This window comes from Bradyrhizobium sp. 155, assembly GCF_023101105.1.
Taxonomy (GTDB): domain Bacteria; phylum Pseudomonadota; class Alphaproteobacteria; order Rhizobiales; family Xanthobacteraceae; genus Bradyrhizobium; species Bradyrhizobium canariense_D.
The window spans coordinates 561,314-673,577 of sequence record NZ_CP064704.1; the positions used below are offsets into that span (position 1 = coordinate 561,314).

Consider the following 112,264-nt stretch of genomic DNA (forward strand, 5'->3'; position numbering starts at 1 on the left):
AATTCTCAAGCAGGGGAATTCGGTGCAGGGGACCGCGACGGCCGCGAGCCTCTGGGCGACCGGCGCCATCGGCGTCTCCGTCGGGCTCGGCGCTTTTGATGTCGCGGTGACGGTCGCCGTATTCACGTTCCTGACGCTTCGCTTGTTGACGCTGGTCAAGGAAGAAGACGATCACTGATGCATGTGCGAGCGGCCTGCACCCCGTTCACAACAACGTCATCGCGACCCGCTGCGTCCCCCGGCCCAACTGTGCGTCTGGCGCGTTTTCTTGTACACTCACTGAGCCTTTGGACGCTCGCCAGGAGGAACCGACATGACCACGGTCGTACTCAATCGCCGGAGCCTCCTCGCCGCGGGCGGCTCGATCCTCGCAACCGGGCTCTTGGCGACCGGCGTCCCCGGCCTGCTGTTGCCTGCACGCGCGGACGGCCTCGCACCGACCGAGACGATGTCTGGCGGGGCGAACAACTACCGCAAGGGCGCGGCGATCGTGGAGCGGATCGGAAAGGGTGGCTTCTGGATGAGCGGCACCGTGCGCCGCGCCGGCGACGGGACTCCCTTGGCCGGGCAGCGCATCCAGATCTGGGCGCACACGGTCGAAGGCCAGGAGCACGAGCCGCAGAGTCATGGCGCCACGCTCACCGACAAGGACGGCAAGTTCCGGCTCGAAATGCCGCAGATCATTCCCATCTTCGGCCAGCCGCATGGCCACCTCGCCTATGACAGCGGTGAATTCAAAACCGTCTTCCTGCGGCCGATAATGCGGAGCGCAAAGGAAACCAGCCTCGAGGCGCACTTCGTCCTGCAGCCGGCCTGATCGCATTGGAGATGAAGGGGCGGAGATCGGCCCGGGCGCCCCTGATCTGGATCGCCCTTGCCTTGGCCATCGGCGTGCCGATCGCGCTCGCTGCGGGAAGCGAACAGCTCACATGGCGCGGCCCGGTCTACATCCTCGCCGGCTTCGCTGGCATCATTGCGCTCGGTCTCGTGCTCGCTCAGCCCCTGCTGATCGGCGGATATCTGCCGGGACTGTCGGCCTATCGCGGCCGGCGCGCCCACCACTGGATCGGCGGCACGCTGGCTCTGGCGGTGGTGATCCACGTCGCCGGCCTCTGGATCACCAGCCCGCCCGACATGATCGACGCCCTGACTTATACGTCACCGACACCGTTCTCCCCCTTCGGCGTGACCGCCATGTGGGCCATCTTCATTGTTGCGCTCCTGGCTCTGCTGCGCCGGCGGCTGGGATTGCGGTTGCGCACGTGGCGCATCGTCCATATTCCCCTCGCGATCGTCATCGTCGCAGGCAGCGTCGCCCATTGCCTGCTGATCGAGGGGACGATGGAGACGATCTCGAAGGCTGCGCTTTGCGCAGCTGTGCTGGCGGCGACCGTCAAGGTGATGGTTGATCTCTGGAGAAGGCGGACGTTGCGCGATAGCAGCATTGCGCGGCCGTAAGCGTAGGGTGGGCAAAGGCGCGTAGCGCCGTGCCCACCATCTATCTATCAATGGTGGTTGGTGGGCACGCTTCGCTTCGCCCAGCCTACGAGCTCCGAAACTTTCGCTGACCCCCTTGTTCCAACACGTTCGGCGTCGTTACCGCTGGTATCGGCTCCGCTTGCCCGGGAAGGCGGTCAAGATTATCCTCGCGCGATGGCCGTCAGTGTCCCCGACCTGAGAGCATTCCTGCTCGCCACACCGTTCTTCGGCGGTATCCCGGATCAAAGTCTCGACCTCCTGATGTCGATGCTGGTTGAGTGCCGATTTGATACCGGAGCAACCGTCGTGACGGAGGGCGAGCCCGGACGCTCGCTGTTCATCGTCAAATCCGGCCGGCTGGCGGTGAGCAAGCGGGCGAATGCGGGCAACGTCATCCCGATTTCCGTTCTGGAGCCCGGCGATTTCTTCGGTGAGATGACGCTGATTGAAATGCAAAATCGATCCGCCACGGTGGTCGCGGAGAGTCCGACCGTGCTTTACGAGCTGACCGCCCAGAAGCTCTACGCTTGCTACAAGGCCGATATCCACACCTATGTGATCGTCCTGCAAAACATCAATCGCGAGCTATGCCGACGGCTGCGCCGTTCAGACGATCGGTTAGCGGGGCATCAGGTGGGTGACGAGAGTTGACATGCGTAGCATGGGTAGAGCGAAGCGAAACCCATCATGTCTCGTCACCGCGCAAATCTTCCATGGATTTTCGTTTCGCTGTACCCATCCTACGAACTCCCCGGCACCGTAGGCTTCGAATAGGAAACTAACATGGCTCAAGCCGGAGATAATGGACGGTTCGCGGCGTTCAAGCACCACGCCAAGGTGCACTCCTTCAGAGTCAGCACTGCTTTTCTGACTTGGATTCTGCTCGGCGCGACGCTCTTTTACAAGCCTGAGTGGGTCCGATGGGCCCTGCGAACAGGCACGCACGCTATTGAAGCTGTCGGCGATGCGCTTCCTGGTTATTGGGGCGCTCAGGCCGAAATTGTCTTGCGCGAACTCGGTGGTTTCCTTTGGATCCAGATCACGGCCGCGATCCTGTTTGTCCGGTTCGTGTTCTGGCTGATCGGGGCCTCGTGGCGACGTGGTCGGCGGTAGATCCAGTCAGCTCGCGTAGGATGGGTAGAGCACTTGCGAAACCCATCATGCTTCGTCACCGAGCAATGCTATGCAATTCCTGGCCAAAACTGACTGGAGCTCTCGCTCGGGCGATGCCCGCAAGTGACCCCGAAGCGGCGGTCGCGGGGAAGTTGAGGTTCGCTAAGGCCCCACAGGCCTAAAATGTGCTTTAAGGAATATAAGAGACATCCTCAGCTGAGGGAGCCAACCTCAGCGGCGATTTCTTCCGTCAACCACGCAATGCCCGCATCCATCATTGCTGCCTTGGTCGTAATGGCCATGATTGCATCGGACTTCCGCTTCAAAGGAAGCTCAACCAATTGCAGCGCGAAACGAGCCGCGTATCTCTCGACGAGACGGCGCGGCAATGTTGCTATCAAGTCCGAGTTTGAAATTTGCGTGAGTGCCATCATAAAGGTGGGCACGGTCAGGACAATGCGGCGCTGGAGGCCGCGCTTCTCCAGGAGTTGGTCGACAAAACCTCGCGGATCGCCGTCGAGCGACACAAGAAGATGCTGTGCTCTGCAGAATGCAGCAATCGTTGGTGCGCGGGCGAATCCGTTTCCCTTGCGCATTGCGACCACGAAACACTCATCGTAAAGCTTTCTTGCCTGGAAGCGGGTTGGCACTGTGCCCAGGGGCAGGATGGCCAAGTCGATTTCGCGCTTCTCCAGCTTCTCCAGGCTTGACCGCCAAGGGTGCTCCACAGCGCTTGCATGCCTCCCTGGCATCAGATGGATCAAGCTCAGGTCGGCACGGGGTGCCTTTCTCCTGAGCCGCCCCGCAAATGGTCCCATCACCGTGTCCATGATCGCATCAGGAGCGCCAATGGAAAAACGGCGGCTACTTGTAGTCGCGTCGAAGGGCGTAGCTGAAGCAAATACGCGCCCTACGCGAGAAAGGATATCTGCTACTGGCTCGCCGAGTTCCAGCGCACGCTCCGTCGGCACAACACCCTTCGGCGTCCGTAAGAACAGGGGGTCATTAAATAGATGCCGTAGCCGCCCAAGTGAATGACTTACGGCAGAAGGGGTGATGTTCAAGCGGCTAGCCGCTCGCGCCACGTGGCTCTCCTCCAGCACAGTGTGGAAGACCAGCAGCAAGTTAAGATCGACTTTTGACAAGGAAATGTGGTTCAGCATATTGCTGAGGTTATATCACTGGATTCATGTCTCTGAAAGCTCCATGGATTGCGCAACGTTAGCCACAGGAGCTGAAATGACCAAACACCATGCAAACTGGCCAGGAACGCTGTCACGGCGGTCCGCGATCACGACAGTCGCTGCGGCATCGTTGACCCCTCGATTTTGCGCTAGTGTGGCTGCCAGTGACGACGTCGCTCACCTTATCGAGCGCGCCGCTGCGAAAAACGCGGCCTTCATGCGCGGGGACATGGATCGTTGGCTGGCCCTTGTTCGCATCGCCAGTGACTTCACGTTAATGCAACCATTCGGCGGCCCAACTAGCCACGGGTTCGACGCAAGTCCTGAACGTTTGGCGAAGCTATCCCAGTTTTTCAAGAACGGTGAGACGACCTTGGAGGTCGTGCAAACCTATGCATCGGACAAGCTGGTCGTTCTCGTCATGGTCGAGCGGCAATATGCCGAAGTCGGGAGCTTACCAAAACAAGACTGGTCGCTCCGAGTTACGGAAATCTATCGCAAGGACGGTTCTGAATGGCAGTTAGTCCATCGCCACGCAGACCCGCTGGTTCATGGCGTTACGTTGCAGGAGGCGGCGACGATTGCTCGCGGCGGACGTAAGGATGAATGACCGCGGCAACTGGCGTCTTATCAGAAGAAGGATCGATTGCGCCGAAGACTGCATTACATGCAGGTCCACTTCCCCTTTTGGCCCCATAGCGGAAGTCTGCTCGACGTCGGCTTGTATCCCCTTCCATAGGTTGGGCGATATACGTGCTTAGGCGCGCGCTAGGCAGGCAAATCTGACCCGTCGGGCAAAACACCTCTCTCCTGCAAAATCTCGTCAACCCTCCCCCACAAAAATATTCCACTTTACCGAAATTCGGAATCGCAGTATCAATCCGCCATCCCGGTCCAGGGAGAGGGGCGATCGTCCGTCGTAACGTGCGTGGGTCGGGGGGCGGTGGACGCGGCAGTGTCGGGCACGCGAAGGCGGAACCAGGGCGAGATGAACCTCGTGAGGTCCTGTTGCGTGCGGACGAACGGCGCCTGTGTCCGGCGAGCCTCTTGGCGAAGCCGGATCGCTGCGTACGGCAAAATCGTGTGGTCCTGGCCGTCGTTGCTACGGTCAAGCCTTGCGGAGATGGATCGAGGCTCAACCGGGTCTCAATGCATCGTCAATTCGCAAGGCGACGGTGACAAAAAGGAACTCGTCGCCGGGGAGAGCGCGGCATAAGCCGTCAACCCACTGCGCAGGGAAGGCCGAGTGTTCGGCGTCACCTGTATGCTGCTGTGCGGTCTTTTTGCGCTACATTTTCGCGCAGCGGACCGCGGGTGCTAAGCCGGCACCCGGTCTTCCCTGCGCCTCTTCACAGAGGAGGGTCAAGGTAGAAGCAAAACTCGGGCATCTCATGCCGCGAGAAGGCTGTTTCATGTGTGATTTGAGCGAGGGAATGGTGCTGCCAGACAGGATTGAACTGTGATAACAATCCCGCCAGCTATTGATTTTATTGTGCTTTTCGGTCCGGCGATCTATTTGTGTGTGGCACCCCTGAGGGGCACCGCGAAGCAATGTTTACCACATCCGCGCGAGGAGGAAATCTCGTTAGCGTAGCAACTGACTGATCTGCCTCTTCGACGGTTGTTGCGCTCTTGCCGCACCGGCAAGGCCGCATTGGCGGAGATAGCGGGCCTCCCTCCGCGATGCCGCGATTGCGGGAAAACCGCCGAAAAACAAGGATTCCAAAAAAAACCGCTCGAGTTTTGTGACCACCGCTGTGTACCACCGGCTCGTCCGATTCGGCCGTCAATCTCAGGCGATTTCGAGGTCGCGAGTGCCTGACCGACCTCGACGGTCTGGCCGACCTCAACGAGGCGTTTTGCAACCTTGTCGGCAAGGCGAAAGCCAAGATCGCTCTCGATCCGGGGCCTGATGGTGCCGACGAAGCTACGCTCCGGCGTCTCGGCATCGTAATGCGCGGTTGCGACCAGGACCAGCTATCAGCTTGCCGGATTGCGCGCCGTGACGATCCACGTCGCGCTGTCGATCATCATCGTGCGCTCGCCGGGGCGGCCCGCGAAGGCGGCACGAACCGCGGCCGAGGCGCGGGCGCGGATGTCGTCGGGCTGATCAGCGAGCGCGCGCGACAGCGGGCCGACCTCGAACGTCATCTTCACCGCGTCGTCGATCGCCGCGTCCCGCGTCGCGCCCTCGCCAAACGGGACGGAAGCATCGAAGGGCGCGATAGCGATATCGGTGAAGCTGGCCGCCGTCAGGATGCGAACCACCCGCCCCCGGTCGCCGAACGAGAATGGGCCGGGCACTTCGGGATCGGGCGGCGCCGTCGGCGGGACGATGCCTTTGATCGCGTCCATCGGCAATCGCACCCAATCGTTCTCGGCCGCACCACGCCAACAGACGAAAGCGACCCGCCCGCCCGGCTTGAGCGCACGGCGCATATGAGCGAACGCCGCCGTAGGATCGTCAAAGAACATCACCCCGAAACGCGAGAACAGGATGTCGAACGCGCCCTCGGGCAGCTCGGCTCTGCCAGCGTCGGCCACTCGGAACTGGACCGGCGTATCCGGTGGCGCAAGCGCGCGCGCTCGGCCGATCAGCGGTTCGGATATGTCCACGCCCAGCACATAGCCCCCCGCGCCGACGCGGGCGGCCAGAGCCAGACTCGACGCGCCCGCGCCGCAGCCGATGTCCAGCACGCGTTCGCCCGTGGCGGGCGCTGCGGCTTCGATCGCTGCCTGGCCGAACACCGCCACCCTGGCATCGAGCCGGGCCTGGTGGGCGACCCAGCGCTCCCCGCTTTGGCCATTCCAGTCGGCGACCTGATCGGCATTGTGCTGTGCCACGACATGTCCTTGTTCTGGCCCGGTCACTGGAAGCAGTGGCGACCGCCGGGGACTTCCGAGACGATGCAGTTCATCCGGCCTACGAGCGATAGATTACAGCTTGCGCGCGTCTGCCTTCAGAAAGTCGTTCTGATGCGGGCACACGAAGTCCTCGATCGGCATCGGCTACACACCGTTCAGCAGGTTCAAAATCGCCCGAGGATCGGTCGTACCGGCCGTCCCGGTGCAGCAGTGTCATCGACTCCAAGTGCGCGACCACGTGTTCGGATGCGCCAATGGATCGCATGCGGAAAGCACCCATTTGATCGGCCTGATCAGGTACGAATCTTATCGATGGTGATAGGCAGGTCGCGTACCCTCTTACCGGTGGCGTGAAACACCGCATTCGCCACTGCGGCCGCCACGCCGACGATGCCGATCTCGCCCAAGCCCTTAACGCCCAGCGGGCTGACCAGTGGATCCGGTTCGTCAACGAAGATGACGTCGATCTGACCGATATCAGCATGGGCAGGAATATGGTATTCGGCGAAATTGCGGTTCATCAGTCGGCCCAGCCGGTGGTCGGTCGTGGCTTCTTCATGCAGAGCCTGACCGATGCCCATGACGACGCCGCCTATGATCTGGCTGCGCGCCGTCTTGGGATTGAGAATGCGCCCGGCGCCGACGGCGCTGACGATCCGCGGCACCCGGAGCACACCCAGGGTTTCATCGACGCGGACCTCGGCGAACACGGCCGAGTGAGCATAGCCGACGTGCTTGCGTCCGCCCAGCAGGTTGGGAAGGTTGGTGCCGACAGCAGCCAACTCCTGGTGGCCGGCTGAGCGCAATACCTCGGTGATCGCGACCGGTTTGCCTAAGGCCGAAAGACTGATCGCGCCGTCGGCGAAGATGACGTCACGCCCTTTCAGACCGTCTCCGCCCGGCAGGGTCCGTGCCGCCTTGACGATCGCAGTTTTCAGCTTTTCGCAGGCCTTCTGGACGGCGGCTCCGGTCGAGGCCGCCATCCACGACCCGCCTTCGACAGGGTTGAACGGGAGAGTGGAATCGCCGATCCGCACCTCGATATCATCGACCCTGATGCCAAAGGCCTCAGCTGCGATCTGGGCCAGGATGGTGTAGGTGCCGGTGCCGATGTCCGAAGCCGCGGCCGTGATCTCCAGCCGCCCGTCTGCCCTCCACGTAGCCCGCGCCCGGGCTGGAAGAGGCGCCATCTCCGCGGCCCAGACTCCTCCGGCTATTCCCCAGCCGACAAGCTCGTGACCTTCGCGCATCGAACGCGGCGCGGGGTCGCGATCCGACCAGCCAAATCGCTCAGCCCCTTGCGAATAGCAACTCTTCAGCGCTTTCGAGGTGATCTCAAGCTTGGTGTTTTGGTCATAGTCGATATAATTCCTGAGCCGCAGCGCCAGCGGATCGAGATCGGCCGCATAGGCCAATTCGTCCATCGCGCTCTCCAGACCGAACACCCCGATCGCAGCGCCTGGCGCGCGCATGTCGGCGGGTGTCACGGTATCCACTTTGACCAGCTTGTGGTTGGTCTTGACGTTTTCGCACGCGTACAACAGCCCCGACCAGTTGACTACGACCTCCTGGTAATTTTCGTGGCGCGAGGTGGTGGCGGTTGCGAAATGGCGTACGGCCTGTAACGAACCGTCCGCATCGCACGCCAGCGACACGCTGTGGATCGTATCGGGGCGATAGGCGAGGCCAAACATCTGCGCGCGGGTCAGCATCAATCTGACGGACCGCTTCGTGGCCTTGGCCGCCAGCACGGCCAGAAAGACCGAATGCTGCGGCCTCAGTCCCGATCCGAAAGCGCCGCCGACATAGGCGTTGACGACGCGCACATGCTTCATCCGCAGGTTCAGCGAGTTCTTCAGGTACAGGCGAACGTTCTGCGAGCCCTGCGTCTTATCATAGACGGTGATACTGCCGTCGGTTTCCCAAGCCGCAGTGGTAGCGAACATCTCCATGGGATTGTGATGCTCCTTGGCGTGGCTGAAAGTCGCTTCGACCTTGATCGGTGCAGCGTCGAAGGCCGCGTCCGCGTCACCGCGTGGCTTGGGCGGTCGTGGGATGCCAAGGCGCGGGATCAGCGGCCGGTAGGCCTTGTCCAGCCGGGACGTGAGATCGGTATGATGCCTCTCAACGTCATAGGTGGCGGTAACCAGCGCGGCTCCATCGCGCGCCGCCTCATACGTCTCGCCGAGAACCACGGCGATCGGTTGGGCGTCGAACAGGATTTCAGCGTCGTACAGCGGCTTGAACGGTCGTCCCGGCGGGGCGACGGTGTCGAGATAGCTGAGGCAGAATAAGGCGACGTGCGGCCGGTTCTCATGCGTGATCACCTTAATCACGCCTGGCAGGGCCAATGCCGCCGAGGCGTCGATCGAACGAATTCGTCCCCGGGTGATCGTCGCATTTACTACAACGGCGTGCAGCAGGTCGGGCGCATCGTACTCGGCGGCGTACTTCGCCCGCCCCGAAACCTTGAGCGGACCGTCAATGCGGCTGACGGGCTGACCGATGCCGCTGGTCGTGTTCGCCATATTGTCCGCCATCCTGGTATTCCTTAGCGAACGCGTTTGTCGGTCTGAGACTGCGGCGTACCCGCCGCAGCCTGATGAAGCGCGCGAACGATGGCGTCGCGTGCCAGCCCGATCTTGAAATTGTTCTGGCCTTGCCCCCGCGCTCCGCTCAACAGCCGTTCCGCCGCCTCGCCGAAGACCGCATCATCCGCACCGCGGCCGATCAGCGTCGCTTCCGCCTCCGGCAACCGCCATGGCTTGTGCGCCACGCCGCCCAAGGCAATCCGCGCGCTGGTGATCCGCTCGCCCTCCGTTTTCAGTCCGACCGCCACCGACACCAGCGCGAAGGCGTAGGACAGTCGATCGCGCAGTTTGAGATAGGTGTGGTGCGGTCCGAAATCGCTATCGGGCAGATCGACCGAGGTGATGATCTCGTTGTCCGCCAGGGTATGATCGCGCTCGGGCGCATCGCCGGGCAGGCGGTGGAAATCGGCGAAGGCGATGGTTCGTTCTCCCCCGGGACCAACGACGTTGATCCGGGCCTCGAGCGCCGCCATGGCGACGCACATGTCCGAGGGATGGGTGGCGATGCAGTGGTCGCTGGCACCCTGGATGGCGTGGATGCGGTTGACCCCGCCGATCGCCGGGCAGCCAGACCCCGGCTCGCGCTTGTTGCAAGCCGTGCCGACGTCATAGAAATAATAGCACCGGGTGCGTTGCAGCAGATTGCCGCCCGTAGTCGCGGCGTTCCTCAGCTGTCCGGACGCTCCGGCCAGAATGGCGCTAGCCAGCAGAGGAAAGCGATCCTTCACGCGCGGATCGCTGGCCGTGTCGGCGTTAGTCGCCAGCGCGCCGATGCGCAAGCTCCCGTCCGGCCCGTCCTCGATGCGATCCAGCGGCACCCGCGTGATGTCGACTATCCGCGATGGCCGGGTCACCTCGTGCTTCATCAAATCGACCAGATTGGTGCCGCCGGCGATGACCTTGGCGCCGGGGCTGGCCGCCAAGGCATCGAGCGCCTCGTCAAGGGTGGTCGCCCGCACATAGTCGAACCGGTTCAAGTCTTTTGCCCCCCGGTTTCCGCACCGCTGCCCAGCGCAACCTCTGCGATGGCGTCAATGATGTTGGGATAGGCCCCGCAGCGGCACAAATTGCCACTCATCCGCTCGCGAATGTCGTCGCGGTCGGCGACGGGGCCTTCGGCGACCATACCCACCGCCGAACAGATCTGACCGGGGGTGCAATAGCCGCATTGAAAACCGTCGTGGTCGATGAAGGCCTGTTGCATCGGACTCAGCTGACCGGGCTCACCCAGCCCTTCGATCGTGATCACTTCCGAACCATCCTTGACCACCGCCAGCACCAGGCACGAATTGATCCGCTTGCCGTCGATCAGCACGGTGCAAGCCCCGCACTGGCCATGGTCGCAACCCTTCTTGGAGCCCGTCAGGCCCAGCCGTTCGCGCAGCAAGTCCAGCAACGTCACCCATGGAGGCAACGTCAACTCACGCCACGTGCCATTTACCTTCAGGCTGACGGAGACGGCCAACTCCCCGGCTGCATCCGGCGTGACCTCGGCTGCTTCGAGACTGGCCATCCCCGTCAACCCGCCGGCTTGGGCGCGTCTGCCTTCTGAAAGTCGTCCTGATGCGCGCGCACGAAGTCCTCGATGGACATCGGCGACACGCCGGTCAGCAGGTTCACATCGTCCGAGGATCGGTCGTATCGGCCGTCCCGGTGCAGCAGCGCCATCGACTCCAAGTGCGCGACCACGTGTGCGGATGCGCCAATGGATCGCAGGCTCTCCAGCCACGGTTCCAACGGAATGTTCATGTAGGCGATTGGACGCCCCAAAACTCTTGTGAAATCTTCGGCGACCTCGCGAAGAGTCTCGGCACGCGGGCCGGTCAGCTCGTAAACCTTTCCAAGGTGAGGCGCGGGATCCGCCAACACCTCCGTCACGCACCGCGCGACATCGTGGGCGGCGATGGGTGACGTCCTTCCCTCTCCGAACGGCAACATCAGCGCGTCCCGAGCGGTGACCGTCGGAACGGCAAATCGCCAGAAGAACGCGTCCATGAAGGCGGTGGGACGCATCGTGACCACCGGCAAGCCGCTCCACCGCAAGACCTGCTCGGCCAGCCAGTGCTGCTTGTGCTGCGGGCTGCGGGCGGTCTCGCGGATGCTCATCTCCGAGACCGTCATCTGCGACATGTTGACGAATGCTTCGACGCCAAGGTGCTGGGCAACCACCGCCACGTTCGTCGTAGCCTCCAGATACTTCTCGTTGACCGACATGCTGAAGTACAGGCGCTTGCAGCCATCCACGGCGCGGTGCACCGCGTCCAGGTCGAGCAGATCTCCGACGATCACCTCGGCACCAAGCGCCCTCAGCGATTCCGCCCGGCCGTCATCCTGGCGGACCATGGCGCGCACCTTCAGCCCGCGCTCCAGCAGAGACTTCGTCACGCTCGGTCCGATCGCTCCAACTTGGCCAGCGGCACCGGTGACAAGGATGGGATGGGAGTGTTTCATGTCAACGTTTCCTTCAGATCGGTACCGGCGCTTCCGCCGGTGACGAGAATGGTGTGACCGAACAACTTCACTGGCGACTCCTGGAATTGGTGCTGAATTGGTTGACGGGGCTGTTGAGACCGATCACCCGGGATCGAGCGAGCGCTCCGCGAACTCGTGGCAGCCAGCAGGATCCCGTCCGACAGGGGCGTGCCGGCTACCGCCCGCGACAGGGACAACGCGCCGCAAGCTCTCCCGGATGCCGCACTTGCGCAACAGAGTGCCCGCGGACGTGACGATCGCGTCTCGGCTGTGTCGTGTCTGCTCGGCGCGACTCACGGCGCCACCATGTCGGCGTGAGTCGCCTCGACGACCGCGGCGGGGTGGGTCAGCGGGATCATGTGTGCAGCCCCGGGGACAACGACCGTGCGGGCGTCGAACGCTCCCGCGAGCAGACGACTCACCGACCGCGGAGCGGCCGACGTTCGCTCGCCGACGAGCACCGAGGTCGGCACCGCGGGCGAGGTGAGCTCGGCGAGCGTGGTCCGATCGGCTGCGCTGGCGGCCATCTCAAGCCGCAGCCGCGGTGCGAGCCCTGCAACCAGCGCACGCCCCTTCTCGCCCAGCGCGTTCCACGCGCCAGCGCCGCTCCAGTGCTCCACCAACAGGCAGGCGGCCGCACCGTGATCCGGCAGCGCGCGCATGAACCGATCGCAGAGGGTCTGCACCTCGCGCAGGGCGTCTTCCTCCCCGGGCACGCGCAGCACGCTGACGACCATAGGATCGATCAACGTGAGCCGCGCCACCCGAGACCCGACGGCCAGCCGCAGGTGAAGTCCGAAAAATGCCCCGATCGAGTGGGTGACGAGGTGGAACGCGCCGACGCCCTGCATGTCGAGCCAGCCGCGCAGGTGGGCCACCTCGTCCTTTGGCTGCCACGCCTCGCTCGGTGTCGGCGACCGTCCGTAGCCGAGCATGTCGGGTGCCAACACCCTGGCGCCGTGCGCCTCCAGACCAGTGCGGACCGCGGCCCAGGAGTAGGAGCCGGTGGCTGAGCCGTGGAGGAGCACAATGGGAAGGTCGTCGGTCATGGAAGATCCTGAGTTCGGAGTGGCGCCGGGTGTACTGCGGGGGCAGCCGGCAGTCGGTTTTCCCTGACACCGGCCCGCAACCTTCAACGGTAGCTCGCAACCGGAAACCATTTTCTTTGTGAGCGAGTTTGACGACGACGCGAGGCCGCCCGGACCTTAACCGCGCCAGGCATGCGGAACCTTCGCGCCCAGCCACTGCGCGAGGCTTGCATTGACCTCGACAGGCTTTTCTTGTGCCATCCAGTGCCCTGACGAGATCCTCTCGATCGTGAGATCGCGACAAAGCTTTTTCATCGGTTCGGTCAAAGGCGAGTTCACGCAGTCGCACGTATAGTCATATTCCGCCTCCAGAAATAGAACGGGCATGTCGAGATGGCCGTCATTCAATGCCTCGAGTGCATAGCGAGCGTTGGCTGCATGGTTCATGTACAGGGAGGCCGTGCCGTAAAAGCTCGTTCGCTCGTAGGCGGAGACATAGGCATGCAGGTCGCTTTCGGTGATGACCCGCTCATCACGAGGAAGGTTCGGAGCGGCGCCCTTTCCGCCGAACCAGCCTCCATCACGGCGAATCTGGGACGACGTCGCCGGCTTGCCTTTCCCATCGGGATTGCCCGCACGAAAAAGCGTCTTGAAGGTTCCTGCGACGTTCGCCTCCATGGCGCTGGTGGCCTTCTCGAAATGCTCTTCGTAGAAGCGCTGGTACTCCCAGTTGCCAAACGGATATTCGCTTTGCGGGTATAGATCGCGGTTGACCAGCCCGACAAGCACATCAAGTCCCCGCTCAAACGTGGCATAGGGAATGCACAGGTTGGCGACCGCGAGGCAACGGTCCGGATGATGGCTGGCGATGTTCCAGACGACCACCGCTCCCCAATCGTGCCCTACCCAGATCGCCTTTTCTTTACCGAGGGAGTCGAGCAACTCGATCATGTCGGCGACGAGTTCGCGCTGGCCGTAGGCGTCGTGCGTGCTGTAGAGCGAGGATCTTCCATGCCCCCGCAAGTCCGGTGCGATCGCCCGGAAGCCGAGCGCACCGAAGATTGGAAGCTGATGCCGCCAGCTCAATGCAAGTTCAGGCCAGCCATGGACGAAGATGACCGGCGTGCCTTGGCTCGGGCCGCTTGCAAAATAGAAAGTGTTGTTGCGTGAACTGTGGAAAGTGTTCTCTGTAACTTGAACCGGCGACATCGGGGAGCGCTCCTCTCTGAACTGTGCGCTCAAACCAGCATCGACTGCTGGGCGAAGATACCCGCCATCGCGCCGTGCGATGATGCCAGGGTGACCGATGGCGGCGTAAGGGGGTTGGCGAGGTCGCCGGCGGCGTAGATGCCGGGCATGCTGGTTTGGCGGCGCTCGTCGACCTTGAGGATGATGCCCAGGGGCGCATCGACCGTGGCGAGGCCTAGTGATTCATGCAGGCCTGCGGAGGGCTTGTTGCGCGGATGCGCGAACAGGATGTCGACCGCGACATCCGGGCCGGTATCGAGCTTGACGGTGGCGTTATGGGCCCCGTGATGGGCGATCCCGGTGATCCGGCCATCGACGACAGGCGTGTTGCGGCGCGTCAGATCGGCCCGGATATCGGGCGGAATGTCATGACCATTGGCGAAGACCGTCAACCTGTCGGTCCAATCGTGGAACAGCCTGACCTGATTGTGCGACTGCCGGCCGGACCAGACGAGACCCCAATGCTGGCCGGCGACTTCAAAGCCGTCGCAATAGGGGCAGGGCACGATGGACGTGCCCCAGCCTTCGGCAAAACCCGGGACGTCAGGCATCTGGTCAACGATGCCATAGCTCAGGATTAGGCGGCGCGCCCCAAGGCTTGCGCCATCGCCAGTGAGGACGGAGAAATCGTCGATCGCGCCGGAGATGCTGTCGGCCCGGGCATTGACCAGCCTGATCGTGGGATAGCGCGCCAGCTGCTGCCGCGCCTCGGCCAGGATGTCCAGCGGTGGCTTGTGATCGTGGCCGAGCAGACCATGCGAGTGGCCAGCGAAGCGGTTGCGCGGCAGGCCGGTATCGAGAACGGTGACCTTGCGGCGGGCACGGCCGAGCTGCAGCGCGGCGGCGAGGCCGGCAAAGCTGCCGCCGATGATGATGACGTCATCCATGGTGATTGGCTCCGTTGGAGGACAGGTTGAAACCTACCCATTGGCTTGCGTATTTCCGACACTGCATGGTATCGTAATGCAAGACTTAGAATACTGTCAAGTACTGGAATTGTCATGACGGAAAATAGCCGGCGCCGGCGCGGCCGGCCCGCCAACGAGGCGCTTGGCCAAACGATAATCGACGCCGCGGGCGAACTCTTTGTGGAATTGGGTTTTCAAGCGACGACATTGGACAAGGTCGCCCAGCGGGCGAAGATATCCAAGCTCAGCATCTATCGCCACTTCGAGAACAAGGAGGCGCTGTTCAGCGCGGCCCTCGCAGCCGGCTGCCATCAGTTGTTTGCACCACAGGCCCTTCTTGAAGGCGTCGATGGTTCAGCCGAAGATCAGCTCATGGCGGTGGGATCATCCCTGCTTCGCACGCTATTGAGATCAGACGTCCGCAGTGTCGAAGCCATGGTCATGGCCGACAAGACGAATCAAAACTCGTTAAGCAAGCTCCATTACGAAGCCGGCCCCGCCCATGTCATCGCCCAAATCGAGGCCCTGTTGCGTCAGTTGCACGCGAAGGCGCTTCTGAACGTGCCCGATCCTCTCCGGTCCGCCCGCTTGTTTGCCGCGCTTTTCAAAGGATCCGATCTCCTGATGATCGCACGCTTCGATCAGGCGAGAGCAGAGGACGACAACGAAATCGAATCCTATTGCCGGTCGGCCGTCGCCATGTTCATCGCCGCGCACGGTGGCAACGACCACGCGGGCGGATGACTTCAGACAATCGCCACAAAGTTCAGCGACACGCTGCCCACAGTCAGTCTCACACGAAGGCCCGCGATGTCCCAATATTCACTCGATGTATTGCGTCAGCGCTATGTCGTCGAGAAAAGACCGCTCGAGGCCAGAGTCGAGCAGATCTTACGGGCCGACACCCGCGCGGGAGCGCGTGCCATCCTGGCTTCAATCGATAAACGCCGCTTCGAGAATAGGTCCGAAGGGCAGCGCCTCCGCAAGATGCTCCGCTTCGAGACCTCTCTCTGGAAAAGTGGCTATTTTGCAGTGGCAGGTGTGGACGAAGCCGGAATGAGCCCTCTAGCCGGGCCGGTCTCCGCTGGCGCCGTGATCCTGAAACCCGGCACGCGGATAATCGGGATCGACGACTCGAAAAAACTCGATGCCGCGGCTCGCGAAGAACTTGCGAAGGAGATCAAGGAAAAGGCAGAGAGCTGGTGTGTGGCGTTCGTCGAGGTCGAGGAGATCGACGCGATCAATATCTATTGGGCGGGCATTCAGGCTATGCAGCGTGCGGTCCGGGGACTAGCGTTGACGCCGCTGCACTTGCTGATCGATGCGAAGCGGTTGAAGGAAATCGACATCCCTCAGCAGGCCATCATCAAGGGTGACGCCAAGTCCGCCACCATCGCCGCCGCCTCCATCCTCGCGAAAGTCGAGCGCGACAAGATCATGCGGACGCTCGACGTGTGTCACCCCGGCTACGGATTCGCGGATCACAAGGGTTACCCAGTGCCGGCTCACTATGAGGCGCTCGCCAGGCTTGGTGCATGCGCAGCTCACCGAAGGTCGTTCGGACCCGTACGCAAGGCTCTCGGGTTACCGCCCCTGCCGCCCTGGCCTTCGGCATCCGAGCGGGCCGCAGGCTGACTTCAGGTACGGCTCGTCTCGGTAGCATTATTTTTGCGACCAGCTCTTTTCGCGAACGACGTCCTTCGCGTTCTTGTCGGAGCGCAGGCCGAGATAGACCGGCTGGCGCAGCTCGCCCTTGCTGGTCCACTCCGCAAACTTCACCTCCGCGACCAACGAAGGACGCACCCAGGTCGTTACCCGCTCGTCCTTCACCTTGGCAGAGAACGGCGACTTGGCTGTCTTGAGCCTCACGAGTTTCCCGTGAAGCTCTTCGAGAACTTGGTGGCTGAATCCCGTGCCGACGTGGCCGATGTACCGCCATGCATCCCCTTCGCGTACCGCCAGCACGAGCGCGCCGAAGAAAGGCCGGGTTCGCCTGGGCGCCGTGAACCCGGCGATCACGACCTCCTGCCGCTGCGCGGTCTTCACCTTCAGCCAATCGGCGGTCCGGCGTCCGGATGCATAGGGGCTGTCGGCGCGCTTGGCCATGATGCCTTCGAGATGTCTCTGCTCGGCTTCTGCAAAGAACTTTGTGCCGCTGCCTTTACGGTGCTTGCTGAATGCGATCAGCTTGTGGCGCGGAAGGATAGTCTTTAGCCGCTTCTTGCGCTCGAGGAGCGGCAGCGCGCGCAGGTCGTCACCGTCTGCGAACATGAGGTCGAACGCGCAGTACAAAAGCTTGGCCTCGTGGCGAAGGGCGTTTTGAAGCAACTGGAAATGGGATACGCCGTCCTTCCCGATCGCGACCAGCTCGCCATCGATGACGGCGTCCGCCTTGACGCCCTCAAGTGCTTTCGCGACCTCGATATAGGAGTGGCTGATGATTTTCCCGTTGCGGCTGTAGAGCGCGACCCGACCACGCCGGATTTCCGCGACCATGCGGAAACCGTCGAATTTGTCCTCGAAGACCCAATTGGGATCATCGAATGGTGAATCGGTCAGCGTGGCCAGCATGGGCTGCAGGCGATGAGGCAGGGTCGATTTTCGTGGCATGGCCGGGTCTTTCTACAGAGCTGGCAAGGCCCGCAGCGAGGAGAGCGGAAGGCGAACTCGCGCGGCATCACCAGCCGCGACCGTCCCGCCGGTCCGTACCACGCCCAGCACGCCGAATTTGAATGGAGGGCCCTTTTCCGCCGACGAAAGCACCTGCCGCTTAAGGCCGGCTCGGAAGCGGTCGATGAGGACGCAGGGCGTCCGGAGGCCGGTTAGCTCAACGACCGCGGCCGGCCCGAGCTCGATCAGCGTCCCGAGCGGCATCCGTTCGAGGTCCAAGCCGGCGGTGGTGATGTTCTCGCCGAGCTCTCCCGCTGCAACTGAGAAGCCGGCATCCGAGAGGGTCGCGAAGAGCTCGGATGGGATCAGGTGAACCTGCCGCAGATTGGGAAGGTGAGGCTGACGACGGGCGAGATAGCGGTGCCGGACGAACGCGCCGGCGTGGGCGTCCCCTTCGACGCCATGGCCTTCCACCAAAGCTATGCGGTCCTGAATCGGTTTGCTGAAATGGTGCCCAGGGCCGGCGGCGACCGCCACGACTCTCCCCTCGATCGCCATATCGTGCCCCTGGGGCATCAGGCGGCGCGGGCGAGCGAGCGCCGCTTCTGGCGCAGGTAGCGCGTGATGTCAGCAAGCGTCATCGCGTTTAGGACCCGTTCGGCAGGGACACCGCCCTTGCGGGCCATCACGACGCCCCAGTGCATGTGGTCGAGCTCGGGGATCGAATGCGCGTCCGGATTGATGCTCAGCATGCAGCCGAATTCCAGCGCCGCCTGGTGCCAACGCCAGTCCAAGTCGAGCCGCCATGGGTGGGCGTTGATCTCCACGACAACATCATGCTTGGCGCAGGCCCGCAGCACTTTTTCGACGTCGATTTCGTAGCCAGGCCGGCGCTGGAGCTGCCGCCCGGTCATGTGGCCTATAATGGTGGTGTGAGGATGGGAGATCGCCCGAAGCAGGCGCTGCGTTTGCGCCTTGCGGTCCAGTTTGAACCGGCCGTGGATGCTGGCCACCACGAAGTCGAAGCGCTCCAGCACGTCGTCCGCGTAGTCCAGCGAGCCATCGGCCAGAATGTCGGACTCGATGCCTTTGAGGACCCGGAAATCCTTGCCGAAGCGCTTGTTCAACCGGCCGGCCTCCCGGTGCTGCTGCGCGATCTCCTCCACGGTGAGACCACCGGCATAGTGCGCGGATATTGAATGGTCCGCGACCCCAAAATACTCGAAGCCACGCTGGCGGGTCGCTTTCGCCATCGTCTCCAGGGTCTCTGTCCCGTCGGAGGCATCGGTGTGGCAATGAAGGATTCCGCGCAGGTGCTGGTCGGTAACGAGCTTCGGCAGCTTGCCCTTCAGAGCCAGCTCGATCTCGCCGCGCCCCTCCCGGAGCTCCGGATCGATGAAGGGTAGGCCGAGAGCGGCATAGATGTCGGCCTCCTCGCTGGCGACCAAGGTGCGGCCCTTGTGCAATCCGTCGGCCTCCAAACGCATTCCTTTCTCGATAGCCAAGGCTTGGAGCTGCTCGATGTGGGCGGCGGAGCCTGTGGCGAAGAGAAGGGCGGCGCCGAAATGCTTGCGGTCGGACACCCGGATCTGCAGTCCTTCGGCCGATGGCATCGACGTCTTGTCCGATTTGGCAGCCTCCGCAACGATTGCGAGGTCGCTGACGAGTTCGCACCCCCGACGGAAATCGCCAGCGATCGTCACCCGCTTGAGATCGGGCCGGGCCTTCCGGATGGAATCCTTCGCGTGGGCGAGCAGAGCGGCGGCACGGTGCAGGTGGAGCCGGCCTTCTCCGCTTTTGGCGATCGCCAGGTTCTGCAGGATCTTGGTCTGCAGGGCGGCGCCGAGTCCTTTCACCTTCTTGATGCGGTCTTCCTTGGCGGCGGCCTCCAATTCCGCGAGCGAGCGGATCCCGAGATCCTGGTAGAGGCGCAGCACCTTCTCGGGACGCAGACCCGGCACGGCAAGCATCTCCAGCACCCCCTCGGGAATCTCCTTCCTGAGCTTTTGGAGGCTCGGATGAGTACCCGTCTGGTGAAGTTTGGTCACAATGTCGGCGATCGCAACGCCAACGCCCGGGATCTCTGTAAGGCGATCTTCGGCGATGAGCACGTCCAGAGGAACGACAAGCGCCGCCAGGCTGTCTGCGGCCCGAGAGTAGGCTTTCGCCCGGTAGGGATTGCCGCCCCTCAAGGCTGTGCGCTGCGCGTACTCTCGCAGGAGACTTGCTACACCGCGAGCGTCGAGAGAGGGCACTCAGTGAGCCTCCCGTCTCGCGCTTTGCGACCTGGGCGGACTAAAACGACTTTGAGGATGCGGGTCATCATCTTGCCGACGATCGAGCGATCTCTCGAGCTTCTGCGCTGCCCGAAAATCCTCCAGGTGCTGCGTGTTTGGACCATAGGCCGCCTCCTTCTTGAGGAGATTGTAGATTCGGCCGGCCATCAGCTGCAGGTGCTTCATCCTGCCCTGCGGCATCGATCGAGCCTTGTAGGCACGGAAGTAATCGAATGCGTCTGACATGATACGGGTAAACGCCCACTCCGGCCGATGGTTCGTTCGCCACCTGCGTCCCCCTGCGGATTTTCAACAGGCAGTCAAAGGTCTTCGCGCAGCCCCTTGAAGAACGGGTGCCGGACCTTCCCTTCAGCCGACTTGGCCCGGTACTCGACCTCGGCCAGCAGCTTCGGCTCGACCCAGATCCCTTTGTGGGCGATCCGCTTCGAATAAGGCTGGGTCCTCCGAATCAGCGGCTTCAGCCGCTTCTGAAGATCTGCGGCGGACGCCTTGTCGAAGCCATGGTCGACCTTGCCAGCGTAGACTAGGTCGTCCCCTTTATGCCGGCCGAGGTGGATGCCGTCCCATTTTCCGTCGTCGAGCGCGAATCAGGCGATCGTCAAGGTCTCGCGTTGCGCGCAGGTCTTCTTCACCCAGTCGTTGCGGCGGCCACTGGCGTATACGCTGTCGCGGACCTTCGAGACCACGCCCTCCAGACCTACCTTGCAGGCGTGCGCGAACATCTCGCGACCCTCGATCTCGAAGTTTTCACTGAACTGAATAGCGGTGCCCGCGATGATCTTCTTGAGCTCCGCCTTCCGCTGAACGAGCGGGAGCTTCCGCAAGTCGCGTCCGTTCAGGTACAGCAAGTCGAAGGCGACCAGGACGATGCTGGTGGAGCTGCCCTTCAATTCGTTCTGCAGGACCGAGAAGTCTGTCGTGCCGTCGGCGGACGGGACCACGACCTCGCCGTCGACGATCGCGGATCCGGCCTTGATGTGCCAGGCGTCGTCGGCGACCTTCTTAAAGCGGCGAGTCCAATCGTTGCCGCGGCAGGTGAAGACGGTGACGGTCTCGTTCGCCAGGTGGACCTGGACGCGGTAGCCATCAAACTTGATTTCGTGAATCCAACGGCTTCCGGAAGGCACCTTCTCGATCGAAGTTGCCAGCGCCGGCTCAACGAATCCGAGCAGCGGCGCCTTCACGCCGATCGCCGCCGGTTTACGACGCTGAAACGCCATGCACGAACTCCAACGCAACAAACCGACTCAAATTGGCACAGACGGAATCGTTCCGGAACCCACGAATCCTTGCGACGTTGCATCGTCGTCAATCTCACAAGAGGAGGAGCCGATGGCTGCAGCGAAGAAGAAAACCGCACGTGGGCGTAAGCAAGACCGTGCACGCGTGGCCGGTGGACAGAACTACGAAGTCGGCTATGAGGCCAAGAAGACCGGCCGATCGGCGTCCGCCGTGAAGAAGGCGGTCAAGAAGGTCGGCAACGCACGCAAGCGCGTCGAGAAGCGCCTCGGCCGGTAGGCAGCCGGCATGTACGCGACGGCGCGTTTTAGATACGGCCGGAGAACCGTGTAAAGGCGGTCAGCGTCTGCAGGGTCGGGGCGACGTCGCGAAGGTAGATCTCGTTCTTCAGGAACGCGATCTCGTCGTCGAGCGCGGTCTCGCAGACGTCAATGTACCAGCTTTTCGGACGACCGACCGTGCCATCGCTCCAGCGATAGCCCCGCCGTTTCAGCGACTCCTTGAGCTCGAACGGCGACTGCTCGGCCCAGACACGGACCGTCTTCCTGCGCGCTGTCTCGAGCAGCAGCGCCAGCGCCGGCGCGCCTGTCGGCAGCACGAAATCGAGGATTTCCAGCAGTGCATGGCAATCGTCGACCGCGCGGTGCCCGTGGTGGAAGAACCCGGCGCCGTTCAACAGGTAGCCGAGTTGAGCACCCGCGAAGCCATGTTTGCGCCAGTCGACTTCCGTCGCAGTGCAGGCCCAGGCTTTCCGCTCGAACACCGGCCAGTAGCGCTCCGCGAACTTCCGATCGAAGCCGCTGTTGTGGGCGATGACGATCACCGCGTCGTCGACGAAGGCGTTCACGGCTGTCTCGTCGATCTTGTGTCCGGCCACAACGTCGTCGGTGATTCCGGTGAGAGCGACGATCTCCGCCGGAATGGGCCCTGACGGTTCGTTGAAGGCGGCGAACGTGTCCCTGACGCCAATGATACGGCCGTGCTGCGCGTACTCGAACTTGACCATGCCGAGCTCGATAATCTCGTGCTGCCGGGGGTCGAGGCCCGTAGTCTCGACATCGAGCAGGATGCCCGTCTTCGACTCGCAACCGGTGGATCGCGTCGAGAGAGGGCGCGGCACGAGGCGGCGCAGCACCCGGTAGTCCGTCGACAGGCTCAAAGCCTCGGCCATGGCGGCCAGATCGGTCGTATCCTGGAACATTCTGTTCAATCTCGGTACGGGCTCCGCCCAGGCCGGGACCGGACCATACCGGCAACACCGGCCTCGAGGTACAAGAATGACGGGTGATTCACGATGTTTTCGGCCCCGGTTGGGTCGATCAAGCCTTCCTTGGTCCTCCCGCTCAAGGGCGGTTGTTCAGGGCGGCCCCATATCTCGCGAGGCACGGAACCCAGGCCCGTCGTTCGTCTTGAATCCATCACCGTCCATCTGGAGTTCCGCGTTCATGGCCCCCCGTGCCAACTGGAAAGGCTTTCTACGACTGTCGTTGGTCACCTGCCCCGTGGCGCTCTACCCAGCAACCTCGGAAAGCGAAAAAATCTCGTTTAACCAGCTCAACCGGCAGACTGGCCACCGCATCAAATATCTAAAGGTCGACAGCGATACCGGCGAAGAGGTGCCGAACGAGGACATCGTCAAAGGCTACGCCCTGGACAAGGACACCTACATCGAGGTGTCGAAGGAGGAGCTGGAAAACGTCGCGCTGGAATCCACGCGTACCATTGAGATCGACGAGTTCGTCGACCGCGAGGAGATCGACCCGCGGTATCTCATCCGGCCCTACTATCTGAGGCCGGACGGCAAGGTAGGGCACGACGCCTTCGCGGTGATCCGAGAGACCATCCGGGAGATGAACAAGGTCGCGATCGGCCGGCTGGTCCTGACCAACCGCGAGCACATCATCGCCCTCGAACCGCTGGACAAGGGGCTGATGGGCACTCTGCTCCGCTACCCCTACGAGGTCCGCGATCCGAAGGAATATTTCGACGAGGTCCAGGACGTCAAAGTCACAAAGGACATGCTCGATCTCGCCAGGCACATCGTCGAGCAGAAGTCCGGCTCATTCCAGCCGGACAAGTTCGAGGACCACTACGAAGCCGCGTTGATCGAGCTCATCAACCAGAAGCGGGCCGGCAAGCCGATCACGCCCAAAGAGCGGCCGGCCGCGAGTAACGTCGTGGATCTGATGGAGGCGCTGCGCCGGAGCGTCGGCAAGGAAGCCGCGCCGGCGAAAGTGGCCAAGCCCGCCAAGAAGCCGCGCAAGGCCGCGACCGGGCAGAAGGAGATGCTGATGTCGATCGAAGGCAAGAAGGCCAAGGAGGCGCCGGCGAAGAAACCGGCGTCGAAGCCCCAGCGGAAGTCGGCGTGAGTGGCAGACTGGATCGCAGGCTTCTCGTCACCCCCAGGGTTCACACCCGAGGAGAAACACCATGACCCAAAACATTCCCGAAGAATCTTCCGCCAGGTCGATCGACTGGATTCCCTTCGTGATCGGCAACACGATGCCGCCCCGAGATCCCAATGAAAACGGAGACGACGAGGACGAAGAGGAAGAGGACGAAGAGGACGGCGCCGACGAACCGCCGGTCGTGCGCGAGCCGGACGAGGACTAGAGCATTGGGCGGCAGCGACAGCCGGATCCTCGGCGTTTGCAAATGATACTGCAGCGCCCGCCAGAGCGCACCATGGAACGAATTGGCTCGTCAGGCGTCGATTCCCTGCCTCTGGCACCCACACCCCCAAAAGCCCAAGCCGGAGGAAAACCTACCACCTAGGTTGGCGGTCCTGATGTGCGCATTTCTTGGCGCCACGACCGTTTGCGACCGAAGGAGGGAGCAAATGAGCAATCGCATATCTGAGCGGAGGACGCCCAACGCGGCCGAACGGGAAGCTCGAAAGGTCTTCAGAGACGCGGAGGCCAAAGTAGCGTTGTCTGAGTACGAACGCGCCCAACGGGCGCTCCACGCGAACCGGGAGCGGTTGAAGGCGGAGCGATTGGCTCGCGAGGCTGCGCCCACCAAAAGCACTGCCGGCGTCAGGCGCGCCAGGCCACGAAGAGCGTCCAAGAAGTCATGAAGATCAAGATCACGGAACCCACAGTCCAGAGCGTTGCGCGCGTATCGTGAGTCCTGGCCGTGAAATAGGCTGCGAAATGCAATAGCCGCGAAACGACGTAGCCATATAGCAGCCACTGGGCCAGCATCAGGGATGGCTCGGTCAGGATGAAGAGAAACCCCGCGACCAGAAAAAACGGCAGATTTTCGAGATCGTTCAGCTGAATCCGCCGGATGCGATCGACGTACTCATTGGGCGCCAGTTGTTCGGCGCTCGGCCTTGGGTTGAGGATGGTCTTCTTGCTATCCTCCGGGGATCGAAACCCGCCTTTTACCTGCATCATGCGGATGACGGTCAACCATGACATCAAGACGGCTTTGAGAATCATGATCGAAGCGGCGATAGCGTAAGTGATGAAGAGCGGATTCTGAAAGCTGAGCTTGTCCATAGCGCTGCCTTCGGTTCTGGCGATCTGCGATCATTCAATCATATGAAAGCGCTCGCCGACTAGAGGTTCGCGTCAGCTTGCCACGTCCGAGGGTGGACCATCGGATCGATGGCAGGGAGGGCCGCAGCTCGCCGATGCCGCAACCCGGAAGCGCCAAAAATTCGGGAGTCTTACCAGGCGGGGCCGCAAAGGCGCCTTGGTCGGGCGGCCTAGCCGCAATCTGGCGGGCACTCGGGGCAGCTATCGCCGATCGAGTTCATGACGTCCAGGACTTCCGCAACCGCCTGGTCGGGAGAGATGCCGGCCGGCGGATCCTCGCGGACGGCCGCGAAGGCGCGCTCGCGGGCATGTGGGTCGGCGCGGTCCTGCATCCAGCCGTGCTCCTCGCATTCGCGGATGGCACCGGTCTCCTGCAGCACCGAGATCGCCCAGCCGCGCAGCGTCCGGATCGCTGGCCGCCTTTCCTTCGTCATCAGCATCGCGTTCAACTCCTAGAGGGACGAATCCTTCCAGACCGGCCCTCGTTCCGGGCAGCTACCACATGCCAGGGATTCCAAATTGGCGGGACTTCAGCTTTTCCACGTGTTCCGACAGCTGTGGACGTCCCGGGATCGCCACGACCGACAAATGCGGTGTGGGACCCATAGGGGAAGCTGAATCCTAACCCGCGGGGCCAGAACCACCGTCGGAGCCGTGGTCAGGGGAATTCACGTCGGCTTCGATTATTCGGCCTGAGGATGCGATTGCACATCTTCCTTCTCGCCGGTCGCGACGATCTTCAGCGCCCCGTCCGGCAGCGGGCGCTGCAGCGCCTTGGCCTCGTCCCAGGGTGCGCGCATCCAGACGTCGTGCTCCTCGGTGGTCGTCAGGATGACCGGCATCGCCTTTGGATGAACGCGGCCGATCTCGGCGTTCGGCTCCGTGGTCAGGAACGCAAATACGTCCGCGGTGATCGCGCCTTCCTTGGCCTTCCGGACGCTGGTCCCAGTTCGTCCAAAGGCCGGCGAAGGCAAGCAGCGGCCGGCTTTCATCCGGGGCGAACCAGACCGGCACCTTCTTCCCGTCGATGGTGTCGTACTCGCTGAACGAGGTGAACGGCACCAGGCAGCGCTGCTCCGGACCGAGCCAGCGCTTCCAGTGGCTGCTGTTGACGTTGCGGATGTTGGTGGTTCCGGAATCCGGCTCCATCCGAAGCAATTCCTTGAACTCGACGGTCTTGCCCTTGGCCTGCAGCTTTTCGGCACGCTTCTTCGTGGCATCCATCAGCGCTCGCTGCGACGACGGCATTCCCCAGCGCGCCATCGCGATCTCGCGTCCATCCGCAGCGTTGTGCACGATCGGGGCCGGGTAGTCCGGAAAGATTCCCGGCATCGACGGCAGGTTTCCGACGTGGCTGTTGAGCGCGCCGAATAGGCGGCGGATCGCCTCGACGTTCTTGGTCATGCTGTAAAGATTGCACATCTCAGGTTTCCGGGGCCTGGCGAGGGCGCTGCGCCAGCTGCAGCAGCCGCCCGACGTCCGGCCTTAGCACACTTGCTGCAACGGAGCCGGCTCGCCAGGTCGTGGACGAAGGTGGTCGGCGGACGGCGCAGCGCGGCCAGGTCGACGTCCCGCTTGGTCCTGCAGCGCGAGCATTCGATCTCGATCCATCGGTAGCCCGCGTTCACGGCCTGGTCGATCGTGGGAGACGGGTCGATCGGCTCGCCGTCGGCCCACATGCGCTCGTTCCACGATTCGCACAGCAGCTTGTCTGCCGTCCGGATCAGCGCCTCGCCTTTGGCTCGGGCCTCGTCCGACTGCGAAGCGAGAATCGACGTCATGGCACGGGCCCGGCCGAGCTCCTTCGCGAGAGTCTTGCGATCGCCTCCCGAAAGCGGTGTCGGGTGATGTTTGGGTGCCATCGGCGCCGTCTGCCGGACTATGTGGCTTCGAACGACGGCCAGCAGCCGTCTTCCTCATGCCGGCCGGTCCGCTGCGTGCACGTGTTGTCCAGCAGGCGCTGGCCGACGTCCTTCCAGACCGCGTCCTGACCGTACAGCCTGACGGCGTCGACTTTCTGGATCTCGACGGTGCGGCCGCAGCGGCGGCAGCCCACCCTCAGAATATGTTGAGGAATTTGGCTCAGCCGCAGCAGGCGTCCGGACGGGCCGGGGCCCGGTCGCCCGGCGTCGGCGCGAGGGTCCTCCAGAACTGCCTGCCAGTATTCCGGCGGCAGATCGTCGTCCGGAGCCAGTCCGCGCGCGAGAGGAGCCTCCCTGCCGACAGCGGCGGCCATCTTTTGCATCTGCTTGGGCGTCGGCGTGCGCCAGCTCGCGGGGCGGTCGGTCATGCCATGAGTAGAACACAACAAGAACACAAGAGTCGAGCCCGCCGAGGAGGTAGGAGACATGTAGTCATGCCAGTTCAGAAAGCGCCATCCGACGCCGTCCTGGGTTCAGCTCGAAGATACACAACCCGCCATGGACAACCGGCGGTTGGATCTGGTCATTGCTTGTTCCGGTCAAACGTACATATCGTACGGCTACACAGCAGCGCGCGATTCCCTGATCGATCGCGCGCCCGAGACGTCGAACAGGGGTGGGAAGTAGCTGGAAGATGTTGTTTTTGCATATCTCGGATATCCATTTCAAAGCGCCTGAATGCCTCACCCCGGACACGGATCCCGACAGGGGAGTCCGGACGCGCATTGAGCGGCACCTGGCCACGCAGATCCCGAGATTGGGCAAGATCGACGCGATCTTGATCGGAGGAGACGTCGCCTTCGCGGGTGACCCGCGCGAATATGATGAAGCGAGGAAGTGGTTCGCCAAGCTCAGGACGATCACCGGCTGCGAAAACGGTCCGATGCTAGTCGTCCCCGGCAACCATGATGTCGACAGGACCGCAGTCGGGAAGGCCATGACCACCCGGAACGTGCATCAAGCTGTCGCCGGAGAAAAGGACGATTGGAGGGAGGCGACCCTCCGCGCTCAGTTGGCCGACCCGCAGACCGGCGCCGCGCTGTTTCACGGTCACGCCGCCTACAACGATTTCGCCGCGCCGATGCAATGCCAGATTTATCCCGAAAAGATCTACTGGAAGCAGGATCTGGACCTGACGCCGCAGGTGAAGCTCCGGATTCACGGGCTGACTTCGACGCTTCTGTCAGGGCGCGACGGCAAGGACGACCCCAGACCCTCGCTCTACGTGAGTCCTCTTCAGACGGCCCTGGATCCGGTGCCGAATGTGGTCAATATGGTCATGTGCCATCATCCTTTCGACTGGTTGATCGACGGGGATGACGTGGAGAACGCTTTGGACAGGCGGGCGACGTTTCAGCTGTTCGGTCACAAGCACAAGCAGCGGGTGCAGCGCGAAGCCGAGTTCGTGCGGTGGGGCGCCGGCGCCGTGAATCCTTCGAGGAGCGAGAAGCAGTATGAGCCCGGCTACAATCTCGTCCACATCGTCCTGACAGGCACCGGAAACGAACGGCACCTCGCCATAGAGACCCACCAATTCACCTACCAGTCCAACCCGGAAGGATTCAGGCCGATCCTGACGTCTGCAGGCGAAGACGTCTTCCGGCACATCATCCCGTTTCCCGAAGATGCCGTCGCATCGACCGGCGTCGCCACGCCGAACATCCAACCCGGACCGCCGGTCGACGCGAACGCTGATGCGGAGGCCGCCATGGGCGCCGAGATCAATCGCAACATAGTAAGCCGCTTCTGGGAGCTCGATTCCAGCGATCGGCGGAAGATCGCTCTCGAACTTGGGCTGATCAGCCGGGCGGAAGTCTCGCTGCCCGAACCGGAGCGATACGGAAAGGCTCTCATAAGAGCCAAGGAACGCGATCTGCTCGATCGACTCGCCGAAATGATCTCTGACAGAGAGGGGAAGTGATGGCTGCGCAGAAGGTCCCAAACATGGACCCGGACTTCGCCCGTTGGTACCGTGAAGTGTCGATGGAAGACAGCAAGGCGCAGGCGAGATGGGTCGGCATCGACCAGGCGATCGCGTCGCCAAGCCGGCCGATGGTGGAGGTTCTGACGCGCCTGGCGTTCGACACCAAGGCTTCGGCAGGGGGTTACAAGGACCCCGCGCTCGCGGAGAAGCTCGCCGCGTTTCACGATGCGTTCAAGGCGGCCGACGCGGATTATGAGCCGGAGAAGCGCGAAAGCCAGGTGCTCGCCGCCTGCGCGCTCGCTCGGCTGTTCGGGTGGTATTCGCTGGCGCAGCTCGCCGTTACCGCCGCTTCCTTCGATGGCGCCAGAACGCCGGCGTTGCCGATGGACTTGGTGGGCATGGCCGAACAGGCGATCAGGAGCTTGAGCACGGCCCGCCGCGTTCGACCGGACGTCTCCAAGTTGAAGGTCACGCTGCGGGATATCGCGTATGAGCCGGACTTGGCCGCTGTAAATCTGAACGATCCTCAGACGCTGAAACCTGTCTTGGTCGGCCTGAGCAACGCCGTAAACGCTTCGCTCAAGGCGGTTGTCGTCGGCGTGAACGCGTCGGCCGACAAGATGAGCGGTTACATGCGCGTGGTCGACGAGGAATTGCAGATGCTGTGGTGGCTGCTGGGCGAGCGGAGTCTCGACCTCGATCAGCCGTTCGACAAGGTCGAGAATACGATGCAGCCGCTGGTCTTCGCCCGGGAACTAGCCACGCGAACCGTCTCCAGTCCGGGGCCAGTCGCGATCACGGCGTTGTTGGCTCGCTCCGGTCTGATGTCGCGCGGCAAGCTGTCGGTCGTCGCCGCCGCGAACGCCGTGCCAGCGGACTGGGCGACGAAGGCAGTGAACCAACTGCCCGCGTCCCCGGTCACGACCCCGATTCACTTCGCGTTGGACAAGCGCGTCGAGGCGGGCGCACCGGACGCCTGGGCGGCACACTGGTCGGCGCTCTGCGGCCTAGCGGAGGACGCGAGCCTTACGCCGCTTCGACTTGCGGAGCTTTTCTACCGTGAACACCTCTTCCTGACGCACGGGTAGGCCGATGTCCGCGACGGTTGCCGCCGAGATGATCTGTTCGAACCCGGACTGCCGCGTGTCGGTAGACAAGAAGTGCGTCGAAGGGCTGTCCTTCGATCAATGTCAGTTCTTCGGTAAGTCGCCCGCGGACCCGCGCCCCGCGGACGGCGGCGAGGTTGCCGCCCCGTCGGCCGGCATCGACCTGGATCCCGGCATGCCGCTGCATGCCCTGCAGGCCTCGGGGGTTCTCCGGGCCGCCCGTTCGCGGGTGATTGGGATCATCGGCGCATACGATTGCGGCAAGACCAGTCTGCTGGCAGGTCTCTACGACCTCTTCCAGGAAGGACCGATCGCCGGGGTGACATTCGCCGGGTCTTCGACGCTTCACGGCTTCGAGCGCATCTGTCACGATTCCCGCGTAGCTTCGAAGCGGGGCGTCGCTCACTCGCCCCGCACCAGCCGAGGCGAAGTCGTCTTCTACCATCTGGACGTCCAGCAGAGCGGAGAAATCGACATGGTTTCCTTGCTGCTGGCCGACAGATCGGGCGAGGAATATGAAGAGGTCGCGGACGAGATGGCCAATGGTCTCTCCATGTTCGAATTGCGGCGCGCAGATACCGTGACCGTGCTGGTCGATGGGAAGCGGCTGTGCGACCCGAAGACCAGGCACGACGTGATCAATTCGATCGCCCCTATCGTCCAAGGTCTGCGGGAAAGCGGTGCGTTCGCGCGGCAGCCGCAGCTGGCGGTCGTGTTGACCAAGAACGACGCTGTTGTCAGTTCGAAGAAGGCGGACGTCGCGGCTGCCGATTTCGATCGGCTCGTCGGGACGATCACGCATCGCTTCGCCGACGGTTTCAGCGACATCCGCAAGTTCGTCACGACCGCGTCTCCGACCGGACTGGCCGCGAAGAGGGGCGACGGATTGCGGGACCTGCTGCTATATTGGCTCAACGAAGGCCGGCCCGAACCGGTTGCGCCGGGCGGCGCCGCCAGCGATCGCGTCTTCGCAATCTTGCGTCCGAGAGAAGAATGATGGCGGCGATCGTCGAACCTAACGTATCGATCGTGGGCTTGCCGGGTTCGGGCAAGACGACCTTTCTCGCCGCGCTCTGGCACCTGATCCAAAGCGACGAGATCGCTACGCGACTGCGGTTCGCCTCGATGAGCAACGAGGACTACGCCTACCTCAACCAGATCGTGAAGCTCTGGCGCAGGGCGACCGAGCAGGGCCGTACGCAGATCGCAGGAATGAAATCGATCAGCATGAACCTCGTCGATGCCGCCGACCGGGCGATACGCGTGACGTTTCCCGACGTACCCGGCGAGGACTACCGCACGATGTGGGAAGATCGGAAAATCGACGAAGGATTGGCCGAAAACCTCAGCGCGGGAAACATCATGCTGCTGATCAACGGCGACCGGATCAAGTCGCCGGCTTGGATTACGGAGCGGATGCACCTGGCGGGGAAGGTCGAGAACGGCCCGGTCGAGGAGCCTGCCCGATGGGAGCCGAGGCTCGCTCCGACGCAGGTCCAATTGGTCGATCTGCTGCAGCATCTCATGCGGCGTCCGCTGGCTCGGGGGCGCCGCCGGCTGGCAGTCATGATGGGCGCATGGGATCAGGCGGAGGGAGAAGGGCTGTCGCCGAGCGATTTCCAAGCAGCCAGACTTCCTATGCTCGATCAGTATTTGAAAAGCGGCCGCGACGGCTGGACGTTCCGCACCTATGGATTGAGCGCGCAAGGAGGCGAGTTCGACGAGAACGACGAGAATAACGCGGCGGCGAAGGCAAGAGAAGACGCGAACCGGCTGCGGGAGCTCGACCATCTGTCAAAGCGGATCCGTCTGCTCTCCGACGGCACCGAATCCCACGATCTCACCGAGCCGCTCGAATGGTTGATGGACGACCAGTGAAAGGTTTTGCAGTTCAGCAGACTCTGCACGGCTACGGAGAAGGGCATCGCCTTCTGGCAGGTTCGGTGTCGTTGCCGCCGCGCGACATGCGGACGATGCTCATCCTGAGCGATTCCTCGGGAAGCGGAGTCAAGTTGCCGGCCGATGGCTACCTGACGGGATATCCGCTCGCCGAATCCGCGAAGTACGTGCTGGCCCGCACTTGGCCGGCTCCCGAGATGAAGCGACCGGGCTGCGTCTGGACGCACTCGGTCATCATCGATTTCGCAGACGTCGCGGCCCTCTGCTCTGCGTCGACGATCGTCCGTTTATTTATGCGTCCGGAGGCCGAACCGCGCGACATGTACGAACGGGCATTGACCATCGTCGATACGACTCCGCCGGAGCGAGGAAGACTCGATCCGGAAATCGCCGCTGAACTGGTCGGCGCGCTGTACGGAAGCCCGAACAGCAAGATCGTGGGCGGACTGGACGTCGGCCTAAACGAAGAAATCGTGCTCCGGACTTGGATGCAACAGTGGCCTAGGCTTCGGCGAAGCTTCCGGTTTTGTACATTCACGGCGACCGACCGTTCGTCGCCGTCGGAACCTTTCGACCTTCAAGTCGTCGCGAACGCTTCGTCAATACCCAAATTGCGGGTCGCAAATCTTGTGAGTCCAGACGAGACGTCGCGGATGCCGGAGCTCGGGCCATTAGTGGAGGACCTTCTCGACCCCGATGTCGACGGTCTACGGCGTTTTCTCCGGGAGAGCGGAGTGGAGGTGTCCGAGGGACGTGGTGCTATGCGCCCTCTGTGCACGATATTCGCATTCGTCGGCGGTCGGATGCCGACCGCCGAGACTGCGCTCGACGCGCTCGATCGGCTGGACCGTTCTCGGGCGTCGACTGCGCGCCGACGGATCGTCAGGCGGCTGGCGCAGGACATCGGGTCCGTCAGCGATTCGAGCTTCCGGATGGTCGTCGACGAAGTCCGTGCGGATCGAGAATTCGACGAGGCGCTCGCGGCGAGAGTCGGCGCGGAGCTTTGGAGGCGCGAGCCGGCTTCGTTCGTAGGCACGTTGGCCGAGCCGATTCCTTTGTCTGCTGCTACGAACGCGGCCTTGAGAGAGATGGAAGCGGGCGAGCTGGTGCGGGGCATCTCGCGTGATCCTACCGTAGCGTCCGAGATCGCGAGACGCCGGGAGGATCTGCTCGTCATCGAAGAGTTTTGGACGATACCGGGTATTGATATCGAAAAGATTGTCGCCTCTTGCGAGGATCGATCCGAAGGGGTCGTTTCGAGCCTCATGTCGTCGGGCGCGTCCGTGTCGCGCTCCGCGATACAGCAATTCCAGGCTCGGCCGATCATCCGTGCGTTGGAGAAAAGCGGAAGCGGATTGGGCCGCGACCGAGTCGAGCCATGGCTTCGGGCGGTGCGAGATCAAATCCACGACCTAATCGGCGCTTTGCGGCATCGCGAGCTCAAGTTCGCGCCTTCAATGTCCGAATTGTCGAACGCCAGCGGTCCGGACGATGTCTCCTGTGATGAGCGCGGCGATCCTTGGTTGGATGCGGCTTCCGCGCCGGCGGGAGAACTGACGGCAGAAGAGGACGCCCATCTTTGCGCCTTCCTGCTTGCACGCGGACTTGGTCGTCAGTCAAACCATCCGGCGGCGCTGATGCGGCTTTCGCTCGGAAAAGTGCATCGCGCTCTGGCCCTCGATCGTATGCCTCAGGACGGATGGCGCCTGCTGCGCAACCGATTGTCGTTCGTGATGCCATGGCAGGAGTGGGACCGTTGCTGGCGGGTGCGGAGTGCCGTTGCCGCTAAATTTGTAGACGGAAATCTGGATACTGCGGATTTCGTGAACCTGGTTGATGATCCAGAACTGTGGTGGCAAGTTGCGTCCGACGTCTCCCACGTTTGGGGCGGCTGGAAGTACCTGAAGCAGGTCCAACGCAGATTGGAGACGGACAGCGCGCGCGATCCCGGAGGCCGGAAGACGGCGGCGCTTGAGCGCCTTCTTTAGTGAGCACCAGCGATGGTGGTTCAAGCCGAGCTCGCGCAGGCGCGTGGCCGAGCTCAGTTGAATTCGTGCCGTAGCATGCTTTTGCAACCGCCGTTCACATGACCGATGCGTTGGAGATAAGGCGGTTCAACGCTCGATCGAGAAGCGCGTCGGTAATTCTATCCCGCTTGGCGCGAGCGGTAAGCCGAGCCGCTTCGTTCACGACCCAGGCGGCATCGCTCATCGGCCGACCGGCCAACGAGCGGCTGGCCTCTGACAGATCCAAGGGATCGTGAGGTCGATCCTTCAGCATGCCGTGCATGGCGAGCTCCACTTCTTCCTTGGTCGGATAGTCCACGAGCACCGAGTGGTCGAACCGCCCGGTTCTCAACACGGCCGGATCGAGGGCCTCCTTCCGGTTGGTCGTTGCCAGCACCAGGACGCCGTTCTTGGCGGCGGATTCGATCATCCTAAGGATCTCGGTCAGTTCTTCCATCTTGTGATCCTGGGACATCGGTCCGCGCGCCGGCGCGACGGAATCGATCTCCTCCAGGACGAGCAGCGACGGCGCGCTGCGCTTGGCCTGCTCGAAGGCCTGCCGCATCGCGACCGTAGTCTGATGGATGAAGGGGCTTCCGACCTCGCCGAGATCCAGCCTGAACGTCGGTCGCCGTAGCGCGGCGATGAGCGTGTCCACCGCGTGGGTCTTGCCGGATCCGGGAGGCCCGTAGAGCAGGATCCCGTTCGGCAGCTGCACCCTCAGGGCTTGGTACCTGTCCGGGTCCGCGCTCGGCTCGATGACGTATTCGCGGAAGAACGCTTCGAGGGCCGGGCGACCGGGCAACGCGAAGGCTTCGGGCGCGATCGGTTCGGCGAACTCGGAGACACCGAGCGCCCTCAGGAAGAAGGAGATGTCGTCGGGGGAGACCCAAGGATTCGCGCCGCGCACTGATCCGACATCCAGGGAAGACGACAGTGCCGACGCCGTCAGTATCTGCGCAGCGACCTGCCTCATGTCCTCCGAGCCGTCGCCATCCTTCACCGCCAGACACGCCTCCAGCGAGCCAAGGAACAAGGCGCTCGACACTTCCGCCTGCGGATTACGTCGGCGCATCTCGGCGATGGCTTTGCCCAATGCCACGATGTCACTCGTCGTCGGGAGTCCGAAACGTTTGGACCACTGCAGCAATGGCACAGGTTCGGCGGCCTTCGCGATGGACATCGTCAGGTAGGAGCGCCCGCTGAAATCGACATCGGTGAAGCGCGACACATCGCCGATCTTCGCGGCTTCCTCCGCAGCCCGCTCGCCGGCGGCGAGGACGAGGATGAGAGCGTCTCCTGCCTGATCCTGCAGAACTTGATATCCCGGCCCTTCGGCCCGCAGCCTACCGACCGTTCCGGATGCGATCGCGTGACCAATGGGAAACCAGGGAAAGCCGGTCATGCTACTTCATGAGCCCGGCGAGAGCGGCACTGGCCGCCTGTTTGGCGGTGGTCGGTATCTGGTTGTCCAGAATGTGGCCGATCGTTCGGCGGAGCCCTTCCAGATCGTTCCGGTCGATGCACGCCTGCCCTTCGGAGACCAGGCGATCGTGAAGCGTCTTGTCGATGGCCAGATGCCGTTCGCGCGCGAAGGCAAGGAACATGTCGACCTGGAAGCCCGGATGCTCTTTGGCGCCGGTCATGAAGATCGCGAACATTTCGGAGTGCGACTTTCGTGCGTCGTCGGGGCGACCGTGGCGAAGCGCCTCCCGGACCTGCCCGACCAGCGCGTCGAACCGATCGTTCGTCGATTTGGACGTGTGAGGCCGGACGATGGAATCGTAGTCTTGGACGAGACGATCGGTCTCTTCCATCAGCACGGCGCCGACGTTTTCGGGACGGTTCTTGATGCGGGAGATTTCCTGCCTGATGGCGCGACCTTCCTCGACGATCGATCGACGGGTGTCGGCCTCGAAGGAGGTCTTCAGGTTGGCGCGCTGCTCCTCGAGTCGCCTGTTCAATTCCTCCATGTCCGCGTTGTTCTTGGTGCCGACGGCCCGGTGCAGCTCTTCGAGTTCGGTCGCGGTCGTGTCGAGGATGGAGTTGGCGAGCTCTTCTCCCTCCTGCCCCTCGAAGCTCTTTCTGGCTCCCTGATCCGTGAACATCTTGCCGGTGTCGAAGCGACGGCCGATCGACGGAACCTCGAGCGCGCAGTTCAGCAGTCCGTTCTCGTCGAGATTCCAGTGCACACGGACGATATCCCCGCGACGGATGATGTCGCCGATCTCCAGCTGGGAGCCGTCCACGCGGAAGCTTCCGACGTGCAGATTGAGAGCCGGATCGTTGACGCCGGGCTCCATCTGGTAGACTTCGAAATCGAGGCCCGCCTTCTCGCCGCCCTTCAGGTCGTGCGCTGCCCGGTAGTTTTCCGTTCCGTTGGCGGGGATCGACTGTCCTTTCGCCACCAGCTCGTGGAGCGTGTTCTTTGGAATTCCTCCGTCGTTTACGACCACCTTCACGGCGATGGTGTGGGTGATCGGCGTGCCCGCAGACGAGGCGTCCGTACGCTTCACGACAATCCTCGTTTCGGCATCGGTGACCGGGTTTCCGGATGCGTCGAAAACCATCACGCGGAACTGGTTTTCACCTCGGCGCGCCACTGGGACGTCGTTGATCGAAGCGGTGCCGTCGAGCGGCAACTGCCCGCTGGTCCAACCCATGTCGCTATCGATCTGAAGCCGGTAGCCTTTGCCTTGCGAATCCGGTTGCGGCCGGATCCGGATCCGAATCCGCGCATCCGAAGTGCGCTCGGGATAGCCGTACTCGATCTTGACCGCTCCGCCGGCGGAGGCCGTCGCCCGCGTCGGCTTGGCCGTCACCGCTTCACCCGACCAATCGCGGCTTTCGGCGAAGATCGCGGCACCGAAGGCGACCGCGGTCATCGGATCGGAATCGAGGTCTCCCGCGATCCCCAGCTGCTCGGGCACGCGCGACCGCACGATCGGCATCCTGGTCGGACCGCCGATGAACACGACGCGATCGATATCGCCGGCCTGATAGCCGTTCTCCTTGAGCAGCTTCCGGCAGGCGTCGATCGAGCGCTCGACCTGGTCGAAGATCAGGTCCTCGAGTTGTCGTCGGTCGAACGGAATGTCGAGGTAGATTTCCTTTCCGGCCTGGTCGCGCGACGACAGCTGGCTCTCGTCCGCGGAAATCCGCGTGGACGGTTGAGCCGACAACTCGATCTTGGCTTTTTCCGCGTAGAACCCCGCGATCCTGAGCACGCGCTGGTACGTCGGATGCTTCTGCAGATCTTCCGGCAGGTCGAATTGGTCCATGAGCCAAGGCCGTACGATCTCATTCACGACCCGGCGGTCGAAGTCGGTGCCGCCGAGCATGTTGATGCCGCCGTGCCCGACGACGTTGATCGTGCCCCCAACGCTCTGCACGATGGCCACGTCGAACGTGCCGCCGCCCAGGTCGTAGACGAGGAACTGCCCGTCCTTCAGCGCCGAATTGCGTCTTTGGCGATCGGCGATCGAGGCCATCGCGGCTGCGATCGGTTCCTGGACCAGGCCCACCCTGCCGATGCCCGCGGCCTGGGCGGCCCGCATGGTAGCTTCGCACTGCATCTGGTTGAACGCCGCCGGGATCGTGATGACCGTGCCTTCCAAGTCGAATTGACCGGCCGCCAGCTTCGCCTGCGACAGGAGCGTCTTGAGCACTTCGGCGCTGGCCTCCTCGGCGCTCATCGACCGATCGGCGCTCTTGAACTCGATGGGACTCGAGGTGCCCATGAGGCGCTTGAACTTCTTGCCGACGTTTTCCGGCGAGAACGCATCCTGCTCATAGGCTCTCTTTCCCACGAACATCCCGCCCCGCCGATCGATCATGATCGCGCTCGGAAGCACGTCCGATCCGTCCACCGTCTTATACAGACGCAATTCCCGACCATCATTGCCGACGATGGCCGAATTGGACGTTCCGAGGTCGATACCGAGATACATGATCACTCCTTGCTCGCCAGGTAAACTTTGCCCATCAGAACGGGGCGCATGTCCGCGATGACCGCGGGCTCGATGGTTCGCGCTACCACGACGTCCGCGCGTCCCGGGAATTCGTCCCCATTGACCGGCGACGCGGGAAGATTGATTTCGAAGTCCATCCCGTCGAACGATTGAACCGACATCTTTCGATCCCTCAGGAGCTCGTCGAGCCGGTCGGCCGCGTACCGACCCTGCGATGCGTACCTTTCGCGCCGGTCTTCTGGAACGCTGTCGAGAGCCCTCTCAAGCACCCGGAGGAGCTTCCAATACTCGACGGCGAGGCGCGCCACGGTCTCTTCGCTGTCCGTCATGAGCATCCCCCGTTAGCACGTATTGTCGGCATACCCAGTGTCATCGACCACCTCGCGTTCCCGACGGACTGGGAGGTCGCCAGGACGCCGCGAGACCGCGGCCCTCGGATTCGAGCGAATACCGTTTGCCGAGGAGCTCGCCGTCGACGGCATCCTTGTCGCTTTGCCGATACCGATAGTCGCTGCAGCGCGAGTTGTAGTCGTCGACCGCCGAGCCAAAGCGCTGACTAGGCACGCCGGCTTGGATCAAGGGGCGGGCAGCCTCGATCCGAACGCGCTGAAATACGCAGTAGCGTATGTTGGCTCTGGTCAGCGCCAGGCCGGTGCCGACCGCCGGGATCGCCTCGCCGGTGTCGAAGCTGTCGTTCCTCTGCGGAGGCGGGGTCGTCGTTTGAGATGGTGAGGTCGTTTGCGGCCATGTCGTGTTGGAATTGGATGGCGGCGGCTGATATTGGGACCTCTGCGGTCCGGTGCTGCCGCTGTTGGCCAAGAAGGCCCAGATTGCGCCGCCGACGATGACGATCCCCCAGAACCACAGCACACGGGTACCGGCCTTGCGCTTGGCGGCCGCGGCATCCCGGATCGTCCGTGCCGCCTTGAGATTTTCTTCGTCCGTTTCGAGCGTGAGAAGCCTCTCCGCGAGTTGCTCTACTTCCTTCCACTTCTGAGCCTGCAGGTTCTTCGTCAGGTCGTTTTCGACGTGGTTCTTTCGGACGGCTCGCTGGTCTTCCCGCAGGACGGCGGTCATTTCCGGCGTCGGTGGCCTCTGCGTCGCGTAGTCGAGAAGTCCCTGAATGATCTTGTCGGCGGCTTGCGGCGACGACGACTCGTTGTTCAGCGAAATGGCGATGGCGCGGACCAGGCGCCACGGCGTGTCCGAAAAAGGCAGCTTGGCCGTCGAGTTCACCGCCTCGACGAACTTGTCGAAGATGGACTTGATGCTCCCGACCGACCCGGACCCGAAGCCGGCCTTGAGCAGTTCGCATTCGACCGTTCGATGTGAATTGTTGGCCTGCTCGCAAGCCTGCAGAAGCGGAGTCAGGAGTTCGTCGGCGAGTTTGTCGTTGCGCAATTCGACGAGTTGTTTGGCGTCATCGGCCATCTGGTCGGCAGCGCGCGGCAAGTGACCGAAGACCCGCGATGCTACAGCGACGATCTTTGCCGCGCTCTCGAATTCGCACCGTTCGTTGGAAAGATGAAGAGCGAGTTCGCGGACCTTCCCGTACATCTCCCGCGTGACTGCGTCCTCGCGCTGACGGTGGGTTTCGTAGGTCTGGACGGGGCGAAGGAGCGCGAACCAGAACCGGATCGCCTTCTCCAGTTCGCGGTAGGTGCCGTCCGGCTTCGGATTCTTCCTGATCTCCTCGCATAGCGCGACGACGGCCTCGCCGCGTTTGGAAAGCTCGGAAGCCACGGTCTGACGATACATCGAGACGTAGACGTCGAGCATGAATATCGTCGCACTGTCCGCACCTGAGGCGACCTTCGAGACGAACTGGTCGAAGACCGCGACGGAGCGGTCTTCGAAGCCCAAGGCTTCGATCACGGCTTTGGTCTGCCGGTCCAGCAGCTTGGATAGCGCCTCGGCGACGGTATCGCGGTCGACGCGGCCCAGCCCGATCTCCTGACGCACGTCGTTAATGGCATCGCACACCCCACCCGGCGCGACGGCGGCCTGGACTTCGATCAGATGGCACAGGTCGTCGAGCTCCAACGGCCGCGCCGATCCGTAGTGGGCGATAACGTTCGATCTGGGCAAGGAGTGCAGCCTGATCAGCCGCCCCCGGATCTCGCCGATCGATTTTCCCGTGCGGATGTCGGACACGATCTGCGCTGCAGAGGCCGGATCGACGTCGAGGAAGCCGCCGACTTCCGCCTCGGTCCTGAGCCTCGGCGTCAACAGCGTCTGCTGCGCCCGCATCAGGAGGTCTGCATCGTCGACCTCGTCCTCGATCGCGTCTTCGTACGCTTCCTTTATCCCGGCCGGCTTCGCCGTCGGCGGCAGGCCGAGTAGCACGAAAGGATTCTTGAGGATGTTGAAATCGCCACCCGCCACGGGACCACCGAGTTTCTCGGAGAGTACGCGGTCGCGATGGGTCCGGAACAACATGGCGTCGTCCGGAGCCAATCGAATGGCTTCGTCGAAGTCGCGCAGCGCGCGGTCGCGATCGCCTTTTTTGGCCCACACCAAGGCCCTCAGCCCATATGCGTGACTGTCGTCGGGAGCGAGCTTCAAGGTGCGCTCGAGGTCCTGCAGCGCCTCGTCGTAACGACGGCTACGCGCCTTGAGGAGGCCCCTTCGGCGATGTGCTTTGGCGTCCTTTGGATTGCGGGAAATGATGGCCGAGAGCTCGGCGATTTCCGCGTCGAGATCGCTTTCCGTCTGCGTGTCTGCGCCACCTGATGACATCAGTCGACTCGAAATGCCGCCGTTGGAACGACTACTTCTTTCCGTCCGGATGCGGGACGAGCCACTCCTTGGCGGATTCTTCCAGAACCAGCTTACGCCGTCTTGTCGCGCAGCGCGGCGGCCGCCTTGATCCCGTGAATGACGTCCGGATCCATGCTCGTCAGAGACTGCTTCTTTTCACCCTCCGGAGACTTTCTGCCTCTGGTGGCTGGCTTTTTGTCCGCCATTGCCCTTCCCGCTCGTTGTGCGACGGCTCGGACCGTCCCATAGGTTGCGGGGCGCGGCAAGCTTTCCGGACGGCTCCGCCGCCGCTTTTCCCGTCAATCGCCGGCGGCTCATCGCGCTCAAGTCCGATCATGATCATCTCCCTGAAATGACGCGAACTTGAAACGCAATCGACTCAGTAGACCTACATGAAATAGATCGATGGTGTCTATCTATCGATTTCAGGGTTCTGTTGCTGTTGCGCTACGGCAGACGCAACGGAGCTCCGCCACGGTATGAATGAGCCGGAGCGGCAAAGTAGGACTGCTCACGCCGGGAGGCCCAAATCGCTTGGTCTAGTCCGCCGCAAGATCTCTGATGCCGTCCAGCAGCACGCGCATCCGCGCGGCAATCGTCCTCGTTGTACTCCAGGATGCGCTGCTTGAGCTCTGGGGTTCGGTGCGTACACCGTCGGTCGAACCATTCAACCGAGCCGGCGCAGGACGGGTACTTATCACGCCATACGAACCCCAGATATTGAGCCAGAGTCTTGATCGAACGATCTCTGATGGGCCATTCGGTCGCCTTCAGGACCACGTCTCCGTACAAATCAATAGCGCGCGTGGGCCTGAACAATCGCTCGACGTCTTCGGGCGTGCAGATGTCGGGATGTTTCTGCTAGAGCTTGCGGTAAGTAGTGCGCTCGTACTTCGAGTAGTAGTAGATTCCCGCATCGGCGCGCGTCGCGAGATAATCAAGAGCCGCAGCAAAGGCGCCGCAACCGTTTTCCCCGATCGTCCGCACCCAAAACAAGCCATTTCCCTGAAATGGCGGCAAATGATGAGGACCCTGCAGCGGACTGGCGGTTGGAGCTAAAGGCGACCCCGCCGGAATTCTTCGACCTCTGCCGGCGGGCCGCAACTGCCCATTGCGCCCGCCGTGGCTGTCCGAACGGCGCCCCGGCTGGCGCGGCATCATCGACCGCTGCTGCGTCCGCATATCCGCGTCGCGCCGTCCGACCGTTAACCGTCTCGAAAGCATCTGGGAACAGCATGGCGCGCTTCGGATCCCGTGGGGCGGGAGCCGTCCGAGAGGCGGTCGATCTGGCGGCAGCGGGAAGTGTCTCGCGGACGGCTGCACCAGGCGAAGTTGCTTGCCGTCACTTCGATCATGTCCGGTCCCGGCGTGACGCTCGGACATCGAGAACGTCCGCTTGACGCAGCTCATCGTCGCAAGCGTTCCATCGGTGGCGTTCGCCTGCCGCTTCGATTTCAAGACTGAGGCTTTAGCGGAGCAAACAATCTGCATCGCCCAACTCTGGTGTTCAGATCAACAAAACACACCGATGAAGCATCAGACCGGCCCTCCTTCATCAAAATTTGAAATTTGGGAGCGGATGTGTTAGATAACTTGCAACATCGCTAATTATTTGAACAAAGGCCCCGCCCGTAGTGGGGCTTTTTTGCGTCTGCCCTAAGCCGCAGCAATCCCGCTGCGGCTTTTTTCGTTATTGGAAGGAAGAAAACATGGGAATGCACTTCAACCCTGACAGCGCCCGCAGCTACATCGGGTTCCACCTGCCGGCCGACCAGCTCGCCGCGCTGGACCGCGAGCGCGTCGAATTGCGCCTATCCCGATCGCAGTTCATGCGGCTGATCGTGAGCGTGCATCTGCAACGGCATCAAGCCGCGACCAAGTAGTCATCATTTAAGGAAACCCCAGCGTTGGCGCGCCGGGGGTTTGAGCGATCAGAAATTACGAGAGTACTATGTCACATACGTACCGAAACAACAAGAACAGCAACGACAACACCGCGCCGGCCAAGGTCATCAGGTCGCCGGACGGCACCGAGATTCAGATCACCGCCGGCCGCAAGCTCCAAGTGATCCGATCCTTTGCCAGTGATCCGGAAATCACAGATGCCCAATTCAGGACGCTGGTTTGCATCGTTGACCGGCTGAATGAGGGGAAAGAGGACACGGACGAAGGCCTTTGGGGTAGCGCGTATCCGAAGTTTGAGACGCTGGCGAAGGACATTGCGAAGGACGAGCGCGCGGCAAAGCGTATCGTCAAAGAACTGGAAACCGGCCAGCGTCAAACCCGCTCCAATGGCGTGACGAAGCTGGTCCCGTGCAAATCCGTTCTGAGTATAAAGCGCTCAAAGGATGAGGACGATCGGGATGAAGTCAATGAATATCGGCTGAAGGAATGGGGAGCGTTCGCCGTTGGGAAGGGTGCGGTCACCTGCAAGGAAGAGTGCGGTCACCTGCAAGGAAGGGTGCGGTCACCTGCAACGAGGGGTGCGGTCACCGCACCCGACTCTTCTCATCCACCCTCCTCAGAGAAACACCTCACCAACCCGCCTCAGCTTGCGCCCGCTTGCGGCGAGCATGGACCGGCTGGTGGTTTGATTGCTGGTGACGATGCTCAACGCCAGAAGGGAGCGAATGACAACGTCAAGCAGGACGACCCGGATCAAAACGCCGAGGTCGCACCATGGCCGGTCGATATGTATCAGAGGTTCATGGATATCTACCCGAGGGGTGGAAGCCCCATGAAGGTCAAGAAAGAACTGGATAGGATCGAACGGGAAGGCCGGACCGATTACCGGATCATCCTGAAGGGTACTTCAAACTACATGCGAGAGAAAAAGGGGACGCAATCTCAGTTCATCAGCGATCCGGCGAACTTCCTGCGAAATGGCGATTACGAGGGATACCAGAAGGAGCCGTCGTCCATCTACAAGCGGAACGTGGCTATCTGACAGCCGGGTATCTATCCCAAGCCGGTAGCGACAGGCTGCCGGCATCTTCTACCGCATTGACCACCGCGCGCGGCACCACCTGGGAGGGGTGTTAGCTTCGCGAGCAGAAGGCCGTTCCCGGCCGCCACAGCCGCCGCCTATGCGTTGTTTCGAGTGAGGGGCATCCAAACGCCTGCCAGCATTCAAGCGTCTCTGTGAGCACTGTAGCGCTTCAACGCGCGTTGCTCCTCCATCACACCGGGAACTTGGAAGGCGTGACGGTCGTCATATGCAATGATGATCGTCATTGAATGGACTAGTTCAAATGTTCGTCCGTCGCGCCGCGGCTTTCCCCATCCATAAAAGAGCCGAATAACGATTTTCGAGACCCAATGTGCCGGAAACCCTATAAAATAAGGCGTTTCCTTCAGTCTTAAATTCCCTGAAACACTCTCATAAAAGTTCGAAGCCCATCGCGGGGCTTGACTTTTCCGACGTACTCCTATAAGGAAATAGGCAAGCTACCAAAACGCCGTCAAGCTGATCACGCTGACGGCGTTCTTGATTCTTATCCCCTCACTTCAACCTACATCCACCGGACCGCGTCTCTCGCGGTGCCGGCGATTACTGCTGTCTTCAGGAAAATTCCACATGATTGATCTTGATAAGGCTCGACTTGAGCCGACCCAAACCCTTGGCATCGTGCTGCCTCAGTCGCTCGCTCACGCAATCGAGCAACGCGCGAAAGCTGAGCTGCTCGCAAAGTCGAGTTGGATGCGCCGCGTCCTTTTGGCTGAACTGAACAAGAATGCCGGTCGGGCATCAGCGCCGGAGTCAGCGTGATGTCCGATCATCTCGGGTCCCTGATCTTGACGGAAGCGCGCCGGCAGAATCTGCGGCCAAATGCAGATGCAGTCCGGCAAGCGGCCATCGATTTAGCCGGGGCCAGTCTCACCCCGCAGAACCTGATCCACTTGCCCGGCAAGGGATCAATCTCACCGGCTGACTACATCCGCAGCTTGCGCGACCAGATGCCGGAAGGTTTCGGAAGCATTGACAATGAAGCCCCCACCGCCAAAGCGGCTGGCACCCTCACCGAACGCTACCGAGCGGAGATCGCCGCCAGCCGGAAGCAGGGGCACATCACGGATGCTGATCTAAACCGCTACAGCGGCCTCACTCGCAAATACATGGAAGAGCGGCAGCGCGCTGCTCATGGAAAGTAAGGAACAGCAGAAGAATGAGACGATCTGGAACCATCGCTCGCCAGCACGCTGCCAAGCTGAGGGCGGAGCAATACGCAGTCGGAGAAGGCATCAGGGCCGCTCGTGGCGCAGCCCTGAAGATGTTCGATCTCAACCGGCGCAAGGCTGAGGTTGACCAGCGAGTGGAGAAGGCGCGGCTCCGGCTGGAGAACGTTGACGTCTTTGCACTGCGTGCCGAGCTAGAAGCGGCACTAGCCGAACAGGCCGATGTCGACTCGAAGCTGGCCGAGCTACAGGGTAGCAGCGCCTTGATGGCCGGCTAAAAACGGATAGAACGGCGGTAGCGGCTTCACTCTCGGCGGGCCGCCGTTCTTTGGGAGGCGCGACGGTGATTATGAGACGACCTGTAGGACTGCTCGCCACGCTGGCCTCGGCTCTCACCGTTGCGCCTCTCGTCCTCCTCTCGCTTCCAATACCGGCAATGGCTGAGAGCGCGTATCCGACGCCGACTCGCGACGGCCGGGAACGCATCCAGCGCGCCGGCACCTGCCCAACTGGTTACGTCGGTAAAGGGGACAAATGCGAAGCCCTACACGCCGACACGCCTCGCGCCTTTCCGGTGATCCCAGGCAAGGCGTGCCCAACCGGCACGTTCCGCAGCGGCGATGCCTGCAAGGCGTTCCGATGATATTCAGCCGGCTACGGAAGCCGCTCAAGCACTCTTGAGACCTGTACTGCGGACCACTGGCCATTTCCGCGGCTGGTCGGGATGCCTTTTTCGTTCAATCCGTCGGCGATAGCGCGCAAGCTGGTTTTGCCGGCCGCTTGAAGCTCTCGGATGACTGGCGCGATGTCTGCCGCCCTTGCCGCAGAACGCGCCTGTAGAGCTTTCCTGGACGCTTCCTGCATCTTGGCGTCGGGAACAAAGCCGCGATTGCCGCCTAGCGTCTTGCCGCGCCGCTTGGCCGCCGCCAGTGCCGCCTTGGTGCGAGCAGAGATCATGCCAGCCTCAAGCTCCGCAACGGCAACCATCTGCTGAAGAAGGAAACGGCCGGTGGCACCCTCGATCACAGGCAGATCGGCGAACCGAACATCAACACCAGCCTCTAGCAGTCGCGACAGGAAGGCCACGGAGCGCGTGAGGCGATCAACCTTGGACACCACCAGGGCGGCGCGATGCAGCCGGGCTGCGGCCAGTGCTTGCTCAAGCGCCGGCCGGTCAGACCGCTTGCCTGACTCCACCTCAGTGAACTCGGCAACGATCGACCAGTCGCCTCCGTTCAGGTAGGTGGCCACTGCCGCGCGCTGGGCTTCGATGCCCAGACCAGACTTGCCCTGCTTGCCCGTGGAGACACGGTAGTAAGTTACGAACTTTCCGTTGTGCTGGGCCATGCTCTGCTCTGTTACAAATTCCTCAACGTCCGTTGACGTATTTGTAATGGACCGAAACTCCCCGTCAATCGAAATCTTTGTCCTCACTAGGATGGCTGGGCTGATGGCCGGCGAACACGCTGCTGCACGCCCCGCTCGCGAAACGGTCAGCGCGCTCGCACCATCCAGCAATCCCATGGCATCGCCGGCCAGGAACATCCCTGCCAATTTGTGCACCTGTCTGTTCGCGGTCGCCTCTTGCACCTCTGGCAAAGTGAAGACGTTCCCAGCACCCGATCGAGGGCACGGGAGAAACGGGATTTTTTTATTCGGCATAGGGGCACCGTTGGCCAAGGTGTTCAGACTACGAACTCCCAAAAGGGCCATTTTCTGACCCCCCGGCCTTCGGAAAGACCCCGCGCTGATTCCCGCTGCGTGTGAGCGAGCACTCCTAAAAGACGATTTATCCACCCCGGCCTCTTAATGCCGGCACCCCTGCAATCACCGCGCTCTTAGCAGCGCTCCACCATCACCAAGGAAAACAAGAGTGTCAGACTCTATCAACGTCCGCGCCACGCTGGTTGCCACCAACGAAATGTCTCCGGCGATCCGGCGGGTCATCGCGGATATCGAAAAGCTGAAGGCTGTCGCCAGGGATTTCAGCGCATCCTTCTCCAACGTCGGCCGCGCCGGTATGGCGTCGATGGACGGTTTCGATCGAACGATCAAAGCCGCCGCAGCACAGATGCGAGGTCTCAGCAACGTCAGCAAGTCCAGTTCCCGTAACTACGCGGCTGATTGGGATCGGGCTAACGCTCAGAGATTGAGCGACGCACGCCGAACCTATGCCGCTCTGGAGCGACTCGAGGCCGGATATCAGCGCCAGCTTGAACGCCGCATGGCCGCAGAACGCCGTGCATCCCTCGCCAGTGCGTCATCGTCGAGAGGTGCCGGCCGATTGCCTGCGCCAAGCATCCGCAGCATGGCCATCGGTGCCGGCATTGCAGGTGCTGGCGTTGGCAGCGCCCTCAAAAAGCGGATGGAAGTTCAAGCCGCTGAAGTCCGGGCGCAGATGTTCGGAGATCTCACGGCGGCGGACGTTGCGTCCCTGCGAACGGGCTTCGCTGACAAGGCCGGCATCAAGTTCGGCGTCGGCACCACCAAAGTTATCGACGTGGCGGTCGAGGGCCTCAAGGCCGGTATTGCCAAGGAAGTTGCCGGTGAATTTGCTGACCTTGCGCTGAAGGCACAGGCCGGTCTCGACGTTGATACTCAAGGCGTTGGCAAGTTGCTTGGCCGCCTCGCAACTCAGATGCCATGGTCAAAAGACCGCTTCAGCAAAATCTTGAACGCGGTCGCCGTTTCGAACAATGCCACCGCAGCGGACGGAAACGAGATCATCGAAGCAATGCGGCGCAGTCTGTCGGCGCTCGCGACCACGAAGATGACGCCGGAGCAACTTGCGGCACTCGATGCTACCGGCATCAGCCTTGGCGTCCAGCCCTTCAAAATGGGCACGTTCGTTTCGTTCCTGACTTCTCAGATTGCCGGCGCAGGTTCCGCGCGTGGTCAGCAAGCGAACGACCTTTCATCTGCTGCTAACGCACTCGGATTTGGTGGTCGGCGCGCCATGGCGGAAGCCATGCGAGACCGACCGATGGAAGCAATTTCCGAAATCCTCGAGAACCTCGCGAAGATGCCGGAGGCGCTGAGAACCAAGGTGGCCAAGCAAATCGGCGGCCGTGAGTGGATGGACGAATTGCTGACTCTCGTTCTCGGCCGCGACAAGCTGAAGGACGTTCTAAAGGACATCGAAGGGAAGCCAGGTTTTTTGGACAAGACGGCTCTGCAAAAGATCCGATCGATGCAGGGCAGATGGGCGTCCATCGCCGCTGCGTTCGGCCTTGTCTGGGAAAAGGTCGGCGCCGGTTTCGAAAAATGGTTTGACCAGATTTCTGATGCCTTCATTAACCTCGCCGACTCCTTCAACTTCGACTCGATCAAGCAGCACGTTGATGCGCTGGTCGACGGACTCCGCGAGGGCTTTGGGTTGAAGGATTGGGGCGAGGCGATCACCTCGCTTGCCAGGAATTTCAGCGCCAGCACCATGGCGAAGTGGCGGGAGTTCGGCAAGGGCTTCGCGGAGGGCCTTCGCGAATTTGCCAGCGGGCTCAAGACCGCCTTCTCAGCGCTGGGATTGCTTGCCGGGAAAAATCCGGCAGATGCGAAGGAGATGGGCAACCTGGTTGCGAAGCTGACCGGCCTTACCGTCGCTCTGGCGGTCCTGTCGCCGCTTCTGTCCGTTCTGTCGGCGATCACGCTTGGTCTTAGCGGACTCGGCGCTGCGCTCGGCCTAATCGGCGGCAGCGCAGTTGCTATGCGCGTCCTTGCCTTCCTCGCAAGGTTTTCCAATCCTGCAGCTGCAGCAGCAGTGATGGGTGATGGTCGCCCCAATAATCGCATTGAGGACATGAAGGGGCTACAGGATGCCTACAGGGAGGAGCGCGAGAAGAATAAGGCTCTTGGCCTTGATCGCGAAACGAGGCGGAAAATCAGGCGCTTGAAAAACTACAAGCCGTCCGGTGATCCGATGTTCCAGCCGACCGGATACACCACCGGTCAAGACCTTGCCGACAACCTGAAAAAGTTCACTGGAAAGGTCGAGCGGGCCGCCTTCATCAACGGGGGAGCGGGCCTGTCAAACGCCTTCTACGGAGGCGGTGGTGGCGGATCGATCCTGACGGGTGGCGGCTCCAGCGGAAGCCCGATCGGGGGCGTGCCGAGCCTGTTGACCAACAGGCCGGGAACGTCGCTGCCTGGCTCGATCCTGGGCAACCAGGGCATCATCCGGCGCGACAACATCCCGAACTTCAGCGGTACGGGCGGCTCGGCAGCGAGCGCTGCGGCTGCCTCTAGCGAGCTGAACCGGTCCGCCTACGAGCGCATCTTCGCCGGCACTCCGATGGCCGGCAAGTACAGCCAGGTCGTGGCCGCTGCGAAGCGGAACGGCATCAGCCCGGCGCTCCTCGCGGGCGTCATGGCGCACGAGTCGGGCAAGGGAACGGCGCTCTCGGGCAACAACCCGGGCGGCGTCATGGATCCTGCCACGAACTGGCGCAGGAAGATGAAGTTCGCTGGCCTCGACGACGGCATCAGCAAGACGGCCCAGGTTCTCTCTAAGAACTACGGCCGGGCCGGCGGTAACATGCAGAAGCTTGCCGACATCTACGCTCCGCAAGGGGCGGCGAATGACCCGAACGGCCTGAACAAGCACTGGCTCTCCGGCGTGTCGAGATACACGGGAGAGATGAGCGGGGGCACCAACAACCTTGGTGTCGCTGGCTCCAAGCAGTCTGGCGCGGGTTCGGCCGGCACTGGCGACGCCCTGTCCTGGACCGACAACTTCATGGGCATGAACGAGTACACCGACACCAAGGTGCTGGCAGCAGCGCTTGGTGGTGACGTTCGAGGCAAGTCCAATGCCTGGTGCGCCCGGTTCGTCAACAAGGCTCTCGAGTCTGCTGGCGGGAAGGGCACCGGCAGCGCGGTCGCGAACAGCTTCCAGAGATGGGGCTCGTCGGTCGATCCGTCGAAGGTGTCCCGCAACGACGTCCTGCTTCAGACGAAGGGTCTCGGCTACAACCAGCCTGGCGGACACGTCGGTCTTGCGACCGGCGAAACGCGGATGGTCAACGGCAAGCTTCAGCTGAAGATGCGCGCCGGCAACGACAACGACTCGGTGCGAGAGCACTGGATCGACGCGGACAAGAACCTGATGGTGCGCAGAGGAAACCCTGCCGTGCCCGCTGGCATCACCAGCCAGGTGCCTCCTTCGAGCATGATCCAGAACGTGCCGCAACCGTCCGCTATTCGCGGCGATGCGAGCATGGGATTGATGCGAGGTGGTGGCGGTCCGGTTGCGATCCACATCAATGGCAGCAGCCACGATCCGGAAGCTCTGGCCACGCTGGTGCAGCGCCGCGTCGACGAGTCGATGAACTGGCGCACGCACGATACCGTCAGCGAATACACCTGACCTCTGGCGGCTGCCTGGACACTTAGCCGGATTGCATGTGGACTTAGCTCGACTGCAAATGGCTATGTGAATGGGCAGCCGCTATCGTCTGAATTCGATCCAAGGAGTGACCGATGAATGAAGACGAGAAGACCGCGGTTACGAAGAAGCCCGGGTATGAGCACGATTTTCTGCCCGGCTTGCGGAAAATGATCCCATGGAGGCAGCTCCTCAGAATGATCCCGCTGAGCCGAACAGCTATCGAGATCAAAATCAGAGAGGGAAGTTTCCCACGACCGTACCCGCTCACTAAGTTGAAGCTTGGCTTCTTCTTGGACGAGATCGTCGAATGGCAACGTCAGTTGGTCGAGCGAGAGGCGAATCGACGTCGGTGATGGTCTGGGGCGCAGGCTGCTTCTCGACGGAAGATCGTGCCCGCCGAGTTCGGGGAGAGACGCGATTGGACTGGCCGACGCGAGGGATAGCCGCAATCACCCTGGCCATCGCGTGCACGGTCACGTCGCCGTAATCTTCGCCAGCTGTTCGCGCTGCATGTCCTTGGATTGCATCAAGAACCCGTTGATCCAGTCCAAGGTTCCTGCTGATGGTTTTCAGACGATGCCGCCACGCGTGGTTCGGCTGGATGCGTTTGTCGGTCACGACGGCGCGAACAAAATCGAGCACACGCTTGTAGCTGCCTTTCGCGAATAAAGCGCCATCGTTGGAGCCCTCAACGAAGTTCAGAAAACCCAACTCAACAAGGTGCTCATGCACGGGCACTAGCCGATAGTTTCCGGACTTGATCGACCCGGCCAACGGATTGAGATCGAAGATGTGATGACCCGACTCTCTTCGGATATCTTCTTTTCTGAGCTGTAGCGCCTCCGCGATGCGGCATCCGGTGTAAGCCGCTATAAGCGGAGCCCATCGCTTGGCTGCGGCGGTCTTGGCATCTTCTTTCGGTTTGCGGGAGTAATCGAGGCAAGCTCTGACTATCGCCTCCGCTTCCTGGTCCGTGAAGCCCTTTGGTCTCGATCGGATCTTCTTTTCCGCCTTGATCTTGATGGCATCCGCCGGATTGCGGGTTAACTTGCGATTGTCGACGGCCCAACCGAACACGGATCGTATTCCGGGTAGATCACCATCCTTCAAGCTCTTGGCGGTGACCACCTTGAGCCGTGCATCCTTGAACGCCAACATATCTTGCTCTGTCACACGACCCGCATCATCGTGACCGAGATGCTTGACCAGCCGGTCGATCGCTCCTTTGTACGTGTCATGAGTTTTTTGCGAGCGGCCGGTCGCCTTGGCTTCGCGCCACCAAAGCTCGAAGAGGTCGGTGATTTTCAGCTTCGGCTTGACCGCTGTTACGGTTTCGATCGACGGGAAGCGAAGGGCCTTAACGTCGGGTGTGTAGTCCCCCTCCGCATTGCGCCTTAGCTGCCAGCCAGCATCCAGACTCGCCGTCCCGACGAGCTGCAGGAAACGGCGACGGTCATTAGGGGTAAGAGGAATGCGGTAGCGGATCAAAACCCAATCCGCGAGAATACCGAAGCGATCTTCAAGAGCGTCGAACTGGTGGACGGGCAGAGCATTCACACGTTCCGTCAGATCACCTTCACCAAGCAACTCCCTCGCAGCGCCCGCCTCATTCGGCATCAACGCAGCCGGCGGTGGATTGCTGATCCGGCCTTCAAGCGCCGCTCGGTGTAGCGCCTTGTGATAGGACCAGGCGGAGGGCTCGCCTGGATTGTCGCCATGGATCTCTTGATAAAGCAGATACACTGCTCCAGAGAGCGCCACCAAATCCCGATGCGAGAGAGCGACCGGCTCTGCCTCAGTCAATTCGAACAGACGACGCAAATGATCCAACGCGTTCGCCTGCCGCGACTCCGCGATCAGCCGGTCGTTCGTTTCGAGACTGAAAGAAATGTCGGTACCGATCGTCACGGTCTTGATGAACGGTCGGTCGTTTTCGTTGGATAGATTGAGCAATACTCGCTTGCCGCGCAGCTTATCGACGACCTTGGAGGGTACTCGGACGCGGAATTGAGGAACGTTAGATCGGGAGCGTTTGGACATTGAACAGTTCAAGGAAACCATGGGTCTGTGTGGCACTCTTGTGTGGCACTCAGGACCGAATTTCCAATAAAATCAATGCAGCCAAAGGGATAAGTGGTGCTGCCAGACAGGATTGAACTGTCGACCTCTCCATTACCAATGGAGTGCTCTACCACTGAGCTACGGCAGCATGTGCTGGGATAAGAATCGGCCGCCACGAGGGGCCTACCAAGCGGGCCGATATCTGCCACAAGGCCCCCTCCTGTGCAAGCTTGCTAGCTCCGCCAAAGCGATAAAATCGGGTCGATATCGGGGCCAAAATGCCTGTTCTGGCGCGAAACGGCCGACTTTCCGCGGAATAGGTTCCGATATCCCCACCCAACTGGCCAGTTGCCCGATACGCCGGATTCGATCCATTTCGATTTTCGCACGATCGGATCGCGCGGGCCTCTTGAGCCGCCTTATTCCTCGGGCATGTTATCGCCGATCGCTGTAATGGACCGGTGATGGCAGACGAGAACGACAAGAGCACGAAGCAGGACTCCAGACAGGCGAGGGCGTTCCGCGACGACCGGCTCAAATCGGCGCTGCGCGAAAACCTGAAGCGGCGGAAGATGCAGGCGCGCGAACGCGCCGCAAGCACCGACCCCTCGCAGAATGAAGATGGTTCCCTAGATGAGGGGGCCGCCGGCGAGATAGCCGGCAAGACCGGCGACTAGAATTTTTGGAGTGCATGGACGTGGCAATGGGGCAGGACGAATCGCAACGACCCGAGAGTGACGCGCAGATGTCGCGGTTCACCCGCCCTGAACAGACCTTTCCGGCGCTGACACCAGCCGAGATCGGGCGTGTCAGGCATTTCGGCGAGGTCCGCAACTATGCCGATGGGGAATTCCTGTTCGAGACCGGTAAGCCGGGACCCGGCATGTTCGTCGTGCTCAAGGGCCACGTCGCCATCACCCAGCGCGACGGCCTCGGCCATGTCACGCCGTTGATCGATCAGGGGCCGGGGCAATTTTTGGCCGAGCTGAGCCAGCTCTCCGGACGGCCGGCGCTGGTCGACGGCCGCGCCGAAGGCGATGTCGAGACGCTGCTGTTGCCGCCGGAGCGGCTGCGCGCGCTGCTGGTCGCCGAGGCCGAACTCGGCGAGCGCATCATGCGCGCGCTGATCCTGCGCCGGGTCAATCTGCTCCAGGGCGGCGTCGGCGGCGTGGTGCTGATCGGTCCGTCGCATTCGGCAGGCGTGGTGCGGTTGCAGGGCTTCCTCACCCGCAACGGCCAGCCGCATCATCTGCTCGATCCCGCGCGCGATCGCGACGCCGCCGACGTCATCGCGCGTTATTCGCCCAAGCCGGACGACTGGCCGCTGGTCGTCACACCCGATGGTGCGGTGCTGCGCAATCCCGGCGAAACCGAGCTTGCGCGCGCGATCGGCATGATCGGCGGTCCGCGCAACGACCGTATCTACGACGTCGCGATCGTCGGCTCGGGGCCAGCCGGGCTCGCCACGGCCGTGTATGCCGCGTCCGAAGGCCTCTCCGTCGCCGTGCTCGACACCCGCGCCTTCGGCGGCCAGGCCGGCGCCAGCGCGCGCATCGAAAACTATCTGGGCTTTCCGACCGGCATTTCCGGCCAGGCCCTGACCGCGCGCGCCTTCAACCAGGCACAAAAGTTCGGCGCGGAAATCATGATCCCGGTGACGGTGAAGTCGCTCGACTGCACGCGCAAGGACGGCGCGTTCTCGGTGGCGCTTGACGGCTGCGATCCCCTGCATTCGCGCGCGGTGGTGGTCGCAAGCGGCGCACGCTATCGCCGGCCCGAGATCGAGAACCTCGACAAGTTCGAAGGCCGTGGCGTCTGGTATTGGGCCTCGCCGGTCGAGGCGAAGCTCTGCGCCGGCGAGGAAGTGGCGCTGGTCGGCGCCGGAAACTCGGCGGGGCAGGCCGCTGTGTTCCTGTCGGGGCACGCCAAAAAAGTGCTGATGATCATCCGCGGCGGCGGTCTCGGCGCCAGCATGTCGCGCTATCTCATCGAGCGCATCGAAGCCACGCCGAACATCGAACTGATGTTCAACACCGAGATCACGGCGCTCGAAGGCGACGAGGCCTCGCTGCTGCGGCGCATCCGCTGGAAGAGCCGGCTCTCGGCCGACGAGGATTTCGCCGACATCCGCAATCTCTTCCTGTTCGTCGGCGCCGATCCCGCCACCAGCTGGCTCGACGGCTGCGGCATCACGCTCGATCGCGGCGGCTTCGTCGTCACAGGCGCGCAGTCCGAGCAGAACCAGGGCCGGCTGGTTGCGCCGCTGGAGACGTCGGTGCCCGGCGTGTACGCCGTCGGCGACGTCCGCTCCGGCTCGGTCAAGCGCGTCGGCGGCGCCATCGGCGAAGGCGCCCAGGTCGTGGCCTCCCTGCACGGCTTCCTCGGCGACGCCGCAAAACCGGCGCTTTAGTCAAGGACAAGGCAAGTAAATGGCAAGTCGAATGAGGCTTGCCATCTTGCGGTGTGATGCGTGACTATCTCCTCATCCTGAGGAGCGCGCATTGCGCGCGTCTCGAAGGATGAAGGCCCAGCTGCCAAAGCCGGGCCTGCATGGTTCGCGCGGCGATGCGCAAGCATAGTCCGCAGGGGCGCTCGCGCGCCTCCTCACCATGAGGATCGACAAAGAAGCGCTTAACGGGAGGACTAAATGGCTGAAATCGTCGTGCTGTATAAAACGCCCACGGATGCTGCGGCCTTCGACAAATACTATGCCGAGACCCATATTCCGCTCGCCAAGAAACTTCCAGGCTTGAAGAAGTACGCCATCAGCAAGGGGCCGGTCGGCTCCCCCGCTGGACCTTCCGGAATCCATCTCGTCGCCATTCTCACCTTCGACAGCACAGCCGACATCCAGGCGGCATTCGCTAGCCCGGAAGGCAAGGCGACCGGTGCCGACGTGCCGAAATTCGCCAGTGGCGGCGCCGACCTGTTGATCTTCGACACCAAGGAAGTGTGAACCGCGATTCGACTTCGTCGACTCGTAGCCCCGGATTTCGCTTCGCTCCATCCGGGCTACAACTGCCGTCGTTTGTGACAGCGGTGCAAATAATTCAGCCATGCGTTTTCTATTCGCACGACGACGCATGGCTGCGCACGCATGTGTGACGCCAGCGCGTGTGGCAATTCGATGAGGACCGTAATATCAATCCCGACCTCAATATGGAGAGTAGGAGAGATGTCATGGTTCTTGGGTTGAGCTTGCCCGCCTTCACGCTGGTTCATGTCATCATCAGCCTGATCGGCATCGCCGCCGGCCTTGTCGTGATGTTCGGCCTGCTCGGCTCGAAGCCGATGCCGCGCCTCACCACGATTTTCTTAGCGTTCACGATCCTCACCAGCGCCACCGGCTTCCTGTTTCCGTTCAAGGAGCTGCTGCCGTCGCATATCATCGGCATCATCTCGCTGGTCCTGCTCGCGATCGCCTGCGTCGCGCTCTACGGCATGAAGCTCGCTGGGGTGTGGCGCCCGGTCTACATCGTGACCGCGATGATCTCGCTCTATTTCAACGTCTTCGTGCTGGTGATCCAGTCGTTCCTGAAGGTGCCGGCGCTCGCCGCGCTCGCTCCCGCCGTGGCGCCGGCGCCGCCCGGAGGTCCGGTGTTCGCCGTGGTGCAGGGCCTCGTGCTGGTGTTCTTCGTGGTGTTCACCATCGGCGCCTGGCGCCGCTTCAAGCCGATGGCGGTCGCCTGAACATACAAGGAGCCTAGCAATGCCCACCATCACCACCAAGGACGGCGTCGAGATCTTCTACAAGGACTGGGGAAGTGGCCAGCCGATCGTGTTCAGTCACGGCTGGCCGCTGTCGGCTGACGACTGGGACGCGCAGATGATGTTCTTCGTCACGCGCGGCTATCGCGTCATCGCGCATGACCGTCGCGGCCATGGCCGTTCGTCGCAGGTCGCCGACGGCCACGACATGGATCATTATGCCGATGATCTCGCAGCCGTGACGGCCCATCTCGATCTCAAGAACGCGATCCATGTCGGCCACTCCACCGGCGGCGGCGAAGTCGTGCATTACATCGCGCGCCATGGCGAGAGCCGGGTGGCGAAGGCCGCGATCCTCTCCGCAGTGCCGCCGCTGATGCTGAAGACGGAGGCTAATCCCGGCGGCCTGCCCAAGAGCGTGTTCGACGATTTCCAGGTGCAGCTCGCTGCCGGCCGCGCCAGCTTCTACCGCGACATCGCGGCCGGCCCCTTCTATGGCTACAACCGTCCCGGCGCAAAGCCGTCGGAAGCGGTGATCCAGAACTGGTGGCGCCAGGGCATGATGGGCGGCGCGAAAGCCCATTACGACGGCATCGTCGCGTTCTCGCAGACCGACTTCACCGAGGATCTGAAGAAGATCAATGTGCCGGTGCTGGTGATGCACGGCGACGACGACCAGATCGTGCCCTTCGCCGATTCCGCGCCGCTGTCGGCCAAGCTCTTGAAGAACGGCACGCTGAAGACCTACAAGGGTTTCCCGCACGGCATGCCGACGACGCACGCCGAGACCATCAACGCGGACCTGCTTGCGTTCTTCAAGGGGTGAGCGGCCTCAGTCCACGCGCGGACCGATCTGATTTCGAACCGGCCGGGTGCGAACACGTTCCAGTCGCGTGTGAGCCGGTGGTTGCAGCCTTTCATTAGTCAGTCTGCCGCGGAAGGCGCGCTGCGGGGAGATCCCGATGCAGATCATCATCTTCGGCGCGACCGGCATGGTCGGGCAGGGCGTCTTGCGCGAATGCCTGATCGATGCCCGCATCGATCGCGTGCTCGTGGTCGGCCGCAGCCCGACCGGCGTGCGCCACGCCAAGCTCACCGAGATCACACACGGCGAGTTCACGGACTACTCGGCGATCGAAGCGCAGCTCACCGGCTTCGATGCCTGCTTCTTCTGCCTCGGCGTCTCCTCGATCGGCATGAGCGAGGAGCGCTACCGCCATCTGACCTATGACATCACGCTCGCAGCGGCGACCGCGCTGGCACGGCTCAATCCGCAGATGACATTCGTCTATGTCACGGGCGCCGGCACTGATTCCACCGAGCAGGGTTCGCGGATGTGGGCGCGGATCAAGGGCAAGACCGAGAACGACCTGCTCAAGCTGCCATTCAAGGCGGCCTACATGTTCCGGCCCGGTGCGATCCAACCGCTCCACGGTGCCCGCTCCAAGACTGCGTGGGTGCAGGCCGTGTATGCAGCAAGTTGGCCGCTGTGGTCGGTGCTGCGCCGGCTCTCGCCGCGGCTCGTTACCTCGACCGAGCAGATCGGCCGCGCCATGATCCGGGTTGCGCGGGAGGGGTATCCGCGAAAGGTGCTGGAGATGGAGGATATCAATAGCCTCTAGTCCCGTAGGGCATTAGTTCTAGGGAAATTTCGCCGCCCGCGCGCGTTGAGCCCTATCCGCCCGAAGGAGAAAGCGCCGTCGATGTCTCCCCAGCTCAAACTGATCGCACTCGACGCCGACGACCTCTCCGTAATCTCGGCCCACGTCCAGGACGCCCGCGTGCAGCCCTCGGACATCATCTGGCGGCAAAGTGAAAAGCGGCTGGTCGTCGGCATGAGCCGGTTGGACTGGGAGCAGACGCTGGACGGCGAAGCCGAGCCGCGCAGGCTGGTGGCGGCTCTCCGGTTCGACCGCGTGCTGGCCTGCAAGTCGCGCGACATCGACCTCGACGCGCCGGACACTGTCCTGGACCTTGTCGGCATCGAATTCCACGGCCAGGACGCCCCCGGCGGGAGCGCCCTGCTGCTGTTTGCCCAAGGCGGCGCCATCCGCCTCGACGTCGAATGCCTGGAATGCGAGCTGACTGATCTGGGGGCGGATCAGCTGGGGACGGGGTTGGAGGCTGAAGGCGAGGGGTGAGGTGGCATGCCAACGCCACGCCTTCCGGTTTCGCCAGGACGACGCCGGAGGGGAGCGGCCCGGCTCAAGGGTTGACGCAGCTTCCCCGCCGCGCCATTGAGCAGGGGCCTGGTGAGCCAAACCGCGCCCCCAAAAACCAGTTAGAAGCCAAGATGCCCGTTCGTCTCGACCGCAGCAGCGCCGATTTTGACCAGCGATTCGGGGCCTTCCTCGCCGCCAAGCGCGAGGCCTCGGCCGATGTCGAGGCGGCCGCGCGTGCCATCGTCGACGACGTGGCGAAGCGGGGCGATGCCGCCTTGCTCGAGGCCACGGCAAAGTTCGACCGGTTGACGCTCGATGCATCCGACCTGCGCGTCACCGCCGCCGAGATCGAGGCCGCGGTGAAAGCCTGTGATGCAGCGACGCTGGATGCGCTCAAGCTCGCGCGCGATCGCATCGAGACCTATCACCGCCGCCAACTGCCGAAGGACGAGCGCTTCACCGATCAGCTCGGCGTCGAGCTCGGCTGGCGCTACACCGCGATCGAATCCGCCGGCCTCTACGTGCCCGGCGGCACCGCGGCCTATCCGTCCTCGGTGCTGATGAATGCGGTGCCGGCAAAGGTCGCCGGCGTGACGCGTCTCGTCATGGTGGTGCCCTCGCCCGACGGCAAGCTCAATCCGCTGGTGCTGGCGGCGGCAAAGCTTGGTGGCGTCACCGAGATCTATCGCGTCGGCGGTGCGCAGGCGGTGGCCGCGCTCGCCCATGGCACCGCGACGATCGCGCCCGTCGCCAAGATCGTCGGCCCCGGCAATGCATATGTCGCCGCGGCAAAGCGGCTGGTCTTCGGCAAGGTCGGCATCGACATGATCGCGGGTCCCTCCGAGGTGCTCGTCATCGCCGATGACACCGGCAATGCCGACTGGATTGCCGCCGACCTGCTGGCCCAGGCTGAGCACGATGCCAGCGCGCAGTCGATCCTGATTACCGATTCCGCGCGCCTTGCCGCCGATGTCGAAAAAGCCGTCGAGGCGCAGTTGAAGACGCTGCCGCGCGCCGTAATCGCCAGCGCCTCGTGGGCCGATTTCGGCGCCATCATCATGGTGAAGAACCTCAACGACGCCATTCCGCTCGCGGATGCGATTGCCGCCGAACATCTCGAGATCATGACGCAAGATCCCGACGCGCTCGCCGCAAAAATCCGCAACGCCGGCGCCGTGTTCCTCGGGCCGCATACGCCGGAGGCGATCGGGGACTATGTCGGCGGCTCCAACCATGTGCTGCCGACGGCGCGCTCGGCACGATTCTCGTCGGGGCTCTCGGTGCACGATTTCCTCAAGCGCACCTCGATCCTGAAATGCGGCCCGGATCAGCTGCGTGCGCTGGGACCAGCCGCGATGATTCTCGGCAAGGCGGAGGGGCTAGATGCCCATTCGCGCTCGATTGGATTGCGCCTCAATTTGTCATGACCCAGCCGCCCGAACAGGACGACTCGACCAATCGCATCGTCGGCGTCACGCTCGACGAGGACTCGATCGGCCGTTCCGGGCCTGACATCGAGCATGAGCGCGCGATCGCGATCTACGATTTGATCGAGCAGAACCTGTTCGCGCCGGAGGGCGCCGACGGGAAGGGGCCGTTCACGCTGCATATCGGGATCACCGGCAGCCGGCTGATGTTCGACATCCGTCGCGAGGACGGCACGCCCGTGCTCGCGCATCTGTTGTCGCTGACGCCGTTCCGGCGGATCGTGAAGGACTATTTCATGATCTGCGACAGCTACTATCAGGCGATCCGCACAGCGACGCCGGACAAGATCGAGGCCATCGACATGGGCCGCCGCGGCATCCATGACGAGGGCTCGCGCACGCTGCAGGAGCGGCTGAAGGGCAAGGTGCGGGTCGATTTCGAGACCTCGCGCCGGCTGTTCACGCTCATTACCGTTCTGCACTGGAAGGGTTAAGCGCGATGGCGGGTCCGCCACGCGCACGCGATCCGCAATCGGTGCTGTTCGCTTGCGCCATGAACAGCGTGCGCTCGCCGATGGCCGAGAGCCTGCTGCGGCACATGTTTCCGCAAGGGCTCTACGTGAAATCGGCCGGCGCCAGGCGCGGCGAACTCGATCCGTTCGCGGTGTCCGTGATGGCCGAGCTCGGCCAGGACATCTCCGCCCACAAGCCTCAGACCTTCGAGGAACTGGAGGATTGGGAGGGGTTGAATTTCGACCTGATCATCACGCTGTCGCCGGAGGCGCATCACAAGGCGCTGGAGCTGACCCGCACGCTTGCCGCCGACGTCGAGTATTGGCCGACGCATGATCCCACCACCATGGAAGGCAGCCGCGACCAGAAGTTGGCTGCCTATCGCGACGTCTGCGACCAGCTCCTGCTGCGCATCCGCCGGCGGTTTTCGAAGGTGGGCGCGGCGAACGGGTAGCATTCGGCGCCCGTAACACCCGCGTCACAGACTGCAGGCACACGCATCCTGTACCCGTCGAATCAGTAAAGTCCGGGTTCCCGGGTTGTGAAATCAGCCCCCGTCCGATAGGTTCCGCGCGCAATTCACCCCCTGCTTCATTCCCCAAATCACCTGATGCTCGGCCGCCCCAAATTCGTTCTCGCCTCCGGTTCGCCGCGGCGCCTGTCGCTGCTCAACCAGGCCGGCATCGAGCCGGACGCGCTCCGGCCCGCCGACGTCGACGAGACGCCGAAGCGGGGCGAGCTGCCGCGCGCCTGCGCCAACCGGCTCGCGCGGGCCAAGGCGGATGCGGCGCTCAAATCGGTGCAGCTTGACGACGAGCTGCGCGGCGCCTTCATCCTCTCCGCCGACACGGTGGTGGCGGTCGGCCGCCGCATCTTGCCCAAAGCCAACCTCGTCGACGAGGCCGCGCAGTGCCTGCGGCTGCTGTCGGGTCGCAACCACCGCGTCTACACCGCGATCACCCTGGTGACGCCGCGCGAGGCCTTCCGCCAGCGCCTGGTCGAGACCCGCGTCCGCTTCAAGCGCCTCTCGGAGGACGACATTCAGGCCTATATCGGCTCCGGCGAATGGCGCGGCAAAGCCGGCGGCTACGCGGTGCAGGGCATCGCCGGCTCCTTCGTGGTCAAGATGGTGGGGTCCTACACCAACGTGGTCGGCCTGCCGCTCTACGAGACCACCACGCTGCTGGGCGGCGAAGGTTTCCCGATCCGCTTCGGCTGGCTCAACGCCACCGCCGTCTGAGCCGAAAAGCCGCTCCTGCAAAAATCGCGAAAACAACCCCATGCACAGTAGAATTGCCCCGCGGAAATCTGGCCGGGACGCCTGCGCTTCCGCCGGAGGAACCCCTTTGGCGACGGGCTCTTGAACTCTCTCACCTCGTGTAAGCTGAGCACCCTATGGACGACCAGGTGAAAAAGCCCGCAAGCCCCCTCAAAACCTGTCCGATCTGCGGCAAGCCGCAGTCCGAGGCCACCCGCCCGTTCTGCTCCTCGCGCTGCCGCGACGTCGATCTGAACCGCTGGCTGAAAGGCTCCTATGTCATTCCCGGCCGGGATGACGAGGCAGACGGAGAGGAATAACCCTGTTCTATCAAGCATTTAAATTGTAGATGCACCGCTACGCGGCGTTGCCTCCGAGCCACGTCCTGCCTTGTGCACAGCCGGGCCACGCCCCGCGAAGCCATCGGCGAAGCGTGGGTGGACAGGCAGCCTTCAGCCCACTATAAACCGCCCGCTCGATGGGCTTTGGCCCCTCTTTGGAGCACGCCCAGGTAGCTCAGTTGGTAGAGCATGCGACTGAAAATCGCAGTGTCGGTGGTTCGATTCCGCCCCTGGGCACCATTTTCGCTCTCCACGGGCAACATCTTGCCCAGCGCCAAGCCTTGAGCGCCAAGCCTTGACCAGCCGGCTCGCGCAGCAATCCGTTCCGGAACCAGATCGCGCCCGCCGTTGCTGGCACTCTGCTTGCTCAGCCAGGACCAAAGTCTGGCCTTGGAAGAGAGGCCGTTTCAGGTTGAGGCAAGTGATGCAAGAAATGTCCCGTTCTGGTGCTGCCGGCGAACTCCGGCTCGATGCGTTGGTCGCCGATTTGTGGTGGCGCGTTAGACTCATCAACACCGACATTCTCGAGGAAGAGGCGAGAGCAGGGGTGTTTGACGTGCTTCAGCCGACCTATCCGCTTCTTGCGCTGAATCTTCGCGCGCGACGCGACAATTTGGTCTCGACGATCGGCGTGCTCGAGCAGCGTGCGCGATCAACGTCGGAAGCGGCTTGAGCGCGGTCTTCTGTTACACGGGGAACGTCAGCGATTTCGCGAGCCTGACCAGATCGACCTGGCGCCGGCAGCCCGTCTTTTCGAAGACGTGAATGAGATGGCTCTTCACGGTGCTGACGGAAACGCGGAGCAAGGCCGAGATTGCGTCTCGTGTGTGTCCCTCGCAGATGAGCTCGAAGATGCGAATCTCGGCCGGCGTCAGGTCATAGAGCTGGTTGAGCGCATCGTGAAGCAATCGCGGCGGCCCGGAGGCTGACGTCACGAACACGGCGGCAGCGGCGCTCTGGATCAGACCGGATCGTGTGTGGCTGCGTCGCAGCGGCAGAACGTGGATGACGAGAGGCTCACCGCTTTGGCGAGGGATCGGGATGCCGATGCCTTTTTGCCCGAGCGTCGCCTCGTCCTTTGCCGCCTGCGCGACGGCTGATTGCAATGTGGCCGTGCTCGCCGCGGATTGAACCGCGATCCTGCCATGCCTTGCCACGATCGGATCGCCGGCCGCGAGCATCGCCGCGGCTGCGGCGTTGGTGTGAACGATCTTCGAATCCTCGTCGGCCAGGACGACGCCCACCGTCAGGGCCTCCACCGTCGCCGCGAATGTGTTGGCTTCCACCGCCTTCATGTCGAACAGATTGCTGATCGTCACGGCGCGGCGGATGTGAGGCGCCAGAAGGCGCAATCCGTCGACCTGCGCATCGTCGATCCGGCCTGCCGACTCATGCTGGCTGAATATCGCATTTCCAACCATCGTCCTGTCGCGAACGAGGCCGACGGCAACGGCGTCGAACAGGCCCCTGGGCATGGCCCATTCGCGATAGTAGCGGTTGCTGGAAATAACGTCCGGCCGGACGGCTTGGGATTGAACGACCGGCTCGCCGAGCGGGTATTGCCGAATGCGTTCGGCGCCGCCCCAGAGCTCGATGATGTCGGGGCCGTAGCCGACCCCGTTCTGGGCCATCTGGGCCAGGTCGGACCCGGAGACCGCATTGACGACGGCCTTCATGTTGGTGAGGCTGGCGACCGAGAGCGCGCCGGTGGCAAAGCCGAACTGGGCGCAGATCTGATCTAGAACTTCGGTCCAGCCTTCCGGCGCGATCACACAATCATAGACACTGCCGATGAGGTCCGAGAACTTCTCGACCGAAGCCTGCTGCATTCCAAACCACTCACTTGAAAATAACGGACGTCACGTGAACGCTAGTTTAGGAGTGGCTTCGTCGCCTATGGTGTATTTCACAATCCTGAGGTGATCTTATCATCGTGATTCCGTGGCGCAAACGGGAACACCGAACACAAATGCTTATGACGCTCTCCTGGGCAGCTGCCATGATTTTCACGAATTACGGAACGTCAACGCCTTGGCTGCATAAGCCCGACGCTCGGGTGTCTGATTAAAACTGCGGCAGATTCGACGTCGATTGCAAAATCTACCTTGTTGTCAGGTAGCTCGCAGTGATCCACCAAGCGAAAGGCAGAACTCCATGCACAACTCCATCCAGCGATCGCATTGGCGACGTGGTTACACCCTCGAGCGCGACGACGCATCGTCTGCGACCATCGCGACCAGCCCATCGTGGGCGACCATCGCAATCAACCCATCGTCCGGGACCACCGCCACTAAGCGTCCTGGCGACGGAGCCGAACTGAGGAGGTTCGGCTCCGCTTCGCGTCATGCATCGTCTGCGCGTGGCGCCTATGTCCATTCGCGATTGTGAGGCTGGAGAACGAGCCACGCCCGCGCTCTCATGCTATTGCTGCCTCGCAACGACGCGAGGACACCCATGCTCCCCCTTCCCGCCGATATCTTCACCGAGCCCGAGGACGTCTCGCCCGACGGACTTGCCAATCTCGGCCCGCTCCGCCGTCTCGCCGGTGTCTGGCAGGCCGACAAGGGTATCGACATCAATCCGAAGGCCGAGGGGCCGGAGCGGCGGACCTTCATCGAGCGCATCCGGATGGACCCGATCGATCCGCAGGCCAACGGGCCGCAGCTGCTCTATGGGCTGCGGTATCACATCCACATCAACACGCCCGAGGAAGACATCACCTTCCACGACCAGGTCGGCTACTGGTTGTGGGAGCCCGCGACCGGGTTGATCATGCAGACGCTGGCGATTCCGCGCGGGCAGGTGCTGCTGGCGTCGGGCAAGGCCGGGCCGGGCGACAAGGAGATCTCCGTGACCGCCAAGCGCGGCGACACCGCTTACGGGATCTGCTCGACTGATTTTCTGGAACAAGCGTTCCGCACCGATGCTTACCGCTGCGACATCACCTTCAACGACGACGGCAGTTGGACCTATCTGATCCAGACCGAGTTGTTCGTGCACGGCGCGCCGTTCAACCATCGCGACACCAACACGCTGAAACTCATCGCGCCGCCAAAGCTCAATCCCCTCGCTTTGATCGTGAACGATCGCGCCACGGGGAATGAGAAGGGCAATGAGCCGGCTGCCTGAGCGCGGCCCGGAGATACGCATGAAGCCTTACGTCATCTGCCTGATGCATTCGAGTCTGGACGGCCGCACCCATCCGAGCCGCTGGCGCCCGAAGGGGGCAGGAACGGACTGGTTCGAGAAGATCCACGACGAGCTCGGCGGCGACGCCTGGGTGATCGGCCGCATCACCGGCTCGGAGTTCGCCAAGGGCGATGCCTATCCCACGACGGCGGACGCGAAATTTCCGCGCGAAAACTGGTTTGTGCGACGCGACGCGAAAACCTATGGCGTCGTGCTCGATGCGCAGGGCAAGATCGGCTGGGGCCGCTCCGATATCGGCGGCGATCCGATCGTCGTCGTGTTGACCGAGAGCGTCGCCGATTCGCATCTCGCGGGGCTCCGCGGCGAGGGCGTGTCCTATATCTTTGCCGGCAAGTCCGAGATCGACCTCGCGCTGACGCTGGACATCCTCAACCGCGAGCTCGGCGTGAAGCGCCTGCTGGTGGAGGGCGGCGGTGTCGCCAACGGCGCGTTCCTGCGTGCCGGCCTGATCGACGAGTTCAACCTGATCCTCAGTCCCGCGATCGACGGTGCCAAGGGCGCGCCCTTCGTGTTCGATTCCACGGACTCGGACGGCGACCGGCGCGCACCGCTGAGCGCGATGACGCTGGAGAGCACGCGGGATCTCGGTGGCGGCGTCCTGCTGCTGCGTTATCTGATCCAGAACGATCCGCAGGCCGTGGGCAAGTAACAGCACCGAGATGTCGGCAACATCCGAGCATATCGTCATTGTCGGTGCCGGCGCGGCCGGTCTGATGGCGGCGCGCGAGCTGGCGCGCGCGGGCAGGACCGTGACAATCCTGGAGGCGCGCGAGCGCTGCGGCGGCCGCATCCACCCGCTGCCTGCTTCGGAGTTCGGCTACCCCGCCGACGGCGGCGCCGAATTCGTCCACGGCGAGGCGCCGGTCACGCGCGCGTTGCTGCGTGAAGCCGGGCTGTCCCTACAGGAGATCGAGGGCGAGCGATGGGGCTTTGACGGCGCTGACATCGTGCGCGAGGATCGCCACGATCCGCATCAGGCTGAGCTGCACGCCGTGGTCCGGGAATTGAACGACGACCTCACTGTCGCCGATTTCCTGCGCCGGCATTTTGCCGGGGATGAGCATGCGCGGCTGCGCCATTCGATCGAGCGAATGGTTGAGGGCTATGATGCGGCCGATCCCGAGTCCGCCTCCACGCTGGCGCTGCGCGAGGAATGGATGGCTGGCGGGCACTCTCCGCAGGCGCGCATCAAGGGCGGCTATGGTGGGATGATCGACTTCCTGGCAGCCGAGTGCCGCAAGCTTGGCGTGACGTTTCGCTTCGGCTGCGTGGTGTCGGCGATCGAGGAGGAGGGCGGCGCGATCGTCGTTCGCTGTGTCGGCGGCGACGTGCAGGGCTGCGATCGCGTGATCATCACCGTTCCGTTGCCGTTGTTGCGCGAGATCGGGCTGCCGAGCCGCGCGCGCGCGAAGGCGGCGGCGGCCGACGATATCGGCTTCGGTAACGTGATAAAAATCCTGCTGCGCTTCAGGCGGCCATGGTGGCGTGAGCGCAAGGAAGAGCTCGCGGACATGGCCTTCCTTTTGTCCGACCAGGCCATCCCGGTGTGGTGGACGCAATATCCGAACCGGCATCCCGTGCTGACCGGATGGTTCGGCGGCCCGCGCACGGCAGCGCTGTCGCGTCTCGACCCGCAAGCGCTGATCGATACCGGGCTCGATTCGCTTGCGATCGTCTTTGGCCTGTCGGGCCAGGACCTCGCACGCGAACTCGTCATCGCGGTCGCGACAAACTGGGCGCACGATCCCTACGCCCGCGGCGCTTATTCCTGGGCGACGCCGCGAACGCGCGAGGCGCAAACGATCCTTGCGCGCGCCGACGGTCCGGTGCTGTTCTCCGGCGAGGCGCTCTATCGCGGAGCCGACATGGGTACAGTCGAAGCGGCGCTGGCGAGCGGTCAACAGACGGCGGGGATAATCTTGCGGGAATAGGCTGACGAGCAAAGAAAGGCCCGCGTTTCGCGAGCCCTTCGTCTTGCTGCCTTTCGTCTTACCAGCGGCTGCCGCCGAAGCCGAACGTCACGCTGGGACCGCCGCCGCCGTAATATCCGTACGGTCCACCGCCGTAATAGCCGTGGTGCCGCGGATAATAGCCGTAGCTCCGGTAGTGCGGACGATGAAATCCGTGATGGTGGTGAGGACGCCAGTGATGGCGATAGCCGTGATGGTGGTGCCTGTGCTGCGCGCTGATATCGGTTGACTGGGCGGCTGGCGCGTTCTGTTTCGCACTTGAATGATTGGCCGCGTTCGCCGCGGATCCGCCGACAAGCGCCGCAGCACCGACGGCCATCGCGACAAAGAGATACTTCATGTCATCACTCCGGTTGAATGTCGTGTGACAACACATGGTCATCCGGCACGTTCCGGCCAGTGCGGGCGTCGAAACGACGCAGTTACATTGGTCCGGTTCGCGCGGCTGCGTGCGTCTCTTGAGATCTATTGTCGCATCACCGGCGTGATCGCAACTCTGCCATCACTCTGCCGCGAATGACGCAATCACGTCATCGGTGGTGACGATGCGCGCGAATTCGTCGGTGAGCAATCTCGGCTTCGACACACAGCTGGTGCGCGGCCATCTGAATTCGACCCTGGCGTCTTCGAGGATGCGATCTGCATTCCCTGCCGCATGCCCTACATCACCAGCATGTTCATGCCGCGCAGCGCGGCCGACCGCTGCCGGTGCCCAGGAATTCCGTCAATCTCGCCTTCTTCGCGACGCTGGAAAGGCGTTCACGTAACGGATGGAGCTATTTGAACGGATCCTGGATCGACGGCGCCGACTGCCTGATGCGGCGCACGCTCACCGGCGTGCCGTCGGAGACGAACAGGAGTTCGTACTTCCGGCCCTCGCTGTCGGTCGCGGAGCAGGTGACGTCGTTCACCTTCTTGGCGGCGAAATTGCCGGTCTGGCGGCAGAGGCCGGTGGAGGTCTGCTCGGCCGGCACCGGCAGCCCGTCGACCTTGGGGCGGTCCTTGGAGTTGAGCAGCATGCGGTCGATCGGCAGCTCGTAGGAATTGTCGTCGGCGCGCTTGCCGTTCTCGCCGGAGAACGACACGACGTGATTGTCATCAGCGGGATCGTCGACCGCGACCGTGAAATTGACCCGGCCCTTGTCACCATGAGCGTAGGCGACCGTCTTGCAGGGGAAGGTGCGGCCGGCAACCTTCAACGTCTTGCAGTGGCCGGACATCAGCGCCAGCAAGTCGATAAAGGCGGTCTGTTGCCCGGGCGGATTGTTGACGGGAATCGGCGCGGAAGACTCGGCAAAACAAGGGCTTGCCAAGAGGACCAAGGTGGCGACGAGGGCAGCAGCGAGGATGGGGCGGCAGAGGCGCATCGGAAGGCTCACATGCCAGGGAACGACCGAAAAGTCCCGTCGGATAACCAGCGAACCGTAAATTGGTTGCGATCCCGTTTGTTCTGCCGGACTCGTCTGAAATACCACCGCGCCACCCCAACGGCAATTCGCCCATATCGCCCAACCCATTCCCGGCCAGCACTTGCCGTCAGGCCGGTGTTTTTTTCGTGGCGGGCTACCCCATAGCCGCCCGCCAGCGCGTATCGCGCAAGGATGGGCGGCGGTGCAGGCGGGCGTCGAGCAGGGCGCGGGCGCGCGGCAGGTCGCCGCTGCGCATGAGGGCAACGACAAAAGTGTCCTCGATCAACTCGCGCTGGGCGTGGCTGCCGCCGAGACGCACGACCTCGTCGAGGACCGGCGCGAGCATTTGCACGCATGCCGCGTAATCCTCGTCCGCAAAGGCTGCCAGCGCGCGGCAGACCGCCGGCACGACGGGGCCGGCCGGCAGCTTGCCATCGGCGAGCCGCTGCTCGATCGCGGTCAACCGCGCGACAAGCGCCTCGCGATTTTGCGTTGCGGCTGCGAACAGTGCCATGTGGATATCGGCGAAGGGCAGGCTCGATTTCGGAAACAGTCTTTGCGCGGTGGCATCGGCTTCGACCCAGAGCGCTCTCGGCACGACGTGGCCGTAAGCCGACAGGCGCCAGAGCAGTGACGCACCGTCGGTGACGAGATTGAGCGGCGGCGCCTGTGTGGCCTTTGGCTGCAGCACATCGGCATAGATCGCGAGCGCCCGCGCGGCATCGCCATGCTCCAGCGCGCCGAGCGCCTGATGCCAGCGGATGTGGCCGTGCAAGATCCCGGCGCGGTCGTAACAGGGGATCCAGTCGTCGACGAGCCGGTCGGCCGCTTCGATCGAACCGTCCTCGAACATCGCATGCAGCACGGCGTGCACGGCATGGGCATTCTGCCGGCGCAGCTCGAAGCCGCGCTCGGTGACACCGCGGCCGCGACTGACATTGCCGTTCTCGGTCATCGCCCAGCCGTACATGGTGAGGAACCACCAATCCTCGCCATAGTCATGCGCGACGCGCTCGCACAGCTCCTGCCGGGCGCGGTCGTGATCGGCCATGCCGGAGAACGCGAACAGGCCGAAGGCGCCGAGCGGCAGCGACAGCACCAATGCATCGCGCGGCCACGCCTCGACGTGCTTCATCGTCGCCGCGATTGCCTCGGGCAGCCGGCCCTCAATTGAAAGCGCCAGCGTCTCGACATGCGAACGCTCGCGTTCCGTGCCGCGTGTCGCCACGAGCTCACGGGCGAGTGCCGCCTTCTGCCGTGCCAGATCGCCTTGCTGATAGAAGCCATGCAGGCGGGCGCGGGCGATATGGGCCAGCGCAAAATCCGGATCGGCCGCAATCGCGCACTCCAAGGTTTCCGCCGTGCCGGTCCAGCCCGCGAGCATGAGGTCGACGCCTTCGCGATAAGCGGACGCCGCCTTGGGCGAAGAGGTAGAGAGCGGCAGGCCGTAGCGATCTTCGAGGGCCATTCTTGTCTCCGGCTCAGGCCGTCCGCGCGCGACGTCCTTCAATCGGATAGGCCGGGTCGTTGTAGCCTGGCGTCGAGGGATGACCCGGCACGACCAGTCTGTCGATCAGCGCCTCGTCCTCGGCGGTGAAGCGATAGTCGAGCGCGCCGGTATAGCCGTCCCATTGCTCCTCGGTGCGCGGGCCGGCAACGATCGAGGAGACAAAGGCGGAGTTCAGCACCCAGGCGACCGCGAACTGGCCTGCGGTGATGCCATTTTTCTCGGCGTGGGCCTTGATCTCCTGCGCCAGCTGGAGCGATTCCGGCCGCCATTCGGTCTGCATCATGCGGGTGTCATTGCGGCCCGCGCGCGTCTCCTTGTCGGGAGCCGCGTCGGGCGTGTATTTGCCGGTCAGCACGCCGCGCGCCAGGGGGCTATAGGGCACGATGCCGAGGCCGTAATAGGAGCAGGCCGGGAAGTGCTCGACTTCGGGCATGCGATTCATGGCGTTGTAATAGGGTTGGCTCACCGCGGGCCGGTCGATGCCGAGCCGGTCGCAGATGTTGCAGATTTCGGCGACGCGCCAGGCGCGGTAGTTCGAGACGCCGAAATAGCGCACCTTGCCGGCGCGGATCAAATCGCCCATCGCGCGCACCGTCTCCTCCAGCGGCGTCGAATGGTCTTCCTTGTGCAGATAATAGATGTCGATGTGGTCGGTGCCGAGCCGCTTCAGGCTCTCATCCGCCGCTTGCAAGACCCAGCGTCGCGACAGGCCGACACGGTTGGGATCGTCGCCCATGGGATTGGCGAGTTTCGTGGCCAGCACCCAGGCGTGACGGTTGTTGCCGATGGCGCGTCCCACGACCTGTTCGGATGCGCCCTTGGAATAGGCGTCGGCGGTGTCGATGAAATTGACCCCGGCCTCGTGCGCCTTCGCGATGATCCGCTTTGAGGTGGCTTCATCGGTCGGCCCGCCGAACATCATGGTGCCCAAGCAGATCGGCGACACTTTCAGGCCGCTGCGGCCGAGTTGGCGGTATTGCATGGGCGCGTCCTTGCTGCTTCTTCTGGCGACAGCATAACCGTCTCACTCCGTCATTGCGAGCGCAGCGAAGCAATCCAGAGATGCGTCTGCGGCGGCAGTCTGGATTGCTTCGCTGCGCTCGCAATGACGCGGTTGGCGGAGATGCTTGCTACGCTCTCAGCTGTCATCGCCCGGCTTGACCGGGCGATCCAGTATTCCGAGAGGGCTGTAGTTCAATCGAGAAGCCGCGGCGTACTGGATTCCCCGCCTGCGCGGGGAATGACAGCGGTGGGTATCGCTCCTACCCCGGCCCCTTCAAGATCTTGAACACACCATTGGCCATCACCACGCAGCGGCCGTCCACCGTCACCTCGGTGCTCATGAAGATCAGGCTGCGGGTCGAGCGCACCACGCGCGGGCGGGAGATCAGGATGTCGCCGATCTGGCCGGCTTCGACGAAATGTGTGTCGAGCTGCACCGTCGCCATGAACTCCTTGCCCGAGACATAGCGGGCAGTCATGCCGCAGGTACGGTCCGCGAACGTCATCATCACGCCGCCCTGGACCATGCCGCGGCGATTGTGGTGCTTGTCCTCGGTCGCAAGTGCGAATTCGTACTGGCCGTCGACCTTGCGCTCCCACAATGGGCCGATCAGGTGCATGAAGCCCGTGGTCTCCAGGATGGTCCAGCCGTCTGCTTTCAGCCTCGCGGCGGTCTTGTTGGTCATGTCGTCCATTTCCTGAGCGGGTCGTGCGATCTCGTTTCATCGGGGCCGGACGTGGTGTAGTCAAGCATGATGAGACCGTTCGACGATGCCACACGGCGGAATATCGCGGCTGCCTGTGCGGCCTTCACGCGGCTGCCGGAGGATGAGGCGCCGGCGGCGTTGAAGCGTGCCGCTGTGGTGATTGCGCTGACCGCAGCCAGCGAGCGCGATGACACGGCGTTCCTGCTCACGCTGCGCGCATCGCATCTGCGCGCCCATCGCGGCCAATGGGCTCTTCCCGGCGGACGCTGCGATGCCGGCGAGACGCCGGTCCAGGCGGCACTGCGCGAGCTCGACGAGGAGCTTGGCCTGCGCCTCACCGGCGCGGAGGTGCTCGGCACGCTCGATGACTATCCGACCCGCTCCGGTTATCTGATCACGCCGGTCGTGGTCTGGGCCGCCGATAGTGCCGCGATCAAACCAAACCCGGACGAGGTCGCCTCCGTCCATCGCATCGCGCTTGCGACGGTCGAGCGCGCCGACGCCTTCGATTTCGTCGCGATCCCCGAGAGCACGCGCCGTGTGATCCGTTTCCATCATCAGTCGAGCTTGATTCACGCACCGACGGCGGCCCTGATCTACCAGTTCCGCGAAGTGCTGGCAGGACGGCACACCCGCGTCACCGAGCTGGAACAGCCGGTATTCGCCTGGAAATGATGCGAGGGGCGAAAACGAGGTAAACGGCGCGTTAACGTGACAGTTACCGGATGCCTGCTAAGAGGGCAGCATGCATCAATCGATTCGAAATGCCGTGAGACTGGTTCCACTCGCGCTCGTCCTGCTCGCGCCTGCCGTGCGCGGCGGCGAATCCGACGCGCTGCCGCCGGCCGTCCGCAATGCCAATGCCCAGCTGTTGTCGCAGTTCTTTGCGCAAGGCGGCGTGTCGCCCGCCGTGCTGGAATATCGCCGCAAGCTGCAGGAGTATCAGGCGGCGCGCGCGGCCTTTGACGAGGAAGCCGGCGCCTATTGGAGTCAGATCTCCGAGAAGCGGAAAGGCCGTAATGCCAAGCGGCGCAGCGGGCAGCAGGTCACGCTCGACGATTACGTGCTGGAGCATCCGCCGCTCTATAACGGGCCGAAACGGCCGGTGAATCCGGAGCCGGAGGAAACCCCGGACCGCCCGACGAAAAAGCCGATCCCGGTGGTCGCCGATCTGCTGCGCGCGGCGCAGGAGCTTTATCAGTTCACGCCACAGCGGCCGGCCAACGAAGTCGAATTCAAGCGCGTCTATGCACGCTACGCGCTGGCCTCGGGGCTGACGCGCGAGCAGGCGGTGCGGGTCTACGCGTTCGAGACCGGCGGCACCGGCAGTTACGACGTGCAGGCGGGAATCGAACATGGCGGCAAGCGCGCCATTTCGACCGCGATGGGCTACAACCAGCTGCTGACGACCAACAGCGTCGAGCTGCTGGCCGAGCAAGGCCATGAATTCATCCGCGCTCTCTCTGACAAGGTGGCGCGGACCTCAGGCCCGGCGCGTCAGTCGCTCGAGCACAAGCTCACTGTGCTCAAGAAAATGGTGGCGCACGCCAAGTCGGTGCCCGACACCTGGTCGGAGCACGAGAAGATCGGCAACACCGCGCAGGGCTGGGCCATGCATGCCATGGTGCTCGACATCGATATCGGGCCGATGCTGCAGACTCACAAGCTGCTCACCTCGGTGCTGTTCGCGCGTGCCAAGGGCTACAACCGCCCGCTCAGCGCGGCCGAGCTCGAGATGATGAACCTCACCGGCGACGGCACCGGCCTCGACATGGTGACAATGCCGCAGGTAATGCGCGAGCAGGTGCCGACTTCGAACTTCTTCCAGCGCGGCGGCTACGAGCGTAACCCGGTCGCGATCCGCCACAACACGGTGGCGAAGCTGCTGGCGGTGACGGATACGAGGATGGACAGCAACAGCAACAACGCCGGCGCGCGCGAGCTGGCGGGGGCGTTTTAGGCGGCGTCGTCCGGCGAAGGCCGGGACCCATTACCACAGGGCATAGTTTGGGAGGACGGTCGTTCGGTACTGCGGCCGTACGCAATCGAGGGATCACGCGGTATGGGTCGCGGCCTTCGCCGGGACGACAGCAGTGTGTGGCGTCGCCGCGACCTCGCCCTACTGATCCGACCCGAACTTGAACTTGCCGTCGCCTTCCAGATACGGGCCGCTGCGCATGTAGAGCTGGCCGTTGTGGCCGAGGAAGAACAGCGTGCCCTTCGGCACCTTCTTGGCGCCCTTCAGAAGTTCGCCGGCATTGCTGGTGCCCATCTTGTAGGAGAAGGTCTTGCCGTCCTTGTCATAGGCGTAGCCGGTGTCGGGCTTGAGCTCCCAAGGTGTTGCAGCGGTCTGCGCCAATGCGGGTGCAGCGAACGCGCCGAGCACGGCCGTCACCAAAAATAACCTTGTCGAAAATGCCATCACCCTATCCTCCCCATCGAGGCTCCCGGCTTGAACAAATCACGAACGGCGCTTCCAGGTCAATTTGCGAAAGCGCCGCAGCGCATCACGTCTTGCCGAGCAGTTTGTGATTTTCCCTTCGTCCCCGCGCGACTATGTTCCGCTTTCCGTCTAGAACGCAATTCGACAAAAACATTGGGTAGGGGATGATTCGAATGAACCTCGTCATTAAAGCTTGCTGGGCCGCCGGCCTGTTGCTGACGGTGCTCGCGCCGGCCGCCCGTGCCGATGATTACCAGCTCAGCCACAACCAGAGGATCTCGTGCAGCCGCGGCCTGGCCCCGGGCAAGCTGAACACCGCGACCTGCAAGTCATACACCTACCTCTTCAACACCAAGACCTCGGAATATTTCCGTTGTCAGGTCTCGCTGGCGCTGACCCGGGACAACAAGGAAGTCATCAACGTCCAGACCGACGGCGGCTGTACCAAGAAGCCGCGCATCTTCGACACCGACGGCCATTACGATTTCGACGCGACCGAGACCGAGCCGCCGAACACCAATTCGTTCTTCGGCCCCGGCGGCTACTCGGTGTGGGCCGCCGACGTCGGCGCGCAGAAGGTGCGCGGCTGCATCATCATCTCCTCCGGCCTCGGCTCCGACATCTCCAAATGCCTGGACATGACCTTCCAGTGAGGGGCTGACCAGACCTGGCTGCGCCACCTCGCCGCACCTGGCGAGTTCCCCAAAAATCGAACCAGCACAGCCATTTACTGCAGTCCTGTTTTGACTTTTGGATGGGTTGACCCGCCCCCCTCATCCGGCCAACTTCCGGCCGGTTTGGGGAGTAGAAAGATCATGAAACGAACGATTTTCGGCGTGGCCGCGGCTCTTGCTCTGGCGGCCTCGGCACCTTGCGCGCAGGCGCAATCCTTTATCAATGTGCTGACCGGTGGCACCTCCGGCGTCTACTATCCGCTCGGGGTCGCGATCGGGAAGATCTACGGCGACAAGATTCCTAACGTGAAGACGCAGGTGCAGGCCACCAAGGCGTCGGTCGAGAATCTGATCCTGCTCCAGCAGGGTCGCGGCGAGATCGCGTTCACGCTGGGTGACTCGCTGAAAGCGGCCTGGGATGGCGACGAGGAAGCAGGCTTCAAGTCCAAGCTCGACAAGCTGCGCACGATCGGCGCGATCTATCCGAACTACATCCAGATCGTCGCGACTGCCGAGAGCGGCATCAAGACGCTTGCGGATCTCAAGGGCAAGAGCCTGTCGGTCGGCGCGCCGAAATCGGGCACGGAGCTGAATTCGCGCGCCATCCTGGCGGCGGCCGGCATGAGCTACAAGGATCTTGGCAAGGTCGAGTATCTGCCGTTTGCCGAATCCGTCGACCTCATGAAGAACCGCCAGCTCGGCGCGACGCTGCAATCGGCCGGGCTCGGCGTGGCCTCGCTGAAGGATCTGTCGACCTCGAGCCCGATCGTGGTGGTGTCGGTGCCGAAGGAGACCGTCGACAAGATCGGCCTGCCCTTCATCGCGGCGACCATTCCCGCCAACACCTACACCGGGCAGGACAAGGACGTGCCGACTGCGGCGGTGGTCAACTACCTCGTCACCAGCTCGGCGGTGTCGGACGATCTCGCCTACCAGATGACAAAACTGGTCTACGAGTCGCTGCCCGAACTCGCCAACGCGCATGCGGCCGGCAAGGAGATCAAGCTCGAGACGGCCGCCAGCGGCAGCCCGGTTCCGCTGCACCCCGGCGCGATCCGCTATTACAAGGAAAAGGGGCTGATCAAGTAACGTCGGCCTCGTTATCGGACGTCATGGCCGGGCTTGTCCCGGCCATCCACGTTCTAAGGCCAGGCGAGAAAGATCGTGGATGCCCGGGACAAGCGCGGGCATGACGGCGCGGATGGACCGTGCCAATGCTATAAGCGCTCGACGATTGGGGATGGGTTGAAATGCTGGAGAAGGCAGAGGGCGCTCAAGAGCCCATCAAGGTCGAGTTCGACAATTTCGAGCACGGTTTTCCGGAAGGCTTTGGCCCGGGCTGGTGGGGCACGCTCGCCTACTGGATCGGCATCGCCTTCGCGATCTTCCAGCTTTATGTCGCGGCCTTCAATTATCTGCCGAGCCAGGTGGTGCGCGGCGTCCATGTCGGCTTCCTCATTCTCCTCACCTTCGGCCTGATCGGCAACTTCACCGCCAAAAGCGATTTCGGCCGCGCGATCGGCTGGCTGATCGGCGGCATGGGCTTTCTGTGCGGGCTCTATCAATGGATCTTCTATGCGGATCTGATCGCACGTGACGGCGATCCGACGCGCCTCGATCTGGTGGTCGGCACGCTGCTCGCCGTCCTGATCTTCGAGGGCACGCGGCGGCTGATGGGCGCAGCGCTCCCGCTGATGTGCGGCGCCTGTCTCGTCTACTGGTTCTTCGGCCAGTATCTGCCGTCACCGCTCAACCATCGCGGCTATGATTTCGACCAGATCGTCACGCATCTGTCGTTCGGCACCGAAGGTTTTTACGGCGTGCCGATCTACGTCTCGGCGACCTACATCTTCCTGTTCATCCTGTTCGGCTCGTTCCTGGAGCGCGCCGGCATGATCCAGCTCTTCACCGACGTTTCTCTTGGGTTATTCGGCAGGACCCGCGGCGGCCCGGCCAAGGTCGCGGTGTTCGCCTCGGGCATGATGGGCACGATCTCCGGCTCCGGCGTCGCCAACGTCGTCACCGTCGGCCAGTTCACGATTCCGCTGATGATCAGGTTCGGCTATCGCCGCGCGTTCGCGGCCGGCGTCGAAGCGACAGCGTCGATGGGTGGGCAGATCATGCCGCCGGTGATGGGCGCGGTCGCCTTCATCATGGCAGAGACGCTCGGCGTCCAATATTCTGAGATCGTGAAGGCGGCCGCGATTCCCGCGATGCTCTATTTCGCCTCCGCCTTCTGGATGGTGCATCTGGAGGCCGGCAAGCACGGGCTCACCGGCATGAAGCGCTCGGAGATTCCGAGCGCCTGGAAGGCCCTGGTGACGCGCTGGTATCTCGTGCTGCCGCTCGCGGCGCTGGTCTACATGCTGTTCGAAGGTTTTACGCCGCTCTATGCCGGCAGCATGGGCCTCGCGCTCACAGTGGCGCTGATCCTTGGCACCGCCATCACGACAGGCGCGTCTTCGATGGCGATCCGCTATGTCTTCTGGATCGGGCTCGCGCTCGTCGTCGCGGCGCTCTCGCGCGACGGCCTTCAGATCGTGCCGGTCGCAGGCGTCGTCGTCGCGCTGATCGTGATCACTGCGTTCGTGCGTGGCGGATTTTCCGCCCTGCGCGCCTGCCGCGATGCCTTGGCTGAAAGCGCCAAATCCGCGATCACCGTCGGCATGGCCTGCGCCATCGTCGGGGTCATCATCGGCATGATGTCGCAGACCGGCGTCGGCACCATCTTCGGCGGCTGGGTGATCGGTCTCGGCGAGAAGAGCCTGTTCCTGGCGCTGATCATGACCATGCTGCTGTCGATCCTGCTCGGCACCGGCATCCCGACCATCCCGACCTACATCATCACGGCAGCGCTCGCGGCGCCCGCGTTGGCCAAACTGGGTGTGCCCCTGATCGCAAGCCACATGTTCGCGTTCTATTACGGCATCATGGCGGACCTCTCGCCGCCGGTGGCGCTGGCCGCGCTTGCCGCAGCACCGATCGCGAAGGAGAATCCGGACAAGATCGGCTGGGAGGCGATGCGCATCGCGCTCGCCGGCTACGTCATCCCCTTCATCTTCGTCTATTCGCCGGCGCTGATGCTGCAGGGCGGCGATCCCATGGCGGCCAAGCTCGGCTTCTACGGCGCGGTGGCATTGGCGACTGTCAAGGCGCTGGTGGCGATCGCGCTGTTCGGCATGGTCGCGATCGGATTCCTGTTCACGCGCCTGACGTTCCTCGAACGTTTGGTCGCGCTCGGTGCCGCGCTGTGCCTGCTCGGCGACTTCCCGTTCAGCGACACCGCGGGCTTCCTGCTCGCCGCTGCGATCGTGCTGTGGCAGTGGCGGCGGCGGCCGCCGGCGCCGGTCGAGGCGGTGTGAGCCTCTGCCTCGTCACAGCCTCAGGCCTGAAGGCGCTGGCGCTGTCCGCGTTCACACTGGTGTGGACGCATTCGATCGCGAAGGTCGACTGGCAGGAAGACTGGCGCGTCACCCCCGCCGGGCTCGAACTGGTGCAGGCACGCGTGAAGGGCACCGGCCCCGGCATGGAGCCGCCGCCCGAGGCGCGCCTCGTCGACGGATGGTTTCAATGGAGGCCCGCGCGCGCGCCGATGCCGGAGGTCGTGCTGGGCAATTCGGACGCGGCTGGCGAATGGCGGCTATGCCATGACGGCAAGTGCCGGACGTTGTCCGAGATTGTCGGTCATCCCATTGGTGCTAACGTCACAAAGATGATCGTCTGCAAAGAACAATAATAAGGGAGACACGCGATGGGTCGGCTCAAGGGCAAGGTTGCGATGGTGGTGGGTGCCGGCTCGATCGGGCCTGGTTGGGGCAACGGCAAGGCCACCGCGGTCACCTTTGCCCGCCAGGGTGCGCAGGTGTTTTGCGTCGATCGCAACGGCGCGGCCGCCGAGGAGACCGCGAAGATCATCGCGGACGAAGGCGGCCAGGCGAGCGCGTTCACGGCCGACGTCTCGCATGCGCGCGAGGTCGAGGCGATGGTCGCGGCATGCCTCAAGGCCTACGGCCGCATCGACGTGCTCGACAACAATGTCGGCATCGCCGAGATGGGCAGCGTGGTCGAAGTGACCGAGGAAAGCTGGGACCGGGTCTTCAGCGTCAACCTCAAGAGCGCCTATTTCGCCATGAAGCACGTCATCCCCGTGATGGTGAAACAGGGCGGTGGCTCGATCATCAACATCTCCTCGATCGCTTCGATCCGCCACATGGGCATCTCCTACGTCACGTACGGCACCTCGAAGGCGGCGATGAACCAGATGACCCGCACCACCGCGATCGAGTTCGCGCGCCACCATGTCCGCGTCAACGCGATCCTGCCCGGCCTGATGAAGACGCCGATGGTGGAACATTCCGCAGGTCTTGCGAACAGCTATGCCAAGGGCGATGTTGAAGCGATGTGGCGGGCGCGCGATGCGCAAGTGCCGATGGGCCACATGGGCGACGCTTTCGACGTCGCCAACGCCGCGCTGTTCCTGGCCTCGGACGAAGCGAAATATGTGACGGGCATCGAGCTCGTGGTGGACGGCGGGATCACGTGCAAGGCGGGGGCCTAGGCGTCGTTCCGTGTTCGCCGTCGTCCTGGACAAGCGAGCGTAACGAGCGCTGATCTAGGACCCATAACCCCAGGGAGAAGTTTGACGAAGGCTGGCGGCTCCGGCTACTTCAACATTCGGCATTCGGGGTAATGGGTCCTGGCTTTCGCCAGGACGACATCATTGCGCCAGCGCCAGAATCCCGCCGGCGAATGAATGCCATGCCGCCGTTTCGCTGATCGGCCAGTTCAGCACCTTCACCGCCAGCAGCGCGAGCGTGCCGGTGATGTAGACTGGATGCACTCGGCCCGCGGTGCGCCAGTCGCGTACCATGGCGACGACGAGCAGCAGCGAAGCGACCATCGCGGGCGCGATGGTGACGGGCACCGGCGGCGGCCCTGGCGGTCCCGAAGGCGCGAGGAAAGTGAGAAACCAGCGCGCGATCGCGGCATCGAGGATGGAGACCGCCGCGAGCAGCATCAGGCGTTTGTGAATCTCCGGCTTTCGCGTGTTCATGATCGCGAGCACGAATACACCAGCGAAGAACGCGATCCCGCTCATCGGCACGATCGAGAAGGCGATGCCGGCCTCTTTCTGGCCGAGCGCCGCGGAATGCTGCATCACATGGACGGAGGCGAGGAAGCCGAAGATCGTCATCGCGGTCGCGAGCGAAACGCCGGCTATGCCGAGCGCACGGTGATTGACCATGCGGCCTGAGGCGGCGAGCCACGTCTGGATCACGAAATAGAGAGACCAGGTGAAGAACAACAGGCCGTGGAAATGAATGACGGGGCTTGCGGACAATGTCCGGTTCGCGAGCGGCACAAAATAGGTCGGTGCGAAGCCGAGAAAGGCGGTGGCCGCGCAGGCCAGTGCCATGTGGAGATAGAAATATCGTGCGGGCGACGCATCTCGCGCGCGCACACGACGGTCGTCGATCAGGGTCGTCATGAGGGATGAGTCTGGAGAGGCGGCGTTTGGTTCAAACCCCTAGCCACCTGTGCAGGGCGCTTGTCGGGATGACGAAATCTAACCCCCCGCGCTCAGTTCCGCGCGATCGAGCTCCTCCTCGATCCTGTGAAACGCGTCGTCACCGATCACCTCGGTGGCCCGGAGGTCGAAGGTCGATTTTCGCGCGGCTTCGATGGCGCGGCGGCGCAGCGGATCGGCGGGCAATTCGCCGTTGGTGATGCCACCATGGGGATCGTCGTCGGCCTGCATCAGGATGGCACGATATTCGAGCCGCAGGATTTCGGCTTCCTCCGACGGATCGTCCTCGATCGCGTCGAGCGCCGCGCGATAGGCGACGGCGCGGGCGCGCGCGACCTCGATGCCGACGGGATTGTCGTCCTTGAGGCCGAACGCCAGGATCAGCGGCCGCAAGGTCAGGCCCTGCACGACCAGCGTGCCGAGCACGACCGCAAACGCCGAGAAGACGATGAAGTCACGATGCGGAAAGTTTTCCGGCAAGGCAAAGGCGGTGGCGAGCGTGACGAGGCCGCGCATGCCACACCAGGAGATGATGAGGCCGCCCTTGGCGGAGGCGACCTGCTTCGGATCCTTGGGGTGATAGATCCCGTGCGCCACCAGCGTGCGCAGCGTCGTGCGGTAGAGCGTGACCCAGGCCAACCGGACCAGGACCACGGTGAGCAGGATCCAGGCGGCGGCCAGGCAATAGTCCCAGCGCACGTCCGCGTCCAGCCGCGTCCAGATCGGTCGCATCTGCATGCCGATCAGCATGAACGCGAGCACGTTGAGCACGAACACCATCGTATCCCACACCGCGTAGGACGGCACCCGCAACCGCGCCGGCATGCGAGCGGGTGCAGCGCGTGCCATCGTGATGGCGTACACGACGATGGTGAGGATGCCGGAGAGGCCGAGATGTTCAGCGCCGATCCAGACCATGAAGGTAGTGGCGAATTGCATGATGATCGAACTGGGAGCCTCCGTGATCCGCACGATCACCAGTGGCATGACTCGCGCGGCGAGATAGCCGGCAACGACGCTGCCGACCAGGGCCAGAGCCATGGTTGGCGCGACCTGGCTCCATGCCAGATGCTCGGTGGCGGTCGCTCCGACGGCGATGCGATAGATCAAGAGCGCGGTCGCGTCGTTGAGCAGGCTCTCGCCTTCCAGGACCTTCACCATGCGGTGAGGCAGCTTCACCTGGCTCAGGATCGCGACCGCGGCGGCCGCGTCCGGCGGGGCCACGATGGCGCCGAGCGCAACCGCGGCGGCCCAGGGCATATCAGGCATCAGCCGGTGCGCGACGTAGGCCACAGCGGCCGTGGTCAAGCCGACCGCGGCGACGACGAGGGTGGAGACCGGAACCCAATTGTTGCGGAGATCGCGCAGCGAGGTGTCGAAGGCGGCATCGAGCAGGACCGGTGCGACAAAAAGAGCCAACGCCAGGTCGGGCTCCAGCGTCCAGGACGGGCTCGACGGCACAAAGGCGATCAGTGCGCCCCCGATTGCGAGAAAGGTCGGGTAGGGGACCTTGATCCGCCGCGCCAGCGCCGATAATGCAACGGCGCCGAGCAGAAGCACGATGATCCATTCGAATGTCGACACGTTGATCCCCGAACCCGATTTGAGCGGCGCCACAAGCTAGCACCAATCCGGTCGTATGATGGATGGTGCAGCCCCAAGGCAAGACCTCAAGGCGGACCTTAACTCAAGACTTTCCAACTGTGGCGAGCATGCGTTTTCTCATTCAATGGTCCGGCGCCGGGTTGCTCTTTGCGCTCTCGTTCGTTGCGGCTCATGCTGCGACCGGCGGCGAGCCGGCCGCGGTGCCGCAGGTCGACATCGCGCCGTGCCTCGCGGCTGCCGCAGCCGACGACATCGACAAGGCCGCCACGGCCTGCGCCGCCGTGATCGACAACGAGAAGACGGCGAAAGGGGACCTGATCAAGGCGCTGATCGCGCGCGGCGGGCTTTATGCGCGGCACGACCAAGTCGACCGCGCGATCGCCGACGACAGCCGCGCGCTGGAGCTCGATTCCGGTCTCGCCGATATCTTCAACGCGCGGGGCGAACTCTGGCTAAGGAAGGGCGACAAGCCCAAGGCGGTGCAGGATTTCGGTGCGGCGTTGAAAATCGATCCGAACCACGAGAAGGCCAAGCCCAATCACAAGGCGATGGCGCGCGAGATCGAGCGGATCGGCGCGCAGATGGCAGTCGCGGGCAAGCCCAGTTTCATTTGCAAGGGTGTGCGCCGTCCCGTCGAGAAGGCGATCTGCGCCAACCGCGAGCTCGCAGATCTCGACCGCGAGATCTTTGCCGCCAACGCGCGCGTGTTGCGCGAAGCCCGCAATGCAGGCGAAGCGAAGGCGCTTCAACGCGAGCAGGACGATTTCATCGCCGGCCGCAACGCCGGGTTCGGCCGGCCGGGGTACGATTTGAAGAAGGCGATGCAGGAGCGGCTGCAGCGGCTCAACGGGGTGGACGGGTATTGAGGCTCCTCGTCTCGCTCGTAAGAGCGGGACGAAGGAGGGAAGGGATCGGTGCGCCGCTGGCACGCCTCGATTTGAACCGATTCTTTGGCTGCCGCGACAATGGTGAAAGCCTGATGTCCCGGAGCCCTATGCCATGTGCGGCACGCATCCTTCCGCGCAAATGCTCTCGTTTGCAAAAATCTCGTTTCGCTCGCTCCTGCTCAGCGCGGCAATGAGCGTCGTTCTCGTCGCCCCTGCTTCGGCCGGCGTCGATTGCGTAATCGGGAGCAAGGCCGCTCCGGCTGAGCTGATCCCGGCCTGCAGCGCCATCATCGACCAGGCCTCGAATCCATCCCTCGATCGCGCCGCGGCATTGCTGGTGCGCGCCGACGCCAATGCGCGAACCTCGGGCGCCCTCACGCAGGCGCTGCGAGATATCGATCGCGCCATCGCACTCGATGGCAAGAACGCAAAAGCCTGGCGCCTGCGCGGTGATCTCCTGCGCGAGGCCGGCGGCGATCTCAACCGCGCCGCGGCGGACCTCAGCAAGGCCATCGAGCTCGATCCGCAGGATTCGGAATCTTACGAGCTGCGCGGCGTCGTCTACACCAACCAGCACCGGCTCGACCGCGCGCTTGCCGATTACGACCAGGCGATCAGGCTGAAGCCTGACAATGCACAGGCCTGGTCCGACCGCGGCGTGACCTATTATCTCGGCGGCGACAACGAGAAGGCGATCCGCGATCTCAGCGAGGCGTTGCGCCTCGATCCGAACCGGCCGCGCAGCTACACCAATCGTGGCGCCGCCTACAAGAAGCTCGGCCAGCTCGACAAGTCGGTTGCCGACGACGGCGAGGCGATCCGGCTCGATCCGAAAGTGCCCGAATATTACGACAATCGCGGGCTGGCGCTGGCCGCGATGGGGGAGTACGACAAGGCGATTGCCGATTACGATCAGGCGCTCCGGCTGGCACCGCGGCCGAATTTCTTCACAAACCGCGGCGATTCCTACCACCTGAAGGGCGAGCTTGGCGCGGCGCTGAGCGATTACGAGGCCGCGCTGAAACTCGATCCGAATTTCGCGCTGACCTACAACAACCGCGCCGTGCTCTACAAGAAGATGGGCGAGCGCAAGAAGGCGCTGGCCGACTACGAGACCGCGCTGCGGCTCGATCCCGGCAACGACAATGCGGCCGGCGGCCGCCGAACCATGATCGCGGAGATCGCGAAATTCGGCGGCGAGCCGCTGCGGCCGCTCGCGGCGAATTCCGGCAATGGCCCGTCGTTCGATTGTGCCACCGCGAAGCGCGAGGTCGAGAAGGTGATTTGTGCCGATCCGCAGCTGGGGGTGCTCGATCGCCAGATCGCCGAGACCTACGAGCGCGTGCTGAAATCGGCCGGGTCCCGCTTCGCCGGCGGCCTCCGTCGCACCCAGCGCGATTTCCTCACCACCCGCAATACGAGCTTCGGCCGCCCCGGCTATGATCTCAGGAAGGTCATGCAGGAGCGGCTGCAGCGGCTGAATGCGATGGATAGCTGAGCATTGTTCTTTTCAGCTTGAACCGCGGCCCGTTCCCGGGAAAATACCCCTCAAACAAGGCCGGTACTTGATCCCTGTCATGGCGGGACGTCTGTCCTGCAACAAGGTCAAGGCCAGGCGAATAAGGGAACGGGAGCGCGGGAATGAACGTCCGAGGAAACATCGACGGAAAAAGTCTCTATCACGAGGTTTATGCGCGCTCGCTGGCTGACCCCAAGGGCTTTTGGGCCGAGGTGGCCAAGGAGATCGACTGGATCGAGCCACCGAAAAAGATCTTCGATCCCTCGCAAGGCGTCTACGGCCGCTGGTTCAGCGGTGGCGTCGTCAACACCTGCTACAACGCGCTTGACCGTCAGGTCGAACGCGGCCGCGCCGACCAGGTCGCGCTGATCCATGATTCGCCGCTGGCAAATAGCGTCACCAAATTCACCTACGCCGAACTGCTGGCCGAAGTGCAGGCGCTTGCCGCCATCATGCAGGATTTTGGTGTCGCCAAGGGCGATCGCGTCATCCTGTATATGCCGATGGTCCCCGAGGCCGTCGTCGCGATGCTCGCCTGCGCGCGCATTGGCGCGGTGCACTCCGTGGTGTTCGGTGGCTTTGCCGCGAAAGAGCTCGCCACCCGCATCGACGATGCGCAGCCAAAGTTGATTCTGTCGGCGAGTTGCGGCATCGAGCCCGGCCGGATCGTGCAGTACAAGCCGCTGCTCGACGAGGCGATCAGGCTTGCGGGGGCAAAGCCGAAGGCCTGCATCGTGCTGCAACGTCCGCAGCTCGTCTGCGCCCTCACGCCCGGCCGCGACTATGATTGGGCGGGCCTGCGCCGCAAGGCGATGAACGACGGCAAGAAGGCGCCTTGTGTGCCCGTCGCCGCTACCGATCCGCTCTACATCCTCTATACGTCAGGCACGACCGGCATTCCCAAGGGTGTCGTGCGCGACAATGGCGGCCATCTCGTCGCGGTGAAATGGTCCATGTTCAACCTTTATGGCGTCAAGCCGGGCGAGGTCTGGTGGTGCGGCTCCGACATCGGCTGGGTGGTCGGCCACAGCTACATCGTCTACGGCCCGCTGCTGCATGGCGCGACCTCGATCATGTATGAGGGCAAGCCGGTCGGCACGCCCGATGCCGGCGCGTTCTGGCGCGTGATCAGCGAGCACAAGGCCGTCGCCTTCTTTACTGCGCCGACCGCGTTCCGCGCGATCCGGAAAGAAGATCCGGAAGGAAAATTCATCCGGCAATACGACCTCTCGACGTTCCGCACGCTGTTCCTGGCCGGCGAGCGCGCCGATCCGCCGACGGTGGAATGGGCGGAGCAGCAGTTGAAAGTGCCTGTGATCGACCATTGGTGGCAGACCGAAACCGGCTGGTGCATCGCCGGCAATCCGGTTGGCTTAGGTCAGCTGCCGGTGAAGCACGGGTCGCCGACGGTGCCGATGCCGGGCTATCAGGTCGACGTGGTCGACGAAGCGGCAAAGCCGGTCGGTCCGAACACCATGGGTTCGATCGTCATCAAGCTTCCGATGCCGCCGGGCTGTCTGCCGACGCTGTGGAATCAGGACGAACGGTTCAAGGAAGCCTATCTCACCGAATTCCCCGGCTACTACAAAACGTCGGATGCCGGCTACAAGGACGACGACGGCTATGTCTTCGTCATGGGCCGCACCGACGACATCATCAACGTCGCCGGCCATCGGCTCTCCACCGGCGGCATGGAGGAGATCCTGGCTTCGCATCCCGATGTCGCTGAATGCGCCGTGCTCGGCGTCAAGGACGCGATCAAGGGCGAGGTGCCCTGCGGCTTCCTGGTGCTCAAGGCGGGTGTGAAACGGGCCCCGGCCGAGATCGAGAAGGAGATCGTCGCGCTGGTGCGCGACAAGCTCGGTCCCGTTGCCGCGTTCAAGCTCGCCATCACCGTCGGCCGCCTGCCCAAGACGCGATCCGGAAAGATCTTGCGCGGCACGATCAAGAAGATCGCAGATGGTGAAGCTTGGACCATGCCGGCGACGATCGAGGACCCCAAGGTGCTGGACGAGATCGGCGATGCGCTGAAGGGGCGGGTGTGAGGTTTGCAATGGGGCTTGAATAGGCCGCATTTTTCCGCTCAATCCTCATCCTGAGGACCTGGCGCGCGTCTCGAAGGATGAAAGGCCCCGCTGCGGCAGCTTGGCCTGCATGGTTCGAGACGCCCGCTGCGCGGGCTCCTCACCATGAGGATGAAGGGCCTGCCATGAATTCGAAGCCGTTTCTAGCGATTGCATTTGCGGGCCTCATTCTCTCCGCCTGCTCCGCGCGCTACCAGACGCCGGTGGCGATGGGCGGCGATGATGACGACGCGGTCTGCCAGAGCCGCGGCTATGCGGCCGGATCGCCCGAATACGTGGCGTGCCGCAAGGACCGCGACGTCCAGCGCAGTTCCGCGACCACCCGCGCCGACCGCCGCCAGCGCGACCTCGGCGAATACATGCTGAACCATCCGGACCGGCCATAAAGGCTGCGCTGCGCCGCTGCGCTCGCAATGACGAGGTTGCTGAAGCTTCTTGCGTCAGACTAAAAACGCGGCGAGTTTCCCCGCCGCGTTTGCATTCGATGACGACTGAAGTGGAAGGATTACTCCTCCTCCTGGTCCTGCTTCTTGCCGCCGAGCGTCTTCAGCTTGGCGAACACAGCATCGACGTTGAGATCGTCGCTGGACCTCTCCGCGGGTTCGTACTCGTCCTTCTTGGTGGTTTCTGAGGCCGGCAGCAAAGTGGCGCCGCCATAGGCTGCGTCGATCGGCTTTTCCTTCGCCGCGCGCGCGACCTCGAAATCGAGCTCGATCTGCGAGCAGAGGCCGAGGGTGACGGGATCGATCGGCGTCAGCTGGGAGGTGTTCCAGTGGGTGCGATCGCGGACACTCGCGATCGTACTCTTGGTCGTGCCGACCAGGCGCATGATCTGGGCGTCCTTGAGCTCGGGATGGTTGCGCAGCAGCCAGAGGATGGCGCTCGGGCGTTCGTGGCGGCGCGAGACCGGGGTGTAGCGCGGGCCCTTGCGCTTGGGCTGCGGCGGCAGCACCACCTTGCTCTCCTGGAGGCGGAGCCGGTAGTCCGGGTTGTTCTCGCCCTTCTCGATTTCCTCGCGGGTCAGCTGGCCATTGGAAAGGGGATCCATGCCCTTGATGCCCTGGGCGGCGTCGCCATCGGCGATCGCGCGCACCTCGAGGGGGTGCATTTTGGTGAAATCGGCGACCTGATCGAAGGTCAGCGCGGTATTGTCGAGCAGCCAGACGGCGGTCGCCTTGGGCATCAGAGGTGCGTTGCTCATGGCAAATCTCCTTTGTGCTTCGCCCACCCCTTTGGAGGCGAAACCGGTGGTCATCAGCGATGACTGGGAATTCGCGCTATATAAGCCCGGAGGGGCTAGCCACGCAATGGTTCTGCTATAGATAGTGCCTTGACAGCGCCCGAAAGGGGGCCCAATTCCCTCTGAAGTCTCTGTAAGACCGTACCCAAGCCCTGTTCATCCATCGACCGCTTCCCGCCCATTTGGCGAGGTGATTCGGTCCCGAGATCGCTCAATGTCAGCCAAACCAGACCTCAAGATCGTGCTTTGTTCTCCCCGTGGCTTCTGCGCCGGGGTGGTCCGGGCGATCGACACCGTGGAACGGGCGCTCGATAAATACGGCGCCCCCGTCTATGTTCGCCACGAGATTGTGCACAATAAATACGTCGTCGATGGGTTGAAGAAGAAGGGCGCGATCTTCGTCGAGGAACTCGCCGAGATCCCGGAAAACACCACCGCGCCGGTGGTGTTCTCGGCCCATGGCGTGCCGAAATCGGTCCCGGCCGACGCCACCTCCCGCAATTTGTTCTCGCTGGATGCGACCTGCCCCCTGGTCACCAAGGTGCACCGCGAGGCCGCGATCCATTTCAAGCGCGGCCGCGAGATCTTCCTGATCGGGCATTCCCATCATCCGGAGGTGGTGGGCACGCTCGGCCAGCTCCCGACCGGCGCCGTGACCCTGATCGAGACTGCCGAGGACGCCAAGACCATCGCCCCGAAGGACCCGAACAACCTCGCCTTCGTGACCCAGACCACGTTGTCGATCGACGACACCGCGGAGATCGTGGCGCTCCTGAAGGAACGCTTCCCGAACATCAACGGGCCGCACAAGGAAGACATCTGCTACGCCACCACCAACCGCCAGCTCGCGGTGAAGAAGGTGGCGCCGGTGGTCGACGCCCTGATCGTGGTCGGTGCGCCGAACTCGTCGAACTCGCAGCGCCTGCGCGAAGTCGCCGAACGCGAGGGTTGCCCGATCGCCGTGCTGGCGCAGCGCGCCACCGAAATCGACTGGAAGCGGTTCGAGAACATCACCAGCCTCGGCATCACCGCGGGTGCCTCGGCACCGGAAGTGATCGTCGAGGAGATCATGGACGCGTTCGCCGAGCGCTTCACGCTGCATGTGGAGACGGTCTCGGCCGCGGAAGAGAACGAGTTCTTCCCGCTGCCGCGCCAGGTGCGCCCCGAAGCCGCCGCCGAGTAGACGTTCATGGCGGTCTACACCGACGTTGCCGCCGACGAGCTTGCGGACTTCCTCAACCAATACGATCTCGGCGAGTTGCTCTCCTACAAGGGCATCGCCGAGGGCGTCGAAAATTCCAACTTCCTGCTGCATACGACCAAGGGGTCGTTCATCCTCACGCTCTATGAGAAGCGCGTGGCGAAGAACGATCTGCCGTTCTTCCTCGCGCTGATGACGCATCTTGCCGAGCACGGCGTCAACTGCCCGCTGCCGGTGAAGGGAACGGACGGCGAGGCGTTGCGCGAGCTGTCGGGCCGGTCGGCCGCGATCATCACCTTTCTCGAAGGCGTCTGGCCGCGCAAGCCGAACGCGGTCCATTGCGCCGGCGTTGGCGAGGGGCTCGCCAGGATGCATCTGGCCGGCGCGAATTTCGCGATCAGGCGTGCGAACGCGCTGTCGGTCCCGGGCTGGCGGCCGCTGTTCGATGCCGCATCACACCGGGCCGACGAGGTGCAGCCCGGCCTGCGCGCGTTCCTGAGCCAAGAGCTCGACTACCTCGAGAGCGGGGTCTGGCCGACGCTTCTGCCCGAAGGCGTGATCCACGCCGACCTCTTCAACGACAACGTCTTCTTTCTCGGCGACAAGTTGTCAGGGATCATCGACTTCACTTTCGCCTGCAATGACTGGCTCGCCTATGATGTCGCGATCTGCCTCAACGCCTGGTGCTTCGAGCCGGATCATTCCTTCAACGTCACCAAGGCGCGGGCCTTCCTCAATGCCTATGGCCGCGTGCGAAAGCTGTCCGAGCCGGAAGAGGCAGCGCTGCCGCTGCTCGCGCGCGGCGCTGCGATGCGCTTCCTGCTGACGCGGCTGGTCGACTGGCTCAACGTTCCGCCCGGCGCGCTGGTTCGGCCGAAGGATCCGCTGGAATATGTCCGCAAGCTGCGCTTCCACCAGAGCGTTTCCAGCGTGCGCGACTACGGGCTGATGCCGTCGGGGCTGGTGGCGTGAGCGAGCTTCCGATTGTCACGATCTACACCGACGGCGCCTGCTCGGGAAATCCGGGGCCCGGCGGCTGGGGCGCGATCCTGAAGTTCGGCGACAAGGAAAAAGAACTGAACGGTGGTGAGCGCCACACCACCAATAACCAGATGGAATTGATGGCGGCGATCTCCGCGTTGGAAGCGCTGAAGAAGCCGTGCACGGTCGATCTCTATACCGACAGCCAATATGTCCGTCAGGGCATTACCGGCTGGATCCACGGCTGGAAGCGCAACGGCTGGCGCACCGCCGACAAGAAGCCGGTGAAGAATGTCGAGCTATGGCAGCGCCTGGATGCCGCGCTGAAGGCCCATGACGTGCGGTGGCACTGGGTCAAAGGTCACGCAGGCCATCCCGAGAACGAACGCGCCGACCAGCTCGCGCGCGACGGGATCGTGAAGGCGCGGTTGCAGCAGAGGCTGGCGGAGTAGGCGCGCGGTCGGCGCTCCTTCCTCATGCTCCGCCGTCATCGCCCGGCTTGACCGGGCGATCCAGTACGCAGCGGCCTCTCGATTCAACAACAACTGCTCTGGAATACTGAATGCCCCGCTTTCGCGGGGCATGACAGAGTCGTTTGTGGCTGAAAGCGGCGTCTAAAGCTTACAGCTGCCCGAGCAGCGTATCGCCGCCGGACACCTCGACCTTGCCGGGCATCGCCTCGAGGTTCAGCTTCTTGACCACGCCGTCCTCGACCAGCATCGAATAGCGCTTGGAGCGGATGCCGAGACCGTTGCCGGAGGCGTCGAGCTCCATGCCGATCGCCTTGGTGAAGTCGGCATTGCCGTCGGCGAGGAAGATGGCCTCGTCGCGCTGGTCGGTATCGCGCTTCCAGGCGTTCATGACGAAGGCGTCGTTGACGGAGACGATGGCGATGGTGTCGACGCCCTTGTCCTTCAGGGCGTAGGCGTTGAGGAAAATGCTCGGCAGATGCATCTTGTGGCAGGTGCCCGTATAGGCGCCGGGCACCGCGAACAGCGCCACTTTCTTGCCCTTGAAGATGTCGTCGGTGGTCTTCACCTGCGGGCCTTCGGCCGTCATCACGCGGAATTTCGCCTCGGGCAGTTTGTCGCCAGTCTGGATCGCCATCGTCAGTCTCCCTGAAAATCGGTCCCGCTTTTTAGACCGTGCGGCGGCGCTGCACAATGTTGCCGGTAGGGCAGGCGGTGAGGGCGGGACCCTTCCCCGTTATGTCATCAGCCGGCGAACCCGCCGCCGTCGAGGAAGGCCTGCTCGTCCGGGGTGGTGTCGCGGCCGAGCAGATGGTTGCGGTGGGGGAAGCGGCCAAACCGCCGGATGATGTCGGCGTGCTCACGCGCGTATTTCAGATTTTCGGCATTGTCGGTGTTTTGAAACAGCGCGACGCAGTGCAATTGGTCGGGCAGGTGCTCGGAATGCATGAAGGGCAAATAGAGGAATTCGAGCAGGACCGGATCGATCCTTTGATCTGCGCCCCGCGCAATGGCGCGGCGGGCGACGTCGCGCGCCAGCGCATCGCTGGCAAAGGCCTGCGACGTGCCGCGAAACATGTTGCGCGGAAACTGGTCGAGCACGATGACGAGCGCGAGTGCGCCCTCATCGGTCGCCTCCCATGACGAGAGTTCGCCGGCGACCGCCTTCTGCCACAGCGCGAGAAAGCGGCGCCTGATCTCCGCGTCGAATGCGTCGTTGCGCTCGTACCAGGCATCGCGGCCGGCCTCGCGCCAGAAGGCGAGGATGCCGGCCGGACTGATGTTGCCGTCGTCGGTCATGAACGAAAGAGGCGCTTACGCCGCCTCCGCCTTCTTCTCGTCGCGCAGCTGCCGCCGCAGGATCTTGCCGACATTGGTCTTCGGCAGGTCGGTGCGGAATTCGATGTGCTTGGGCACCTTGTAGCCCGTCAGCTGCTCCTGGCAGAACTTGACCAGGGCCTCCGCCGTGAGGTTCGGGTCCTTCTTGACCACGAACGCCTTCACCGCCTCCCCCGACTTGGAATCGGGAATGCCGATGACGGCGCATTCGAGCACCCCGGGGTTGCTCGCGATCACTTCCTCGATCTCGTTCGGATAGACGTTGAAGCCGGAGACCAGGATCATGTCCTTCTTGCGGTCCACGATCTTGGTGTAGCCCTTCTCGTCCATGATGCCGATGTCGCCGGTGCGGAAATAGCCGTCCGCGGTCATCACCTTGGCCGTCTCCTCCGGCCTGTTCCAGTAGCCCGACATCACCTGCGGGCCCTTGGCGCAGATCTCGCCGGGCTGGCCGAGCGGCATCTCGTTGCCGTCGTCGTCGCGGATCGAGATCCAGGTCGAGGGCACGGGGATGCCGATAGTGCCGTTGAACTCCGGATTGGTCGTGGTGTTGCAGGTCAGCGTCGGAGATGTCTCCGACAGGCCGTAGCCTTCGGCGATGGAGCAGCCCGTGATGGCCTTCCACTGCTCGGCGACGGGGCGCTGCACCGCCATGCCGCCACCGTTCGAGATCTTCAGCTTGGAGAAGTCGAGCTTTTTGAAGTCGGGATGATGCATCAGGCCGTTGTAGAGCGTGTTCACGGCAGGGAAGTTGTTGACCTGGTACTTCGCCAATTCCTTGATGAAGCCCGGGATGTCGCGCGGATTGGGGATCAGGAGATTGCAGCCGCCGGCGCGCACCGCGAGAAGGTAGCAGGCTGTCAGCGCGAAGATGTGATAGAGCGGCAGCGCGCAAACGACCATGAGTTGATCGACATGCGGCGGCGCGGCCATCGCCGGCTGCAGCCAGGCGTCGTTCTGCAGGACGTTGGCGACGATGTTGCGATGAAGCAGGGTGGCGCCCTTGGACACGCCGGTGGTGCCGCCGGTATATTGCAGGAAGGCGACGTCGCCGGGTGACAGCTTCGGCTTGTTGAAGGCCAGAGAGCGGCCGGCGGAGATCGCGTCGTTGAAGGACACCGCGCCCGGCAGCGACCATGCCGGCACCATCTTCTTGACGCGGCGGACGACCAGATTGACGATCACTCCCTTGAAGCCGAGCAGGTCGCCCATGCTGCCGACGATGACGTGCTTGACTTGCGTCTTGGCGATCACCTGCTCGACGGTGTGGGCGAAGTTCTCGAGCACGATGATGGCTTCGGCGCCGGAATCCTTGAGCTGGTGCTCGAGCTCGCGCGGCGTGTAGAGCGGATTGACATTGACCACCGCGAAACCGGCGCGCAGCACGGCTGCGGTCGCGACCGGATATTGCAGCACGTTCGGCATCATGATCGCGACGCGGGCGCCGCGTTGCAGGCCGCGCCCTTGCAGATAGGACGCCATCGCCAGCGACATCTGGTCGAGGTCGCGATAGCTGATCGACTTGTCCATGCAGATGAACGCCTTGCGGTCGGCGAACTTGGCGAAGCTCTCCTCCAGGAGGTCGACCAGCGATGAATATTGCGTCGGCTCGATATCGGCGGGGACGCCGGGCGGATATTGCTTAAGCCAGATGCGCTCCATGGAAACTCCCCTCATTGACCAGAGCCCGTTGTGTCTCGGGCTTGCCTCGTTGCCGTCAGTATCGAGCCTGCCGGAACGGGTGGCAAGCGGTCGAGGCTTAGGACAAACGTCAGGGAGTGGCTACCGGAATCCTTGCAAATGGCGCTGCCGCAACTGCGAAGTGCGGCGCGGTCTCGCCTCGCGTCGGCTGTTAACTGTTGTTGGCGGGCTTGGCGGGCTTGGTCGCGGCCTTGGGCTTGGCGGGCTTGGCCGCCTCGCCGCTCACCGCAGGCTTTGCCACCGCATCGGGCTTGGCTGCGGCATGCTTGGTACCGGCCGGCTTAGCTGCGGACTTGCCGTCGGCCGGCTTTGCGGCCGCCGCCGTCTTGGCATCGGGCTTCGCCGCCGCCGTCTTGGCATCCTTCGGCTTGTCTGCCGCGTCGGGCTTTTTGGCGACGCGCGACTTCTTGCCACGCGGCTTTGGCGTGGCCTGCTGGTCGGCATCGGCCGCGACCGCCGCGATCAGGGCGGTCCCGGTGCGGGTCGGACCGGTATACACCAGCACGGGCTCGGCCGCCGCCGGGGCCGAGGCCATCAGCTCGGAGGCCTTCATCAGAGGCGGCTGAAGCCCGGCCGTGAAGAAGGTGACTTGGGCTTCGCCGCCGGTGGCCGAGGCGGACCCGGACGTGCCGCCATTGGCCGCGATCAGCGCGTCGTCATCGTCGCTGGCCGGCCGCTTGCGATGGCCGCCGCACATGTCGTCACGCAGGTTCGGCGGCGAGGCGTCGACCGGGACCAGCTTGTCAACGGTGCCGAGCGAGGGGCGGAGCCAGGTGAGATTATCTTGCGAGAAGCCGCGCTCCAGCAGCTGCGCCGCCTTCACCGCGCGCGCGGTCCCGGAGTTGGCGCCCAGCACGACGGCGATCAGCCGGCGGCCGTTGCGGGTGGCCGACGCGACGAGATTGTAGCCGGAGGCGCAGATGAAGCCGGTCTTGAAACCGTCGGCGCCGGGATAGCGGCCGATCAGCTTGTTGAAATTGCCGGTGACGCGCTTGCCGAAGCGGATTGCCGGAATGTGCACGAAGTACTCGTACTCGGGCAGGTCGCGCAGGAACGAGCGCGCGAGAATGCCAAGATCCCGCGCGGAGGTGATCTGTCCGTCGGCGGGCAGGCCGTTCGGATTGACGTAGCTCGTCTGCGTCATGCCGAGCTTCTGCGCCGTGTCGTTCATCAGCGCCGAGAAACCATCGATCGAACCGCCAACGCCTTCGGCGAGCACGACGGCCATGTCGTTCGCCGATTTCACCATCATCATCTTGAGCGCGTTGTCGACGGTAAGCTGCGTTCCCGGGCGAAAGCCCATCTTCGAGGGCGACTGCGAGGCTGCCGTCGGCGAAACCGTGAGCAGTGTGTCGAGTGTGAGCTTGCCGTCCTTGACCGCCTTCAGCGTCACATAGGCGGTCATGATCTTGGTGACGGAAGCCGGATACCAGGGAATGGTCGCGTTCTCCGCCTGCAGCACCTTGCCGCTATCGGCCTCGATCAGGAGCAGCGCTTCGGCGCTCGCCGCGCGCGGCGCGAGCAACGCGGCACACGCGAGTGCCGCGGCGAACAGGTTGAACAGGGATTGACGAAGCAGCGGGCGAAGAGCGTGCACTATCCGATTCCGGTCCTTGGAGACCCGCCGGTTCCGGTCGGCTCTCGTGATCTGATGTTCGGTTCTGAAATCCAGCGCCGCCGCTTGCGGCGCCGCAAACCTATACCGGCTGGTGCGTCGGGAATAGGGGCATCAGCCGGGTATTCCGCAATGAAATGGGCCGAATTTCGACGATACGATGGGGACTTGCCAAGGCGGCTTGTTAAGGCGACTTGGCGGCCGTCGCGGCAGCCTCAGCCGCTGTCACGCTGGCCCGTGCGTTCTCCTGAACCATGAATTGAGCCCTGGCGAGGTCGGCGAAATGGCCGCCTTTGGCCACGAGTTCATCGAAAGTTCCGCTTTCGATCACGCGCCCGTTCTCGAACACCAGGATACGCGTGGCATTGCGGATGGTGGAGAGACGGTGGGCGATCACGAAGGTGGTGCGGCCCTTCATCACTTCGTCGAGAGCGGTATTCACCTTGGCCTCGGTGACGGCGTCGAGTGCGCTCGTCGCCTCGTCCAGGATCAGGATCGGCGGATCCTTCAGCAGTGCACGTGCGATCGACAGCCGCTGGCGCTCACCACCCGACAGCATCCGGCCCCGCTCGCCGGCATTGGTCTCGAAGCCGCCGCTGCGCTCGATGAATTCGAGCGCCTGCGCGCGCTCCGCCGCCTTGCGCATCTCGGCCTCGGTGGCGTCCGGCTTGCCGACGCGCAAATTCTCCGCGATCGAGCGGTTGAACAGCAGCGCCTCCTGAAAGACCACGCCGATGTTCCGCCGCAGCGATGTCAGCGTCACCCCGCGCACGTCCATGCCGTCGATCCTGATGAAGCCGGACTGCGGATCGAAGGCGCGATGCAGCAGCGCAATCGCCGTCGACTTGCCGGCGCCCGTCGCGCCGACCAGTGCGATGGTCTGGCTGGGAAGCGCGGTGAAGGAGAGGTCCTCGACCGCCGGCCGCTTGCCGTCATAGGAGAAGGTGACGTCGTTGAATTCGACGAGGCCGGAGAGCCGACCCGCATCGATCGCGTCGTGCCGGTCGTGCACCGCAGGAACCGCATCGAGCACGTTGAAGAACTCGCGCAGGCGCGGGGCTTCCATGAACACGTTGTTGATGAAGCTCACGACCTGCTCCAGCTTCTGGATCAGAAGCGTCGCGAAGCTCACGAACATGACGATCTCGCCGACAGAGGTCAGCCCCTGGTCGTGCAGCGCGATGCCGAAAGTGAAGATCGCGAGCACGGTGATCGTGGTGGAGGCGCGCGTGATGACGGTGACGAGTGCCCACCACGACAGCACCGGCATTTGCGCCGCTAGCAACTCGTCGGCGACGGAGCGCAGGCCCTTCACCTCGGATTCGACGCGGACGAAACTCTGCACCAGCGCGACGTTGCCAAGGGCGTCGGACGCGCGCGCGGAGAGCTCGCTGTAGTGCTCCTCCACCTCCATCTGCATGCCGAAGGTTCTGCGCACCACGAAGGTGGTCAGCGCGGTGAAGACGATGCAGAGCACGAACAGCAGGATTGCAAGCCGCCAGTTCAGGTAGAGCGATAGCGGCAGCAGCACCACGACCGAGAGGATCGCGGCAAAATGCTCTCGAAAGAAGCCGACCCATAACCGCCACAGCGCATCTGTGCCGTTCAGCATCACCTTCATCAACCGGCCCGAATGGGTGCCCGAATGGAAGGTCAGAGGCAGCTGCAGGATGTGCTCGAAATAGTCCGTCAGGACCGCCTGCCGCTGGCGGTGGGAGAGCCGGTCGGCCTGCAACGCTACGACCGCGCTGCAGACGATGGTGAACAGTCCGAACGCGACCCATGCAACCAGGAACGGCCAGGCCGAGTTGGAGCCTGCGACCGTCTTGCCGGAGAGCACATCGACGATCCGGCCGAACAGCACCGGTTCGGCGAATTGCGAGCCCGCAAGCAGGAGATTGACGACCGCAAGCAGCCAGCCCAGCCGTGCCTCCTTACCGAGCAGCTCGAGAACGCGGGTGTAGAGGCGGAGAATGGGCATGGGCGAGGAGCTCGGGCGGCTGGAACGGAGTGAGCGCATACTCTAATCAGGGATCGCCCGTGAGATATAGCGGAAGCTGTCGGTTTTGCTCAGTTGATCAACCGCCCTGCAACTGGCGGCAAGAACCCGCTGTCGAAGATGTCGCCCGCCGCCGGCCGGTTGCGGAATTTGAAATCCTGCCCGATCTGGTCGATCGCGCGATCCATGCGCGCCGGGTCGATGTCGCCGAGGCCGTTGCGACGGACCTCGTCCGTCAGGATGTTGTCGACGAGGACGGTGCGCAGCCGCTCCAGCTCAAGATCGCGATCGCCGCCGTCGATGCGGCTCGCGGCTTCGTCCGCCGCACGCGCCGGGTCCTTGACGGTCGCGTTGATGCCGGCGATCAATGCGCGGACGAATCCCTTCACGGTGTCCGGCTTGGCCGCGGCGAAAGCCGGGTTGACCACGACGGCAAAGCCATAGGCCTCGCAACCATAATCGGCATAGCGAAGCGCGACGAGATCGCCGCCTGGCACGCCGCGGTCGCGCAGGTTCACTGCCGAGAGATAGCTGAAGCCGGCGACGGCATCGACCTGTCCCGCGGAGAGGATCGGCTCGCGCACCGCGGCGCTGATCTTGTGGAATTTCACGTGAGCCGTGTCGATGCCGTTCTGCTGCGCCAGCGCCGGCCACAGCCGCATCGACAGATCGCTATCGGCAACGCCGACGGTTTTGCCGTCCAGGTCGGGCAGGAGGTGGATGCCGCGGCTCCTGCGGGCGACGATCGCGTAGGGCGCGCGGTTGAACAGCACGAATACCGCCTTGACCGGGGTCGCATCCTTGTCGCGGAAGCGGATCAGCTCGTTGATGTCGACGAGCGCGAGCTCGCTGTTGCCCTTGGCGACGCGCGCAAGCGCCTCCGGCGATCCGGCCGCGCTGCTGAAGGAGACGTTGAGACGTTCGGCGCCGAAGCTGCCGTCCTTGGCGGCAAGAAAGAACGGCGCCATGCTCGCATCGATCGGGCGGTCGAAGGTGAAGTGGATCGCAATGGAGGGCACGACGGTCTCGGCCGCGGTAGCATCGCGCGCAGTCAGCACCGCAAGCGAGATTGCAGCGGCCAGCAGACCGCGAAGAGCAATTGTCGTGAATTCGAACATCAGTCGCGCCGGTCCGGTGTTGTTATGGCTTGGTGACGCTCGGAGCGCCGGCTGGCGACAAGCTTGTTCGCGCCAACATGAACGGCGGATGAGCGGCGGTTGCGTCACGATCACGCAACCCCGTTCAGCTTGTGTTGGGGTTGGGGAACCCAACATGGGATGCGGGTGTTTGAGAGACACGAGCCTGTCATCAGGCACCATTCGAGGTCCCAAGGAGGGTCCAGGACATGTTTGACAGATTTTCAGGATTTGCCGGCCGTAAGGCCGTTCTCGCTACCGCCGCGGTGCTGGCGCTGACCGCAATAACCCCGACCGCTTCCTACGCGGGCGGCCGTCATTGGCATGGTGGCGGCGGTGGCGCGGCGGCTGCTGCAGCGTTTGCCGGCATCGTCGGCACCGGTCTTGCGATCGCCGCGACCCGCAACGCCTACGCCTATGACGATGGCCCCTATTATGGCGGCCCCGCCTATTACAGCGGCCCTGCCTATTACGGCGACGGCCCGTATTACGGACCCGGCCCGAACTACCAGTATCAGCGTTACGGCGGCACGGCTCCGTCGGAGCTCTGCGGCCAGGGCCACCGCACCAACTGCTACTAGTTTTGGCCACAACAAAAGGTTGACCACAAACGGGCCGTCGTGCTTGCCGCGGCGGCCCCTTTTTGGGCTCTACTATCGCGCGTTAACGCGCTGGCCATGGGTTTAGAGTAGCGTCGCGTACATGAGTGATTCGCTTGAGCGGCTATATCTGGCTGTGCTCGCGGCCAGGGACCTTGATCCGGCAACATCGCGCACAGCGCGGCTGTTTCAGCGCGGCCCGTCAAAAATGGCGAAGAAGCTGGCTGAAGAGGCCATCGAGGTCGTCATCGACGCGGTCAACGGCGATAGCGAAGCCGTGATCCGGGAAAGCGCAGATCTACTCTACAATCTGACCGTGCTCTGGGCCTCGGCCGGCGTGCGCCCCGAGGACGTCTGGCGCGAGATGACGCGGCGTGAAGACATGCTCGGCATCGCCGAGAAACTGCCGAAGTCGGCTATGAAACTGCCCAAAGTTGCGTCACCGCGTGTCGCCGCCAGGCGGCCAATCGTCGCGCTCGAAGGCCGCACCGCGCGCAAGCGCCACTAGTATTGGCACAAATCGGTCCCATCTCGGCATGGACAAATCCGTCCCATGGTGCTTCATCGCGGCGCCATGCTGAAACGTATTTACGACTGGTGCATCGACGCCGCTCACAAGCCTTACGCGCTCTGGATCATGGGCGCCGTGGCTTTCGCTGAAAGCTCCTTCTTTCCCGTCCCGCCGGACGTGATGCTGATCCCGATGTCACTGGCGCGCCCGCAACGCGCCTGGGTCTATGCGGCGATCTGCACTGCGACGTCGGTGCTGGGTGGCCTTCTGGGCTACGCTATCGGTGCGCTGCTCTTCGACTCGGTCGGCCATTGGCTGATCGAAGTCTATGGCCTCGGCGGCAAGGTCGACGCCTTCCGCGCCTCCTATGCCGAATGGGGCGCCGTGATCATCCTGCTCAAGGGCCTCACGCCGATCCCCTACAAGCTCGTGACCATCACGTCCGGCTTTGCCGGCTACAATCTCGGGCTCTTCATCCTGTGCTCGATCGTGGCGCGTGGCGGGCGCTTCTTTATCGTGGCGATCCTGCTAAACCGCTACGGCGACTGGATCCGGATCAAGATCGAGAAGCATCTCGGATTGGTGGTGGCAATCGGCGCCGCGGTGCTCGTGCTCGGCTTTGTCGTCGCAATCAAATTGATCTAACGCCCAAGGCGCTTTGCCACCGCGCCTCGTTCGGCTACGGTTGCCGCCATGATGCTTCGATCCGGCAATCCGGTCCTGCGACTGGGCACGCTGACATTTGCGGCGCTTTCGGTCCTGCTCGCTGCCGGCGGTACCGGATGGCCGCAATCCGCACCGCCGGCGCTCGGCTTGCAGGAGCAAGGACCGCAGGCCGCACCGGCGCCCTCGACAGCTCCTTCGTCGCCGCCGGCGCACGAGGAAAACCCCGGGCTGATCAACGAAATGGGCAAGCTGTTCGAAAAGCTGCCCTCGATCCTGCCGCCGATCAAAAGCCCGAGCGAGACCATGAACGATTTGTCGCGCCTGGCGAAGCCGTCGACCATGGTGTCGGGACGCGTGGCCTGTCCGGCCTCGTCGAACGGCGCGCCCGACTGCAAGCTCGCCGCCGACAAACTCTGCCAGAGCAAGGGCTACACGGAAGGCAAGAGCCTGAATGCCGACTCCGCGGAAAAGTGCTCGGCCAAGGTTCTGATCCCGGGCAGGCAACGCAAACCGGATGACTGCCGCACTGATACCTTCGTCACCAGCGCGCTGTGCCAGAACTGAGGACGTCGCGCGAGCAAGCAAGGAGCGCCCATGAGCCGCACGGAGCAGGACTTCCTCGGACAGCGTGAGATCGCCGACGACATCTATTACGGCGTCCAGACCATCCGCGGGAAGGAGAACTTCCACATCACCGGCATTCCGATGAACCAGGAGCCTTACTTCGTGAAGGCGCTTGGTTACGTCAAGAAGGCCGCCGCCATGGCCAACCGCGATCTCGGCGCGGTGGACACCAAAGTCGCGGAAGCCATCATCGTGGGCTGCGATCGCGTCATCGCCGGCGATATGATGGACCAGTTCGTCACCGACTTCATCCAGGGCGGGGCCGGCACCTCCACCAACATGAACGCCAACGAGGTGATCGCCAATCTCGCGCTGGAATCGCTCGGCTTTGCCAAGGGCGACTACCAGCACGTCAGCCCCAACGATCACGTCAATTACGGCCAGTCCACCAACGACACCTATCCGACCGCCTTTCGGCTGGCGCTGATCCTGCGGCTCGAGAGCTACATGACGGCGCTGCGTCAGCTCCAGGAGGCGTTCTTCGCCAAGGGCAGGGAGTTCGAGCGCGTGCTGAAGATGGGCCGCACCCATTTGCAGGACGCGGTGCCGATGTCGCTCGGCGCCGAATTCCGCGGCTGGGGCACCACCATGGGCGAGGAGGTCGATCGAATCTCCGAGGCCCGCGCGCTGCTGCGCGAGATCAATCTCGGCGCCACCGCGATCGGCACCTCCGTCACCGCGGCGCACGGCTATCCCAAGCTCGCGGTCCGGCATCTGAGCGCGCTCACCGGCGTCGACTTCATCCTAGCAGGCGATCTCGTGGAGGCGACGTCGGATACAGGCGCCTATGTGCAGCTCTCCGGCGTGCTCAAGCGCACCGCGAGCAAGCTGACCAAGATCTGCAACGACATCCGCCTGCTCGCCTCGGGCCCGCGTGCCGGCTTCAACGAGATCAACCTGCCGCAGCTTCAGCCGGGCTCCTCGATCATGCCCGGCAAGGTCAATCCTGTCATCCCCGAGGTCGTCAACCAGACTAGCTTCCTCGTGATCGGGCTCGACACCACCGTGACGCTCGCGGCGTCCGCGGGTCAGCTCCAGCTCAATGTGATGGAGCCGGTGATCTCGTTCGCGCTGTTCTTCTCGATCCGCACCATGGAGCGCGCGGTCAACAGCCTGCGTGAGAATTGCGTCGTCGGCATCACTGCCAACGAGGAGCACACCCGCAACATGGTGCTGAATTCGCTCGGTATCGTCACGGTGCTGAAGCCGCTGCTCGGCTACAAGGAATGCGCCGAGATCGCGCGCGAGGGCTACAAGAGCGGCAAGTCGCTGCATCAGATCGTCGTCGTCGAGCGCAAGCTGCTGACCCAGGAGAAATGGGACGAGATGTTCTCGTTCGAGCGGCTGATCAATCCGGATTTGCTTGCGTGATGTCGTCGGTCCGCGCTGAATTCCGCGGCTTGGAATTGCGGTAACGGCGTCCCTCCACGGCGCTAAAACGCAATACTTGACAGTGGAAAGATTGCCTTGTTGGTATGGCTCCCAACTTCGATGTGACCGCCAACAGAGGATCGTCTCGCAATGTCCATGCCTGCCTTGTTCAAGGGACGCCTGTCGATCCCCGTGATCGGTTCGCCGCTCTTCATCATCTCGGTGCCCGATCTCGTGATCGCGCAGTGCAAGGCGGGCGTGGTCGGCTCGTTTCCGTCGCTGAACGCGCGGCCGCCGGAGCTGCTTGACGAGTGGCTGGCGCGCATCACCGAAGAGCTCGCGGCCTATGATCGCGCGCATCCCGACAAGCCGTCGGCGCCGTTTGCGGTCAACCAGATCGTGCACAAGTCGAACAACCGGCTCGATCACGACATGCAGCTTTGCGCCAAGTACAAGGTGCCGATGATTATCTCCTCGCTCGGCGCACGCGAGGAGCTCAATCAGGCCGTGCACGGCTGGGGCGGCATCGTCTTCCACGATGTGATCAACCAGAAGTTTGCGCACAAGGCGATCGAGAAGGGCGCCGACGGCCTGATCCTGGTCGCCGCGGGCGCCGGCGGCCATGCCGGCACGATCTCGCCATTGGCGTTCGTCGCCGAGACGCGAAAATGGTTCGACGGCCCGATCGCGCTGTCGGGCGCGATCGGCAACGGCAAGGCGATCCGCGCCGCGCGCATACTTGGCGCCGACTTTGCCTATATCGGCTCGGCCTTCATCGCCACCAAGGAAGCCAATGCCGTCGACAAATACAAGGAGATGATCGCGGGCGCGACGGCTGACGACATCGTCTATTCCAACCTGTTCACCGGCGTGCACGGCAACTATCTGAAGCCGTCGATTCTCGCCGCCGGTATGGATCCGGAGAACCTGCCGACGTCAGATCCCTCCAAGATGAACTTCGGCACCGACGCCTCCGGCGAGCGCGCCAAGCCAAAAGCCCGGAAGGAAATCTGGGGTTCGGGCCAGGGCGTCGGCAGCATCGACGGCATCGTGCCAGCCGCCGAAATGATCGCGCGCTTCAAGAAGGAATACGACGAGGCGGTCGATCCGCCGTTGTGAACTTCGCCGGGACGACAGCTTTTGCTCAGCACCGAATGTGCATCACGGAGAAACGATGCCTCCCATCTACCGCATCGACGGCGACAGCGTCGTCACCAGCCCGGATGCCGCGGGCCCGTGGGACCGGCGTATGCAGCACGGTTCGGCGCCGGCCGCGCTGGTGACGTGGGCGGCTGAGCGCATTCCGACGCCAGTTGCAATGGACATCGCGCGCGTCACCATCGACCTGATGCGCCCGGTGCCGGTGGCACCACTCACGATCGCGACCGAGATCTTGCGCGAGGGCCGCAAGATCCAGCTCTGCGGAGTCAAGCTGCTCGCCGACGGCGTCCAGGTGGTCGGCGCCACCGTGCTCAAGATCAAGCGCCAGGCGCTGACGCTGCCCGAGCACGTCAAGGCGCTGCCGGTTACGCTGCCGTCGCCGGAGGACTCGCTGCTCGAGGACGGTCATGCCGCTACCAGCCCGTTCGTACGTTCAGTCTCGATGCGCGCTGCGCGCGGCCGCTTCGGGCAAGCCGGCGCCGGCGCGATCTGGTTTCGCGTCGACCATCCCCTGATCGCGGGCGAACCGCTCTCCCAGGCGACGCGCGCCGTGGTCGCGGCCGATTTTTCCAACGGCACCGCCTCGTCGCTCGATTTCCGCGCCTGGACCTACATCAACGCTGACCTCACCGTGAGCTTTGCGCGCCAGCCGGTCGGCGAATGGATCCTGCTCGACGGTGATTCCTGGATCGGCCCCGATGGTGCCGGGCTTGCGATGTCGCGGCTCGCCGACCGGCAGGGCTATTTCGGCCGAGCCGTGCAAAGCCTGGTGATCGAGAAGCGGTGAGGCACCTTATCTATCCCACCATCCGGCCCCGCCCGCTCCAAAAGCTCGCGCGCAGCATCTTCTTGTCGACCTTGCCGACGCCGGTCATCGGGAGTTGCTTGACGAACTGGATCTGCTTCGGTGCATGAGCCGAGCCTTTTCGCGTCTTCACCAGATTGATCAGTTCATCGGCGTCAGGTTTTGCGCCTTCGCGCAGGACGACGACAGCGGTCACGGCCTCGCCCCATTTCTCGTCGGGGATGCCGACGACCGCAACCATGGCCACATCGGCGTGCTGTGACAGCACGTCTTCGATTTCCCGCGGAAAGATGTTGAAGCCGCCGGAGACGATCATGTCCTTCTTGCGGTCGAGGATGAACATGTAGCCGCGATCGTCCTTACGAGCGATGTCGCCGGTGTGCACCCAGCCGTTCTTGAGCGTCTCGGCGGTGGTGTCGGGCCGCTTCCAGTACTCCGCCATCGCATGCGGAGCGCGCACGCAGATTTCGCCGGCCTCGCCCGTCTTCACCTCCTGGTCGTTGTCGTCGAGGATCTTGACCTCGCACGCCGCGATCGGGAAGCCACAGGACAGGAACAGTTCGGGCGTTTTGGGATCGTGATCCGCCTTGCGCAGCACCGAGATTGGGTAGCATTCGGTCTGGCCGTAGAGCTGCGAGAACACCGGCCCGATCCGTTCGATGCCCTCGACCAGCCGGCTCGGCGACATCGCGGAGGCGCCGTAGAGCACCAGCTCGAGCGAGGAGAGGTCGGTCCTGCTCAATGCGGGATGATCGAGCAGCACATAGACCATGGTCGGCACGAACAGCGTGAAGTTGATGCGCTCGCGTGCGATAGTCCCCAGCACCGCCTCGGGATCGAAACCCTTCAGCATGTGCACGGTGCCGCCCCGCATCAAGGTCGGTAGCACTTTCGTGCCGGCGACATGGCTGATCGGTGCCACCGCGAGGTAGCGCGCGCCATCGGGAATCTCGAAGTCGGCGAGGATCGCGGCCGCGGCTCCGGCATTTTCGCGGTGGTAGCGCAACGCGCCCTTGGATTTGCCGGTGGTGCCACCGGTGTAATTCAGCGTGGAGAGGTCGTCGGGTCGGGCGAGGCAATGCGCGCTGGCATGGCCTTCGATCTCGATCGCCTGCAAGAGATCGACGCCATAGTTGGCCGGTCCCGTGGTGAACACCGCCTTGAGCCAGGTCGCCTGCGCGGCGAGCTCGCCGCCGCGATCGTGGAAGGCGGCCGCATCGACCACCAGCACCTCGGCCTCGGAATCCTCGAGCTGGAACATCTGGTCTCCCGGCGATCCCAAAGGATGCAGCCAGGTGACGCAGAGCCGCGACAATTGCGCGGCAACGCCGGCGCACCAGGTGTCGGCGCGGTTCGCGGTGAGGAAGGCGACCCGCGCGCCGGGCTGCAATCCAAGCCGCATGAACACGCCCTGGATGCGCCCGATCAGGTCGATGGTGCCCTGATAGCTCAGCGATCCGCCGGGCCACGCGAACGCGGTTCGGCCCGGATAGCGCGACAGCGCCCGCAGCGCCTGCGCGCAAGTCGGGGACGATGCATGGAGCGGATCGGACATATGTTTCCTCGCTGCTTTGTTATCGGCTTCCGGCGTGCCAATGTTTACCGCGACGCTAGCACAGGGAATGCGGGATGGAACGACTAAGCCCGCGCGAGGGAGGCACGCGTGACGTCAGATCGGCTGCAACATTTCCACGGTCGTCTCGCCCTGCCGCTGATTGCCGCGCCGATGTTTCTGGTGTCGGGCGTCGAGCTCATGGTCGCGGCCTGCCGCAACGGCGTGATCGGCAGCTTCCCCACCGCGAATTGCCGTAGCACCGAACAACTCGATGAATGGCTCACCGACATCGAAGCGCGGCTGCGGCGGCATGAAGATCAAACCGGCCGAAAGGCCGCGCCGCTTTGCCCAAACCTGATCGTGCACCGCTCCAATGCACGGCTGGAGCAGGATCTCGCCGTGTTGCTGCACCACAGGCCGGAGATCGTCATCACCTCGGTCGGCTCGCCCACGACGGTGCTCAAGCCGCTGCACGACGTCGGCGCATTGGTGCTTGCGGATGTTGCCTCGATCCGCCACGCCGAACGCGCGGCGGAAGCAGGTGCCGACGGGCTCGTGCTGCTTACCGCCGGCGCGGGCGGGCAAACCGGCTGGCTCAACCCGTTCGCCTTCGTCCGCGCGGTGCGTGCGTTCTACGATGGCATCATCGTGCTCGCGGGGGGCATCAGCGACGGCCACGCATTGCGCGCGGCCGAAGTGCTCGGCTGCGATCTCGGCTACATGGGTACGAAGTTCATCGGGACGCGGGAGAGCATGGCGGATGAGCGTCACAAGCAAATGCTGGTCGACGGCAGCGCGGACGACATCTTGCTGACCACCGCGTTCACGGGCCTGCAGACCAGCATGCTCAAGCCGTCGATCCTGGCAGCCGGTCTCGACCCCGACGATCTGCCGGCGCGCGGTGCAATCGACGTCGGCAAGGACATCGAAGTCAACGCGCGCGAGAGCCGCCCCGAGCGCTGGCGCGATATCTGGAGCGGCGGGCATTCGATATCGGGTGTAACCGAAGTGATGGAGGCCAACGATCTCGTCGCGCGGACGGTCGCGGAGTATCGAGAGGCGGGTGGCCGCCTCTCCCCGTAAAAACCGGAGACCGACAGGGCCCGTCCCCTCCATCACAGTTAGTCGAGCGCTCCTTAGAAGCGGTCACTTAACGGCAGATTAACCATCGATCGCCCAGAATCCCCTCAGGCGCCAATCAGGACCGAGAGGGACAGGCGATGGACTTCGACTTTCTCAACGCCAAGACGGCGGCTTCGCTGGACGAAATTCGCGTTCGCGTGGCCCATGCGCTGGCCCGCCACCCGCTGTGCCGCAATGTTCGCTTCGACATCGTCAGCGTCCCCCGCACCCGCCGGGGCGGCAATTGGACGGTGGCGCTGCAATCGGTCGAGCCGCGTGGAGTCTGGGAGGCCTCGGAGATCGTGGCCGACATCCAGGACGCTTACGATCTGGCGCTAGCTGCTTGATTTTGTTGACCTTTCCAGATCATGTCGCCGCAGTCCGCGCGATTGCCGCCGCGATGGCACGGTTAAGCCTTAATTTTCGCCCAGTTTGCGGGCAGTGATCACGTGGACTTGAAGCCGGTTGCGGAGAGACGTTTGTCGAAAGCCATCACCATCGTCGTGCTGACCTGCTTCCTCGTCCTCGGCGCCGCCACCACCGCCATTCTCGGCCGCGATAGCGTGCCCAGCGTCAGCGCCGAAATGATCACGCAGGCGCCGGCGCCCAAGCTGCTTGCAACCAATCGGGCCGCCAAGGCCGACCGTCTGGTTCCGACGCTGGCGCTAGCCTCGGCCGCCATCGACCCGGTTCAGGTTCCGGCGGACAAGCTCTCGCAAATGCCCGTGCTGACCGAGCCGCTGCGTCAGGCGTTTGCCGCCGCCACGCCATCCGATTTCCCGATGCCCAAGGCGAGCGTGAACGAGGCTCCGGCCGCTGCAGAGATTCCTGCCGTCGAAGTCCCGGCCAAGCCGAAGGTCGTCGCCAAGCCGCAGCCGCAGAAATCCTATTCGCTGTTGTCCGACGTACAGATTGCGGGCATCAGGGACCGTCTGAAGTTGTCGTCGTCGCAGGAATATTACTGGCCGTCGGTCGAGACCGCGCTGCGCAACGTTGTCCGCAAGATCTCGGCAAACAAGCTGTCCAATCCGAACGTGCAGGGCGTGCCGATCGATCCCAATTGCGACGAGGTCCAGCAGTTGAAGTCGGCCGCGATGCCGCTGCTGTTCCAGCTGCGTGACGACCAGAAAGAGGAAGTGCGCAAGCTCGCCCGCATCATTGGGCTCGAGAAGGTGGCGCAGCAGATCTGACGCGCAAGTTCCTTCCGGAACTGCGGCTATATCGGGAACATCCTGCAATTGACAAGCGTTGCCCGCTCCAAAGAGGGAGTGGACCAATGCGCGCCTCGACAGCCTATTTCGTCGGTGCAGGAACCATCGTCGCAGCCATCGCCATTGGTCTCGGCGGCGGCATTGTCGCCGGCAATATCATGAATCCGGTCTCGCCCAAGCAGGGGCCTGATACCAGCAAGATCGCGCAGCGCGCTGACGCCAAGCCCGCCACGACGGAAGCGCCATCCGAGCGCCTGCAATATCTCACCGGCTCGCAAGCCTTCGGCGCCATGGTCGCCGCGCCAGCGCAGGCCGAAGCCAAATCCGACGCCAAGGCCGAGTCCAAGCCTGAGGCAAAGTCCGAAGCGGTGAAGCCCGACACGCAGACCACTCAAGCCAACGCTGAACAGCCAGCGCAACAGCCTTCGCAGGCGGCAGCGGTGGAGCCCCCGAAACCGCCACCGGCGTCGCCTCCGCAAGTCGCAAAGCCTGCCGAGCGGCAAGCATCGACAGAGCCGTCATCCTCATCCGACAACGCCTATGCCAAGGCCAGGGATTCTGACGTCAAGCGCGCCACGTCTGAACGGCGCCGGACGGAGCGCCGTGAGCGCTGGGCCGAGCGCCGCCACTACGATTTCCGCGATCCGCGTGGGATGCGCGACCGCACCGATTGGGACGACGTCGCGCGCAACATCCGCGAAGATGCCGATGCGCGCGAGGTCCCGAGCAGGCCGCGCGGCGGCTTTCCGCAGATCAGGCTATTCGGCGACGACGATTAGCGTCCATCCTCGCCGTCGTGCGCGCGCCCGACCTATGACCGGCGCATCGACGTCTATGGCCTGACGGCTTTGACGCCGCCGAGATTTGTGTTGTGGACGCGAGCACTCACCCGCCGTGTGACTCCACGACCTTGCGGCAGCCGTCCGAAAGCTTCGACTTGTTCTCGCGCAGGCAGGCATTCATCTGTGGCGGCTTGCCGATATGTTCGGCGCAGAATTTGTTCGCGTCGCTTCGGCAGGTCATCTGCTCCTGCGGCGTCGGACCGGATTGCGCAGCGGCGGTCTGGGCGGTAGCGGCGAGCAGCAGCACGGCAAGAACCGAGATCTTCATAAAACACCTCCTTGGGAATGTCGTTGGTCCCGCCTGGGATCAAGCGGGCCGGACCATCTCGCGAGCGCCGGGCGCAGGTCCATGCCATGTTCATGGCATCGGCCAGCCCCTCCCGCCGCCGTACCCCCATTTTCATGGCATGTATCAGCGCGCCGTCTTTTGTCATTCAGGCTGCACGTCGGCCGCGAGACCCGGTGATTGCATCGGGACGCCGAACGGGAAGCAGGAGAGCAAGATGTCGAAAAGAGCGGGAGCGCTGAGCGCCGGGCTGACAATTTTGGCGCTGGCAGGTGCGGCGACGGTCTCGCTGGGCACGAGCCCGGCGCAGGCGGTGGTCTATTGCAAGACGGTCGGCATACCCAAGGGCTGCGTGGTGCGGCCGAGAGCGGCAGTGGTCGCTGCGCCGGCCGCCGCAGTCGCGGTCGCGACACCCGGGGTCGGTGCGCCCGGTGTCGGCGTGCGCGCGGGCACGCCGATGAATCGCGGTGGTCCGGTCAATCGCGTCGGCGTGCGCTGAGAAAGACGAAAGAGTTCGGGCGAAGGAGCATTGCGGACGAACCCCCGTCTTCCGCAGGCAAATCATCCGGCCCGTCCCTCTCTCCGCGCGTCCCACACGTTCGGAGAGGGGGCTTTTCAGCCGACGGCGGCACCGCTGTCGGGGAAAATCTGCGGCAATTGCAGCCGCACGCGCGTGCCTGAGGAATCCGAGCTCAGATCGAGCATCGCCCCGCAGCGCGCGGCACGGCTCCTCATGTTGCGAAGCCCCCGCGCGGTCTGGCCCGCGTCGGTGGCTCTGCCGCTGCCGACCGGCGCAGAACCGTTCGCAAAGCCCTTGCCATCATCCGCGACCTTGATCACACCGAACGGCCCCTGACCTTCGTCGACCGTCTCGATGGTGACCGCGATGCGGCGGGCCTGTGCGTGCTTGACCGCATTGGTCACGGCCTCGTCGAGGATGCGCACGATCTGGATGACATGCCATGGCCTGAGCTCGGGATGCAGCGGCAGCCCCTGCGGCGTGGCCACGTGCCAGTCGAGCGCGATGTCGTGCGGTCGCAATTGCGCGGTCGCTCGCTCGCGCCAGGAGCCGAGTGCGAGCATCAGGTCGCCGCCGATGTCGTCCATGGAGTCGATGACGAGGCGGAGGTCCTTCAGCGCCGCACGGGCAGCGTCGGTGATGGTCGCGCCCTCGTGCCCGCGCTCGGACAGTGCCACGATGCTGATGAGCTGGCCGCCGAGGCCGTCATGCAGGTCGCGCATCAGCCGCGTGCGCTCATTGGCGAGCGCGGCTGCCCTTGCGCGCTCCTCCTCGCGGGCAAAGCTCGCCTTCAGCCGCTCCTCGGCCTCACGTACGCGCGTCACGAGCTGGTCGGCAAAGCTGTCGACCTGGTTCAGCGCGCGCGCGAACCGCCAGGTCAAGCCGGCGCCGATCGCGACCAGCATCGCCGAGTAGGACAGGCGCGAGAGGAAGATGCGCTCGTCGGTCACGATCTCGAACACCGACAGCATGTCGTGGACCCAGCAGATCAGCACGATGGTCACCGCGCAGCCGAGCGTGAAGCTTGCCGCGTCCTGCCGCCGCACCACCGCGGCAGCGGTGACGCAGGCCATCAGGAGCAGGCAGAGACCGACGGTAGGAATGCCAAGCAGGAGAAACAGAATGCGCGGCAGCGGCGGGCCGGCGATCAGTCCGACGCCGAACACGACGAGCCCCGGCGCGAACAGCAGCATGCCGTAGCGCGGCCAGCGCCAGCCGAAGAACAGCACGCCGAAGACGACGACCAGGGCGCTCTCGATCGGTGCGGACGCGAGCAATACCGCGGCGAGCCGGGACGTGTTGAGGGGGGGCACCGGTGGCGGCGCAAAGGCCTGCACTACGCCGAGTACCATCGCCACGGCCAGCACGCCGTAAACCGGCTCGCGGCGGCGCATCAGCCACATGATCGCCAGGATGACGGCGAGGATCGACTGCCAGGCGGAGAACACCACGGGCAACGTGACGAACATCAGCGTGCGTGTCTCGTAGGCCGGCCGCAAGGCCGCATCCAGCCCGACATAGACGGTGTCGAGAAAGCCCTTGAGCGGTCCCCAAACCAACAGCCGTACCGCGATCTCGTTCGTGCCCTCGCGCAGCAGCGAGGACGGGATCGCCCCGATTTGCGGAGTGTTGCGGTCGGGTCGGTTGGCGTTGGCATCGCGTCGGGAATCCAGGATGACGACGCCGTTGATTGAGACTTCCACCGCGTTGCTGAAGCGCGGCAGGAATACCGACCATCCCGACGCGACATCGCCGCGGCGGAACGTGAAGGCGCCGGTGTAGAGCGGCGGGTCGGCCAGGGAATAGCGTGACGACGTGAAATGCGGCAGCGTCACGGGACGTGCCACGCCGTCCTCGCGCAGCGAGAATTCGCTCAGCGCAAAGTCGTCGGGGTCGCTGGGCTGGAGCAGCCGCAGCCCGAGGACGGTCGCGACCACTATCAGCGCCTGCAGCAGCAGATAGGGCACGAGACGCGAGACCAGCAGCCGGCGCCGCCCGGGTTTGACCGGTGCCTTGGCCACGATCTCGCTCACAGCTTGATCAGGCCCTGCTGCACCGCTTCGAACACCGCTTCGCTGCGGGTGTGCACTTCGAGCTTGCGATAGATGTTCTTGATGTGGCCGGGCACGGTCTGCCGGGACAGGCCGAGATGGCTTGCGATCTCGGCGTAGCTGAAACCTTTGGCAATGCCCCAGAGGATGTCGATCTCGCGTGGGGTGAGCCTTGCGGTGTTGAGCGCGGGGCCCGGCGGAGGCTCGGCCGCATTCTGCGCGGAACCTTGCGTCCTGCGCACGATGAAGCGGGCGATCGAGGCCGAGATCGGCGAATGGCCGGCGACAAGATCGCGCACGGTGGTGGCGATATCAGTGGGGAACGCATCCTTCAGGAGATAGCCGGTGGCGCCAACCGTGATCGCGGAGATCACACTTTCTTCGTCGCCGAGCGCCGAGATCACCATGATCTCGGTGTCGGGAAAGCGTTGCCTTGTCTCGCGGATCAGCTCGACGCCGTGGCCGTCGGGCAGCCGCAGATCGGTGAGCAGCACGCGCGGCACAGCCGCGCTCAGCGCCGAACGAGCCTCTCCCAGCGTACCGGCGCTTCGCACCTCGTAGCCGGCCTTGACCAGCGCGTCCTGGAGCCGCCAGCAGGTCGGCGCGTCGTCCTCGACGAGGAGGATGGTGATGGCTTCACCCGTCTCGCCCTGTTCGGTCATGATCATCGTCGTCCTGCACCGCGTGTCCCCCGCGGCGCAGGGCCAAGTTTAGCCGCGGTGCGGGCGCCGCGACACCCATAATCATGGGGGCGCAAGGCATCGGTCTGGCGTTCCCGACGCGATGCCTACTGCTTCGTCGCACTGGCTCGTCCGGCGGCATGGGCGGGCCCGGCAGTCGCTGCACCAGATGCGCGGTACCGGCATTGTTCTTGTAGAACTGCTGATACGGCTCCTTGATCAGGTCGAGCTTCGTCGGCCGCAGTCATGCCGCCGGAGGTTTGGCCTGACGCCCACGGCGGCACCGGGAAGTGAGATAGGCCACAGACGGGTTGACTTACGGGAGGAGACCCTCGAAATCATCCCGGAGCCAGCCTAGGGCTCCTTGACGGAATGAAGCCTGCACCATGGTCGGATTGATCCTCCCGGCTCCGATGTCACGCCTGCAGCGTCTGGCCGGCCGTGTTGCGCTGGCGATTGCTCTGATGCTGGCAGCGGCGACGACCGCGCAGGCCGACAAGCGAGTGGCGCTGGTCCTTGGTGTGTCCAACTACCAGAGCGTCGCGCGGCTGGCCAATCCCGACAGCGACGCGGCCGCCATCAGCGACGTGTTCAAGCGGATGGGGTTCGATATCGTGGAGCTTCGCCGCGATCTCGGCGTCATCGAGATGCGGCGGGCGGTGCGCGATTTTGCTGCGGTTGCCGCGGATTCCGACATGGCCGTGGTCTATTACGCCGGTCACGGCATCGAGGTGAACGGCGCGAACTTCCTGATTCCGGCAGATGCCAGGCTGCAGAGCGATTTCGACGTCGAGGACGAGGCGGTCCCGCTGGACCGGATTCTCCAGGCGATAAATCCG

113 protein-coding genes, 2 tRNA genes and 4 pseudogenes (2 of these 119 cut by a window edge) are annotated in these 112,264 nt (G+C 63.5%); 69 read left to right on the plus strand and 50 right to left on the minus strand.

Features of this window, described 5'->3' with window-relative positions; genetic code table 11:
• The 5 genes from IVA93_RS02695 to IVA93_RS02715 form a co-directional block, all read left to right on the plus strand.
• A protein-coding gene (locus IVA93_RS02695) for an MgtC/SapB family protein (protein ID WP_018453097.1) crosses the window boundary here: on the plus strand, positions 1–178 show its 3' end. 245 nt of this gene lie to the left of the window's left edge; only the last 178 of its 423 coding nucleotides appear in the window; its start codon lies off the left edge, out of view; it ends in the stop codon at positions 176–178.
• Between the two features lie 135 nt (positions 179–313).
• The gene (locus IVA93_RS02700; protein WP_018453098.1) at positions 314–817 is read left to right on the plus strand and encodes a peptidase associated/transthyretin-like domain-containing protein; all 504 of its coding nucleotides are present in this window, start codon (positions 314–316) and stop codon (positions 815–817) included.
• Positions 818–828: 11 nt separating this feature from the next.
• On the plus strand, positions 829–1,458 hold the full coding sequence (locus IVA93_RS02705; RefSeq protein WP_026232461.1) for a ferric reductase-like transmembrane domain-containing protein: 630 nt from the start codon (positions 829–831) through the stop codon (positions 1,456–1,458).
• A gap of 195 nt (positions 1,459–1,653) precedes the next feature.
• Entirely contained in the window at positions 1,654–2,130 is a 477-nt protein-coding gene (locus tag IVA93_RS02710; RefSeq protein WP_018453100.1) for a Crp/Fnr family transcriptional regulator, read from the plus strand.
• 132 nt (positions 2,131–2,262) lie between these two features.
• Positions 2,263–2,592: a hypothetical protein gene (locus tag IVA93_RS02715; RefSeq protein WP_085361134.1), complete on the plus strand. Its 330-nt coding sequence runs from the start codon at positions 2,263–2,265 to the stop codon at positions 2,590–2,592.
• Between the two features lie 212 nt (positions 2,593–2,804).
• On the opposite strand, the gene IVA93_RS02720 is transcribed toward IVA93_RS02715, so the two are convergent.
• A complete protein-coding gene (locus IVA93_RS02720; RefSeq protein ID WP_018453102.1) occupies positions 2,805–3,755 on the minus strand; it encodes a LysR family transcriptional regulator in 951 nt (316 codons plus the stop codon).
• 76 nt (positions 3,756–3,831) lie between these two features.
• On the opposite strand from IVA93_RS02720, the gene IVA93_RS02725 reads away from it, so the two are divergent.
• Positions 3,832–4,386, plus strand: a complete 555-nt coding sequence (locus IVA93_RS02725; protein WP_026232462.1) for a YybH family protein — start codon at positions 3,832–3,834, stop codon at positions 4,384–4,386.
• A 1,196-nt stretch (positions 4,387–5,582) separates the two neighbouring features.
• Here the strand turns inward: IVA93_RS02725 and IVA93_RS02730 are convergent.
• The 9 genes and pseudogenes from IVA93_RS02730 to IVA93_RS02770 form a co-directional block, all read right to left on the minus strand.
• A pseudogene (locus IVA93_RS02730) lies at positions 5,583–5,750 on the minus strand (efflux RND transporter periplasmic adaptor subunit); the annotation flags it as partial.
• Positions 5,751–5,756: 6 nt separating this feature from the next.
• On the minus strand, positions 5,757–6,620 hold the full coding sequence (locus tag IVA93_RS02735) for a class I SAM-dependent methyltransferase (protein ID WP_247789655.1): 864 nt from the start codon (positions 6,618–6,620) through the stop codon (positions 5,757–5,759).
• Between the two features lie 314 nt (positions 6,621–6,934).
• Positions 6,935–9,181, minus strand: coding sequence for a xanthine dehydrogenase family protein molybdopterin-binding subunit (locus tag IVA93_RS02740; RefSeq protein WP_247789657.1), 2,247 nt, complete (start codon positions 9,179–9,181; stop codon positions 6,935–6,937).
• An 11-nt stretch (positions 9,182–9,192) separates the two neighbouring features.
• Positions 9,193–10,209, minus strand: a complete 1,017-nt coding sequence (locus IVA93_RS02745; protein ID WP_247789659.1) for an FAD binding domain-containing protein — start codon at positions 10,207–10,209, stop codon at positions 9,193–9,195.
• A complete protein-coding gene (locus tag IVA93_RS02750; protein ID WP_247789661.1) occupies positions 10,206–10,745 on the minus strand; it encodes a (2Fe-2S)-binding protein in 540 nt (179 codons plus the stop codon). The genes IVA93_RS02745 and IVA93_RS02750 overlap by 4 nt, the downstream gene beginning before the upstream one ends.
• 5 nt (positions 10,746–10,750) lie before the next feature.
• Positions 10,751–11,683, minus strand: coding sequence for an NmrA family NAD(P)-binding protein (locus tag IVA93_RS02755; RefSeq protein ID WP_247789663.1), 933 nt, complete (start codon positions 11,681–11,683; stop codon positions 10,751–10,753).
• 314 nt (positions 11,684–11,997) lie between these two features.
• A complete protein-coding gene (locus tag IVA93_RS02760; RefSeq protein WP_247789665.1) occupies positions 11,998–12,753 on the minus strand; it encodes an alpha/beta fold hydrolase in 756 nt (251 codons plus the stop codon).
• A 156-nt stretch (positions 12,754–12,909) separates the two neighbouring features.
• On the minus strand, positions 12,910–13,941 hold the full coding sequence (locus IVA93_RS02765) for an alpha/beta fold hydrolase (RefSeq protein ID WP_247789667.1): 1,032 nt from the start codon (positions 13,939–13,941) through the stop codon (positions 12,910–12,912).
• Positions 13,942–13,970: 29 nt separating this feature from the next.
• Positions 13,971–14,867: an NAD(P)/FAD-dependent oxidoreductase gene (locus IVA93_RS02770; protein ID WP_247789669.1), complete on the minus strand. Its 897-nt coding sequence runs from the start codon at positions 14,865–14,867 to the stop codon at positions 13,971–13,973.
• Between the two features lie 114 nt (positions 14,868–14,981).
• Between IVA93_RS02770 and IVA93_RS02775 the strand changes: the two genes are divergently transcribed.
• On the plus strand, positions 14,982–15,632 hold the full coding sequence (locus IVA93_RS02775) for a TetR/AcrR family transcriptional regulator (protein ID WP_247789670.1): 651 nt from the start codon (positions 14,982–14,984) through the stop codon (positions 15,630–15,632).
• 66 nt (positions 15,633–15,698) lie between these two features.
• A complete protein-coding gene (rnhB, locus tag IVA93_RS02780) occupies positions 15,699–16,523 on the plus strand; it encodes a ribonuclease HII (RefSeq protein ID WP_247789671.1) in 825 nt (274 codons plus the stop codon).
• Positions 16,524–16,550: 27 nt separating this feature from the next.
• Here rnhB and ligD (IVA93_RS02785) read toward each other — a convergent pair whose 3' ends face one another.
• From ligD (IVA93_RS02785) to ligD (IVA93_RS02800), 4 genes and pseudogenes are all read right to left on the minus strand, one after another.
• The gene (ligD, locus tag IVA93_RS02785; protein WP_247789672.1) at positions 16,551–17,498 is read right to left on the minus strand and encodes a non-homologous end-joining DNA ligase; all 948 of its coding nucleotides are present in this window, start codon (positions 17,496–17,498) and stop codon (positions 16,551–16,553) included.
• A gap of 12 nt (positions 17,499–17,510) precedes the next feature.
• Entirely contained in the window at positions 17,511–18,074 is a 564-nt protein-coding gene (locus tag IVA93_RS02790; RefSeq protein WP_247789673.1) for an MOSC domain-containing protein, read from the minus strand.
• Entirely contained in the window at positions 18,074–19,753 is a 1,680-nt protein-coding gene (locus IVA93_RS02795; RefSeq protein WP_247789674.1) for a DNA polymerase/3'-5' exonuclease PolX, read from the minus strand. The genes IVA93_RS02790 and IVA93_RS02795 overlap by 1 nt, the downstream gene beginning before the upstream one ends.
• Before the next feature lie 341 nt (positions 19,754–20,094).
• Positions 20,095–21,015 (minus strand): annotated as a pseudogene (gene ligD, locus IVA93_RS02800) (non-homologous end-joining DNA ligase).
• A gap of 112 nt (positions 21,016–21,127) precedes the next feature.
• Between ligD (IVA93_RS02800) and IVA93_RS02805 the strand changes: the two are divergent.
• Complete coding sequence (locus IVA93_RS02805) at positions 21,128–21,313, plus strand: DUF3606 domain-containing protein (RefSeq protein WP_247789675.1); 186 nt, start codon at positions 21,128–21,130, stop codon at positions 21,311–21,313.
• Between the two features lie 28 nt (positions 21,314–21,341).
• Here the strand turns inward: IVA93_RS02805 and IVA93_RS02810 are convergent, their stop codons facing one another.
• Positions 21,342–22,235: a 3'-5' exonuclease gene (locus IVA93_RS02810; RefSeq protein ID WP_247789676.1), complete on the minus strand. Its 894-nt coding sequence runs from the start codon at positions 22,233–22,235 to the stop codon at positions 21,342–21,344.
• Between the two features lie 244 nt (positions 22,236–22,479).
• Between IVA93_RS02810 and ku the strand changes: the two genes are divergently transcribed.
• Both ku and IVA93_RS02820 read left to right on the plus strand, forming a co-directional pair.
• Positions 22,480–23,403 carry a non-homologous end joining protein Ku gene (gene ku, locus IVA93_RS02815; RefSeq protein ID WP_247789677.1) on the plus strand — a complete coding sequence of 308 codons (924 nt, stop codon included), beginning with the start codon at positions 22,480–22,482 and terminating at the stop codon, positions 23,401–23,403.
• Between the two features lie 61 nt (positions 23,404–23,464).
• On the plus strand, positions 23,465–23,647 hold the full coding sequence (locus IVA93_RS02820; protein WP_247789678.1) for a hypothetical protein: 183 nt from the start codon (positions 23,465–23,467) through the stop codon (positions 23,645–23,647).
• Between the two features lie 422 nt (positions 23,648–24,069).
• On the opposite strand, the gene IVA93_RS02830 is transcribed toward IVA93_RS02820, so the two are convergent.
• The 5 genes and pseudogenes from IVA93_RS02830 to IVA93_RS02850 form a co-directional block, all read right to left on the minus strand.
• Complete coding sequence (locus IVA93_RS02830; protein WP_247789680.1) at positions 24,070–24,537, minus strand: MAPEG family protein; 468 nt, start codon at positions 24,535–24,537, stop codon at positions 24,070–24,072.
• A gap of 209 nt (positions 24,538–24,746) precedes the next feature.
• A complete protein-coding gene (locus IVA93_RS02835; protein ID WP_247789681.1) occupies positions 24,747–25,016 on the minus strand; it encodes a hypothetical protein in 270 nt (89 codons plus the stop codon).
• A 243-nt stretch (positions 25,017–25,259) separates the two neighbouring features.
• Positions 25,260–25,998, minus strand: a pseudogene (locus tag IVA93_RS02840) (SOS response-associated peptidase).
• Positions 25,977–26,438, minus strand: coding sequence for a hypothetical protein (locus tag IVA93_RS02845; RefSeq protein WP_247789682.1), 462 nt, complete (start codon positions 26,436–26,438; stop codon positions 25,977–25,979). The pseudogene IVA93_RS02840 and the gene IVA93_RS02845 overlap by 22 nt, the downstream one beginning before the upstream one ends.
• Before the next feature lie 17 nt (positions 26,439–26,455).
• A complete protein-coding gene (locus IVA93_RS02850) occupies positions 26,456–26,866 on the minus strand; it encodes a hypothetical protein (protein WP_247789683.1) in 411 nt (136 codons plus the stop codon).
• A gap of 266 nt (positions 26,867–27,132) precedes the next feature.
• On the opposite strand from IVA93_RS02850, the gene IVA93_RS02855 reads away from it, so the two are divergent.
• The 5 genes from IVA93_RS02855 to IVA93_RS02875 all read left to right on the plus strand — a co-directional run bounded on the left by IVA93_RS02855 (position 27,133) and on the right by IVA93_RS02875 (position 33,415).
• Entirely contained in the window at positions 27,133–28,419 is a 1,287-nt protein-coding gene (locus tag IVA93_RS02855) for a metallophosphoesterase (RefSeq protein ID WP_247789911.1), read from the plus strand.
• Entirely contained in the window at positions 28,419–29,510 is a 1,092-nt protein-coding gene (locus tag IVA93_RS02860) for a GTPase-associated system all-helical protein GASH (protein ID WP_247789684.1), read from the plus strand. The genes IVA93_RS02855 and IVA93_RS02860 overlap by 1 nt, the downstream gene beginning before the upstream one ends.
• 193 nt (positions 29,511–29,703) lie before the next feature.
• A complete protein-coding gene (locus IVA93_RS02865) occupies positions 29,704–30,525 on the plus strand; it encodes a TRAFAC clade GTPase domain-containing protein (RefSeq protein WP_247789685.1) in 822 nt (273 codons plus the stop codon).
• Complete coding sequence (locus IVA93_RS02870; RefSeq protein WP_247789686.1) at positions 30,522–31,406, plus strand: TRAFAC clade GTPase domain-containing protein; 885 nt, start codon at positions 30,522–30,524, stop codon at positions 31,404–31,406. Before IVA93_RS02865 ends, IVA93_RS02870 begins: the two co-directional genes overlap by 4 nt.
• Positions 31,403–33,415 (plus strand): GAP1-N1 domain-containing protein, encoded by a 2,013-nt coding sequence (locus IVA93_RS02875; RefSeq protein ID WP_247789687.1) that lies wholly within the window; start codon positions 31,403–31,405, stop codon positions 33,413–33,415. The genes IVA93_RS02870 and IVA93_RS02875 overlap by 4 nt, the downstream gene beginning before the upstream one ends.
• Before the next feature lie 94 nt (positions 33,416–33,509).
• Here IVA93_RS02875 and IVA93_RS02880 read toward each other — a convergent pair whose 3' ends face one another.
• The 7 genes from IVA93_RS02880 to IVA93_RS40740 form a co-directional block, all read right to left on the minus strand.
• Positions 33,510–34,838 carry an AAA family ATPase gene (locus tag IVA93_RS02880; RefSeq protein ID WP_247789688.1) on the minus strand — a complete coding sequence of 443 codons (1,329 nt, stop codon included), beginning with the start codon at positions 34,836–34,838 and terminating at the stop codon, positions 33,510–33,512.
• Position 34,839: 1 nt separating this feature from the next.
• On the minus strand, positions 34,840–37,383 hold the full coding sequence (locus IVA93_RS02885) for an Hsp70 family protein (RefSeq protein WP_247789689.1): 2,544 nt from the start codon (positions 37,381–37,383) through the stop codon (positions 34,840–34,842).
• 2 nt (positions 37,384–37,385) lie between these two features.
• Positions 37,386–37,733 carry a hypothetical protein gene (locus IVA93_RS02890; RefSeq protein ID WP_247789690.1) on the minus strand — a complete coding sequence of 116 codons (348 nt, stop codon included), beginning with the start codon at positions 37,731–37,733 and terminating at the stop codon, positions 37,386–37,388.
• A 40-nt stretch (positions 37,734–37,773) separates the two neighbouring features.
• Positions 37,774–40,143 carry a tetratricopeptide repeat protein gene (locus IVA93_RS02895; RefSeq protein ID WP_247789691.1) on the minus strand — a complete coding sequence of 790 codons (2,370 nt, stop codon included), beginning with the start codon at positions 40,141–40,143 and terminating at the stop codon, positions 37,774–37,776.
• 92 nt (positions 40,144–40,235) lie between these two features.
• On the minus strand, positions 40,236–40,370 hold the full coding sequence (locus IVA93_RS40735; protein WP_256469921.1) for a hypothetical protein: 135 nt from the start codon (positions 40,368–40,370) through the stop codon (positions 40,236–40,238).
• A gap of 241 nt (positions 40,371–40,611) precedes the next feature.
• Entirely contained in the window at positions 40,612–40,983 is a 372-nt protein-coding gene (locus IVA93_RS41095) for a ribonuclease H-like domain-containing protein (protein WP_524536855.1), read from the minus strand.
• A gap of 42 nt (positions 40,984–41,025) precedes the next feature.
• The gene (locus IVA93_RS40740) at positions 41,026–41,160 is read right to left on the minus strand and encodes a hypothetical protein (RefSeq protein ID WP_256469922.1); all 135 of its coding nucleotides are present in this window, start codon (positions 41,158–41,160) and stop codon (positions 41,026–41,028) included.
• Between the two features lie 400 nt (positions 41,161–41,560).
• Between IVA93_RS40740 and IVA93_RS02900 the strand changes: the two genes are divergently transcribed.
• The 6 genes from IVA93_RS02900 (at position 41,561) to IVA93_RS02925 (ending at position 44,618) form a co-directional block, all read left to right on the plus strand.
• Positions 41,561–41,752, plus strand: coding sequence for a hypothetical protein (locus IVA93_RS02900; RefSeq protein WP_247789692.1), 192 nt, complete (start codon positions 41,561–41,563; stop codon positions 41,750–41,752).
• Positions 41,753–41,873: 121 nt separating this feature from the next.
• Positions 41,874–42,047 (plus strand): ribbon-helix-helix protein, CopG family, encoded by a 174-nt coding sequence (locus IVA93_RS02905; protein WP_247789693.1) that lies wholly within the window; start codon positions 41,874–41,876, stop codon positions 42,045–42,047.
• A gap of 68 nt (positions 42,048–42,115) precedes the next feature.
• Entirely contained in the window at positions 42,116–43,111 is a 996-nt protein-coding gene (locus IVA93_RS02910) for a helix-turn-helix domain-containing protein (protein WP_247789694.1), read from the plus strand.
• 630 nt (positions 43,112–43,741) lie between these two features.
• Positions 43,742–43,933: a hypothetical protein gene (locus tag IVA93_RS02915; protein ID WP_247789695.1), complete on the plus strand. Its 192-nt coding sequence runs from the start codon at positions 43,742–43,744 to the stop codon at positions 43,931–43,933.
• Positions 43,933–44,316 (plus strand): hypothetical protein, encoded by a 384-nt coding sequence (locus IVA93_RS02920; protein ID WP_247789696.1) that lies wholly within the window; start codon positions 43,933–43,935, stop codon positions 44,314–44,316. Before IVA93_RS02915 ends, IVA93_RS02920 begins: the two co-directional genes overlap by 1 nt.
• Positions 44,317–44,435: 119 nt before the next feature.
• Positions 44,436–44,618 carry a hypothetical protein gene (locus IVA93_RS02925; protein WP_247789697.1) on the plus strand — a complete coding sequence of 61 codons (183 nt, stop codon included), beginning with the start codon at positions 44,436–44,438 and terminating at the stop codon, positions 44,616–44,618.
• 376 nt (positions 44,619–44,994) lie between these two features.
• On the opposite strand, the gene IVA93_RS02930 is transcribed toward IVA93_RS02925, so the two are convergent.
• Positions 44,995–45,687: a recombinase family protein gene (locus IVA93_RS02930; RefSeq protein ID WP_247789912.1), complete on the minus strand. Its 693-nt coding sequence runs from the start codon at positions 45,685–45,687 to the stop codon at positions 44,995–44,997.
• Positions 45,688–46,261: 574 nt separating this feature from the next.
• Between IVA93_RS02930 and IVA93_RS02935 the strand changes: the two genes are divergently transcribed.
• Both IVA93_RS02935 and IVA93_RS41100 read left to right on the plus strand, forming a co-directional pair.
• A complete protein-coding gene (locus IVA93_RS02935; protein WP_247789698.1) occupies positions 46,262–49,702 on the plus strand; it encodes a phage tail tape measure protein in 3,441 nt (1,146 codons plus the stop codon).
• A gap of 188 nt (positions 49,703–49,890) precedes the next feature.
• A complete protein-coding gene (locus tag IVA93_RS41100; RefSeq protein WP_524536864.1) occupies positions 49,891–50,076 on the plus strand; it encodes a helix-turn-helix transcriptional regulator in 186 nt (61 codons plus the stop codon).
• Here IVA93_RS41100 and IVA93_RS02940 read toward each other — a convergent pair.
• Together IVA93_RS02940 and IVA93_RS02945 are read right to left on the minus strand one after the other, a co-directional pair.
• Positions 49,991–51,763 carry a tyrosine-type recombinase/integrase gene (locus tag IVA93_RS02940; protein WP_247789699.1) on the minus strand — a complete coding sequence of 591 codons (1,773 nt, stop codon included), beginning with the start codon at positions 51,761–51,763 and terminating at the stop codon, positions 49,991–49,993. The two genes, IVA93_RS41100 and IVA93_RS02940, sit on opposite strands and share 86 nt — an antisense overlap.
• A gap of 94 nt (positions 51,764–51,857) precedes the next feature.
• Positions 51,858–51,932, minus strand: a tRNA-Thr gene (locus IVA93_RS02945).
• Positions 51,933–52,248: 316 nt separating this feature from the next.
• On the opposite strand from IVA93_RS02945, the gene IVA93_RS02950 reads away from it, so the two are divergent.
• The 14 genes from IVA93_RS02950 to IVA93_RS03015 all read left to right on the plus strand — a co-directional run bounded on the left by IVA93_RS02950 (position 52,249) and on the right by IVA93_RS03015 (position 61,866).
• Positions 52,249–52,461, plus strand: a complete 213-nt coding sequence (locus IVA93_RS02950; RefSeq protein WP_018453104.1) for a hypothetical protein — start codon at positions 52,249–52,251, stop codon at positions 52,459–52,461.
• A 26-nt stretch (positions 52,462–52,487) separates the two neighbouring features.
• Positions 52,488–54,194 carry an FAD-dependent oxidoreductase gene (locus IVA93_RS02955; RefSeq protein WP_018453105.1) on the plus strand — a complete coding sequence of 569 codons (1,707 nt, stop codon included), beginning with the start codon at positions 52,488–52,490 and terminating at the stop codon, positions 54,192–54,194.
• Between the two features lie 237 nt (positions 54,195–54,431).
• Entirely contained in the window at positions 54,432–54,740 is a 309-nt protein-coding gene (locus IVA93_RS02960; protein WP_007615494.1) for an EthD family reductase, read from the plus strand.
• A 224-nt stretch (positions 54,741–54,964) separates the two neighbouring features.
• Positions 54,965–55,474, plus strand: a complete 510-nt coding sequence (locus IVA93_RS02965; RefSeq protein ID WP_026232463.1) for a hypothetical protein — start codon at positions 54,965–54,967, stop codon at positions 55,472–55,474.
• Positions 55,475–55,493: 19 nt separating this feature from the next.
• Positions 55,494–56,318, plus strand: coding sequence for an alpha/beta fold hydrolase (locus IVA93_RS02970; protein WP_018453107.1), 825 nt, complete (start codon positions 55,494–55,496; stop codon positions 56,316–56,318).
• A gap of 136 nt (positions 56,319–56,454) precedes the next feature.
• The gene (locus IVA93_RS02975; protein ID WP_018453108.1) at positions 56,455–57,114 is read left to right on the plus strand and encodes an NAD(P)H-binding protein; all 660 of its coding nucleotides are present in this window, start codon (positions 56,455–56,457) and stop codon (positions 57,112–57,114) included.
• Between the two features lie 81 nt (positions 57,115–57,195).
• A complete protein-coding gene (locus IVA93_RS02980) occupies positions 57,196–57,633 on the plus strand; it encodes a DUF2948 family protein (protein WP_026232464.1) in 438 nt (145 codons plus the stop codon).
• Positions 57,634–57,785: 152 nt separating this feature from the next.
• Positions 57,786–59,081 carry a histidinol dehydrogenase gene (gene hisD / locus IVA93_RS02985; RefSeq protein ID WP_018453110.1) on the plus strand — a complete coding sequence of 432 codons (1,296 nt, stop codon included), beginning with the start codon at positions 57,786–57,788 and terminating at the stop codon, positions 59,079–59,081.
• Complete coding sequence (locus IVA93_RS02990) at positions 59,078–59,575, plus strand: UPF0262 family protein (protein ID WP_247789700.1); 498 nt, start codon at positions 59,078–59,080, stop codon at positions 59,573–59,575. The genes hisD and IVA93_RS02990 overlap by 4 nt, the downstream gene beginning before the upstream one ends.
• A 5-nt stretch (positions 59,576–59,580) precedes the next feature.
• Complete coding sequence (locus IVA93_RS02995; protein WP_018453112.1) at positions 59,581–60,048, plus strand: arsenate-mycothiol transferase ArsC; 468 nt, start codon at positions 59,581–59,583, stop codon at positions 60,046–60,048.
• A gap of 156 nt (positions 60,049–60,204) precedes the next feature.
• Positions 60,205–60,834 (plus strand): Maf-like protein, encoded by a 630-nt coding sequence (locus tag IVA93_RS03000; RefSeq protein WP_007597557.1) that lies wholly within the window; start codon positions 60,205–60,207, stop codon positions 60,832–60,834.
• Between the two features lie 155 nt (positions 60,835–60,989).
• Complete coding sequence (gene yacG / locus IVA93_RS03005) at positions 60,990–61,172, plus strand: DNA gyrase inhibitor YacG (RefSeq protein ID WP_007597555.1); 183 nt, start codon at positions 60,990–60,992, stop codon at positions 61,170–61,172.
• Positions 61,173–61,357: 185 nt separating this feature from the next.
• Positions 61,358–61,433 (plus strand) — tRNA-Phe (locus IVA93_RS03010).
• A gap of 184 nt (positions 61,434–61,617) precedes the next feature.
• Positions 61,618–61,866: a hypothetical protein gene (locus IVA93_RS03015; protein WP_007615460.1), complete on the plus strand. Its 249-nt coding sequence runs from the start codon at positions 61,618–61,620 to the stop codon at positions 61,864–61,866.
• 13 nt (positions 61,867–61,879) lie between these two features.
• Here IVA93_RS03015 and IVA93_RS03020 read toward each other — a convergent pair whose 3' ends face one another.
• Entirely contained in the window at positions 61,880–63,022 is a 1,143-nt protein-coding gene (locus IVA93_RS03020) for a helix-turn-helix transcriptional regulator (protein ID WP_018453114.1), read from the minus strand.
• A gap of 625 nt (positions 63,023–63,647) precedes the next feature.
• Between IVA93_RS03020 and IVA93_RS03025 the strand changes: the two genes are divergently transcribed.
• The 3 genes from IVA93_RS03025 to IVA93_RS03035 are packed head-to-tail and all read left to right on the plus strand — an operon-like array spanning position 63,648 to position 66,334.
• The gene (locus tag IVA93_RS03025; RefSeq protein ID WP_018453115.1) at positions 63,648–64,322 is read left to right on the plus strand and encodes an FABP family protein; all 675 of its coding nucleotides are present in this window, start codon (positions 63,648–63,650) and stop codon (positions 64,320–64,322) included.
• Between the two features lie 19 nt (positions 64,323–64,341).
• Positions 64,342–65,052, plus strand: a complete 711-nt coding sequence (locus IVA93_RS03030; RefSeq protein ID WP_026232465.1) for a RibD family protein — start codon at positions 64,342–64,344, stop codon at positions 65,050–65,052.
• Positions 65,053–65,062: 10 nt separating this feature from the next.
• Positions 65,063–66,334, plus strand: coding sequence for a flavin monoamine oxidase family protein (locus tag IVA93_RS03035; RefSeq protein WP_018453117.1), 1,272 nt, complete (start codon positions 65,063–65,065; stop codon positions 66,332–66,334).
• Positions 66,335–66,392: 58 nt separating this feature from the next.
• On the opposite strand, the gene IVA93_RS03040 is transcribed toward IVA93_RS03035, so the two are convergent.
• Positions 66,393–66,713, minus strand: a complete 321-nt coding sequence (locus IVA93_RS03040; RefSeq protein WP_018453118.1) for a hypothetical protein — start codon at positions 66,711–66,713, stop codon at positions 66,393–66,395.
• 270 nt (positions 66,714–66,983) lie between these two features.
• Here IVA93_RS03040 and IVA93_RS03045 point away from each other — a divergent pair.
• A pseudogene (locus IVA93_RS03045) lies at positions 66,984–67,111 on the plus strand (oleate hydratase); the annotation flags it as partial.
• Between the two features lie 38 nt (positions 67,112–67,149).
• On the opposite strand, the gene IVA93_RS03050 reads toward IVA93_RS03045, so the two are convergent.
• The 4 genes from IVA93_RS03050 to IVA93_RS03065 form a co-directional block, all read right to left on the minus strand.
• The gene (locus IVA93_RS03050; protein WP_018453119.1) at positions 67,150–67,740 is read right to left on the minus strand and encodes a hypothetical protein; all 591 of its coding nucleotides are present in this window, start codon (positions 67,738–67,740) and stop codon (positions 67,150–67,152) included.
• 196 nt (positions 67,741–67,936) lie between these two features.
• Positions 67,937–69,250 carry a tetratricopeptide repeat protein gene (locus IVA93_RS03055; RefSeq protein WP_247299245.1) on the minus strand — a complete coding sequence of 438 codons (1,314 nt, stop codon included), beginning with the start codon at positions 69,248–69,250 and terminating at the stop codon, positions 67,937–67,939.
• A gap of 13 nt (positions 69,251–69,263) precedes the next feature.
• Positions 69,264–70,274: an aldo/keto reductase gene (locus IVA93_RS03060; protein WP_018453120.1), complete on the minus strand. Its 1,011-nt coding sequence runs from the start codon at positions 70,272–70,274 to the stop codon at positions 69,264–69,266.
• Positions 70,275–70,554: 280 nt separating this feature from the next.
• Complete coding sequence (locus IVA93_RS03065; RefSeq protein WP_026232466.1) at positions 70,555–70,980, minus strand: PaaI family thioesterase; 426 nt, start codon at positions 70,978–70,980, stop codon at positions 70,555–70,557.
• A 66-nt stretch (positions 70,981–71,046) separates the two neighbouring features.
• Between IVA93_RS03065 and IVA93_RS03070 the strand changes: the two genes are divergently transcribed.
• Both IVA93_RS03070 and IVA93_RS03075 read left to right on the plus strand, forming a co-directional pair.
• Entirely contained in the window at positions 71,047–71,676 is a 630-nt protein-coding gene (locus tag IVA93_RS03070) for an NUDIX hydrolase (RefSeq protein WP_018453122.1), read from the plus strand.
• A gap of 70 nt (positions 71,677–71,746) precedes the next feature.
• Complete coding sequence (locus IVA93_RS03075; protein WP_018453123.1) at positions 71,747–72,961, plus strand: hypothetical protein; 1,215 nt, start codon at positions 71,747–71,749, stop codon at positions 72,959–72,961.
• 159 nt (positions 72,962–73,120) lie between these two features.
• On the opposite strand, the gene IVA93_RS03080 is transcribed toward IVA93_RS03075, so the two are convergent.
• Positions 73,121–73,423 (minus strand): hypothetical protein, encoded by a 303-nt coding sequence (locus tag IVA93_RS03080; protein WP_247539626.1) that lies wholly within the window; start codon positions 73,421–73,423, stop codon positions 73,121–73,123.
• 194 nt (positions 73,424–73,617) lie between these two features.
• On the opposite strand from IVA93_RS03080, the gene IVA93_RS03085 reads away from it, so the two are divergent.
• From IVA93_RS03085 to IVA93_RS03105, 5 genes are all read left to right on the plus strand, one after another.
• A complete protein-coding gene (locus IVA93_RS03085) occupies positions 73,618–74,097 on the plus strand; it encodes a hypothetical protein (RefSeq protein ID WP_018453125.1) in 480 nt (159 codons plus the stop codon).
• 162 nt (positions 74,098–74,259) lie between these two features.
• Positions 74,260–75,207: a TAXI family TRAP transporter solute-binding subunit gene (locus tag IVA93_RS03090; RefSeq protein WP_018453126.1), complete on the plus strand. Its 948-nt coding sequence runs from the start codon at positions 74,260–74,262 to the stop codon at positions 75,205–75,207.
• A gap of 161 nt (positions 75,208–75,368) precedes the next feature.
• Positions 75,369–77,480, plus strand: coding sequence for a TRAP transporter permease (locus tag IVA93_RS03095; RefSeq protein ID WP_018453127.1), 2,112 nt, complete (start codon positions 75,369–75,371; stop codon positions 77,478–77,480).
• On the plus strand, positions 77,477–77,854 hold the full coding sequence (locus tag IVA93_RS03100) for a DUF1850 domain-containing protein (protein WP_198293337.1): 378 nt from the start codon (positions 77,477–77,479) through the stop codon (positions 77,852–77,854). Before IVA93_RS03095 ends, IVA93_RS03100 begins: the two co-directional genes overlap by 4 nt.
• 15 nt (positions 77,855–77,869) lie before the next feature.
• On the plus strand, positions 77,870–78,676 hold the full coding sequence (locus tag IVA93_RS03105; RefSeq protein WP_204512522.1) for an SDR family NAD(P)-dependent oxidoreductase: 807 nt from the start codon (positions 77,870–77,872) through the stop codon (positions 78,674–78,676).
• A 159-nt stretch (positions 78,677–78,835) separates the two neighbouring features.
• Here the strand turns inward: IVA93_RS03105 and IVA93_RS03110 are convergent, their stop codons facing one another.
• Positions 78,836–79,606, minus strand: a complete 771-nt coding sequence (locus tag IVA93_RS03110; protein WP_018453130.1) for a hypothetical protein — start codon at positions 79,604–79,606, stop codon at positions 78,836–78,838.
• A 78-nt stretch (positions 79,607–79,684) separates the two neighbouring features.
• Positions 79,685–81,262: a cation:proton antiporter gene (locus tag IVA93_RS03115; RefSeq protein ID WP_247539628.1), complete on the minus strand. Its 1,578-nt coding sequence runs from the start codon at positions 81,260–81,262 to the stop codon at positions 79,685–79,687.
• A 95-nt stretch (positions 81,263–81,357) separates the two neighbouring features.
• Between IVA93_RS03115 and IVA93_RS03120 the strand changes: the two genes are divergently transcribed.
• From IVA93_RS03120 to IVA93_RS03135, 4 genes are all read left to right on the plus strand, one after another.
• On the plus strand, positions 81,358–82,116 hold the full coding sequence (locus tag IVA93_RS03120; protein ID WP_018453132.1) for a tetratricopeptide repeat protein: 759 nt from the start codon (positions 81,358–81,360) through the stop codon (positions 82,114–82,116).
• Between the two features lie 133 nt (positions 82,117–82,249).
• Positions 82,250–83,635: a tetratricopeptide repeat protein gene (locus tag IVA93_RS03125; protein WP_018453133.1), complete on the plus strand. Its 1,386-nt coding sequence runs from the start codon at positions 82,250–82,252 to the stop codon at positions 83,633–83,635.
• Positions 83,636–83,778: 143 nt separating this feature from the next.
• Positions 83,779–85,701, plus strand: a complete 1,923-nt coding sequence (locus IVA93_RS03130) for a propionyl-CoA synthetase (protein ID WP_018453134.1) — start codon at positions 83,779–83,781, stop codon at positions 85,699–85,701.
• Positions 85,702–85,865: 164 nt separating this feature from the next.
• Positions 85,866–86,126 (plus strand): hypothetical protein, encoded by a 261-nt coding sequence (locus tag IVA93_RS03135; protein WP_018453135.1) that lies wholly within the window; start codon positions 85,866–85,868, stop codon positions 86,124–86,126.
• A 119-nt stretch (positions 86,127–86,245) separates the two neighbouring features.
• Here IVA93_RS03135 and IVA93_RS03140 read toward each other — a convergent pair whose 3' ends face one another.
• On the minus strand, positions 86,246–86,941 hold the full coding sequence (locus tag IVA93_RS03140; RefSeq protein WP_007597507.1) for a DUF1013 domain-containing protein: 696 nt from the start codon (positions 86,939–86,941) through the stop codon (positions 86,246–86,248).
• Between the two features lie 253 nt (positions 86,942–87,194).
• Here IVA93_RS03140 and ispH point away from each other — a divergent pair, with 253 nt between their 5' ends.
• Genes ispH through rnhA form a run of 3 tightly spaced genes read left to right on the plus strand, consistent with a single transcriptional unit; the run spans position 87,195 to position 89,614 of the window.
• Entirely contained in the window at positions 87,195–88,163 is a 969-nt protein-coding gene (gene ispH, locus IVA93_RS03145; protein ID WP_007597506.1) for a 4-hydroxy-3-methylbut-2-enyl diphosphate reductase, read from the plus strand.
• A gap of 6 nt (positions 88,164–88,169) precedes the next feature.
• Positions 88,170–89,153 carry a homoserine kinase gene (locus tag IVA93_RS03150; RefSeq protein WP_018453137.1) on the plus strand — a complete coding sequence of 328 codons (984 nt, stop codon included), beginning with the start codon at positions 88,170–88,172 and terminating at the stop codon, positions 89,151–89,153.
• The gene (rnhA, locus tag IVA93_RS03155) at positions 89,150–89,614 is read left to right on the plus strand and encodes a ribonuclease HI (protein ID WP_018453138.1); all 465 of its coding nucleotides are present in this window, start codon (positions 89,150–89,152) and stop codon (positions 89,612–89,614) included. Before IVA93_RS03150 ends, rnhA begins: the two co-directional genes overlap by 4 nt.
• Positions 89,615–89,783: 169 nt before the next feature.
• Here rnhA and IVA93_RS03160 read toward each other — a convergent pair whose 3' ends face one another.
• The 6 genes from IVA93_RS03160 to IVA93_RS03185 all read right to left on the minus strand — a co-directional run bounded on the left by IVA93_RS03160 (position 89,784) and on the right by IVA93_RS03185 (position 97,403).
• Positions 89,784–90,269 (minus strand): peroxiredoxin, encoded by a 486-nt coding sequence (locus tag IVA93_RS03160; RefSeq protein WP_018453139.1) that lies wholly within the window; start codon positions 90,267–90,269, stop codon positions 89,784–89,786.
• Between the two features lie 107 nt (positions 90,270–90,376).
• Positions 90,377–90,931 (minus strand): DUF924 family protein, encoded by a 555-nt coding sequence (locus IVA93_RS03165; protein ID WP_018453140.1) that lies wholly within the window; start codon positions 90,929–90,931, stop codon positions 90,377–90,379.
• 15 nt (positions 90,932–90,946) lie between these two features.
• Positions 90,947–92,632, minus strand: a complete 1,686-nt coding sequence (locus IVA93_RS03170; RefSeq protein WP_018453141.1) for a long-chain fatty acid--CoA ligase — start codon at positions 92,630–92,632, stop codon at positions 90,947–90,949.
• Positions 92,633–92,822: 190 nt separating this feature from the next.
• Positions 92,823–94,268: a D-alanyl-D-alanine carboxypeptidase family protein gene (locus IVA93_RS03175; protein ID WP_085361117.1), complete on the minus strand. Its 1,446-nt coding sequence runs from the start codon at positions 94,266–94,268 to the stop codon at positions 92,823–92,825.
• 202 nt (positions 94,269–94,470) lie between these two features.
• Entirely contained in the window at positions 94,471–96,267 is a 1,797-nt protein-coding gene (locus IVA93_RS03180; protein ID WP_018453143.1) for a glucan ABC transporter ATP-binding protein/ permease, read from the minus strand.
• 89 nt (positions 96,268–96,356) lie between these two features.
• The gene (locus IVA93_RS03185) at positions 96,357–97,403 is read right to left on the minus strand and encodes an ABC transporter substrate-binding protein (protein ID WP_018453144.1); all 1,047 of its coding nucleotides are present in this window, start codon (positions 97,401–97,403) and stop codon (positions 96,357–96,359) included.
• 227 nt (positions 97,404–97,630) lie between these two features.
• Between IVA93_RS03185 and IVA93_RS03190 the strand changes: the two genes are divergently transcribed.
• From IVA93_RS03190 to IVA93_RS03220, 7 genes are all read left to right on the plus strand, one after another.
• Positions 97,631–98,002 carry a hypothetical protein gene (locus tag IVA93_RS03190; RefSeq protein WP_018453145.1) on the plus strand — a complete coding sequence of 124 codons (372 nt, stop codon included), beginning with the start codon at positions 97,631–97,633 and terminating at the stop codon, positions 98,000–98,002.
• 121 nt (positions 98,003–98,123) lie between these two features.
• Positions 98,124–98,528: a phosphoribosyl-ATP diphosphatase gene (gene hisE / locus IVA93_RS03195; protein WP_007597487.1), complete on the plus strand. Its 405-nt coding sequence runs from the start codon at positions 98,124–98,126 to the stop codon at positions 98,526–98,528.
• Between the two features lie 45 nt (positions 98,529–98,573).
• Complete coding sequence (locus IVA93_RS03200; RefSeq protein ID WP_085385485.1) at positions 98,574–99,176, plus strand: YqaA family protein; 603 nt, start codon at positions 98,574–98,576, stop codon at positions 99,174–99,176.
• A 48-nt stretch (positions 99,177–99,224) separates the two neighbouring features.
• Positions 99,225–99,761, plus strand: coding sequence for a hypothetical protein (locus IVA93_RS03205; protein WP_018453147.1), 537 nt, complete (start codon positions 99,225–99,227; stop codon positions 99,759–99,761).
• A 30-nt stretch (positions 99,762–99,791) separates the two neighbouring features.
• Entirely contained in the window at positions 99,792–101,192 is a 1,401-nt protein-coding gene (locus tag IVA93_RS03210) for an aspartate ammonia-lyase (RefSeq protein ID WP_018453148.1), read from the plus strand.
• 150 nt (positions 101,193–101,342) lie between these two features.
• On the plus strand, positions 101,343–102,311 hold the full coding sequence (locus tag IVA93_RS03215) for an NAD(P)H-dependent flavin oxidoreductase (protein WP_247789701.1): 969 nt from the start codon (positions 101,343–101,345) through the stop codon (positions 102,309–102,311).
• Between the two features lie 55 nt (positions 102,312–102,366).
• Positions 102,367–103,140, plus strand: coding sequence for a thioesterase family protein (locus IVA93_RS03220; protein ID WP_247299252.1), 774 nt, complete (start codon positions 102,367–102,369; stop codon positions 103,138–103,140).
• A gap of 10 nt (positions 103,141–103,150) precedes the next feature.
• Here IVA93_RS03220 and IVA93_RS03225 read toward each other — a convergent pair whose 3' ends face one another.
• On the minus strand, positions 103,151–104,713 hold the full coding sequence (locus tag IVA93_RS03225; RefSeq protein ID WP_018453150.1) for an AMP-binding protein: 1,563 nt from the start codon (positions 104,711–104,713) through the stop codon (positions 103,151–103,153).
• 108 nt (positions 104,714–104,821) lie between these two features.
• Between IVA93_RS03225 and IVA93_RS03230 the strand changes: the two genes are divergently transcribed.
• The 4 genes from IVA93_RS03230 to IVA93_RS03245 all read left to right on the plus strand — a co-directional run bounded on the left by IVA93_RS03230 (position 104,822) and on the right by IVA93_RS03245 (position 107,825).
• Positions 104,822–105,796: an NAD(P)H-dependent flavin oxidoreductase gene (locus tag IVA93_RS03230; protein WP_018453151.1), complete on the plus strand. Its 975-nt coding sequence runs from the start codon at positions 104,822–104,824 to the stop codon at positions 105,794–105,796.
• Between the two features lie 137 nt (positions 105,797–105,933).
• A complete protein-coding gene (locus tag IVA93_RS03235) occupies positions 105,934–106,182 on the plus strand; it encodes a hypothetical protein (RefSeq protein ID WP_018453152.1) in 249 nt (82 codons plus the stop codon).
• Between the two features lie 132 nt (positions 106,183–106,314).
• Positions 106,315–107,025 (plus strand): hypothetical protein, encoded by a 711-nt coding sequence (locus IVA93_RS03240; protein ID WP_018453153.1) that lies wholly within the window; start codon positions 106,315–106,317, stop codon positions 107,023–107,025.
• Between the two features lie 86 nt (positions 107,026–107,111).
• Positions 107,112–107,825, plus strand: coding sequence for a hypothetical protein (locus IVA93_RS03245; RefSeq protein ID WP_018453154.1), 714 nt, complete (start codon positions 107,112–107,114; stop codon positions 107,823–107,825).
• A 106-nt stretch (positions 107,826–107,931) separates the two neighbouring features.
• Here IVA93_RS03245 and IVA93_RS03250 read toward each other — a convergent pair whose 3' ends face one another.
• Positions 107,932–108,156, minus strand: a complete 225-nt coding sequence (locus IVA93_RS03250; RefSeq protein WP_018453155.1) for a cysteine rich repeat-containing protein — start codon at positions 108,154–108,156, stop codon at positions 107,932–107,934.
• A gap of 235 nt (positions 108,157–108,391) precedes the next feature.
• Between IVA93_RS03250 and IVA93_RS03255 the strand changes: the two genes are divergently transcribed.
• Positions 108,392–108,673 carry a hypothetical protein gene (locus IVA93_RS03255; RefSeq protein WP_026232471.1) on the plus strand — a complete coding sequence of 94 codons (282 nt, stop codon included), beginning with the start codon at positions 108,392–108,394 and terminating at the stop codon, positions 108,671–108,673.
• Between the two features lie 116 nt (positions 108,674–108,789).
• Here the strand turns inward: IVA93_RS03255 and IVA93_RS03260 are convergent, their stop codons facing one another.
• Both IVA93_RS03260 and IVA93_RS03265 read right to left on the minus strand, forming a co-directional pair.
• Positions 108,790–110,727, minus strand: coding sequence for an ATP-binding protein (locus IVA93_RS03260; protein ID WP_247299254.1), 1,938 nt, complete (start codon positions 110,725–110,727; stop codon positions 108,790–108,792).
• Positions 110,724–111,407 (minus strand): response regulator, encoded by a 684-nt coding sequence (locus tag IVA93_RS03265; RefSeq protein ID WP_018453158.1) that lies wholly within the window; start codon positions 111,405–111,407, stop codon positions 110,724–110,726. The genes IVA93_RS03260 and IVA93_RS03265 overlap by 4 nt, the downstream gene beginning before the upstream one ends.
• 404 nt (positions 111,408–111,811) lie before the next feature.
• Between IVA93_RS03265 and IVA93_RS03270 the strand changes: the two genes are divergently transcribed.
• Positions 111,812–112,264, plus strand: the beginning of a protein-coding gene (locus IVA93_RS03270) for a caspase family protein (RefSeq protein ID WP_247337574.1). It continues 1,356 nt past the right edge of the window; the window shows 453 of its 1,809 coding nt (coding positions 1–453); it begins with the start codon at positions 111,812–111,814; its stop codon lies off the right edge, out of view.

Coding starts and splice junctions, on each gene's coding strand:
- IVA93_RS02880 (WP_247789688.1), bottom strand. CDS start 34,838: ATGACCGGCTTTCCCTGGTTTCCCATTGGTCACGCGATCGCATCCGGA.
- IVA93_RS03150 (WP_018453137.1), top strand. CDS start 88,170: ATGGCGGTCTACACCGACGTTGCCGCCGACGAGCTTGCGGACTTCCTC.
- IVA93_RS02725 (WP_026232462.1), top strand. CDS start 3,832: ATGACCAAACACCATGCAAACTGGCCAGGAACGCTGTCACGGCGGTCC.
- IVA93_RS02955 (WP_018453105.1), top strand. CDS start 52,488: ATGGGGCAGGACGAATCGCAACGACCCGAGAGTGACGCGCAGATGTCG.
- IVA93_RS02810 (WP_247789676.1), bottom strand. CDS start 22,235: ATGTTCCAGGATACGACCGATCTGGCCGCCATGGCCGAGGCTTTGAGC.
- IVA93_RS03245 (WP_018453154.1), top strand. CDS start 107,112: ATGCGCGCCTCGACAGCCTATTTCGTCGGTGCAGGAACCATCGTCGCA.
- IVA93_RS03110 (WP_018453130.1), bottom strand. CDS start 79,606: ATGACGACCCTGATCGACGACCGTCGTGTGCGCGCGCGAGATGCGTCG.
- IVA93_RS02865 (WP_247789685.1), top strand. CDS start 29,704: ATGCCGCTGCATGCCCTGCAGGCCTCGGGGGTTCTCCGGGCCGCCCGT.
- IVA93_RS03120 (WP_018453132.1), top strand. CDS start 81,358: ATGCGTTTTCTCATTCAATGGTCCGGCGCCGGGTTGCTCTTTGCGCTC.
- IVA93_RS02705 (WP_026232461.1), top strand. CDS start 829: ATGAAGGGGCGGAGATCGGCCCGGGCGCCCCTGATCTGGATCGCCCTT.
- yacG (WP_007597555.1), top strand. CDS start 60,990: ATGGACGACCAGGTGAAAAAGCCCGCAAGCCCCCTCAAAACCTGTCCG.
- IVA93_RS02890 (WP_247789690.1), bottom strand. CDS start 37,733: ATGACGGACAGCGAAGAGACCGTGGCGCGCCTCGCCGTCGAGTATTGG.
- IVA93_RS02860 (WP_247789684.1), top strand. CDS start 28,419: ATGGCTGCGCAGAAGGTCCCAAACATGGACCCGGACTTCGCCCGTTGG.
- IVA93_RS03130 (WP_018453134.1), top strand. CDS start 83,779: ATGAACGTCCGAGGAAACATCGACGGAAAAAGTCTCTATCACGAGGTT.
- IVA93_RS03015 (WP_007615460.1), top strand. CDS start 61,618: ATGCAAGAAATGTCCCGTTCTGGTGCTGCCGGCGAACTCCGGCTCGAT.
- IVA93_RS03165 (WP_018453140.1), bottom strand. CDS start 90,931: ATGACCGACGACGGCAACATCAGTCCGGCCGGCATCCTCGCCTTCTGG.
- IVA93_RS03085 (WP_018453125.1), top strand. CDS start 73,618: ATGAACCTCGTCATTAAAGCTTGCTGGGCCGCCGGCCTGTTGCTGACG.
- IVA93_RS03090 (WP_018453126.1), top strand. CDS start 74,260: ATGAAACGAACGATTTTCGGCGTGGCCGCGGCTCTTGCTCTGGCGGCC.
- IVA93_RS02885 (WP_247789689.1), bottom strand. CDS start 37,383: ATGTATCTCGGTATCGACCTCGGAACGTCCAATTCGGCCATCGTCGGC.
- rnhB (WP_247789671.1), top strand. CDS start 15,699: ATGTCCCAATATTCACTCGATGTATTGCGTCAGCGCTATGTCGTCGAG.
- IVA93_RS02895 (WP_247789691.1), bottom strand. CDS start 40,143: ATGTCATCAGGTGGCGCAGACACGCAGACGGAAAGCGATCTCGACGCG.
- IVA93_RS02995 (WP_018453112.1), top strand. CDS start 59,581: ATGGCGGGTCCGCCACGCGCACGCGATCCGCAATCGGTGCTGTTCGCT.
- IVA93_RS02910 (WP_247789694.1), top strand. CDS start 42,116: ATGTCACATACGTACCGAAACAACAAGAACAGCAACGACAACACCGCG.
- ispH (WP_007597506.1), top strand. CDS start 87,195: ATGTCAGCCAAACCAGACCTCAAGATCGTGCTTTGTTCTCCCCGTGGC.
- IVA93_RS03065 (WP_026232466.1), bottom strand. CDS start 70,980: ATGACCAACAAGACCGCCGCGAGGCTGAAAGCAGACGGCTGGACCATC.
- IVA93_RS03050 (WP_018453119.1), bottom strand. CDS start 67,740: ATGCGCCTCTGCCGCCCCATCCTCGCTGCTGCCCTCGTCGCCACCTTG.
- IVA93_RS02925 (WP_247789697.1), top strand. CDS start 44,436: ATGTTCGATCTCAACCGGCGCAAGGCTGAGGTTGACCAGCGAGTGGAG.
- IVA93_RS02980 (WP_026232464.1), top strand. CDS start 57,196: ATGTCTCCCCAGCTCAAACTGATCGCACTCGACGCCGACGACCTCTCC.
- IVA93_RS02930 (WP_247789912.1), bottom strand. CDS start 45,687: ATGGCCCAGCACAACGGAAAGTTCGTAACTTACTACCGTGTCTCCACG.
- IVA93_RS03215 (WP_247789701.1), top strand. CDS start 101,343: ATGTCCATGCCTGCCTTGTTCAAGGGACGCCTGTCGATCCCCGTGATC.
- IVA93_RS03180 (WP_018453143.1), bottom strand. CDS start 96,267: ATGCCCATTCTCCGCCTCTACACCCGCGTTCTCGAGCTGCTCGGTAAG.
- IVA93_RS02905 (WP_247789693.1), top strand. CDS start 41,874: ATGGGAATGCACTTCAACCCTGACAGCGCCCGCAGCTACATCGGGTTC.
- IVA93_RS03220 (WP_247299252.1), top strand. CDS start 102,367: ATGCCTCCCATCTACCGCATCGACGGCGACAGCGTCGTCACCAGCCCG.
- IVA93_RS03060 (WP_018453120.1), bottom strand. CDS start 70,274: ATGCAATACCGCCAACTCGGCCGCAGCGGCCTGAAAGTGTCGCCGATC.
- IVA93_RS03235 (WP_018453152.1), top strand. CDS start 105,934: ATGGACTTCGACTTTCTCAACGCCAAGACGGCGGCTTCGCTGGACGAA.
- IVA93_RS03250 (WP_018453155.1), bottom strand. CDS start 108,156: ATGAAGATCTCGGTTCTTGCCGTGCTGCTGCTCGCCGCTACCGCCCAG.
- IVA93_RS03255 (WP_026232471.1), top strand. CDS start 108,392: ATGTCGAAAAGAGCGGGAGCGCTGAGCGCCGGGCTGACAATTTTGGCG.
- IVA93_RS03040 (WP_018453118.1), bottom strand. CDS start 66,713: ATGAAGTATCTCTTTGTCGCGATGGCCGTCGGTGCTGCGGCGCTTGTC.
- IVA93_RS02960 (WP_007615494.1), top strand. CDS start 54,432: ATGGCTGAAATCGTCGTGCTGTATAAAACGCCCACGGATGCTGCGGCC.
- IVA93_RS02920 (WP_247789696.1), top strand. CDS start 43,933: ATGTCCGATCATCTCGGGTCCCTGATCTTGACGGAAGCGCGCCGGCAG.
- IVA93_RS02940 (WP_247789699.1), bottom strand. CDS start 51,763: ATGTCCAAACGCTCCCGATCTAACGTTCCTCAATTCCGCGTCCGAGTA.
- IVA93_RS03025 (WP_018453115.1), top strand. CDS start 63,648: ATGCTCCCCCTTCCCGCCGATATCTTCACCGAGCCCGAGGACGTCTCG.
- IVA93_RS03205 (WP_018453147.1), top strand. CDS start 99,225: ATGATGCTTCGATCCGGCAATCCGGTCCTGCGACTGGGCACGCTGACA.
- IVA93_RS02975 (WP_018453108.1), top strand. CDS start 56,455: ATGCAGATCATCATCTTCGGCGCGACCGGCATGGTCGGGCAGGGCGTC.
- IVA93_RS03170 (WP_018453141.1), bottom strand. CDS start 92,632: ATGGAGCGCATCTGGCTTAAGCAATATCCGCCCGGCGTCCCCGCCGAT.
- IVA93_RS02870 (WP_247789686.1), top strand. CDS start 30,522: ATGATGGCGGCGATCGTCGAACCTAACGTATCGATCGTGGGCTTGCCG.
- IVA93_RS02990 (WP_247789700.1), top strand. CDS start 59,078: ATGACCCAGCCGCCCGAACAGGACGACTCGACCAATCGCATCGTCGGC.
- IVA93_RS02805 (WP_247789675.1), top strand. CDS start 21,128: ATGGCTGCAGCGAAGAAGAAAACCGCACGTGGGCGTAAGCAAGACCGT.
- IVA93_RS03095 (WP_018453127.1), top strand. CDS start 75,369: ATGCTGGAGAAGGCAGAGGGCGCTCAAGAGCCCATCAAGGTCGAGTTC.
- IVA93_RS03190 (WP_018453145.1), top strand. CDS start 97,631: ATGTTTGACAGATTTTCAGGATTTGCCGGCCGTAAGGCCGTTCTCGCT.
- IVA93_RS03035 (WP_018453117.1), top strand. CDS start 65,063: ATGTCGGCAACATCCGAGCATATCGTCATTGTCGGTGCCGGCGCGGCC.
- IVA93_RS03080 (WP_247539626.1), bottom strand. CDS start 73,423: ATGGCATTTTCGACAAGGTTATTTTTGGTGACGGCCGTGCTCGGCGCG.
- ku (WP_247789677.1), top strand. CDS start 22,480: ATGGCCCCCCGTGCCAACTGGAAAGGCTTTCTACGACTGTCGTTGGTC.
- IVA93_RS02970 (WP_018453107.1), top strand. CDS start 55,494: ATGCCCACCATCACCACCAAGGACGGCGTCGAGATCTTCTACAAGGAC.
- IVA93_RS40735 (WP_256469921.1), bottom strand. CDS start 40,370: ATGGCGGACAAAAAGCCAGCCACCAGAGGCAGAAAGTCTCCGGAGGGT.
- IVA93_RS02935 (WP_247789698.1), top strand. CDS start 46,262: ATGTCTCCGGCGATCCGGCGGGTCATCGCGGATATCGAAAAGCTGAAG.
- IVA93_RS02915 (WP_247789695.1), top strand. CDS start 43,742: ATGATTGATCTTGATAAGGCTCGACTTGAGCCGACCCAAACCCTTGGC.
- ligD (WP_247789672.1), bottom strand. CDS start 17,498: ATGCCACGAAAATCGACCCTGCCTCATCGCCTGCAGCCCATGCTGGCC.
- IVA93_RS03140 (WP_007597507.1), bottom strand. CDS start 86,941: ATGAGCAACGCACCTCTGATGCCCAAGGCGACCGCCGTCTGGCTGCTC.
- IVA93_RS03185 (WP_018453144.1), bottom strand. CDS start 97,403: ATGTTCGAATTCACGACAATTGCTCTTCGCGGTCTGCTGGCCGCTGCA.
- IVA93_RS03135 (WP_018453135.1), top strand. CDS start 85,866: ATGAATTCGAAGCCGTTTCTAGCGATTGCATTTGCGGGCCTCATTCTC.
- hisE (WP_007597487.1), top strand. CDS start 98,124: ATGAGTGATTCGCTTGAGCGGCTATATCTGGCTGTGCTCGCGGCCAGG.
- IVA93_RS02965 (WP_026232463.1), top strand. CDS start 54,965: ATGGTTCTTGGGTTGAGCTTGCCCGCCTTCACGCTGGTTCATGTCATC.
- IVA93_RS02790 (WP_247789673.1), bottom strand. CDS start 18,074: ATGCCCCAGGGGCACGATATGGCGATCGAGGGGAGAGTCGTGGCGGTC.
- hisD (WP_018453110.1), top strand. CDS start 57,786: ATGCCCGTTCGTCTCGACCGCAGCAGCGCCGATTTTGACCAGCGATTC.
- IVA93_RS02710 (WP_018453100.1), top strand. CDS start 1,654: ATGGCCGTCAGTGTCCCCGACCTGAGAGCATTCCTGCTCGCCACACCG.
- IVA93_RS02855 (WP_247789911.1), top strand. CDS start 27,133: ATGTTGTTTTTGCATATCTCGGATATCCATTTCAAAGCGCCTGAATGC.
- IVA93_RS03210 (WP_018453148.1), top strand. CDS start 99,792: ATGAGCCGCACGGAGCAGGACTTCCTCGGACAGCGTGAGATCGCCGAC.
- IVA93_RS02835 (WP_247789681.1), bottom strand. CDS start 25,016: ATGCTGATGACGAAGGAAAGGCGGCCAGCGATCCGGACGCTGCGCGGC.
- IVA93_RS02755 (WP_247789663.1), bottom strand. CDS start 11,683: ATGAAACACTCCCATCCCATCCTTGTCACCGGTGCCGCTGGCCAAGTT.
- IVA93_RS03070 (WP_018453122.1), top strand. CDS start 71,047: ATGATGAGACCGTTCGACGATGCCACACGGCGGAATATCGCGGCTGCC.
- IVA93_RS02950 (WP_018453104.1), top strand. CDS start 52,249: ATGGCAGACGAGAACGACAAGAGCACGAAGCAGGACTCCAGACAGGCG.
- IVA93_RS03160 (WP_018453139.1), bottom strand. CDS start 90,269: ATGGCGATCCAGACTGGCGACAAACTGCCCGAGGCGAAATTCCGCGTG.
- IVA93_RS02770 (WP_247789669.1), bottom strand. CDS start 14,867: ATGGATGACGTCATCATCATCGGCGGCAGCTTTGCCGGCCTCGCCGCC.
- IVA93_RS03125 (WP_018453133.1), top strand. CDS start 82,250: ATGTGCGGCACGCATCCTTCCGCGCAAATGCTCTCGTTTGCAAAAATC.
- IVA93_RS03020 (WP_018453114.1), bottom strand. CDS start 63,022: ATGCAGCAGGCTTCGGTCGAGAAGTTCTCGGACCTCATCGGCAGTGTC.
- IVA93_RS03055 (WP_247299245.1), bottom strand. CDS start 69,250: ATGGCCCTCGAAGATCGCTACGGCCTGCCGCTCTCTACCTCTTCGCCC.
- IVA93_RS02715 (WP_085361134.1), top strand. CDS start 2,263: ATGGCTCAAGCCGGAGATAATGGACGGTTCGCGGCGTTCAAGCACCAC.
- IVA93_RS02760 (WP_247789665.1), bottom strand. CDS start 12,753: ATGACCGACGACCTTCCCATTGTGCTCCTCCACGGCTCAGCCACCGGC.
- IVA93_RS03225 (WP_018453150.1), bottom strand. CDS start 104,713: ATGTCCGATCCGCTCCATGCATCGTCCCCGACTTGCGCGCAGGCGCTG.
- IVA93_RS02830 (WP_247789680.1), bottom strand. CDS start 24,537: ATGGACAAGCTCAGCTTTCAGAATCCGCTCTTCATCACTTACGCTATC.
- IVA93_RS02845 (WP_247789682.1), bottom strand. CDS start 26,438: ATGGCACCCAAACATCACCCGACACCGCTTTCGGGAGGCGATCGCAAG.
- IVA93_RS02700 (WP_018453098.1), top strand. CDS start 314: ATGACCACGGTCGTACTCAATCGCCGGAGCCTCCTCGCCGCGGGCGGC.
- IVA93_RS02775 (WP_247789670.1), top strand. CDS start 14,982: ATGACGGAAAATAGCCGGCGCCGGCGCGGCCGGCCCGCCAACGAGGCG.
- IVA93_RS02750 (WP_247789661.1), bottom strand. CDS start 10,745: ATGGCCAGTCTCGAAGCAGCCGAGGTCACGCCGGATGCAGCCGGGGAG.
- IVA93_RS03075 (WP_018453123.1), top strand. CDS start 71,747: ATGCATCAATCGATTCGAAATGCCGTGAGACTGGTTCCACTCGCGCTC.
- IVA93_RS02765 (WP_247789667.1), bottom strand. CDS start 13,941: ATGTCGCCGGTTCAAGTTACAGAGAACACTTTCCACAGTTCACGCAAC.
- IVA93_RS03265 (WP_018453158.1), bottom strand. CDS start 111,407: ATGACCGAACAGGGCGAGACGGGTGAAGCCATCACCATCCTCCTCGTC.
- IVA93_RS03000 (WP_007597557.1), top strand. CDS start 60,205: ATGCTCGGCCGCCCCAAATTCGTTCTCGCCTCCGGTTCGCCGCGGCGC.
- IVA93_RS02820 (WP_247789678.1), top strand. CDS start 23,465: ATGACCCAAAACATTCCCGAAGAATCTTCCGCCAGGTCGATCGACTGG.
- IVA93_RS02850 (WP_247789683.1), bottom strand. CDS start 26,866: ATGACCGACCGCCCCGCGAGCTGGCGCACGCCGACGCCCAAGCAGATG.
- IVA93_RS02720 (WP_018453102.1), bottom strand. CDS start 3,755: ATGCTGAACCACATTTCCTTGTCAAAAGTCGATCTTAACTTGCTGCTG.
- IVA93_RS41100 (WP_524536864.1), top strand. CDS start 49,891: ATGATCCCATGGAGGCAGCTCCTCAGAATGATCCCGCTGAGCCGAACA.
- IVA93_RS03030 (WP_026232465.1), top strand. CDS start 64,342: ATGAAGCCTTACGTCATCTGCCTGATGCATTCGAGTCTGGACGGCCGC.
- IVA93_RS02740 (WP_247789657.1), bottom strand. CDS start 9,181: ATGGCGGACAATATGGCGAACACGACCAGCGGCATCGGTCAGCCCGTC.
- IVA93_RS03200 (WP_085385485.1), top strand. CDS start 98,574: ATGGTGCTTCATCGCGGCGCCATGCTGAAACGTATTTACGACTGGTGC.
- IVA93_RS03105 (WP_204512522.1), top strand. CDS start 77,870: ATGGGTCGGCTCAAGGGCAAGGTTGCGATGGTGGTGGGTGCCGGCTCG.